Raw genomic sequence first — 115343 nt, 5'->3', positions numbered from 1 at the left:
TACGAAAAGGTTCTGGACGACAGTCGGCACGACGCGCTGATGATGAGCGCGGAGAACGCCAAGGCTGGCATCGATACCCGGGACGCGCCTCCGTTCATCGTGGCGAACTCAATGCGTGAGGTTCAGCCGGAGATCAACTTGCTGGTGAGCCCGATCAAGGAACGTCTGGTGTACCGGGCGCCTGACTATGCCCCTAAGTGGCAGATGCCGGAGGAAAACTCGTGAGTGACGAGACGCGATTCCTCCACGAGGTCGCTCACGCCGTCGACCCGCTGGGCGACCTGGAGCAGGAGGCGGAGAAGGCCACCAAGCACAACCGCGCCAAAGTCGGTTCGGCCCGCCCCTCCTCCCTGCTCTACACCTACGGTCCCGGCGCGATCATGGACCTGCCGCAGTTCACGATCATGCCCACCGGGCTGGACGAGTGGGACCGCATCTGGCAGCGGCGCGACTCCGCGCCTCCGCAGATCCACGCGCCGCGCCTGCGTGACGTGGTCCGGATGATGCTGCGCTCCCCCGACGTGCAGCTGCGGCCCTATCCCTGGCAGCCGAAGAAGTACAGCCGGTCCGCCGAGGGCAACGACCTCGGCGTCCCCTCGCGGGTCTTCCCGCAGTGGCTGCGGTGCACGGGCTGCGACATGCTCGGGCTTCTCGCGCAGTTCGACTACCGCAATACGCATCCCTTCCGCACGGACCTGGCCGTCTTCGAACACGCCAAGTGCACCGGACGCGCGGGAGCCGGCCCACGCAAACCGATGCGGCGCACCGCCATCCCAGCCCGCTACCTGCTGGCCTGTGTGGACGGGCACCTGGATGAGTTCCCGTACGACCTGTGGGTGCACCGCGGACAGCCGTGTAGCAAGGCGGAACTGCCCGCAATGAAGATGGTCGACCGGACCGCCGGCAAGGGCGCCTCGGCTGTCATCCACTGCGCATCCTGCGGTTTGCGGCGCCCGATGAACGAGGCTCAGGGAGAGGCCGGCAAGGCGAAGCTTCCGCAGTGCCGCGGACGCCACCCCCACCTGGATGCCTTCGAGCCCAAGGGCTGCCGCAACGAATCCCGCCTCATGCTCGTCGGCGCATCCAACCTGTGGTTCCCGGCCACCCAGTCGATCGTCGTCATGCCGGAGTCCCAGGAGGAGAAGGCCAGCGACCTGGCCGACCGAGTCCGCACCGCGCTCGGCGACAAACTCGCCAAGTACCGCGTCAGCCTCGACCTGATCAGGGACCTGCTCGGCATGGACGGCGGCGTCGACGTCACCGGGCTGTCCGACCACGAGCTGGAACAAGTCCTGCAGGCTGCTTCCGCGCCCACAGACACTCCAGAGGAGCAGGAGGAGAAGCTCCGCGACTGGGACCCGGTCGACCTCCTCGTCCCCGAATGGCGCTACCTGTTGCGCGACATCGTCGGCACCCGTGTCGAGGACCCCAAGAGCGGACTTACCCTCGCCAACCGCGAGCGAGGCGGCACTCTGCAGCCAGAAATCACCCGCGTCCTCGCGGTCGAGCGCCTCCGTAAGGTGAACGCCCTGGTCGGCTTCACCCGCATCGACGACATGGACCGAGTCGGCGACCTCCCGCGCCGGCTGGCCCCGCTGACCCGCACGTCGCGACCGGCCTGGACCGTAGCGACCGAGGACCGGGGTGAGGGGATCTTCATCCAGCTCGATGAGAACGCGGTCGCTACCTGGGAGAAGCGCGTCCTGGACACCGGCGTGTGGACGTCCCATCGCGACGCGCACCGCAGGAACTTCGAGCGTCGCTTCTCCGACACCGCAGGCAAGGTCGACCCCGACACCCGCCTGAAGCCCCCGCGCTACTGGCTCGTTCATACCTTCGCCCACATCCTGATCCGCGAACTCGCCCTCACCTGTGGATACTCGGCCGCCAGCCTCAGCGAACGCCTCTACGCCTGGCCCGCCGCAGACGGCCGCGACCCATCAGCTGGCCTTCTCATCTGCACCACCGCCTCCGACAGCGACGGCACCCTCGGCGGCCTCGTGCAGCTCAGCGAGCCCTCTCGCCTCCAGCGAGTCGTCGACAGCGCGCTAAGCAAAGCCACGCGCTGCTCCTCCGACCCCATCTGCTCCAAGCGCACTCCGCAGGACCCCGAGGACTTCCTCCACGGCGCCGCCTGCCATTGCTGTGTAATGGCATCAGAGACCTCCTGCGAGCGCGCCAACCGTTTCCTCGATCGCCGCTTCCTCCTCGACCTGCCCGGCAGCGACCTCGGGTTCTTCCGAGTCCATGAGTGAGACAGACGCGCCACGACGACTCGGCCAGCTCCTCTCCGGAACCGAGGCCAAAGGCATCGCGGACCGGCTGGCCGACGGCGACACCCTCAGCACCGCGCTCAAAGTCGTGGCGGCCGGCCAGCGGGCAGAAGTCCGGCGTCTGCTGCAGGCCGTAGTCGTCTACGACGCGGCATCGCACCAACAGATCCAAGTCCTACGTGCAATCGAGGGGGCCCGGGCACTGCCAACCACACTGTCACCGCTGTGGACCATGCCCGGGCACCTCGCCCAGACCGGGCCGCTCACCACCTCGGTGAGCCGCCTCGTCGACAGCGCGCGCCACGCCATCACGTGCTCGACCTTCAACTTCCAACGGAGCTCGACGCTTTGGAAGTCACTACGGGAAGCTGCACGGCGCGACGACATCACTGTCCGCGTCTACATGGACACCCGGGCCGCCGACGACAGCGGACAACATTGGTCCCCGACGACCGCAGAAGTCGCCGCGCACCTGGCGCCGGCCGAGGTCTGGCGAACCAAGAAATTCGACGGCATACACGTCCGCAACCACGCCAAGTTCCTTGCCATCGATCACCACCTTCTCCTGGTGACTAGCGCGAACTTCTCCTGGAGCGCGGAGAACAACAACGTCGAGTTCGGCGTCCTCATCGACAACCCAAATCTCACCGAAGCCGTCGAACGCGAGCTGAGGGAGGCGGAAAACTCTCTGTATGAGCAGCTGTGACGTGGGCTGCCCGCAGTCAAGTTGCGCCGGCGCGGCGTCGACCTCGAAGGCCCGGCTCGTGGCGCGCAGATCGGCACCCAGCACGTCGGAGCCGTCATGGAACCCCTGCCCTCGCCGCTACCGGTATCAATGGCACTCGCCGACGCCGCCGACCTGCTCAGCCTGTCCGGCCACGGCGCACTTCCGGTCATCGACACCACCGGCCAATTCGTCGGCACCGTCACCGCCCAATCCGTGGCCGAGGCTCTCGCGGAAGAGCCAGAAGCAGCACCAACGCGGGTCGGGCAACTCGCCGAGCCACCCCCACCCGTCATGACGGACCAGACCCTCGCGCAGGCTCTGCACGCCCTGCTCTCGACAGGGGGAACCGGGGTGCCGGTCCTGGATCCCGAGCACGGAAAGCCGGTCGGCTGGCTCAGCCACCAAAACGCACTACGGGCCGTGCACCCCGTCGCATAAGGCGGCGCCCCGACACGCGCGCCTCCTCGGGTACCCGGTCGACGGCCTCGGCGCCGCGCGGACTGTGCACCCACCCGCCGTCGACGGATTGCGCCCCGTCCAACCGGGCGCCGGCGGGAGGCCGCCGACCGCCCGGATGCACGACCATCCATCAGACCGGCGCCTGTGACACGCTCACAAAGCCCTACCTGCCCCGCGAAGCCTGGCGTGCCGACAGGCCCACCCTTCGGGGGGACGACGGAAGGTTGCGGGCACGCCCCAGCGCTCCAGGCAGGACCTGCAGGTCGTGCGAGACGGCGCCGAAGCTATCGACCAGCATGGCGAGTTGGCCCTGGCCATGACTGCCATGAACCCGTTCCGCATCGCCCACCCGGCTACGGCGTGACGCACAACACATAGCAGGATGCAAATTTTACCCAGCGCAATGATGAATCCACCCGACGCGTCCGTACCCCCTGGCGTGCAGAACCGCTCACGCCTGGAGGCAGCATGCCCAACTCGCGCAACTGGATAGGAACCACCCTTGTGGTCGGTGCGCTGATCCTGACCCTCGCTGCGCTCGCCTATCCCGCCATGGTCGGCGTGCAGAACGCGACCACGTCCACCTCGCGCATCATCGCCAACACCCAGTACGGCCCGCTGACCGAGGCCGACCGGGACTTCGTGGTCAAGGTCCGCTCGGCCGGACTGTGGGAGTACCCCCTCGGTGAAATTGCGATGCAACGGGGCACGACAGCGGCCATGAAAGAGGCCGGCGCGCACCTGGTCGTCGGGCATGCCGGCCTCGACGAGCTGTGCCGAAGGATCGCCCCCGAGCTGAACATCACCCTCCCCAACCAAGCGACCCCGCAGCAGCAGCAGTTCGTGGCGACCGCCGACTCGAAGAACGGCAAGGAATTCGACTCCACCGCGGTCAACATCATGCGCGTGACCCACGGGCAGATCTTCCCGGTCATCGCCAAGATCCGCGCGAGCACCGAGAACACCCTGGTGCGCCAGCTGGCCGACCTGGCCAACGACACCGTTCTGGATCACATCACCGTGCTGGAGAAGACCGGCCTGGTCAACTTCGACCAGGTCAACTTCCAGCAGACCACTCCGCCGAAACTTCCCAAGGCCCAACTCACCCCGCCGCCACCGCAGCCCGGAACACCGGTCCTCGCCCTCAGAGCGCGTCCGGACCTGAACGTGCATACGCCGTCCCCGACACCCACGACGGGCTGATCACCGGTGGTCGGATGAATAGTGATCTGACACATCCGCATCGGTGAAGGGGCGTGACGGAGCGGAGAGCGCATGGGTGAGGCGGTGCGAGCGTACGACCGCGATCACGCATCCGGCGACGAGCGCGGCGGCCAGAGCGGCGAGGTCACGAAGTGGCCCCGTCGCCGCCGTCCCCGCGTCCAGTCCGCGCGGCGATACCCGCCCCTGCGGGTCGTACAAGACGGCGAGCGCGTCACCCGGCCGGGTGGTCCGGCCACAGCCCCGCCAGATGCGGACCTTGAGCGGTACGCCGGCCTGGTCGGCCACCGAGCACAGGTAGCGGCTGCGGCCCGCGGCAGCTTGCCGACCGCTGTCAACGGATGTGACTACCACGGACTGCACGCGCCCCCGGTCGGCCAGCACGACGCCCGCCGCAGCCTGCGGAGCATGGAGTGCCAGACACACGCCGAGCACCGCGACAATGCCGATCAGTGCCCGCCCAGCCCGCACGAAGGCGAGATAGAGCGCCAGGGCGCCGGCACCCACCAGGCCCGCCTCGCCATTAGCCAGCGCGGACGCACCGGTCCAGACCCCGAGGGCTCCTGTGCCAACGATGGTCAGGACACCGAGCGTCCCGGCAAAGATCCCCTCCCTGACCAACCCCCAGGGCGGCAGGCCGACGAATTCGGCAGGCCCCCACACCGTGGTTCGCAAGTGGGTCGAAAGATGGGGTTCCGCCGCGCGCGGGAAGTGACGCAGTCGGCGCACGCGTCCCACCCCCTAGCGTCGTTTCTCGTCCGTCAGCGGCCTCGCATCTTGCCGTTCGGGGCGGGAATCCACCCTGCCCCAGGCCGGACACGGTTGCGTGGCCGATGTTGCCGGACCCCGGCAGTGAAGCCTCCCGCTCACCCTTCCTTTGCATTATGCAAAATAATGCGGTGACAGAGAAGAACCGGGGTGGCGACACCGGTGTGTCACGTGGGCGCCAGGAGTCCTGTGCCGCCGCGCCATCGACCTCGAAGGCCCGGCCCCCGGGACACGGATAGGCCCACAGCGCGTCGGCGCAGTCATGGAATCGCTGCCTTCAGCTTTGCACGCTTTCACGACGCTGACGGACGCCGCCGACCTGCTGAGCCTGTCGGGCCGCAGCGCGCTCCCCGTCCTCGACGAGGCCGGAGACTATGCCGGCGTCGTCGCCCAGGCGGTGGTGAAGGCGCTGCGGAACAGCCGGAAGGCGCACCGGCGGTTGTCGGGCAGCTCGCCGAGCCGCCGGCCCCCGTCACGGCCGACCAGCCCCTCGCCCAGGCTCTGCACTCCCGGCTCTCGGCAGTGGGAACCGGCGTACCCGTGCTGGAGTCGGCACACGGCAACCCGGTCGGGTGACTCAGCCGCCAGAGCGCGCTGCGCGCGGTACACACTGCCACCTGACCACTTCTTGAGGCATTTCCATCGGCTTTGCACTGTGCAAAACTGGAGCGCAGAACCTCGATGGACAGACCACCCCAAGGAGGTCAGTCGTGGACGCAGAGCACGCCCGTTGCGTCTACTACTCGTTCCTCTGTCTCGACTGCGGGCACGGCTGGAACGGCACGTACGACATCGACATAACGGTAGACGAGCACGACCGGATCGCCCCCGTCTACCACCTAGACGGTAGGCAGTCTGCCCACTGCCCCGCCTGCGAGAACCACGAGGTCCGTATCATTCGGCGGGGGCCCGTTCCGTCGGCGCGTCCGCATGAAACATGACGAGGGCGGAGCCGCACGTCAGCCCCCGGTCCGAAACCAGCGCATAGTGACCCACGCTGCATGGCGGTATGCAAACTTTACCTACTGCAAAGGTTATCCCGGCTGGTGTGCACGTACCTCCAGGCGCCCATGTCGTCCGTACCGAGAGGTACCGTGCCCATCTCGCGCAGCACGATCGGAACCGTGAGCCCCGCAAGGAGCCCTTCCCCGACCAGCCACCGGGGCGGCAGCCTGACGAACTCCGCGGGCCTCCACACCGTGGACCGCAGATGCGCCATGAGGTGAGACTCGGCGTGGGACGAAGGCCGGCGCCATCGGCGCATGCGCGCACATCCCTGCGTCGTTCTCAGCCCGTCGGCGACCGCCCGTGCTGCCGCCGCGGCAGACCGGCCGCCCTGCCTTCGACCGGACACATTCGCGTGGCCACCGTTGCCGGAACTCGGCGGCGAAGGGCCACGTCCACCATTCCCTTGCTTTATGCAAAAACTTCCGGGCGTGGAGAAGAGCCGACCTACCGGAAACCGGACTCTCAGCCGCAGGCGGTCACGCGTCGTGCGCCATCGCGCCGTCCACGATCCAGCCGAGCGGGTGCGGCTCCGGGTCGTCCGCAGCAGGGGCCAAGGGCTCTCCGCCCGCCTCGTTGAAGGCGTTGAGGGCCTCGACGAGCGCCAGCCGCTGCGTCGGACGGAGCCGCGCGACGACGGCGGCGATCTCGGAGCGGCGCCGGGCGGTGACGTCCTCGACGGTGCGCCGGCCCTCCGCCGTGAGCTGCAGCAGCGTTTCGCGGCGGTTGCCGGGGTTGGTCTGCCGGTCGGCGAGTCCTGCGGCGATGAGCCGGTCGACCATGCGCATGGCGGTCGAGGGTGCCACCTGGAGCAGATCGGCGAGCGCGACCAGTTTGGTGGCGCCCCGGGTGGAGAGCACGACCAGCATCCGGAACTGCGGCAGGGTCACTCGCTCCTCGACCTCGGCGAGGGAGCGGGCGGAGACCGCCACCAGCAGCCGTGACGCGGTCAGCACCGCCCTCGTCACAGCATCGACATCATCCATGGCCCCAGCAGGGGTCTCGCGCTCCGGCATACGTCCTTTCTACCGTGCCGAACTCGCTGCCCACTCACTCGATGGGAACAGATTTTCCTTCCCCATGCCCGTGATACCGGAGCAGCAGCATCGCGGCATCGTCGTGCAGCGGCCCGGCCGTGTGCCGCATCAGATCCGCGCGCAGGGCCTCCAAAGCGCCGTGGGCGTCGGGGTCTTTGAGTAGGTGCGCCCGCTCGCCAAGGGGGTAGAACGAGCCGCCCTCGTCACGGGCCTCGGTGACGCCGTCCGTGTACAGGAGCAGCTGCTCGCCAGGGGCGAAGGCCACCCGGTGGGGCTTGGGTCCCTCGATCCCGTGCGCGCCCAGGCCCAGTGGAAGCGCGTAAGAAGGCGGCTGCGGGAAGTCCAAGGTCCCGTCCCGGCGTACGACCATCGGTGCCGGATGGCCGTAGTTGAGGAAGACGACCTCGCGGTCCGAGGCGATCTCGGCAAGCACGGCGGTGACGAACTTCTCACCCTCCAGCTCCCGCGCCACGCTGCGCTCCAGTCGCTCGCCGAGTCCGACCAGGTCGGGCTCGTCATGCGCCGCCTCCCGGAACGCGCCCAGCACCACGGCCGCCGTCTCCACCGCGGTCAGCCCCTTGCCCTGCACGTCCCCGACGATCACCCGCACACCGTGTGGCGAGGCGACCACCTCGTACAGGTCACCGCCGATGCGTGCCTCCGCCACGGCGGAGGTGTAGGACACAGCCGCCTGCAGCGGCCCCGCCGTCCGTGGCACCGGCCGAAGCAACACCCGCTGAGCCACTTCGGCGATCGACCTCACATTGGCCAGCTCCACCTCCCGGCGGCCGCGCATCACCGCTGCCGCGATGCCGACACCGGTGACGCCCGCCACCGACGCCATCGCGGTGAACCCCCGGCGCTCCTCGAACAACCCGTCGTACAGCCCGAGTCCGACGCAGAGCACCAGAGCCACCACGCCGATCAGCGCCGTACGCCGCCAACCGCCGAGCAACCCGGCGAACGCCGGCCCGAGGGACACCAAGGGCAGAAAACCCACTCCCGGGCCGGCGAGCACATCGGCAGCGGCCACCACGACCATCGCCGCCACCGGCATCCAGAACAGCACAGCGGAACTGGACGTCGGCCTCTTCACGGTCATGACGTTCTCCATCGGTGTCGCATCGATCGAGAGCCGCCTTTGCGGCGGACGCCCCCGCCTTTAGACTATGCAAAGGTTTCCCTGACGAAGCGCCTCTCGGCCCGACCCTTTACCCAATCGAGGCCAGGAGCAGACATTTCAGTCCCCCGGGAAGGGCGAAAATGCCTCAAACCGACCCCAAGCCGTCCCTACTCCCGGCCGGATGGCGACGCCGGGCCGCACGGCTGCCGATCCACCTCTTCCGTATGGGGCTGGGACCGGTGTTCGGCAAGCGACTACTCCTGCTGCACCACACCGGCCGGGCCACCGGGCTCGACCGCCGCGTGGTTCTCGAAGTCGTGGCGCACGATCCTGCCGGCGGCAGCTGGACCGTGGCCTCCGGCTTCGGGCCACGATCGGACTGGTACCTGAATCTGCGCGCAGAGCCGAAGACGGTCATCCAGTTCGGCAACCGGCACCACGCCGTCACCGCCTACTTCCTCACGCCGGACGACGGAGCCGAGATCATGGCACGCTACGGCCGGCGGCACCCCCGGACCGCCCGCCGACTGTGCGCCTTCTTCGACCTTGCCGCCGACGGCAGCGAGGCCGCATTCCGAGACGCAGGCAGCGCCATCCCGTTCGTACAACTGGACGACGCCGGACCCCGGTCGTTCTGAACACTGCAACACCACGGGTCCGGCGCGACTCCTGGAATGAAATCCTTCGCCCCTGGGGCCATCACCATCCGTCTCTCACTCCCGTGAGGGACGCCAGCACTCCCGTGAGGGACGCCGGTCGTCCGTTCAGTGCCCGCAGGGCGGCCCACAGGCGCTGCCCCGTTCGGCGGAGGTCCGCTGGCCGTCGGTGGTGCTGACGACCACGCTCGACCTGGTGGGGCCATGCCTACGTGAGCTGGTCTGCCGCTCGCTGTCGATGTGCGACAGATCCGGTCGTGTCCTGGTTCGAAGGGCAAAAGTCTCTTGGCACTACCGTCGCCGACGACATAAGCGTCCGCTCAGGACATCTCGGAGGTTGAGGATGACCGGTGACCAGCGGTTGATCGTTGTCGGCGTGGACGGTTCCGAGGTAAGCAAGGAGGCATTGCGGTGGGCAGCGCGGCATGCCGAGACCACTGGGGCCGTCCTGCGGGTGGTCACCGCGTGGCGATTGCCACCAACCTACGGATACCTGCCCGACTACTCGGACGTGGACTTCGCGGCGGGTGCTCGCGAGACGCTCGACTCCGCGATCAACGCAGTACTGGGCCCGACTCCGCAGCTCTCCGTCGACGCCAGGGTCGAGGAGGGCCATCCTGCCCCGGTGCTACTCGCGGCAGCGCGTGAGGCGGACCTACTCGTCGTCGGCAGTCGCGGGCACGGCGCGTTCGCCGAGATGCTCCTGGGCTCCACCGCTCAGCACTGCGTCCACCACGCGCCCTGCCCCGTCCTGGTCGTACGCCCGCAGACAACGTGACGCGCGGCCGGAAGCCCTCCGTTTCGAGAGCACCGACCTCCGTGTGAAGCCCTGGACTTCGCTACTGGCAGCATTGAGCGCCAGGAAGGTCACGGCCCAGGCGGTGAGCACGACCGAGGTCCAGGTCACCGACAGGACCTCCGTTGCAGAAGGAACATCATGCCGACCAGGCTTTCCAACTCACCGCACGTCGTCAACGGGAAACACCGAACCTGCCGCGGGGTAGGGACTCAAGCCTTCGCACCGCCCATAGGCGTGGGGTGATGTCAGTCCCGTGCCGCCGCAGCGGCCGGGGTGGCTTGCTCCACGCGGGCCCGCAAAGTGGCTTCGAAGTCCTCGGCCCGGGCGAGCTGCACGCGCAGTTTCTGGACCTGTTCGGCCGCGGCCTGCTGGTAGGTGTGCACGCGCTCCAGGAGCGCCTCGCGTTCAGCGGCCTCGAGACCGGTGCCAGCGTCGAGGCGGTCGGTGGCGTCCAGGAGGTCGCGCATCTGGTCCAGGGTGAAGCCGAGGGGCTTCATGCGGCGAATGACCATGAGGCGGGCGACGTCGGTCTCGGTGTAGAGGCGGAATCCGCCCTGGGAGCGGGCAGAGGGGATGACCAGGCCGGTCTCCTCGTAGTGGCGGATGGTGCGCAGGGACAGCTCCGTCCGCGCGGCAACTTCGCCGATCTGCATGTGCTTGTCGTCCACGCCCTTAGTCCTGGCCTTTCCCGTCGTGGCGGGGCGCGTCCCGTACGGCCTCGCCAACCTCTACTCTAACGTTAGGGTAGAGTTGGTGTCGGTGAGGGCGGCCCGGTTGCCCCGTCCACTACCGTTCGGGGGCCGATGGCACCCTCGGCGAAGATCCCATTCTTGCAGGAGAGAGCGTGCGCGAGCCGATGACGCCGACCGCCACCGCCTGCCCGCCGTGACCCTCCGCCCCCGGATGTGAGCCGCACGGCCGCGCGCCCGCGCCAGGCCCGGCTCCATGTTCCCCTTCGACTTCCGGCCCGTTTGGGCCGTCCGCGGGGTGCCGGTCCGGCCCCTGCGTGTCCTCCCCGCACACCCCGGCCCGCCAGTGGGGTGTGCCTGAGACCGACAGGTACGCATCTCCTTGTCTTCTTCCGCAGTGACTCCTGCCACGCGGCTGCGTGGCCTGCGCCCCGACTGGCTGAACAACCCGAAGGTCTGGCGCACCGAGGTCCTGGCCGGCCTGGTCGTCGCCCTCGCACTGATCCCGGAGGCGATCTCGTTTTCGATCATCGCCGGTGTCGACCCGGCGATCGGTCTGTTCGCCTCGTTCACCATGGCCGTCACGATTTCCATCGTCGGCGGGCGCCGCGCGATGATCTCGGCGGCCACCGGCGCGGTCGCCCTAGTGATCGCGCCTATGAACCGTGACCACGGTCTCGGCTACCTGATCGCCACCGTCATCCTGGCCGGTGTCTTCCAGGTGGTCCTGGGTGCGGTCGGCGTGGCCAAGCTCATGCGGTTCGTGCCTCGCTCGGTGATGACCGGGTTCGTCAACGCCCTCGCCATCATGATCTTCATGGCGCAGGTGCCCGAGATGCACGACGTGCCCTGGGCGGTCTACCCCCTGATCATCGGCGGCTTGGCGCTGATGGTGTTCTTCCCGAAGGTCACCAAGGTGATCCCTGCGCCGCTGGTCTCCATCGTCATCCTCACCGTCATCACCATCGCCGCTGGGATCGCGGTGCCCACGGTCGGCGACAAGGGTGAACTGCCGTCCTCACTGCCGGTGCCGGGCCTGCCGGACGTGCCGTTCACCCTGGACACCCTGACCACCATCGCCCCCTACGCCCTCGCGATGGCGCTGGTCGGCCTGATGGAGTCCCTGATGACGGCCAAGCTGGTCGACGACATCACCGACACCCACTCCTCCAAGACCCGCGAGTCCATCGGCCAGGGCATCGCCAACATCGTCACCGGCTTCTTCGGCGGCATGGGCGGCTGCGCCATGATCGGCCAGACGATGATCAACGTGAGGGTGTCCGGCGCCCGCACCCGCCTCTCCACCTTCCTTGCCGGCACGTTCCTGATGGTGCTGTGCGTCGTCTTCGGCCCGGTCGTCTCCGACATCCCCATGGCCGCCCTGGTCGCCGTCATGGTCATGGTCGCCTTCGGCACCTTCGACTGGCACTCCATCGCTCCGAAGACGCTTCGGCGGATGCCCGCCGGCGAGATCACTGTCATGGTCATCACCGTGATCGTCGTGGTCGCCACCTCCAACCTTGCCATCGGCGTCGTCGTCGGCTCCCTCACCGCCATGGTCATCTTCGCCAAGCGCGTCGCCCACCTCGCCCACGTCACCGCCGTCACCGACCCCGACGGCACCAGCGTGGTGTACTCCGTGACCGGCGAACTGTTCTTCGCCTCCTCCAACGACCTCGTCGGCCAGTTCAACTACGCCACCGATCCGGACAAGGTCGTCATCGACCTCACCGCCGCCCACATCTGGGACGCCTCCTCCGTCGCCGCCCTCGACGCCATCGAGACCAAGTACACCCAGCGCGGCAAAACCGTAGAAATCATCGGCCTGAACGACCCCAGCGCCGACCTCCACGGCAAGCTCAGCGGCGAGCTCACCGGCAGCCACTGACCCGTCCCGGCCCGCACAGCACAGCAGGACCCCGGCATACCGCCGGGGTCCTTTGCTCTGGAGGATCCATCCCAACCGCCCATTCACGCGTGCTGGTTGAGTGCCTTGGTCAGCTGACGATTTACTTCTCGGGCGGCATCCAGTTCGGCTTCGCGCTTGACCAGGCGTCTGGCCCGGAAGGGCGCCGACCCAAGATGGCCGAGGAAGCCGGATGGGCCGACGGCTGACCGCCTCCTTACCCTTCCTCCGAGTCTCTGATGACGACTTGCGGTATCTGGATAACGGACGCTTGCGCCTGGCCAAGGGATCGCCGCGTGTCTGACCTCAGAGTCACCGCGCTGACAAGGGAGGTGGGCATCGAGCGTATCCACCGCCACCACACCGCGGGCGACGCCTCCCTGCCGACGCCTTGCTCAGTTGGCGCGACGAGTTCTGACACCGCCGGCTTCGAAGTCGTAGACGGTCTGGTTGATCCGCAGGCCGTCGACAGCGCCGATCCACATGTAGTCGCGGAGCGACGCGCTAGGCGAAGATGACCATCGCGGTGATCGAGCCGACGACGACTCCGATGGCGAGGTTGCTGGTGGCAACCACGCACGCGACGGTGATCACCTTGACGGTGATCTCTCCGGCCGGCATCCGCTTCAGCGTCTTCCCACCGACTGCCTCGACTCCAGCGAACAGCTGCCGCCCCAGAGCGCGAGGAATTGCCGGAACGGGTGCACGGCTTCGAGGACCTTCCGGAGCCCGGGCCGAGTTGGCCTGCGCGAGCCGCCCTCCGCAGTCACGCCCGTTTTGTGCCGTCGCCGCCGACGGCGCCAAGGAGTTCGTGCAGCAGGTGGGCGGCGGTGATCACGCCGAGCAGGTGGGTGCCGTCCTTGGCTTTCTCGGCCACGGCGACCAGGGGGCTGCGGACCTGGGCCATGAGCGCTGCAACTTCCAGTGCGGTGTCGTCGGGGGCGGCGATCGGTGGCGGGGCCGCGGCGGTGGGCAGGCAGTCGCCGACCGTGCGTCCGACCAGTGCCTGGCACAGCCGGTCGGCGTGCTTCTCGTCGACGACCGCGGCCAGTGTCGGGTCCTCGATCACATACGCGGGCACCAAGGCCTTGACCATCTGGGAGGCCGGGAGGATCGCCTTGGGCTCGCCGTGCTGGTCGAGCACGAGGAGGCCCGGGAGTTTGTGCTCGGCCATCAGCCTGGCCGCCTCCAAGGCGTCGCTGTCGACGCTCACCGATTCGTACTCAACTGCCAGGTCTCGTGCGTGCACGACCGGCTCCTCGTCTGTTCAGAATGTGCCTGTTCCCAGCGTCGTCCACATCCTCAATTCCGGCGACGACCTTGACGCGGAATATATGGATCCAACAGCTTGCGCCATTGCCGCTGCGCGCTGCGGATCCATGTCAGGTGCCCGGGGTGCGGTCCATCAGTCGGTCGACGATGAACGCGGTCAGGATCCCGCCCAGCAGCGCCCATGCCGCGTGGCCCGGACGCAATCCAGTTACGGCCACCGCCGTGCCGAGGGCAGCGGCGGACGCGACGCCCGCCGCCACCGCCGTTGTGTTGGTCAAGAACCGCCATTGCCGCCCAGCGGTCCCCGGCCGGCGCAGCTGGCCGAGTGCGGTGCGTATGACGAGTGCCGCAATGACGATGCCGCACCCGAGTGCCGCCTGTGCCCAGGTCGTCATCGGTCAGGCCAGGGCGAAGTAGCGCAGCCAGACGTACACCGCGGAGATGGCCACGGTGACGGCGGTGACGACGAGGCCGTACTTGGTGAATTGCCAGAAGGAGATTGGGGTGCGGTTGCGTTCGGCGATGCCGAGGACGACGACGTTCGCGGAGGCGCCGATCGCGGTGGCGTTGCCGCCGAGGTCCGCGCCGATGGCGAGGGCCCACCACATGACGTGGTTGGTGTCGCCGCCCATGGCCTGGACGAGGTCGCTGGTGATGGGGGCCATGGTGGCGACGTAGGGGATGTTGTCGATGATGCCGGACAGTACGGCGGAGGCGCCGAGCAGCAGCATGGAGCCGCCCAGTTCGTTGTCGCCGATCGCGTTCGCGAGGGCCCTGGACACCTCGCCGATCACGCCGGTCTCGATCAGCGCGCCGATCATGATGAACAGTCCGGCGAAGAAGGCCAGCGTGGGCCACTCGACCTCTTTGAGCACGTCACTGGTCTCGGCCGTGGACAGGGCGACGAGCAGGCCGGCGCCGAGCAGGGCGACGACGCTGGGCTCGTAGTGCAGCACCGGATGCAGCACGAACCCGGCGACGACCAGGGCGAGGACGATCAGACCCTGGACGAGGAGCCGGGGGTCACGGATGGCTTCGCGCTCCTTCAGTTCCATCACCTCGGCAGCGCGGTCCTCGTCGTAGAGGAAGGACTTGCGGAACAGGAAGCGGCACAGGGCGATCAGCACCGCGATCAGCAGCGCGGAGAGCGGGGCGAGGTGGACGAGGAAGTCGTTGAACGTCAGTCCGGCCCGGCTGGCGATGATGATGTTCGGCGGGTCGCCGACCAGGGTGGCGGTGCCGCCGATGTTGGAGGCAAACACCTCAGCGATCAGGAACGGCGCGACGGGCAGCGCGAGCCGTTCGCACACCAGCAGCGTCACCGGGGCGATGAGCAGCACGGTGGTGACGTTGTCGAGGAGCGCCGAGGCCATGGCGGTGATCACGATCAGCATGACCATCACGCGGAAGGGTCTGGCTTTCGCCCTTTTGACGGACCAGATGGCCAGGTACTCGAACATGCCGGTCTTCTTGAGCACGCCGACGATCATCATCATGCCCATGAGCAGGAAGATGACGTTCCAGTCGATGCCGGTGTGCTCGGAGTAGAAGGCCGACTTGTCGTCGGTTGCCCCGATCGCCAGCATCAGCCCGGCGCCGCCGAGGGCGGCCGCCACGCGGTGGATCTTCTCGCTGATGATCAGGGCATACGTGCCGACGAAGACGGCGATCGAGGCCCAGCTCTGCCAGTCGTTCACATTTCTCCGATGAGTCGTTCCATCAGGCGGGCGGCCGTGATGGCGCCCACCAGCCGGACTTGGTCCCCGTCGCGCTGGATGACAGCGACCAGCGGTCTGCTGCCACCTGCAGGGCTCCCGCGTCGAGCCTGGTGTACGTCCGTGGTGGGAGCCACTCGCTCACGGTCCTGCCCGCGATGTCCTCCGTGACCTCGGCGAGGTGCCGGTCGTCGATCACGGCGGCGACGTGTGGGGCTTCGAGTACGTAGTCGGGTGCCGGCTGCTTGAGGAACTGGGAGCCCGTCACCATGGCGTACGGTCGCTGGTCCATATCGGGCACGAGCAGCGCGGGTAGCTGCCCGGCGAGCAGCCGTGCCGTATCCGCCGCCCTGTCGTTCGTCGAGACGCAGGGGTAGGGCTCTGCGAGGTCACGCGCGAACATGGCCGCCCTCCTTGCTGTGGGGAACTTCCGCTGCATCGTGGTCGGCGGGGATCCCTGCCAGATCCTCGACATTGAAGAGGCGGGCGATCGGGACGTCGGTGCTGCTGTGAGCGATGATCGAGGCCGCGATACACACCGCGATCAGTGTGTACGCCTCCTGGCCCTGAGGGATGCCGGACTGCAGCACCAGCAAGCCGTACACGACCGACGCGAAGCCCTTCGGACCGAACCAGGCCGCGACCAGTCTCTCCCTGCGGTCGAACCGCGTCCCGATCAGCGATATCAGCAGCGATACCGGGCGGATGAGCACGATCGCCAGGACCACGGCAACGTACCCGCCGTAGGAAAGGTCACCGAAGAGCTGCGGAGTGAGAAGGGCTCCGAAAACGAGCAGCGCAGCGAACTTGGCCAGCTCCGCGAGCGCCTCACCGAGCGGCTCGAATGCCGTCCTCGCCTCCGGAGAGGACGCGGCGAGAACCGCGCCTGCGGAGAACGCCGCGAGGTAGGGGTTGGCGTGGGTGAGGTGGCACAGCCCGTACACAGTGATCCCAATAGCCAGCGGCAGCAATGGCTGCAACTTGGGCTCCGCGCCCAGCAGTCGGAAGCGGACGAGGCTGATGACGAGCAGCGGCAGGATGATGCCGAGGGCCAGTCCGAGACCAAGCTCCAGGGCGATCTTGCCGAGCGAGGCTTCGGCGTGGCCGGCCATGGGGCCGGCGGCGGCGATGAGGACCAGGACGATGGGCAGGGCGAGACCGTCGTTGATGCCGCTCTCGACATTCAGCAACTGCCGCAACTTGGCCGGGACTTCCTTGCGCCCGACGATGGCCGAGGCGAACACCGGGTCGGTCGGCGCCAGTACCGCGCCGACCAGGAACGACGTCGTCCAGTCCAGACCCACCACGTAGTGCGTGACCAGGGCCATGCCGACGAATGCCAACGGCATGCCCAGGCCCAAAGCCCGCGCCGGGTTCTTCCAGTTCGCGCGCAGCTTCGGGAAGGAGACGTGCATTCCGTCGGTGAAAAGCACCGTGAACAGAGCGAGATCCGCAGTGACCGCGACGATGTCACTGTCCGGCGTGATGTGAATCAGACCGAGGAAGCCGTCGCTGACCAATGCCCCGCCGACGAGGAACAGCAACGAGGTGGACAGGACCGTACGAGCGGCGAGCCCGGACAGCAGCACCGCGACAAGCAGTGCGACTCCGAAAACAGCAACGAGCACCATGAGGGTGTCCCCCGATCGGCAAAGAGAGCTCTCTCGAATTCGCCGACCAGGCTTCCCGGCACACCACGGCGGACTTTACACGTCCCATACGCGTTTCTGACGGGCTGCTGACGGACACCTTGGACGGCTCACGATTGCCGGAACCCGGCAACTACTGGGGCCGGGGACACCGCTTGAACACGTACAAGAGCACGCAGCGCAGGGCAGTGCGGCAACAAGCCAGGACACGAGCATCAGCCACACCTGCGCGTCGAACGACAGGGGCCAGAAGTCACCTTCGTGAGCAACCAGGTACCGGACTATCTACACCGTGCGGGCATCCTCCCGGACGGCAAGCCTCTGTTCGACGAGAAGTACGGCACCAAAGGGGTTGCCGACGATGAGATCGAGCTCCCGGATGGTCTGTGCGGCCCTTCCCTGCGGGGTCCCGTCTGGATCTACCACTCCACAAGCGCCACCGGGTCCAGCGTCAGCGTCATGGTCGAGCGCTCTCCCGCGGTCAACGACTACCTCCGATTCCCGGCCCGCACCGTAGTCACCTTCCCTGACGCGCACGGTGGAAGGTGCCGGTCTGCTGATCAGCCCTCCGGCCGACCAGCACGACTGAAGAAGCCCACGGTGCTGCCGTCGACTTCTGTCGTCCTCGGTGGTCCCACCAGTCCCGCGATGCGCAGCGTGGATGACAGTGGTGGGACGCTGGCGTCCTCGGGCAGATCACTGCGGCGCAGTGTCCTTGCAACTCTCCGAAACCTTCATCACGCCGAAGATCACCGGGAATTCGGTGATCTGCTGGTTCGGGCCCGGCTTCCCCGCCGAGTACTGGATCCCCCTGAGGACCACCAACCCCATCGAGTCCACGTTCTCCACGGTCAAACTCCGCACCAAGGTCACCCGCGGTGCGGGCAGCCCGGCCGCGGCTCTAGCGATGGTGTTCAAGCTGGTGGAGTCTGCGCAGGCCCGCTGGCGGGCGATCACCGGAGCACACCTGGTGCCCCTTGTCCGGGCCAGCGCCAGATTCGAGAATGGGGTCCTGGTCGAGCGCCAAGAGTAGGCGCCTGAGCAGGAGGATGAGGTCCAGAATGTGGCCTTCAGTCCATAGGTCTTGACCATTCCTCTCCATCCCATGACCGGAACAAAGAGCTCGTAACAGGATCTTGCTGCGCGGTCTGACCGGGGCGTGACTTGTGTGACGATCGGGCCGTTCGTGGTGCGTGACAACTCGGCCGTGGATCGTGGATGACGACTTGTGGGCACTCATCGAACCGCTACTGCCTCCCTGGCCCGAGCGGTCGCCGGGTCCGAAACCGGTGGATGATCGGCGGTGTCTGCAGGGCATCCTGTTCGTCCTGTATCAGGACATCGCCTGGCAACTCCTGCCGCAGGAGCTGGGGTTCGGCTCCGGCCAGTCCTGCTGGCGGCGCCTGGAGCGGTGGCAGCAGGGCCGGCGTTTTCGACCGGCTGCACCGTCTACTGCTTGCCGAGTTGAACGCGGCCGGCGAACTCGACTGGTCGCGAGCATGCGTGGACGGTTCCCACGTGCGCGCGAAAAAAGGGGAGCTGCGACCGGTCCGTCGCCGGTCGACCGGCGCAAGACGGGCAGCAAACACCATCTGATCTGCGATGGACGTGGCACTCCGTTGCACGTCATCACCACCGCAGCCAACGTCAACGACGTCACCCAGACTCTCGCCCTGGTCGACGGCATCCCGCCCGTCGCCGGACGGGTTGGCCATCCGCGTCGTCGCCCCGATGCCCTGCTGGGGGCCAAGGCGTACGACTCGAAGGCCGTTCGCCGGGAACTGCGGAGTCGCAGGGTCATGCCGGTGATCTCCCGCAAGGGCGCCCCGAACATCAAGGGCTTAGGGAAGCTCCGCTACGTTGTCGAGCAGACCTTCTCTCTGCTTCACCAGTTCAAGCGCCTGGCCGTGCGCTGGGAACGACGCCTCGAACTCCACGCCTTCGTCTCGTTGGCCTGCAGCATCATCTGCTGGCGGCGCCTCAAGAAAACTGATGATCGCGTTCCGAGCGGCTAGGAGTTCCGGTTCACCACTGAGTTGGCATACGAAGCGAGATCGTGGACCAGAACCTGTAGGCGTCGTCTCCTGAGCATGTCAAGAAGGGGGAGGGTGCGGCGGTAGGTTGCTGACCAGGTGATTTCGGTGCCTCCATGAGGCGCGCCGGTGAGATTCACTGACCCCTGATGAGACGCGAGCGGCCCGGCAGCCTGTTCGTAGCTGAACCGCTGGTTGGGAATCAACTCGACAATGCGCTCCCGGCAGGACACCCGTCCAAGGCGAGAACGGATCGTTCGGCGGTCACCTACGCGGACCGGCCGCTCGACACCCGCGGGCAACTCCATCTCAACCTCGTAGTAAGAGGTCCACGATGCCCAGGACTCTGCATCGAGGAGCACTGCGTAGACGACAGCAGCAGGCGCCGACGAGCACGAGGCAGCAGTAACAGCGAAAGACGACACCCGGCAAGGCTAATCGGTGTGCCTGCCGCCGGACCCCGCTGTGATCTCCCGTAAGAGCGCTCCCGCGATGGCAGCCCCTCGCCCTGCTGCACCAGTTCAAGTGCCAGCCGTGCGATGGAGCGGCGCCTTGAACTCCTCCAAGCCTTCGCTTCGTTGGCCTGCAGTCTCATCTGCTGGCGGCTCCACTTCGAGTCGGTCAGCATCCTCGTCGCTGCTCGGTCCGCTTCCTCGAGCTCCGACCTCAGGCGTGGTGTCGGGCGGCCACTGCCTCTGCCGGGTGCCCGCCCGGCGCGCACCCGGCTGGCGCGCTTCGCCGCGGCTCCGCTCTGCGCGGCCTGCTGATCGCGAACCAGCACAGCCTTTGGCGGCTCCTGGACTGCTGCAGGGGAATGCAAGTGGGGGCTGAGGGTCAACAGGCTGGAGATCAAGGCCGTCGACCTTCCGCAGACCATCAAGGACCGGGCCGCGCCCGCAGCGTCTGCGATGAGCGGCACCTAAAGGTAAAGCGCGAACAAAATAGAGTAAATGACCGGCAAAGCGGGCATCTGTGCGGTAGAGGTACACGCGAAAGGCGGCTCGCGATGATCCAGGAAATCCTCACAGCGCTGGCCCTGACGGGTGCCGCGGGCGTGTTGTACGTGGCTGCGGCAGCGCGTGTGATCAGACAGTACGAGCGGGGCGTGGTCCTGCGCTTCGGCCGCCTGCATGGCATCGTCCGAGGGCCAGGCTTCACCATGGTGATTCCGGGGATCGATCGGCTGCATAAGGTGAACATGCAGATCGTCACCATGCCGGTGCCGGCTCAGGACGGCATCACCCGAGACAACGTCACGGTCCGCGTCGATGCCGTTATCTACTTCAAGGTCGTCGATCCAGTCGATGCGATCATACGCGTCCAGAATTACCGCTTCGCCGTCTCTCAGATGGCCCAGACATCGCTCCGCTCGATCCTCGGCAAGAGCGATCTCGACGAACTGCTCTCCAACCGGGAAAAGCTCAATCAGGGTCTTGAGCTGATGATGGACAGCCCGGCCGTCGAGTGGGGCGTCAGCATTGACCGCGTTGAGATCAAGGACGTCTCCCTACCCGAGGGCATGAAGCGCTCCATGGCGCGGCAGGCAGAGGCCGACCGTGAACGCCGGGCTCGGATCATCAACGCCGACGCAGAATTGCAAGCGTCCAAGAAGCTGGCCGAGGCTGCCACGGTGATGTCCGACCAGCCCGCCGCCCTCCAGCTCAGGCTGCTACAGACCGTCGTCGCGGTCGCCGCCGAGAAGAACTCGACCCTCGTCCTCCCCTTCCCCGTCGAACTCCTGCGATTTCTGGAGCGGGCAACCCCTTCGCAGCCGATGTCGGCAGGAAACCGGTTGATGACGCCTGGCGGACCAACTGCTCTCGCGGCCTCCCCGAAAGGGGCAGGGCAGGACCTGGGCAGGGGCCAATCGCTACAAGGCTCGCGCCAGAACATCACGGCCGAGAACGGCGACTCAGTCGAACTGGCTGGCTTAAGGGAAGTCCCGTAGATGATCGGCGGCAGCACGGAGGCCCGGCATTTTGGCGACGGTGGCAGATGGTGATACCTGTAGGTGGGCTTGGAGTGAGTGATGTCAACGCCATTGGTTACGGCTGCCAACAGGGCAACACCTCCCGTTTCGCCGGTCAATTCGTACAACGAATGGGACCCGCTGGAGGAGATCATCGTTGGGCGTCTGGATGACGCGACGTTCCCCTCCAGTCATCCGGTCGCGGCCTGCAACGTCCCACCGTGGGCGGCGCGGTTGCAGGGGATTTCCGCCGGCTTCAAGTATCCGCGCATATTGATCGAGCCGGCACAGCGTGAACTCGATCAGTTCATTGCTCTCCTGCGATCGCTCGGCGTCACGGTCAGGCAACCGGATGCGGTCGACCACAGGCAACGCTTCAGCACTCCTGACTGGTCGTCCCGCGGTTTCTGCAACACCTGTCCGCGTGACAGCATGCTCGTGATCGGTGACGAGATCATCGAGACTCCGATGGCGTGGCCGTGCCGGTACTTCGAGACCCACTCCTATCGCACGATCCTCAAGGACTACTTCCGGCGCGGCGCGCGCTGGACGGCGGCACCGAAGCCGCAGCTCACCGACGCACTGTTCGATGCGGATTTCCGTATACCCGACGTCGGTGAGCCCGTGAGCTACATCCTGACCGAGTTCGAGCCAGTGTTTGATGCAGCGGATTTTGTGCGCGCGGGACGCGACCTGTTCGTTACGCGGAGCAACGTCACCAACCGAATGGGTATCGACTGGTTGCGCCGTCATCTCGGACCTGGCTATCGCGTCCATGAGATCGAGAGCCGCTGTCGCACGCCGATGCATATCGACACGACTTTCGTCTTGCTCTCGCCTGGCCGGCTATTGGTCAATCCCGAATACGTCGACGTCGACCGCCTGCCCGATGTCCTGAACTCGTGGGAGATCCTGATCGCCCCTGAGCCCAACCCGATCGAGGACCGTTTGCTCAAGATCACTTCGCTGTGCGGCAAGTGGCTCAGCGTGAACATTCTCGTGATCGACGGCAAGCGGGTGATCGCAGAGCGGCACCACACCAACATGCTGCGTGCCCTCGAAAAATGGGGCTTCGAGCCGATCCCGTGCGATCTGCTGCATTACGCGCCGTTCGGCGGTTCATTTCACTGTGCGACGCTCGACGTCCGGCGTCGTGGCACGCTCGAATCTTATTTCCCTTGACTGGCAAACCGATCGTAAGTATCGAAGGCGGTCGTGTGCATTATCGGGGTAGCCCAGGCCCCTTTGAATTGCATCGGCTCTCCCTGAGCACACTCGAGACAAAGACTCCCAGTTCATCGCGCTGAGAGGTCGGACCCGTGCATGACGTGCCACTGTGGCTGTGGATGGTTTTCGCCATCACAGTGCTGTTGTCGTTGGCGGTCGATCTGCTCGCGCACCGGCAGGCACACGTCATCGGTATCCGCGAGGCCACCGCGTGGAGCGGTGTTTGGGTGGGGCTGGCGGTCGTCTTCGGTGCCGTCGTCTTCCTCGTCGTCGGTACGACCGCGGGGCTGGAATACACGACCGCGTGGCTGCTGGAGAAGAGCCTTTCGGTCGATAACCTCTTCGTCTTCGCACTGATCTTCGGATACTTCAAGGTGCCGCGCGCTTACCAGCACCGGGTGCTGTTCCTCGGAGTCCTCGGTGCCCTGGTCTTCCGCGGGATCTTCCTCGCCGCCGGTGTGGCGGTGGTCAGCCGCTTCACCGCCGTCCTGTTCGTCTTCGCGGCCATCCTCTTCTACAGCACATACAAGATCCTCAAAGAGGAAGAAGACAGCTTCGATCCCGGCAGGAGCTTCGCTGTAAAGCTGCTGCGCAAGGTCATGCCCGTGCGGGAGGAATATGCAAGGACCCGGTTCGTCATCAAGGAAGCCGGGAGACACGTTGCCACGCCGCTGCTCGCCGTCGTCGCCGCGATCGAAGCCGCCGACCTGGTCTTCGCCGTCGACAGCGTGCCCGCCGTGCTGGCCGTCAGCAACGATGCCTTCATCGTTTACACCAGCAACGCCTTCGCCATCCTCGGGCTGCGCGCCTTGTACTTCATGCTCGCCGGCCTACTCGACCGTTTCCACTACCTCAGCAAGGGCCTCGCGCTCATCCTCACCTTCATCGGAGTGAAGCTCATCCTCCAGGCGTCCCACAAGACGATCAGCACCGCCGTACCCGAAATCCCCTCCCTCCTCAGCCTCACTGTCATCGTCGCTGTGCTGGCAGTTTCCATCGGGCTCAGCCTGGCCTGTCCCCAGCCGTCCGAGCATGCCGCTGAACGACCGGCGGCTGCCGCCAGCACGTCTCCTGCCTCCGCTCCGGCCGAGGAAGCCTCTCGTGGAGCCGACCCGGATCCGCCGACCGATCCGCACGACGCAGCCGAACCGCCTGACGCCTGACGCTCCCGGCATAGGGCTTGCGGGTGTCGGCCTTCGTAGCCGCATCGCCGGGTGAGCGCGTCCATGGCCCCCCATCCGCCGGTGCTGTCTCCCCAAACCCGCCTGGAACTGGACCTCACCGCCCGGACGGTACCCGGCCCTCGCCCCCCTGAAGGCGAGAGGACGCGGGCCTCCGCCTGACTGGGGTCTGGCCTCGGAGCCGCGGTAGGGCTCCGGGTCAGGGCCTGCGCCGACGGGCTCTCAGGCGTCGGCGCAGACCTTCGCCGACCTCTCCGACGGTGACCAGCAGTGCGGCGGAGGCCGCGCACGCCGCGAGGGAGGGGGGCTGGACCAGGGTCTTGCCCAAGAGCCACAGGGCGAGGGCCAGCAGCACCCACCAGGCGGTGACCGACCAGACGGAGCGCCACCGGCGGCGCGTGTCCGTCACGACGCCGCCTTCGAGGTCCGAAGGGTCGCGCCAGCCGCCAGAGCGCATCCGGCAACTGCTACCGCGCAGGCGAGAGCCGTTGCTCCCAGGGCGATCGCGGGTGGGGCGTCGGCAAGGCGCGGGATCGTGTTGAGCGGGGCTGCGATCCACAGGCAGAGCAGGGCCCAGCCGCGCGGGCGTGCCGGCGCCAGGCGGGCGTGCAGGCGGTGCGGTATCCGGCCGGTCAGCAGGGCCAGCCCCGCCGGGAGCAGGGTGAGGGAGAAGACGGCGAGGCCGGTCCAGTGCCAGGTCATGGGTGCAGGGGCTCCTGTCGTCGGGTCGGGGCGTGGTGGCGACGGCTCCGGCGGCCAGGGCACGGCGGTCGGATGCGAACTGCCACTGCCGCCGGACGCTGCCCGGCCTGCGCAGCTCGCCGATCGCGGTTCTGATCACCAGTGCGGCGATCACGATGGCCACCGCGCTGTTCACGCTGCCGCCCGGAGGAGGTGCTGCATCAGGCGGGCGGCGGTGATGGTGCCGAGCAGCGTCACGCCGCTGCTGTCGCGTTCGATGACGGCGACCAGAGGGCTGTGGGTGCGGGCCATCAGGGCCGCGACCTCCATCGGGCACGCGTCGGGCCTGACGACCGGCGGCGCGTACAGGCGGCGCGGCGCCCACTCGGCGACCGTGAGCCCGGCGAGGCGCTCGGTGAGCTCGCCGTCGTGCCGGTCGCCGCCGACGCCGGCCAGGGCCGGGTCTTCGGCGATGTAGGCGGGGATGAGCTGCCGGATCAGCTGGGAGCCGGGCACGATGGCATACGGCTGGTTGTCGGTATCCAGGACCAGCAGAGCTGGCAGCGACTGCTCGGCCAGCATCCGGGCCGCGTCGATCGCGTTGTCGTCCGTGGTCACGAAGGGGTAGGGCTCGGCGAGATCCCGTGCACGCATGACGGGCCTCCCTTCAGTCTCCGCCGCCGGCACGGCCGTGCCCGGGGCTGGCCTGCTGGTAGATGTCGGGGACGCCGTCGGCGTCGTCATCTCGTGTCTCCGCCTCCCACATGCGGCGGTAGATCCCGTTGCGGCGCTTGATCAGCAGCGCGGCCGCCGCAGCGGCAATGAGTGAGCCGAGCAGGACGGCGGCTTTGATGTGCTCGGCGTCGGCCGGGTCGGGGAAGGCGAGCTCGCCGATCAGGAGGGCGACGGTGAAGCCGATCCCGGCCAGCACCGCCAGGGCGAGCACATCCGCCCAGGCCAGGTCAGGGTTCAGCCGGGCGCGGGTGAACCGGGCCGCCAGATAGGTGCCGGCGAAGATTCCCACTGTCTTGCCCACGACCAGGCCGAGCACCACGCCCAGCGGCTCGGGGCGGGTGAACACCTCGCCGAGCGAGGCGGCCGAGATGCTCACCCCGGCGGCGAACAGGGCGAACAGGGGAACGGCCACACCGGCTGAGACCGGCCGCAGCAGATGCTCCGTACGCTCCCCGGGCGACGCCTTCTCTCCCTGGTCGCGGGTGGTGCGCAGGATCAGGCCCATCGCCACGCCAGCCACCGTGGCGTGCACCCCGCCGTTGTACATCAGGGCCCAGATCGCCACCCCGAGCGGCAGGTACCACCACCAGCCGCGCACCCTGAACCGTTGGAGCAGGTAGAAGACCACCAGCCCGGCCAGCGCCCCGCAGAGCGCCAGCGGGTTCAGGTCGGCGGTGAAAAACACGGCGATCACCAGGATGGCGCCGAGGTCGTCGACCACGGCCAGAGTCAGCAGGAAGGCCCTAAGGGCGGAGGGCAAGTGAGTGGAGAGCACCGCGAGGACGGCGAGCGCGAAGGCGATGTCCGTCGCCATCGGCACCGCCCACCCCGCCCCGGAGCTGCCGCCGATACCGGTGGTGGCCAGGTAGAGGGCGGCCGGCACCGCCATACCGCACACGGCGGCAACCACCGGCAGCGCGGCGGCGGCGGGGGTCCGCAGCTCGCCGACCACCAGTTCGCGTTTCAGCTCGATCCCTGCGACCAGGAAGAAGACGGTCAACAGTCCGTCCGCGGTCCAGTGCCCCACCGACAGGTCCAGACCGAGCGCGGGTATGCCGAAGTAGAAGTCGCGTATCTGCTCGTACGCTCCGCTGAACGGAGTGTTCGCCCACACCAGCGCCACCACGGCCGCCGCCAGCAGCACCAGCCCGCCGACCGTCTCCGTGCGCAGAGCCCGGGCCACCTGCACGCGCTCCGGCCAGGGCAGCAGAGCGAGGAAGACGGAACGCTCACGCGGGGCAGCAGGCACGCGAGACCTCCGGGGCATCGACGTGTGGGCACACCAGCCCCTTGTTCGCCGACCAGACTTCCCGGCACACCCCGCATCTCTTGACGCGTTCTTTGCATACTATCGGTCCCAGCCCTGCCAGGACCAGACGAGCCCTCCTGGAGGGCGCCGTTCAGCCTCGGCTGCGGGCCGCAGGATCGCGCTCGGCGACGTGCTGGGCCACCGCGTCGACGCCTGGACGCGCGTACCGCTCCAAGGAACGGACGGAAGCGTGCCGGGAGCGCGCGAGCAGCATGGGGGTGGAGGTACCGTCCTCGGCATCGTGGGTCAGGGCGCCGTGGCGGAGCCGGTGCAGGGTTGCAGGACAGCCGAGGCGTCCGCACTGGCGACGTCCTAGTGATGCGGGCCGGTGGGCCGCGGGTGGCAAGCCGTACGCGCCGTCGGCGCGAGCGCACAGTGAGACAGTGCTGCGGAGCTTCTATGACTTCCACCGCGACATCGGCACCGGGCCAATCCTCAACCCGTTCCCGCTGGACCGATCACGTCGCGGCCGTCGGGCTCACACCCACCGTAGCCCGATGGATCCGGCTTGCAACGAACGCGCTGGGCTTTACCGGCCGAGAGTGCCCAAGCGGGTGCCTCGAAGTGTTCCTGACGAGAAGTTCAACGAGATCTTCGCCCGGCTCCCGTCGCACCGAGACCGGGCCCTTGTTCGCCTTTTACATCTCCACCGGCGCCCGTGCGGCCGCAGGATCGCGAGCACCAGCACGGCGATCCGTCCTGGAGGCAGCGACTGCCGCGGGAAGCGGATCGCTTCAAGCGCGTCCGCATCACGTCACAACTCCATGACCGCTGCAGGCTCAGCGCCCCACGTGCCGCACCATGTTCCTACTCGCGTCATACCAGGGGGGAATCATGCGGATCCGCACTACCACCGCGGCCATCGTCGCCGTACTCGCCGTCTCCGTCGTTGGCTGCAGCAGCGACAAGGGCAGCGAGAGCAAGGCCGACACCACCAAGAGCGCCGTAGCCCAGGCGTCGAGTGCCTCAGATGACAGCGGCGCCGCCAAGAACGCCGGCATACCGCCCGAGCCCACCGGCGCCGAGCGCGACGCCGTCCTCGCGGCCATCCATGACGTCAACGGCAACCTCACCCATGACGAGGACAAGGCCATCAACGCGGCCCGCAACCAGTGCTCGTCCCTCGACGGCGGCGCGACGAACCCCGACCAGAGTGCTGCGCAGCGGTTCTCCTACGACGGCGTCACGCTGACCGATGACGACGGAAGTCACATCAACTTCGGGTTGCGTAAGACGCTCTGCCCCGAATCCTGATCAGCCACCAACTCCGGCCCGGCCGCGCCCGTATGTGGCCGGGTGTCACTATGTGAGGGGGTGAGCGTGGCCACCGAGTGCGGCTAACTCACCAGCTATGAGTACCGGCAGATGCGCGTCGGCATCCTCGCTGCATCCAACGTGCGCATCGTCTGCAGCCCATATCTGATGCTTCGCCACTTCGTTGTCTCTTGAGGGACTGCTCGTCCGGCGCACACGAATTCCTAGTTCAGAGAAGGTGTCAGCGTCCATCTCGTCCGCCCGCTCGGCGGCCAGCTCCGCCAGGATGCGGGGCGCCAGCCTTGGAACGGCTGGGGAAGCGGATCGACGGGGACGTACAGGGCTGCCCCGACTACGGTGAGTATGGCACCGATAGCTGCAAGAGCGGTGCCGGTGCGTCGTTCGGTCATGGATTCTCATCGTGTGGGCGGGCTGGGCGGGCAGGTCAAGGACGGCGTGCGGTCTGGTGCGCCAGGTGGGCCGTGAGGACTCCGATGAGCAGCGCCCAGGCCGCTGCGGCAGGTCCGGCCTGTGGCCAGCCGAGCAGGACGATGGCCGCAGCCGTGGCGGCTCCGGCGGCTTGCGCGCGCCGTTCCGTGGCGAACGCCCACTGCTGCCGTGCGCTGCCCGGCCTGCGCAACTCCGCCGAGCTCATCGTTGATCGTGACCACCCGAAGGCTGGTAGGGGAAAGGCCGTGGACAACGATCGGGGCACTCATCCTTCCAGAGTGGCCCAGGGTGACGTCAGGCGCAGGCTGGCCGAGCTGCGGAAGGTCCGGCCAGGGAGGATCATGGACATAGGTACCGCGGATGGCCCACATGGGGTTTGAAGCAGAGGAATGTGGGCTGGTTGAGTGGATGAGTCGTCCGGTCCGCGGAATCCACGCCCTGGCCGCGGCCGGACGGCGAATCCGCCCCCACATTCGGGTAGGGGGGCTGACTCAAGCTCAATTCGAACTCGCCCCCGAGCGCTCCGCCCCCTGTTCCAGCCACGGTTGGGACGGGGGGCGGTTTCGTGCGCTCGTGGCTCGCTCACTACGGGGACGACCACGTCTCCGGCCCGCCGCCCCACCAGTCGATCATCCCGGAGAGGATCACGTCGTCCTCTGTGATGTCATCCATCCCCGCCTTGCGCAGGAACTTCGTCACGTCTCTCACACTGTGCGCCATGCCGAGGAACTCCCCGCCGACACGCACCCGTCGATTACCGGACTCGTCAGGCGGATAGATCACGATCGGCAGGTGTACGGCCATGATCCAAGCCTCGCCCCGGTCGGCAACCCGCGCTCGCTCAGATAAGCCAGACACGGCAGCGCCCGGTCAGGACCAAACAGGGCGGCCCGTCCCCCACAGAGCCGTCACATGCGAGGCGAACCTGTCGTACAAGCCCCTGCAGGTGCGCCTCGTCGACGTTGTCGACCGCGCCGCGGCCGATTCTTCAACCTGCCCTCCTCACGCTGCGGGTGACGGGGAGCACAGCAGATATACGCGCCTTCAGGCTCCAACAAGGTGCCGGCGTTGGCTTTCGGGTCTGGTGTCATGCTGGTTCGTATTGATGCGCCCGGCCGCCGCGCCATTCGATCCATTGCGGGTCGTCGAGGCATTGCTCGGCGTCGTAGACGCCGGCCCTCCGGAGAAGTTCGATCAGGCCCTGGTCGTCGTAGACGAGACCGACGATCTCATCATTGATCGTGACCATCCGACCACGGGTAGGGGAGAGGCCATGGACCACTATCGGGGCACTCATCCCTCCAGACTGGCCCAGAGTGATGCCACGTGCACCCGATCGAGCTGCGGAGGGTTCGGCCCCGGGGAGAATTAGGAGAGGTGGCGGTCCTGATCTCTCCTGGCGGCGGCCTGGACCGCCACCGACGGGGATCATGGATTTCGCCGTACCACGTCCCGCCGGATGGCCTACATGGGTTTGAGACAGGGGAACGTGGGCTGGTTGAGTGGAGGAGCTGTCCGGTCCACGGAACTGAACTCTCACCCCGGCCGCGGCCGGACGGCGAGCCCGCCCCCCACACTCGGGAGGGGCGGGCTTGAGCTGGGTTCTGAGCCGACCCCGGCAGCACGCCGCCCCCTGTGGCTGAGGCGGGGGGCGGCGTCGTGCGTCCAAGTCAGTCGAGCGGCGTGGCCCGGTGTGCCGCGGCAATGAAGTCGATCCGGGCGGCGAGGTCGAAGGCAGTCTCAGTCAGCTTGTAATCGGCGTCGTACGCCGTAACCCCGATGCGCAGGTGATCAATCCGCAGGCCGATGTCCGCGTGATGACCGATGTGGCGCTCACGGTCGGCGGTGTGGACGATCACCGCGACCCCTGCGTGGTACCGGATGTCCACCCGGCGTGTGATCTCGTCCCCGTTGCGGGTCCATTCGGACGAGGACGGCTGCAGTGTCCGCCTGAGGTAGCGCAGGCGGTAGGCACATTTTGCAGGCTGTGCACCTGACACGGTGGACTGCGGTGAGTTGCGGGTCAGTGCAGCAGGCAGTGGTTGTCAAGGACCCGACACAAACGGACCGACGTCCGGTACGGGCGAATGTGACAAGAATGCCCCTTTCATGTAACGCCCCTCGGGGCACGCTCTGACCAGGTGCGGCAGCGGTCAGAGTGGCGGTCCCGGCACACGCTGGAACCGCACAACCGCTGAACCGTCCCCACGGTCTCAGCCCGCACCTGAGGGGTTTTCATGTCCCGTACCACCCGTCGTCTGACCGCCACCATCCTCACGGCCGGCGCGCTGCTCACCGCCGCTGCTCTGCCCGCGAGCGCCGACGACCACGGCCGTACCCCGTCCCGGTACTCGCCCGTCGTTGTCGGCCACGTTCAGTACGACAGTCCTGGGCGCGATGACCGCTCCAACCGGAGCCTGAACGGTGAATGGGTCACCGTCACCAACACCGGCCGGAACAGCGTCAACCTGAGGAACTGGACCCTGACCGACGAAAGCCGGCACACCTACCGGTTCGACCTGCGTCTACCTGGCCGAACCTCCGTCCGCGTCCACACCGGTACCGGCCGCGACACGAGCCGTGACGTCTACCAGGACCGCCGCACCTACGTGTGGAACAACGACCACGACACCGCAACCCTGCGCGACGCCCACGGCCGCACGATCGACTCCACGTCCTGGGGCTACCACCGCGGTGGCCGTGACCACAACGGACGCCACTGATCGATACCGGGTCGCCCCTTCGTACCGAAGGCTGGCCGACTCCTGTTCCTTCGCGGCGCATCACGGCTCGGGGCCGTGGTGCGCCGTTGTCCGGCCTCGACTGGATCAGGCCTGTGTGAAGCGGGTCCTTGCGTACATGGCTGTGGGCGGGTCACCGATCCGGGCCTCTTTCGTCTCACCACCGCGTCGGTCTGCGGCCTGACGGCAAAGGCGTCGTGCGCTTCGGGTAACTCTCCCGTCCCGCCGGCTGAGTCGGCACCTGGCACCTGGCGGCGTCGGGGCGGTGCGGCCTCTTGTGAGGTCTAGTTACAGTACCGATAGCGTGCGGTGTCTACGGCGTCAAGTAGTGGGCGCCCGCGACTGAAGGATCGAAGCATGCTTATCGCTCAGCGTCCCTCGCTGACCGAAGAGGTCGTTGACGAGTTCCGCTCCCGGTTCGTGATCGAGCCGCTGGAGCCGGGCTTCGGCTACACCCTTGGTAACTCTCTCCGCCGTACGCTCCTGTCCTCGGTCCCGGGTGCTGCTGTCACCAGCATCCGGATCGACGGTGTCCTGCATGAGTTCACCACCGTGCCGGGTGTCAGGGAGGACGTCATCGACCTGATCCTCAACATCAAGCAGCTGGTTGTCTCCTCGGAACAGGACGAGCCGGTCGTGATGTACCTGCGCAAGCAGGGTCCCGGCCTGGTCACGGCTGCTGACATCGCCCTGCGGGGCGGTGTCGAGGTCCACAACCTGGACCTGGTCCTGGCCACGCTGAACAGCAAGGGCAAGCTGGAGATGGAGCTGACCGTCGAGCGCGGTCGCGGCTATGTCTCCGCCGTCCAGAACAAGCAGGCGGGCCAGGAGATCGGCCGTATCCCGGTCGACTCCATCTACTCGCCGGTGCTCAAGGTCACGTACAAGGTCGAGGCGACCCGTGTCGAGCAGCGCACCGACTTCGACAAGCTGATCGTCGACGTCGAGACCAAGCAGGCCATGCGTCCCCGTGACGCCATGGCGTCGGCCGGTAAGACCCTGGTCGAGCTGTTCGGTCTGGCGCGCGAGCTCAACATCGATGCCGAGGGCATCGACATGGGCCCGTCCCCGACGGACGCCGCGCTCGCCGCCGATCTGGCGCTGCCGATCGAGGAGCTCGAGCTCACGGTCCGTTCGTACAACTGCCTCAAGCGTGAGGGCATCCACTCCGTGGGTGAGCTCGTCGCTCGTTCCGAGGCCGACCTGCTCGACATCCGCAACTTCGGTGCGAAGTCGATCGACGAGGTCAAGGCGAAGCTGGCTGCCGTGGGCCTGGGTTTCAAGGACAGCCCGCCCGGATTCGACCCGACCGCCGCTGCCGACGCCTTCGGCGCCGACGACGACGCGGACGCGGGCTTCGTCGAGACCGAACAGTACTGAACGCTGCGCCGGGTGCGCGGGGTCGGGGGTCGCCTCCCGGACCGCACGGCCAGTCAGGCAAACGGCCACATTACGGCAGCTCAGATGCCCTGCCAGGCGTATCCGTTGGGGAAGCTCTGTCCCGGCGGGCGGCCGGCGCCGTGCGGGCGCGGTGGTCGATCTCTTGAGATAGGGGGCGACAAAGCCGTGGTAGTCCGCTTTGCGCCTAGTCGGTAAATCCCGCCAGCCGGTGATGCGGCCACGGCAGTGGCGCTCACCGCACCGGCAGTCCACTCGTAAACCTGGTAAACCCACTGGTCAACGGCTTGGAAGTCGGGAGATGGCGACCACCGTCAACTCGTACGAGCAAGGAGAACGAAACCCATGGCTCTGCCCGCACTGACCCCATCCAAGAGGGCCGAAGTGCTGGAAAGGGCGAAAGCCGTACGCAAGGAGCGCGGCGACCACAACGCCGAATATCACCGCGTCGAACATCCGCACCACCCCCCTCCGGAAGCGCACCGATCGGGGCCCAAGCCCCTGCCCCGGGCAACGAGCCAGGTGTCAGCTTCCGGTCAGCAGGTGTCGGACGACGTGGCCGGCGGAGTCGACTCCGGAGCGCCCGCCCTCGACGAGGGCTGCGACGGCGATGCGGGAGTTGTAGGCGGTCAGCCAGCCGTTGGTGTGGTCGCCTTCTTCCGCGGTGCCGGTCTTGGCTCCCACGCCGGCAAGTCCGCTCAGGCGCGGTGCCGCCGTACCGCTGGTGGCGACATTGCGCATCATCGTCTGCAGGTAGCCGGCTGTGCGGGCCGAGATGGTCCGGGGCGCGGTGACCTGTTGCTGTGTCGGCAGGATGATCGGCTGGTGGAAGCCGGAGTTGCGCACCGTGGCCGCCACGGACGCCATGAACAGCGGGGTGGCGGTGACCTTGCCCTGTCCGATGAACTGGGCTGCCTGGTCGCCGCCTTGGACGTCCGAGGGGATGCTCGGGTCGGTGGTGGCGACGCCTCCGCCGATCGACCAGCTGCCCATGCCGAAGACATTCACGGCCTCGTCATGCAGGGCGGAGGCGTCGCCGTTGTGCACGAGGTCGCGGAACCCGTCCTTGATGAAGGAGGTGTTGCACGACACGGTGAACGCCTGGGCGATCGTGGCGCTGAGGTTGGCCCGTACGCCCGAGTCGTTGTGGAAGGACTGGCTGTTGGCGGTCAGTGAATCCGTGCACGGGGCGGGGCTGTTCGGGGTGAGGCCCGCCTGGTCGAAGAGCGCCGCCGAGGTGATGATCTTCATCGTGGAGCCCGGGGACTTGATGCCGTTGAGGGCGATGTCGCCGTCCGCGCCCGTGTGGGCGATCGCGAGGATGTGGCCGTTTGTCCAGTCGAGTGCCACCGTCCCGGCCGCCTTCCCGCCCAGCTGGTCGTCCTTCACAGCGCGTTCGGCCACGGCTTGGAGGTGAGCGTCGATGGTTGTCTTGATCACCGGGTCGTCTCCCTTGGAGAAGACCTTCACCGTCTTGGTCCCGCCGCCGCCCGCGTTGGTCACCGCAACGCCGGTGCCGGTGCTTCCACCGGCGGGTGTGGCGTTTTTGCGGATCGTCGCCGCGATGTCCTGCAGCGAGGAGAACTTGGCCAGGTCCGTCTTGCCGTCACTCGCGACGACCTTGGCGGTGTTCGCGTCGGCGGGGAGTTTGCCCGCGGTCAGCGACTGATCGTCGCCCAGGCCCGGATAGAGCACCGAGTTGTTCCAGTGCACCGCTACCTGTCCACCCGTGCTCTGCAGCACTGCTACCGCGCTCGGGTAGCTCCAGGTGCCGCCCGCCATCTGGGCCGTGACATTGAAGGTGACCTTGGTGGCACCCGGCGTCACCGTCGAAGGGCCCACCGAGACGACCTCGTCGAAGGTCAGCTTCTTCAGGCGCAGCCCGTCGGCGTACCCCTGCAGTCCCTGCGCGGCAGTGCTCGGCGCGTCCGTGTCACCCGCAGCGCCCTCAAGATGCTGCGCGGACCAGCTGTCGAGGAAAGCCTGCGTCGCCTTGACGGCCTTGGTGTCCGACGGAGGCGAACTCGACACTGCGGCCGGATCGAACCTCTTCCCCGCCGAGGCCTGGCTGCCACCTGTCGTCCCGGAGGCCAGCCCGTGCACGATGTTGTACGCACCGAACCCCCCGAGGACCAGCAGCGCCGTCCCCGCACCGGCTATGCCGGCCTTCACCCCTGTGTTCATGTCGTGGATCTTATGTTTGTTTGCACTGTGCAGGTGTTGGTCCGGTGAACCGTTACCGGACCGTCAGCGATTGGCAGGTGATGCCGTGATCACGGCAGGAGCTGGCCGGGGGCTGTCTCGAGCCGCACGAAGGGGATGGACTCGCCCGCGCTGCGGAAGGCCTCCTGGCTGCCGTCGACGGTGAAGCCCATGAAGGCGCACAGGCGACGGGCGAGACGTGGGTGCTCGGGGGCATATCTGGCCATGATCGCGCCGCCCTCCTCCGGTGTCAGGAAGCGTGCGGTCACGGCGTAGCGGCGGTTGCCGATCTGGATCGTCGTCTGGGGTGCGTGCCGCAGATTCTGGTACCAGGCGGACTGCGGGCCGAAGCCGGAGGCGACAGTCCAGCTGCCTACGTCTCCGTTCCGTCCGTGGGCGACGACTTCCACTACAACGCGACGGTCGAGCCCCGAGACGCGGCCGACATGGTGCAGCAGGAGCAGCCTCTTGCCGAAGAGCAGGCCGAGCCCCGCGTCGTACACGCGCAGCGGCAGCCGCGCCACGAACCGCTTCCAGCCCGTGGGCAGCTTGGGGCGTCCGCGGGTCGAGAACTGGTGGGTCATCGTCGCCGTCCGAAAGATGTGGAAGCGCAGTATCGGCCTCGATTGAGTAACGAGCGGTGCGCAGGTTGCTTAATGGTCTGCGTCGTAAGTCCTTCGGGGGTTGACTTCGGAGCTGGTTGTTGGCGTGTTCGCGGTCAGGTGCCGAGGCCGGCGAGGTGAAGGTGGCAGGCTGTATCGAGGGCGTCCTCGGGGGTGCCGCTGCCACTGCCGGTGGGCAGGAGGGTGTCCTGGTAGCGGTCGCTGGCCGGGTCGTGCAAGGCAAAGCCCCAACGGCTCGCGGTGCCGTGGTAGCGCAGGCGCATCAGCTTGAGGTTCCCGCCGCCGGCCAGTTCGCCGGACCGGCTCCGAGCCTTCGAAGACCGCTACAACGCCACGGCACAGCCGTTCCAGTGGAAGTTCACCACCTCCGACCTGGACGATCTGCTGGCCAGACTCGACCGGCACACCACCGATCACCCAGAAGAATCCTCCGCCGCCCCAGCCGCGTGATCAACCCCCGAAGGACTTACGACGCAGACCACTTAGGAAACGTCCGTGGCTCCTCGTGAGCTGGCTCCTGCTCGCCAATTTGGTAGTTGGCACCCAGAAAATCGTGCCGCAGCCATGGTCCGCGGGCATCTATCCCGTCGCCTTGCTTGTCGCGGGGTTGCTCTTCTCCCGGGCGTCAGCGCAGAAGGATTGAGCTCGTTCAGGACCGGAGCCAGAGTTTGGGGGCACAGCGTCTCTACCGCCTCGCCAGCACCTGGGCACCACGCTGCCGTTGGGGCACTTCTCTTTCCAAAACGTCCATGTCAGCCTGGGCAATGGGCGACATGACCGGCTCGCAGGCGGGGGAAACGTGGGAGTCGTTGCGGCGCAGGTGAACAGTGTCTTCGGCGGCCGGTTGAAGTGGCGCTCTCGCTATCTCATCCACGAGGCCCGCCGTCGAGGCCGGGCAGGCCTGCTGATCCAGGTGGACCTGCGCGACCCACCCCGCAGCATGCCACCCAAGCGGTGCCTGGTGTCCGTCAGAGAAGGCGAGCGCCGGCTCTGCGGCGTGGGTCGGGCCAGCACCAGAAAGGTTCGTTTCATCCCTCTTCCCCCAGGCCCGCACTCACTGCAGCTCGAGGTCCTTCGAACCCGCAAGCGACGTTCCACACGAGTCGAGCGGAAGGCTGTGTTCGGCCAGGGAGATATCCTGCTGGAAGTTGCCGGTCTGCTGATCAGCCCTCCGGCCGACCAGCACGACTGAAGAAGCCCATGGCGCTGCCGTGGGCTTCTGTCGTCCTACCAGTCCCGCGACGCGCAGCGTGGAAGACCGTGGTGGGACGCTGGCGTCCTCGGCCAGATCACTGGGGCGCCGTCTCCTTGCAACTCTCCGAAACCTTCATCACACCGAAGATCACCGGGAATTCGGTTATCTGCTGGTTCGGGCCTGGCTGGGAGTTGCAGATCTTCCACACAGCCGGGTCCTCCACCGGACGGCCCTCGCCGCTCGCGTCCTTGAAGATCATGTCGAGTTTGGAACTCATCTGCTCGTACGCGCGCCCGGCGTTGCCACCGATGACATCGGGCATGGTGGCGGCGACAGGCTCAGGGTCCGCCGAACGACGCGTCTCGGCGGACGTCGAGCCGGTCGTGGTGCTCGCCGAGACATCCGGCTCGGACGACGCACCGCAGGCGGCGACTGGGGCCAGGAGCGTGGCGGCGAGGGCGGGTCTCAAAAGCTTGGTGACGGTCATGTTCCCCCGAGCATGGTAGTTCGGAACAGTATTGACGGTGAGACAACAGGAAGCACCGCTTTCTAGATCAACTCTAACGGCGTCGTGTACGACTGAGGTTGGGCCGCGCTGGCCTGGCGGGTTGGCTGGTGAGTGATCACCGCTCGGCGGTGAGATCGGAGACAAGGCCGGCGATGGCCGGATAGGTCTCGTCGTAGTACTCGCGGCGGCCGAGGTACCACCTCGCCGTCGTCTTCGGCATCGACGAGAAGACCGCCATCCGCTACGCGGTCTCCGCACGGGTCCTGCTGGATCAGGCCGAAACAGCCACCACTTCGGTGAAGTCTGCTCGACCGGTACATGGGCCTTGACCCCGGATCCTGGACACGGGTTATGCGGCTCGGGCCAGCGTAGTTGGTGTGGGTTGGAGGGTGTCTTCGAAGTCGATCGGTGATCGTTGTACGAGGCGGGAGTGTCGGCGTCGGGTGTTGTAGCGGTGGAGCCATCGGAAGGCGTCGAGTCGGGCCTGGCGCTCATCTGGCCAGCTCTTTCGTCCTTGCAGGGTCTCGCGTTTGAAGGTGGCGTTGAAGGACTCGGCGAGTGCGTTGTCCGCGCTGGACCCGACCGCGCTCATGCTTCCGGTTCCGGTGTCGTTCCTGCTGCTCTCATGACTCGTACGATGCCAGCACCTTTCGCAGGGAGGGTTACCGAGGCAGCGGTCGGCTCCGCACTCGCCCCGCGTGTTCGCCTGAACCGAAGGCCGAACCAACGAAAACACGACCGTCCATCCTCGGGTTCCCTCAGAAAGACCTTCAGTTTGCGTGAACCCACGCGGGACTCACGGCCCTGTTCTCGTATAGCTACGGCCATGTGGCGTGTAGCTACCTGTGTGATGCTCAGGGCTTCACCGGCAGGGTGGCCCGTAACCGCCATTGCGTCCTTCGCCAATTGTCGCCTGTATGCGTGGGGCAGTTCCGATCGAGCGCTGTCAGACGTGCCCGTTAGGGTCCCCTGCGATGTGCCGGCCGGTGTTGGAGGAAGCATGGCAAGACGGATGCGTGAAGAGGCGTTCCGAGTGGAGCAGGAGCAGGGGCGTTATGACCCCCATGTCCGTCCGGTCAATGAGATGGTCGACGCCTTGCGCAAGCGCGAGGGGCGTGGCTGGATGCCGCATGTCGCACCCTGGCACGGGGGAGCGGAGGCTCGCGTCTTGTCCATTCTGCGGGACCCGGGCCCCAAGACGCAGGAAGGCGGCGGCTCGGGATTCCTGTGTGTGGAAAACGATGACCCGACGGCGGAGCTCCAGGCCCAGATCTTCGAGGAGGCCGGGATAGCGCCGCGTGACGTCACTCCCTGGAACGCCTACCCCTGGTACATCAACCGCTCACCGAACGCGGCGGAACTCCAGGCTGGTGCCGAGGTCCTGAAACAGCTGCTGGGGCTGATGCCAAAGGCGGAGGTCGTGCTCCTCCAGGGCAACGAAGCCCAAGACGTGTGGCGCCGCCTGCTCAAGACACACCCCGAAGCCGTCCGCGATAGATCCCTGGAGGTAGTCAGTACTTACCACCCCGGTCGGCAGGCTCTCTTCGTGCGAGACCCGGAGGAACGGACCCGCCGCGCACAGCACCGAATCGACTCCTACCAGAAGGTCGGTGACGCACTCCGCAGCACAGGCGGGCAGCTGTAGAGGCCCTGTTCTCGAACGGCCTCGGGGAACATCGGTACAGCGGTCAACGCTAAGCCGGTGATCTTGAGCATCCACCACCGGCGGTCGGTCCGGCGAAGGGGGTTCGATGGAAGTTCCCCGACCGGCTGCGGGCTTCATTAGCGTCAGGTCCATGCGAGTGGAGTTCTTGAACGATGTGCCCGATCCCACGGACGGGCGCGGGCACAGTCCTTGCCACGACAGTACCGGCCGCGCTCAGGCCGTGACGACAGGTGTGTCGATGCGGGGCGGGAGTACGGACCGGCCTTCTACCAGGATTTTGAGGGTTGCTCTTTTGCCTCCAGGCGCATGGTTTCGTCGCGGGCCGGGAGGCGGGAGGTCGTGCGACGCCGACGGGTGCCGAGTGGGCTGAGTTCGAAGCCCAGTCTTCCCAGCGCGATGAGCGCTCCGTGCCCGAAGACGAGCATCAGCCATGCTCCGTCGTGCCAGTACCAGTCCTCGGTCCAGGGTCGGGTGATCGCCAGCGTCACGATGAGGTGTGAGACGGCGATGGTGACGCCCGCCCGTCGCCGCCGGGGATACAGGAGCGGCGGCATCCCCCAGAGCAGGGAGGCCAGCACCATCAAGGGGGCGACAAACGGCAGACCTGACATAACAGACCTCAAGATCGGTAGCGAGTGCCAGCAACCCTCACACCGGCGGGTCCGTGGTACCAGCCCGACGGGGTATCGCCCGGATCACGATGCGGCTTCGGTCGTCCCCAAGCAAGCCCGTCACATGGGCTCACGCCCACTGCCTTCGAAACAGACCGCCATCCCTATCGTCGCTGCCGGGCCGCACGGACTGGGGAGGGAGGTCCAAACACTCTCTGAAAGAGCGTTTTGTCCCGCTAGGGGTGCTTCTTGGTGCTTCGGGTGGCAGATCTCTTCGGGCTGACCGAGGTAGTGGGTGTCTGTTGTGGCAGGTGGGGCGGGTGACGGATTCCTAGGGTCCGTTTCGATGCCTTCGCTCCTGTCTGATCCCAACACGCCCCCGGTCACACCTGTTTGCGCCCTGTGACGGGACGGCGGGCATCGGTACTACAGAAACATGCCACGCCAACGCCGCCCGTATCCAAGTGACCTGTCCGATGCCCGCTGGGAACTGCTGGAACCGACACTGACGGCCTGGCGGGCCGAGCGGAGAGGGAAGGGCCTGGACATCGGCCGGCCGCCCGAGCACAACCTGCGTACCATCTTGGACGCCATCCTCTACGTCGACCGCACCGGAATCCCGTGGAGGTACCTGCCGCACGACTTCGCCCCGTGGGAAACCGTCTACGGATACTTCGCCGCATGGCAGAAGGACGGAGTCTTCGACCACCTCAACAGCCTCCTCCGCCGACTCGTGAGAGAAGCCGAGGGCCGGGATGCCGAGCCGACCGCCTGCATCCTCGACGCCCAGAGCATCAAGACCTCCGCGAACGTGCCCGCGTCAGGCCAGGGCATCGACGTGGGCAAGAAGATCGCAGGCCGCAAACGCCACATCGGCGTCGACACACTCGGCCTTCTCCTGGCTGTGCTGGTCACCGCCGCCAGCGTCTCCGACAACGTCGGCGGCATCCACGTGCTCTCGAACATCGCCACCGACCACCCCCGCATCACCAAAGCCTGGGCCGACACCGGCTACCGCACCAAGGTCATCGAGCACGGCGCCCGCCTCGGCGTCGACGTCGAAGTCACCCGCCGTGACCCTGCCCAGAAGGGATTCAAGGTGATTCCGCGGCGCTGGGTCGTCGAGCGAACCTTCGGCTGGCTCATGCACCACCGCCGCCTCGCCCGCGACTACGAAGCCCACCCGCACCGCTCCGAAGCCATGATCCGCCTCGCGCTGATCGACCTGATGAGCCGCAGGCTCACCCGAGAATCGACTCCGAACTGGAAGTATTCATAGCCGCCGGGCCACGCTGACCCGCGCGTCCTCGCCCCTCATCGCCTGCGGCCAGCGGTCATCAATGACACCCGCCGCTTCCCGGCACGCGCCACAGGCGTTCTCCCGTTCCGGCAGCCACCAGTGGTCAGACGGTGACATGCCGAGTTCCTGGATCCCGCACAGCGTCTTGTCGAAGATGCCAAAAGCGTGGGAGGCGCCGGCGGCAAGGCCATCCGCGACAGCCCTCTCCCAGCGCATCTCCATCGGCAGATACGGCGGTCGCAAGATCTCGAACCATTCGCCGCCCACCTGGGTGGCGGCATAACACCACAAACAGGACCAGATCTCTTCTTCCCGGGCCGTCGACGGCACCGGCCACCGCCACATCGCCAGTCCGCACACATCACACTCCACGGGCGGATCCTCACACGCCGACACGGTCAGCCCCAAGCAACTGACATCGCGCCAGTTATCAAACACTCTCGCCAGGACAAAACGCTCTTTGAGAGACTGGGCCATGGATCTCACGCCCGGTCAGGCCCCATTTGCGGTAGAACATCACGACTGCCCGAACTGCAACGCGCCCGCCGGGTTCCGCACCCTCTTCATGTCGTCTTCGAGCAGCGTCCAGACCTCGAACAGGTCCTCCGGCTCCCAGTCCTGCTCCGCCCGCTCTCCTCCGCACCAAGCCGTGATCACTCATTCAGCTCAACGAGATGACCAGGGAGGGGAAACGATGGCCTGGGGCGTGACACAGCGCTACACGCCACCCCGCCGTAGCTATACGAGAACAGGTCCGTGACAGAGCACTACCCAAGTCCGTGGGTGATTGGCAGGTGCTGGGCATAGCTGTGGGGGTGAGTCCCCCTTCAGGCGGGGTGGCGGCGGGGGTTGGGGCCAGCGGCGACAGCGTCTGCTGAGGGGAACCTGACACCTTTCACGCAGAAAGTGCCCTCTGCTTGGACTGATCGAGCCCCTTGGGAGAGCTCATCCTCCATGTTCAGAAGGCACTTTTGCGTTCACGGCAGGGTGACCACCGGCACCCCAACTGAAAGGCCGAGGCTAGTCGGTGATCTCGACCGCTCCGTTGTCGGCGGGTTCGATCGTGTTCTGGCTCTTCTTCTGCGTGATGCCCTGGAGCAGTTGCGCTAGGTCGACTCCGGTGGTGGAGCTGAGGAGTTCCATGCCCTGGGCGACGTTGTCGGTGACCGTGCGGGACAGTTGGCTCGCTCCGTCGGTGGAGATGACTGTCATCTTGTCGATGGCGGACAGCGGCTCGGCTGCCTTGCCGACGACCTGCGGCAGCACCTCGACGAGCATCTGCAGGACGGCCGCGTCGCCGTACTGGGCGAAGGCATCGGCCTTCTTCCGCATCGCCTCGGCCTCAGCCGATCCCCTTGCGGCGATGGCCGCACCCTGCGCCTCGCCCTCGATCCGTACGGCGGCAGCGAGGGCGGCGCGGTGGGCCTTCTCGCCCTCGCCGGTCAGCCGGGCGCGCTGGGCGTCGGCCTCAGCCTCCTTGACCTGGGCGATCCGGCGGGCCTCGGCCTCCTGCTCGGCCTGGTAGCGGGCGGCGTCGGCGGGCTTGCGGACCTGGGTGTCCAGTTCACGGTCGGTCAGCGCGGCCTGCCGCTCGGCGACCTTCTCCTGCTGGCTCAGAATCTCCTGCTGGCGGTCGGCCTCGGCGAGCGGGCCGGCGGCGGCAGCCCTCGCGGCGGCCTCGTCGGTCTCCGCCTTGATCTCGGCCTGCTTGAGCGCGAACGTCCGCTGCGCGATGGCGATCTCTTCCTCGGCCTTCAGCCGCGCCTGCTCCGACGCACGCCGCGCAACGGCCTCGGCAATGTCCGCCTCCTGCTTGGCGCGGGCGGCCTCGGGCCGTCCGAGGTCCTCCAGGTAGGAGCCCTCGGTGGTGATGTCCTGGATCTGGAAGGCGTCCAGGACCAGGCCCTGCCCGGACAGGCTCGCCTCGGCCTCCTCCGCGACCTGACCGGCGAACGCCGCCCGGTCCCGGATGATGTCCTCGACCGACATCCGGCCGACGATGGACCGCAGCGCACCGGAGAGCACTTCCTGGGTGAACCCGACGATGCCGTCCTGCTGCATCAGGAACCGCTGGGCCGCGGCACGGATGGAGTCCTCGGTCCCGCCGACCTTGACGATCGCGACGCCCTCAAGATTGGCCTTCACCCCGCGCAGGGTGACTGCGCCGCGCACCGCGACCGGGATGTGCCGGCTGGACAGGTCCAGGGTGAACTTCTGCTGGACGAACGGGACGACGAAGACACCTCCGCCGACCACGACCTTCTGCCCGCTCTGGTCGGTGAAGACCCGGCCGGTGGCCGGATCGGTCGCCTTCTTGCCGCGGCGGCCGGTGATGATGAACGCCTCGCTGGGCCCTGCGACCTTGTAGCGGGTGATGACAACGAGGGCGAGCAGTACGACGAGAACGACGATGCCCACCACAGCGGTGAGTACAGGGCTCATGGCGAATCCCCCTTGTTTCCGAACAGTTGGAAGAGACAGAAAACGACCGGCACACGGACAGTGCGGTGATGAGACGGTCAAGCGGTCAACGGTCGACGGGGCGGACCACGACGGAGGTCGCGGTGAGCACTGACTCGACCCAGACCTCGCTGCCGCGAGCGATCGGGGTGGAACTCTTCGCCGCGACTTTCAGCGGCTGCCCGCCCAGATACAGCAGCACCTCGCCGTATCCGTCGACGGGAACGGCGGTGACCACGGAGCCTGAACTGCCCACGAGATCCTCGCCGCGCGGCGTGTTGGAGGCACCGTCGCGCATCAGAGCACGGCTGAGTTTCCAGGTCAGCCATCCCGTGCCGACCCCCGCCACCGCGCCCACACCGGTGGCCGCTCCCGCTCCCAGGCCGGTGGTGCCGAGCGTGATCGCTCCGGCGAAGCCGAGCATCGACACGAATCCGGCGATCACCGGCAGCGACAGGAACCCGTCCAGCGCGCCGCTCAGCCCGTCGAAGGCCCCTTCCAGCACCCCGTCGAAGAGCAGGGACAGCATGAGCAGCACCACGCCGGCGATGCCGAGACCAAGAAACCAGCCCATATGCGCCACCCCATCCCCCTACGCGAGCACCCGACGATACGGCGATGCTTTCATGCATCCGCACACAAGTTCACTGCCGGAACCCGGCAATCTTTACACGTTCTTGATGCCGAACCCCGGCCGAAGAACAATCCGCTGCGACATGCCACCCTGGTCCTCGTCGCGTCAAGAACGCGTCACCAACGCATCAAAAACCGGGGGGCCGCGTGGCAGGGCAGACGATTCCGAACGAATATTTGGCGGGCTACGCCCAGATCCTGGCCGAGGTCGCCGCGACCGGCCGTCGCCTCACCCGGGACGAGCTGCGTTCCCGGCGGGCGCTCGGTGAACAGGCCGCCGAGGCCGGTCACAGCCTGCGCGCCCTCGTCGTCAAACACCTCGCCGTGACACGGGAAACCTGGCCCGACACCGCCGCCACCAACGTTCTCGCGGCTGTCGAGCAAGCCATCGACGCCCTTGCCGAAGGCTACGAAGGCGCCCAGCGACTCGCCGTACGCCAGGAAGAAGCCGCGCGCCGCGAGTTCATCGACGACCTCCTCTACGGGCGCAGCGACCTGGGCCGACTCGCCGAGCGCGCCGAGCGCTTCGGGCTGCGACTCTCCCACGCCCACGCCGTCGCAGTAGCCGGCGACCCGGCCTCCTACGACGAGACCGGCACCGTCTTGCGCAAGGTGGAACAGGCCGTCTTCACCCGCTTCGGAGACCGCAGCATCCTGCTCACCACCAAAGACGGCAGGCTCATCTGCATCGCACCCGGCGAACAAGACGAAATCCTGACCTACTTCGCCAAGCACGCGCACGCCGCCACGGACGGCGGCCAGGTCGCCATCGGGCGGCCCCACCCCGGCCCGGGCGGCGTCGTCCACTCCTACGAGGAAGCTCTCAACGCCCTTGACCTGGCAGCACGCATGGACCTGGAGAGCCCGGTCCTGCACGCCGCCGACCTCCTCGTCTTCCCCGTCCTCACCCGCGACCGCGCCGCGATGGCCGACCTCGTACGCAACATCCTCGGCCCCCTCCACAACGCACGCGGCGGCCCCGGCCCCCTGCTCAACACCCTCACCGCCTACTTCGACGCCGGCTGCGTCGCAACCGAAGCAGCACGCCAGCTCAATCTCAGCGTCAGGGCACTGACCTACCGCCTCACACGCATCCACAGCCTCACCGGCTCCAACCCCGCCGACCCCCTGCACCGCTACGCCCTGCAGACCGCAGTCATCGGAGCCCGACTGCTCGACTGGCCGGCCAAGAACCTCGGGCCATGAAACCCACGCCCGCGGCCACAGGACCCCGGCGAGCGAAAAGGGAGTGTCATGAATCAGGTGTGTGGTTCCCCGAAGGAGTCACCTGATGAGTACGACGACGGATCACCTGATCGAGGCCGCTGACGGTGTGTCGCTTGCCGTGGCCGGTGAGAGCACCGAGGGTGCCGACGTGAAGTCGATGCCGGTATCCGAGAACGGTCTGGCCAGCGAGCTGCTGGAGGAGCTGGCCGCGCTGGCGGCCGAGAAGGTGCGCCTAGGAGGGCTGCGGTTGATGGGCGAGGGCGGGCTGCTGCCCGAGCTGGCCCAGCATCTGATGCAGGCCGCCCTGGAGGCCGAGATGGATGTGCATCTCGCGGCGGAGGCCGGGCGGGCCGGCGGCCGCGGTTCACGCTCGGGCGGCAACATGCGTAACGGCTACCGGGCCAAGAAAGTCATGACGGAGGTCGGCACGGTGACCGTGCAGGTCCCCCGGGACCGCCTGGGCACCTTCACCCCACGGTTGTTGCCCAAGTACGCCCGCCGGACGGGTGCGCTGGACGAGATGGTCCTGTCGCTGACCGCGAAGGGCCTGACCTCCGGCGAGATCGTCGCCCATCTCGCCGAGGTGTACGGGATGACGACCACAAAAGAGACCGTCTCCACCATCACCGACAAAGCTCTGGAGTCGATGGCGGAATGGCGCACCCGCCCGCTCGACGCGGTCTATCCGGTGGTCTTCATCGACGCGATCCACGTCCGTATCCGCGACGGGCACGTCGCGAACCGACCCGTGTATGTGGCCATCGCGGTCACCGCCGACGGCTACCGGGAGATCCTGGGACTGTGGGCCGGCGACGGCGGCGAGGGCGCCAAGTACTGGCAGACCGTCCTGACCGAGATCAAGAACAGGGGCGTCCGCGATGTGTTGATGCTGGTCTGCGACTGTGAGGATGGTCGTGTTCCGCACGGGGGCCGCGGCTTGACCCGGTCTGCGACTGACCAAGGTGTCCTGAGCGCCGATCTGTCGGCCCGGTTCCGTGCGGGGCTCGCTGGCGCCGGCCCGGCGGGCGTGTCCCGATAGGGGCCTTCGCGACAGGCACCCTCACAGTCCTGACCGCCCGACCGGTCCGGCGGCGGCCATCCGCCCGCGAACCGATCGAGACAGGCACATGACCATTCTCAGCATGCCTCACAACGGCGACACCGTGCAGCCGCCCGTTGACTCCGCCACCGCCGTGCTCGGCGTCGACACTCACTCACAACGGCGACACCGTGCAGCCGCCCGTTGACTCCGCCACCGCCGTGCTCGGCGTCGACACTCACAAGGACGTGCACGTCGCCGCTGTCGTCAGCGTTCTCGGCGCCCTGCTGGGCACCCAGTCGTTCCCTGCTACGGCCTCCGGATACCGCCAACTCGCTGAATGGGCAGGTGTGTTGGGAGTCATCCGGCAGGCCGGGGTGGAGGGGACTGGCTCCTACGGTGCCGGACTGGCCCGGCACCTGGCCACCGAGGGCGTTGAAGTCATCGAGGTCAACCGGCCGGACCGGGCGGCCCGGCGACGCTCGGGCAAGACCGATGCCGTCGACGCCGAGGCCGCAGCCCGGGCCGTGCTGGGCGGACGAGCCACAGGGACCCCGAAGAGCAAAGACGGCCCAGTGGAGGAGCTTCGCGTCCTGAAGGTCGTCAAGGACTCCGCAGTCCGCAACCGCACCCAGGCCAACAACCAGCTCAAGGCTCTCCTGGTCAGTGCGCCGGCACAGCTGCGTGAGTCCCTCGCCGGGCTCTCGAACCCGGCGTTGTTCAAGGCGTGCGCTGCCCTGGACACTCAGGCGAGCGCGGTGCAGCAGGCCCTGAGCCTGCTGGCCCACCGCATCAAGCAGCTGTCCGCCGAGGCCATCACGCTCACCCGTCGGATTGCCGCCATCATCCAGGCGCACAGCCCGCAGCTCCTCGAACTCACCGGCGTCGGTCCGGACAGCGCAGCCATCTTGCTCATCGCGGCCGGCGACAACCATGATCGCCTCCGCGACGAGGCGTCCTTCGCCGCTCTCTGCGGTGTCAGTCCGGTCGAACGCTCATCCGGCAAGAGCCAACGGCGGCGACTCAACCGCGGCGGGAATCGGCAGGCCAACGCCGCCCTCTACCGCATCGTGCTCTCCCGCTTGCGCTGGGAGGAACGCTCCCGTGCCTACCTGCTGCGACGCACCGCAGAGGGCAAGACGAAACGGGAGGTCATCCGCTGCCTGAAGCGGTACGTCGCACGCGAGATACACCGCTGCATCGCCGCCACCCCGCTGACTGTTCCCGACAGCCTCGCGACTTGACATCCATAGGGGCATCGGCCTCTCCGCCCTGCCCGACGCGGTGAACACCGTGTGGCCGCAGACCGTGGCGCAGACCTGCATCGTCCACCTCATCCGCGGCAGCCTGCGCTACGCGTCCCGCCGCGACTGGGCCGACGTCGCCCGCGACCTCAAGCCCGTCTACACGGCCGTCAACGAGGAGCAGGCCCGGCAGCGACTGGCCGACTTCGACGGCACATGGGGCAAGAAGTACCCGTCGATCACCGGGATCTGGGAACGGTCCTGGAGCGAATTCGTTCCCTTCCTCGGCCTCCCGGACGCCATCCGCCAGGTCGTCTACACCACCAACGCCATCGAGTCGCTGAACGCCCGCTACCGACGCGCGGCCTAAGCCTGCGGACACTTCCCCAACGAGACCGCCGCCCTCAAGCGCCTCTACCTGGCCACCCTCGCCCTCGATCCCACCGGACGCGGCCGCCAGCGCTGGAACAATCGCTGGAAGAGCGCGCTGAACGAGTTCGACCTCCTCTTCGACGGCCGTCTTACAGTCGGACGGGTGTAGACCAATCAGTCCACCGAAGAACCTGTAGGCCAATCAGACGAATCACACCTCATTCCTGGGTCTGGCCCGTAGTCGGTGGTGACGCTGGGTGTCCGTCAGGGCAGGAGGATGCGGTGGCGGAGGAGATCGAATCCGGCGCGTCCGTGCATCTGCCGCATGATCCTTTTGGTGCGGGTGTTGACGCCCTCGGTGCGGCCGTTGTGGTAGGGCAACGTGAGGCCGGCGTCCACGGCAAGCCGGTCGATTTCGAGGCCATTGGTGAAGCTGCGCAGGTAGGGCAGATCGACGGCGCGGGTGGCCGTGATCCACTCGGTGAGTTTCACGTCGTTGCCCTCGCCTGGTTTCAGCAGGGCGGCGAAGCCGCGTATGAGATCGGCGAGTGCGGTCATCTCCGGGCAGGCCGCGGCGATCTTCTCCAGCAGGGTCGTTTCCTTCGGGCGCAGGTTTTCGGGGTCGGTGAGCAGGAGGCGGCCGGCGTGGCGCGCGGTGGTGACGGGGCGGTCACCTTCGGCGCGGCCCTGGTTGAGGTAGCGGACCAGGAGGTTCGCGCTGCCGGTGTAGCCCAACTCCCGGATCTCTTCGAGGAGGTGGGTGACCGGGACAGCCGTTTCCTCGGCACGGCGCCGGCGCAGGTGCTCGCGGTAGGGGTCGACGAGGGTGGGCCGGTAGGCCGGAGCGATGCGCAGGGCCTGGGGTTCGGGCATGCGGGCGTAGCGTTTGACGGTGTTCAGGGCCAGGTTGAGACGGCGGGAGCAGTCGAGAAGGCCGACGCCTTGACCGAGGAGCTCGTGGATCTTGTTCCAGCGTTGGCGGGTGCTCTGTTCGCGTACTCCGCCGGGGCGGGGCGGGTTGATGGTGGCCCAGCAGCCGGCGTGCGCGCGGACCTCGAGCAGGGTTTTGTCGCAGAGATTTCGCCATAGGTGCCACCGGTCGCTGACCTGCACCGCGTCGGGCAAGGCGCGGCGGACGGCCTCGGCGTAAGTGGCCGAGCCGTCCCGGCACACGACCTCGACACCAGGATGTTCGCGCAGCCAGGACTCGAGGGTGGCCATCTCGCGGTCGGGCAGGACTTCGACGCGTCTGCTGGTTTCGGCATCCGTGATGATCGTGGCGTAGCGGTGGCGGCGGCGCAGGGCGAAATCGTCCACGCCGATCACCCGCGGGACCGCCTGCTGCGGCAGCGGCAGGCGCCGCAGATGACGCAGCGCGGTACTGCGGGAAACGGGCACGGCCATTAGACCAGCGAGGCGTGCGGCCGCCCGGCCGCATAACTCCCGCGCCACCTGGGATATCTGCCAGGCAAGCCGCACCGTGCGGCGCTGATGGCGCTCCAGCAGTCCGGAAATCTGCTCGCGGAAGGTCTGTCTCCGGCAGCCCAGGGCTGGACAGACCAGCCGCCGTACCCGCAGGTGGACGACGACCGGGCGGCCGTCGACCGGCACGTCCGTCACCGTCCGGCGGTGATACCCGTGCACCTTCGCCGTCGGCGTCCGGCACGCCGGACACGGCACCGCCACATCCCGCGTGCGGGCCGTGACCACCACTGCGTCACCACCGTCCACCACGTCCTCGACGACGAGCACCGACAGCCCGGAAAACACCGTCCCGACAAGGGAGTTGACATCCATCACAAGATCATGATCGCGGATGGCTACTCGGCGTCACCACCGACTACGGGCCAGACCCTCATTCCTGATAGACCCAGCGAAAACGGTCGGTGGGCATGAACCGTGCTGGCTTGGGCGCGGGAGACTCCCACGACGTAAGGGCTCGTGTGGCGTGCCGCCTGCTTCGGGCCGTGGGAGACCGTGATGAAGAGCTCGGTACGGAACGGATGAGTTCTGTGGTGCCGCTGCGCATCCATTGGACCGTCCCCCTGCTGGTGGGCTCTTCGGGTACGACCTGGTGGGGGCAGACACTGCGCGCCCGGATTCCCGTGCACTCGAGCTCCGCATACATGTTTGCTGCCCTGGCTGTGCACTCACCCGCACCGGGTGGGCCCCCTCCGCCGCCTCGGCGGCTTGAGGCAAGGTGACCAGACCTCGCCGCTCCCGCAGGAACGTCCATTCGTGCCGGGCGCTGCCCGGTTCCTTCCACGCACGGCGGTGCGGATGACCAGGAGGGCGAGCACGACGCCCGCGCCGAGCAACGCCGCGGCCGCACCCTGCCCGTTCAACCCGCGCTGTTAAGCCGCGCACCGGACTGGTAGATGTCGGCAATGCCGTCGACATCGGCGTCGCGGTCTTCCTCTTCGCACAGGCGCCGGTAGATGAGGTTGCGGCGTCGCAGCAGAACAGCGGCCAACGCCGCGGCAATGAGGGAGCCCACGAGGACAGCGGCCTTGATGTGTTCGGCCTCGGCGCCCGCCGAGAAGGCGAGTTCGCCGATGAGGAGGGCGACGGTGAAACCGATCCCGGCCAGGGTGGCGAGCCCGAAGACGTCGGCCCGGGCGAGGTCGGGGTTGAGCCGGGCGCGGGTGAAGCGTGCGGCGAGGTACGTGCCGAGGAAGATGCCGAGGATCTTGCCGGCGACGAGACCGACGACGGCCCCCAGCGGTTCGGGGTCGGTGAACACGTGCATGAGAGCTCCGACGGAGACGCCAACGCCGGCGGCGAAGAGCGCGAACAGAGGGACCGCGACACCGGCGGGAGACCGGGTGCAGCAGGTGCGAGACACGGGCGGCCGGCGCGGTGTCCTCTCCCTTGTCGCGGGTGGTGCGCAGGATCAGGCCCATGGCGACGCCGGCGACGGTGGCGTGGACGCCGGAGTTGTACATCAGAGCGGCTCTCAGCTGCGAAAACAGGGCGATGGGCCCTGTGCCCACCAAGGCGCGAGGTGGGGACAGGACCCTTCGAGAGCCGGACCGTGGGGGGCGGTCAGACGGTGGTCTTCACCAGCTCCTGGTCGGTGTCGGCCTCGGTGTCGAGGCCAGAGTCCCGCCTGCGGACGAAGGCGAGGAAGGAGTTCAGCTCCCGCTTCACCACCGGGGCAAGGAGGTAGAGGGCGATGATATTGATGACGGCGAGCATGAAGAGCACGGCGTCGGCCATGTCGATCAGGGTCTGCAGGGTGAGCAGGGAGCCGGCCACCGCGAAGACGGTGTAGAAGACCTTGAACGTCAGTTCGCTACCGTTGCTGCGGCCGAACAGGTGCGTCCATACCTTCATGCAGTAGTAGCCCCAGGTCAGCACCGTGGAGATCGCGAACAGCATGACGGCGATGGTCAGGATGTACGGGTACCAGGGCATGACCGTGCCGAAGGCATCGGAGGTGATCGTGACCCTGCCGACGGACTCGCCCGCGCGGGCCTCGGCCCAGCTGACCGGGTTGGCGATAACGATGGTCAGGGCGGTCATGGTGCAGATGCCCTTCATAAGAACGGGCCCACCAGGCAGGTCTTCGCCGCCTACGCCGTCGACCATGACCCGAATTCTCGCGGAAAATAACTTCCCGCCGTCCGGGTCGGGCGTCGGCAGCTGGCTGTCAGCCCGCTGCCGGGCGCCCGGGACACGGTCGTCCGGCTTCCCTCAGCGCTCGCGCCCCTGCCGGTGGAACCTGATGTCACGGTTGACGAACAGGTGGACGTAACCACACGACCGACAGATCAAGCCGGTCGCCGACTCGTTCGCCCACGCCAGGTCGAACAGCTCCATCCCCGTGCTGTTGAGTTTCACCTCCCGCTTGCGGAACGTGTCGTTGTCGCACATCAGGCAGTAGATCGGGGCTTCCCTGATCGTCGCGTGCACGGACTTCGCCATGCTCTGTCTCCGTTCCTGCGTCGGTTCTGTCGGTGCTCGGGGGCGGGTACGTCAGCGGGGTGTGCCGCGTGCCGTCCGGCGGGACGCGAGGAGATGGCAGGGGTCCGTCGCACGGGTGATCGCCGTCTCGATGGCCGTGATGCGGTCGGCGAGCAGGCCGAGGGCTGCGACCGCCCGGGCGAGGGGGTCGTCTGCGGAGCCGCCGAGCGCCTGGGTAGGCGTGGAGGCGGCGGTCACCTCGGTCCAGCGTGCTGCCTGTGCCGTGCTGCCGCGCTCCGCGGCACCGCACAGGACCATGAACCGAACACCGCCACGACGACCAAGGCCACGCTGAACAGCAGCGCGGGGAAGCCGAAAACGGTCTTGAGGAACTCCTCGATGACTCTCCCCCAAACGCGTCGCAGTTTCCGTCTCCCTGCATCAGGTCCACGTCCATACCCTCCCGCCGAACCATCCTGGAGCAGGCGTACTCCGCTTGGCATTGCCGCAACCGGGCAGTCTTTGACGTCTTCTTGATGCCGGTGGCGAGCCCCTGCGAGCGGCGTGCCAGCCGAGGAGTACCTATTGGGGTACGCCGAGATCCTGGCGGGTGTTTGCCCACCCGCCGCTCTCACCCACGAGGAACGGGAGACGCTGCAGTCCCGTGGGGAACGGGCCTCAGGACCACGTCGGGCTGCAGGGCCTCATCCGCGCTCACCTCTCCGCCGCGCGGCCGGTCCTCCCGGATCTGCCTCAAGGCCGCCGCCCACCACCTTTTCGCCGCCGTCGAGCAGGCCGTTGATGCCCCTGGCATGTGGCAAGGAGAGGCCGCCCGGCGGGAGTTCAAGGACGACCTGCTGTACGGTCGCAGCGGTCGCAGCGATCTCGAGCGCCTCGCCGAACGCTTCGGCCTGCTCCTGTCTCACGCCAACGCCGTGGCCGTCACCCAGGGCCCTGAGCCGTACAGCAACAGTTATCCGGTCACCCATACCGTCGAGTCCAAGCATCGGTGGCTGACCGGCGGTGAACTGGGCCTCAGGTTGCCGGTCTCTGGCATGATGGACTGTCTGCATACCTGCGTAGTGTGCACCTGTCGAACAGCCCCTGCACGGGTTGAGAGACGGCCGCACGGCCGGCCGCGCAGTGTGCAGACCTTCCCAGCGCCGGGGCGGTCTCTTCACGCGCTGGTTCCACCGCTGGGCGCCGCTCGCCGACTGGGCGGTCGGCCGGTGTGCGGCGCGGCGGCCGCGTACGGGGTGGCCTCGCCGACGCAAGCCCACTTCGGCGGCTCAGCCAAGGAGATCCCGGGCATCGGCCAGATCGGCTACACCGGCATGACGGCGTTCGTGATGAACCTGGCCGTGACCATCGTGCTCACCTTCGTCCTGAAGACCGTGAAGCCCGGCGGGCATCGACGAGACATCCCCGGGGAACTACACCGCCGACGCCGGTGACAAGGGCGTCCAGGTGGACCTGCCGACCGTCGGCGCGGGAGCCGCGCACTGACGAGAGGGAATGACGAGGGCTCCGGAAAAGCGAGATAACCTCGCTTTCCCGGTGCCCCTTCGCGCTCATGCAGGGTGGGCAGGGCTACGCCGCCACCCGCGAACCGATCGAGTCCAGAGCAGTGGCAACGCTACGACGCAGCGAGCTGGCGCTCGCCCCGGCCCGGGAACGGAGGTTCACCCCGTAGGCGACCAGCGCCAGCACGTCCGCCGCGGCAGCCGGGTCGGCGTTCTCTGCCAGCTGTCCACGCGCCTGTGCCATCACCAAAGCGGCTCGCAGGGCGTCCCGCAAGCCCCGATGATGCTGGTCGAGTACCCGGACGACGTCGGCGTCCGTGTTCTCGGCTCCTGCGTGCGCGTTGGAGACCATGCAGCCCCATCGCGCGTACTCACCTGAACAGCGCGCCTTGATCAGTCCGGCGAAGAACTCCTCAATGGCCGGTAGGCCCCGCTCGTCCTCGGCGAGGCGCTGGAACATCGGCTGCGAGCGGTGCTCGAGGTAGCGCCGCAGCGACGCCAGGTACAACTCGCGCTTGCCACCGAAGGTGGAGTAGAGGCTGGACCGGTTGAGGCCGGTCGCCGCCACGACATCCTGGATTCCGGTCGAGGCGACACCCTGCCGCCAAAACAGCCGCACCACCGTCTCCAAAGCCGCGTCCGGGTCGAAGTGCTTGACGTCCGGCATGGGCCACCTCACCAAACTTGAAATAGAGGTTCCAAGATACTCTGGACCGTCCCGACGAGCACAGCCCTCTACAGGTTCGGCATCCAGGTTCGTCCACGATCCGGTACACGACGGCAGCACTTGCCCAACCTGAACGCATGAACCGCATACCTGCACTCTGGACGACGGTGTACGGCTCGCACGGATCCCCGACACGCCGGGCCCTGGCCCGCCGGGCGGCCCGGGCCGCAGCGTTCATCCGGGCGCTGGCCCTGGCCGACCACACTCCGTTCACCACTCTCTGAACCCAATCGCTCGACGCTACGGAATTGGCAGGAGGCCACACATGAGCCTATCTTGAAATAGTCGTTCCAAGTTGTGGAGCCTCCGGACCCCCTGGGTACGGAGGCTGCGCCCGGCCGAACCCGGAGGCTCCAGCCCATGTCACTCAACGCCGAACTGCGCACCTTCTACGAAGCCCGCCAGCGGCAGATCCCTGCCGAGGTCCGGGCGGTCATGCAGCGGGCGGGGGAAGAACTCGAAGCCTCCGGCCAGACCGGCCGGGCCGTCACGGTCGGCACGCAGGCGCCCGACTTCACCCTCCCGTCCGCCGTCGGCGAGACCGTCACGCTGAAAGGACTACTGGCCCAGGGGCCGGTCGTGCTCACCTTCTATCGCGGCGCCTGGTGCCCGTACTGCAACATTGCACTGCGCTCGCTCCAGGAGCACCACGCCGCCATCACCGAACGGGGCGCTCAGCTGATCGCCGTCTCCCCGCAGATCCCCGACGAGTCGCTGGCGCTCACCGAGAAGCACACCCTGGCCTTCGAAGTCCTGAGTGACATCGGATCAGCCGTCGCGAAGGCCTACGGCCTCGCCTTCGACCTGCCAGACGACCTGGCCGCCGCGTACGACAAGCTCGGCTTGGACCTGCAGCACGTCAACGGCGGTCACGCCCGCACGCTACCTCTGCCCGCCACATACGTCATCGGCATTGACGGCACCATCCAGTGGGCCTTCGTGAACAACGACTACACCACACGTGCGGAGCCGACCGACATCCTCGCCGCACTCGACGCCCTCACCTGAGGACCCTCGGGCGTGGCCGCCGACGCGGAGAGTCCGTGCGGGAGATCCTTGCCAGGGTCCTGCGGCGCCGCAGGACGCGCCATACGGTCTTCGCGTCGTACTCCGTGACGGCCTCAGGGGGGGGCATCGGGGAGGGTCGTGCCCGGCCGCCGGTCGACCGGATGCCGTCGACCACACTCACGGTGGCGATCAGTTCGTGCGCCATCTCCCACTTCAACAGGTCTCCACGCGCTGCGCGACGCCGAGGGGCAGATCGCCGCTTCATGCGGGCTCTCACGCCAACGATGAAGTGGCGATCTGCGCAGCAGCATCGTCAGCGAGTCATTTCACCCTGGAGCAGATGCGCGATCTGCTCGATGCCTCCGACCACCACGACGTCGGCGCCACCCTCCATCAGCCGCGCGGCGTCCATGGCGTCGCTGTCGAGCCCGACCGTCTCGTACTCCACCACCAAGTCACGCGCACGCGGCTCCCGTCTCGCTCACGACGCACCCGCGGCCCGAGCGCTTTCGGCGTTCGGCGCGGTGTGCATCGGCGCGGATGAGGGCCGTCGGCCCGTCGTCCGCCCGGTCCACGAGGTAACCCGCGCAATCCAGGTATCCGGCGACGACCTCGGAGACGGTCGGATCGTCGTCGACGACCACGACCCGCGTGGACTGGCCCCCTCTTGTGCCCCCAGGGGCTCGTACGGCTGTTGCATGCTTCCAGCCTTGCATCACGCCGTCCCCGGTGCCGCCCCCTGCCCCTCGCCCGGCCCCAACGTCCGCGTTTCGTAAGGACCACAAGCCCGAAATGCCTGATTCGCGCTCGTAGGGTGAAGGCGTGACCTCACCACCACGAGACGTCGACGTCGTCCTCCCCTGCCTGAACGAGGCCGAGGCGCTGCCCTGGGTGCTCGCGCGGATCCCGGACGGCTGGCGTGCCCTGGTCGTCGACAACGGCTCCATCGACGGCTCGGCGGAGATCGCCCGTGCGCTCGGCGCGACCGTCGTGCACGAGCCGCGCCGGGGCTTCGGCGCCGCCTGCCACGCCGGACTGGCCGCCGCCGGCGCCGATATCGTCTGCTTCTGCGACTGCGACGCCTCTCTCGACCCCGCGCTGCTCGTGCCCTTCGTCGACGAGATCCGCTCCGGCGAGGCCGACCTGGTTCTCGGGAGGCGGCGTCCCCGCACCTGGAGTGCCTGGCCCGCGCATGCCCGCGCGGGCAACCTGGCACTCGCGCGCATGTTGCGCCGCCGCACCGGGCTGCGCCTGCACGACCTCGGCCCCCTGCGCGCCGCCCGCCGCGACCCGCTGCTCACCCTCGGCTTCACCGACCGGCGCAGCGGCTACCCCCTACGGATGGTCGTACGGGCGGCCGCCGCCGGCTGGCGGATCGTCGAGCACGACGTGCCGTACCTGCCGCGCACCGGCGCCTCGAAGGTGACGGGCACCTGGCGCGGCACCTGGCAGGCGGTACGGGACATGAGCCGCGTCCTGCACGAGGCCCCCACACACGCGGGAGGAACCGCACGGTGACCGCGCTTCTCGTCATCGCGAAGGAACCCCGGCCGGGGCGCGTCAAGACGCGGCTCACCCCGCCCTTCACCCCCGAGGAAGCCGCGGAACTCGCGGAAGCGGCCCTCGCCGACACCCTGCGCACCGTGGCCGCCGCGCCCGCGTCGCGGCGGATCCTCGTCCTCGACGGCGCCCCCGGCCCGTGGCTGCCGCCCGGCTTCGACGTCGTACCGCAGTGCTCGGGTGGGCTGGACGAGCGGCTGGCGGACGCCTTCGCGCGCTGCACCGGCCCGGCCCTGCTCATCGGCATGGACACCCCGCAGGTGACGCCGGAGATGCTCACCGTGGACTTCACGCGCTGCGACGCGTACTTCGGTCCGGCGGAGGACGGCGGATTCTGGGCGCTCGGCCTGGCCCGCCCCGATCCGGCCCTGCTGCGAGGCGTGCCCATGTCGACGCCGGTGACCGGGGTCGTGCAGCGGGAGCGGCTGGTCGCCGCCGGGCTGCGGGTGCGCGACCTGCCGTACCTGCGGGACGTCGACACCGCCGCCGACGCCCACGCGGTCGCCTCCCTGGCCCCGCACGGCCGGTTCGCCGGGCGACTGGCCCGGTGGGCGACGGCGGCGGGCCGCCGATGAGCACCACCGTGCCCCCGTGGGCGGACGCCGACTCCTACGCCGCCGCCCTGCGCGCCGTACGAGGGCCGCTGTTCCTGCGCCGGGACGACGGCTGGCTGCTCCCCCTGGAGGTGGAACGCTGGTGCGCCAGGGCCGACCCGGTCGACCTGGACGTGCTGGACCGGTGCGAGGGCACCGTGCTGGACGTTGGCTGCGGACCAGGCCGACTGGTGGCCGAGCTCGCCGCCCGGGGCCAGACCGCCCTCGGTATCGACGTCAGCGAGGCCGCCGTCGACCACACAGCGCGGCTCGGCGGCCCGGCGCTACGGCGCTCCGTCTTCGAGCCGCTGCCCGGCGAGGGCCGCTGGGGCACCGTCCTGCTCATGGACGGCAACGTCGGCATCGGCGGCGACCCGCACGCCCTTCTCGAGCGGGTCGCCGTCCTGCTCGCTCCCGGCGGGCTACTGATCGCCGAGACCGCGCCGGTGGACATCGACGAACGCGTTCACGTCCACATCACCGACGCACATGCCACCGTCGGCGCCCCCTTCCCCTGGGCACGGCTCGGCACCCCGGCCCTGCACCGCTACGCGCAGGGCTGGGAGAGGGCCGCTCAGTGGGCAGTCGGCGGTCGGCGCTTCGCCGCCCTGCGCAACCGCAACGCAAGCAGCAGCGCCGAGCCGCCGAACAGGACGGCGGTGATCAGCAACCAGCGGGCGAGGAAGCCGTCCGGCGACAGCCCCGTGGCGAGCCGGTAACGCCGGCCCACCATCCCGCTGATCAGCGGGAACCACACGAGCAGGAGCAGTCCGGACAGCGCGGCCGGGACGCGGACGTACATCGCCCACTCCCGGCGGCCGACCGCGCCAAGACCGCGTACCACCGCTCTGTCCGCCCCCGCGTACAGGGGCAGCAGCACGAGGTCGTGCAGCAGCGCCGCCCCCACGATCCACAGCGCCACGCCGAGCCAGTCGTTCGCGAGCAGCCGCACTCCTGCGTAGCCGGCGAGGGCGAACGAGCAGGCGAGCAGCAACAGTTGCAGAGGGCTGCCGACCGGAACACGCGGAAGCATCACAGGTCTCCGAACGTCATACGGGCCACCCACTTGGTGTTCAGCACGCCGGGCGCGGCGGGCACGATCACGCGGGCGGGATAGCCGTGGTCGGGGGACAGGTCTTCGCCGTTGACGTACAGGGCGAGCAGGGAGCGCGGGTCGGCGACCTGGTTGGCGCGCAGGGCCGCGCGGCGGAAGGCGCCGTGCCGTTGGAGGGACTCGACGAGCACGTCCGGCGGGTCGCCGTCGTAGCCGACGAGAGCGGCGAGATCGCTTAGCTGCACCCCGCGCCACCGCTGGTCGGACGTCGACCAGCCCTCGACGCAGGCGATCGGCAACGCCGAGCTGTGCAGCGGGAGTCGAAGGAGGTCGGCGCGGCCGAGGCGGACGGTGCCCGTGCGTCCCGTGACGACGAGGCGCCAGACGTCCTCGCCCGTCTCCGCCGCGTCGATCCCGGCGTACGCGGCCGTCTTGTTGATCTGGAAACCGTTCGGGCCGCCGCGGGGCTCGGCCCCTCCGTGCGGGGCGAGGAGGGCGGTGCGTCGCAGAGCGTCGAAGTTCTGCCCCACCGTCGTGGCGAACAGCAGTAGTGAGCCGCCCCCGACGAACCACAGCGCGCCGCGCCGGGAGACGGTCGGCTCGGCGGGGCGCGGGGACACCAGGTCGTTCCGCTCCTCCCGCACGTGCCGCAGATTGCGCAACGCGGTGGGCATCTTCAACAGTGCGTGGGCCGCGAAGGCCGCGAAGAACACCCAGGCCCCGTAGAAATGCAGTTGGTAGAAGGAGCCCGGGAAGGCGTAGTTCAGCTGGACGTTGAACACACCGGTCACGAACTCGAACAGTCCGCCCCCGACCAGCAGCAACAGGGAGATCCGCTCCAGTGCGTGGGTGAGAGAGCGGGCCGGCGGTATCGCGAACAGTTTCGGCACCACAGACCACAGCTTGGCCAGCAGGACCGGGATCAGGGTGATGCCGAGGGTGACGTGGAGGCCCTGGTTGAGCCGGTAAAGCCAGTGGGGGTTCGTGGGCCAGGCGAAGAGGTAGAAGCCGAGGATCCCCTTGTCGGGGGTCTTGTCGTTCAGCGGCGACAGGCCCGGGTTGTAGGCGGCGTACGAGACAAGGCCCGTCACGAACAGCACCGTGATGCCGACGAGCAGGACGACGCCGAGGACGGACGTGAACCAGGGGCCGCGCAGGGGACTGCGCCAGAAGCCGGGGGAAGTGGGGAGCCGTGGATCGTCTCGCATGGTCCGACCGTAGGCCGGAGCACCCCTTATGGAGGGCGTGCGACTCATGACGAAACGCTGACGTCCTGCCCCGGACGGCGGTGCGTGGACGTCCGCCCGGCCTAGCGTTCCGGATGTGACCCGCACCCTGCGTTCCGCCGAGCCGCGCGCCCCGCGCTCCGGCGGCCCGTCCCGTGACCTCCGCCTCGACCTGTACACCGCCGCGGCCGCCGCCCTGCTGGTGACGGCGGCCGTGCTGATCGGCCGCCACATCCCGGACACCCGCCACACACTGATCGTCGGCTGGCCCCCGGTGCTGGGCTCCTGGGGACCGCACGTCGGCCCCGGCACCCCGGCGGCGGTACTCGTCGCGACTGTCACCGTGGCCTACGGCCCCGCCCTCGCGGCCCGTCTCCCCTGGCGGACGCTGCTCCCGCTGGCCTGGGGCACGTCCATGGCCTGGATCTTCTCCCTCGCCCTGATCGACGGCTGGCACCGCGGCATCGCCGTCCGCCTCACCACGCGCAACGAATACCTCCAGGTCATCGACCGCTTCCACGACATCCCGGCGGCCCTGCGCGACTTCACCCACCACATCCTGCTCCACTCCCCCGACAACTGGCCCGCCCACATCGCCGGCCACCCCCCGGCAGCCCCCCTCACCTTCGTCCTGCTCGACCGGATCGGCCTGCACGGCGGCGGCTGGGCGGGCGTGTGGTGCATCACGGTCGGCGCGACGGCCTGCGTGGCCGTACTGGTCGCGATCCGCGCACTGGCCGACGAACGCCTGGCACGACGGGCGGCCCCTTTCCTGGTCCTGGCACCGGCCGCGGTGTGGATGGGCACCTCGGCCGACGCCTACTTCGCGGCGGTGGCGGCCTGGGCGGTGGCCCTGCTGGCGCTCGCGGTCACCCGGGGTTCCCTCTGGGCGGCCGGAGCGTCCGGACTGCTGTTCGGCCTGACCTGCTACCTCTCCTACGGCCTCACGCTCTTCGCGCTCATCGGCGCGGCGGTGCTGCTGCTCGGTCGGCACCGGGTCCGGGAGCGCCCTGTGCTGCTGGTGGTGTTGCTCGCCGGGGCGGCCGTCGTGCCGATGGCGTTCACGCTCGCCGGATTCGACTGGTGGGAGGCATACCGCCTGCTGGTCACCCGCTACTACCAGGGCGCGGGCGGTATCCGCCCCTACGGCTACTGGGTGTGGGCAAACCTCGCCTGCACCGTGTTCATCACCGGGCTGGCGACCGCGGCGGGCCTGCGGCGGACGGGTGCGGTGCTCGTGCGGGGGCGCGGCGACGCCCTCACCCGCCCGGACGGCGCGCGCGACCGGGCCCCGACCGACGCCCGCCTCGCTCTCCTCGTGGCCGCCGCCCTTCTCGCCCTGCTGGTCGCCGACCTGTCCGGGATGAGCAAGGCCGAGACCGAGCGCATCTGGCTCCCTTTCGCGATGTGGCTGCTCCCGGCCTGTGCCTTCCTCACCCGCCCCCGCGCCTGGCTCACCGCTCAGGCGGTGCTCGCGCTGCTCCTCAACCACCTGCTGATGACCGGCTGGTGATCCCCGCGGCGGTGCCTGGTCGCGACAGCAGCGGGGCCGATGACGGGTGACGGGTACGACCGCCGTTGTCGAAGGTGCCTGGCACACTGCGCGCCATGACCTCGAGCGATCGCTTTCGTACCACGGCACCTCGCGCTCTGCGCGATCCCGACGCCCTGAGTGCCCGGCTGGGGCTGTCCGGACGGAACCCACCGCGCGTCCCTTGAGCGAGTGGGTGCAGCGGTTTGCCGCGCGAGAGACCCGGTGACGGGGAGGCCGTGCCGTGGTTCGGCCCCGTTTCCGGTGGCATCGCGGCTCGGAGCCTGTTCCTCCCGGGGTGCCGGGTCAGAAGTCCATGGGCGGAAGCCGGGCTGCGCTGCAGCGGCATCGTCTTCGTCGACAACGATGCGACGGCGGAGACCTGCTGGACGCTTCGCTCCGAGGCGGGTCTGCCGTAGCGGGAGTCGCCGCACTGGAACATCGTGCCCCGGTACCTCAGAACTGCGGATCGCATCGCCCCACCGGGCAGGCGGAGATACAGCGGGTGGCGCCCTCCCTGAACGAGGTGATCTCCGTCTGCCCGCGCTGGAGGTGGTCGAACCGATGGCGTGCGCGGACACGGCCATGTGGTGATCCATGACAGGAAACGCCCGATCGATGGGCGGACTGCGGTCCGCCGTCGGGACGCGGCAGGTTCGGCGGACGCCGAACGACCCACATGGCGGGGCATCCCGTCTTCCCTGGCGTGTGGACAAGCCCCGCCAAGAGCCGAGTCGAAGTTCTCAAGGCTTCAACTGGGTGGTGACGAGACATACTTGACATGCGGGGATCATCCCGTGGTGGCTTGACAGCGGGAGAGGCAGAATCCGGTGAGCAGCGGCAACACGGGGCTGGGGAAGGCCGAAGTGCGGCTCAAGTGGGACCCGAGCCCCTGGGGCCGGCCTCCTCATCATCTCGACATCATCGCCGCGACCTACTCGGTCGACGCCCCCTACGGGCAACCCGTGTACATCGTCCACTACGACAGCCGCTCACCGGACGGCACCATCAACATGAGCCGGCACAGCCAGACCGGCCAGGGCTTCGGCTACGTCGAAGCGATGACCCTGGAACTTGATCGCCTCGCCCTCTCCTTCGCTCGGGTGGTCGTCGGGGTGGCGATCCACCAGAACACCGGCCTCAAGACCTTCGGCGGCATATCGAACGCCGGAGTTCTGATCGTCGAGGGGTACACGGAGCTACTCAACGACAACTTCATGCGGATCGCCGGATCCACCGCCGGGACCGTGGCGGAGTTCGCCAGGAACCCCTCCGGAGCCTGGGAGTTCCACGAGATGGTCCGGGGGTTCGACTGCGATCCGGTGGCCTTCAGCGCGGCGATGGGATGCGCCTCGCGCCCCTGACGGGGCGACAGCGAGAAGAGGTGCGGCCGACCCCCGTGCCGGCCGAGAACACACGGCGGGGCGGTGAGTTGCATCGCCCTCCTGCAACCTCCGACAGCACCCTCGGCGACGAGCTTGAGGTCGAACCCCCGGCTGGGAAGCGTGTCGACCGATGTGGAGAGCGCGAGGGCCAACCACATGACGTGGTCTCCGGCGCCGCCCATGTGCTGGACGAGGTCGCTAGTGATGGGGAGCCATAGTGGCGACACAGGGGATGTTGTCGATGGTTCCGGACAGGACCACAGAGGCGCCGGGCAGGGCCATGGGGCCGCTGAGCCGGTTGTCACCAATCGCGTCGGCCAGGGCGTTGGAGACCTCGCTGATCACACCGGATGACAACAACGCCGAGCGTCACCTGAGCGTCAAGAGTTCACAGCCATACACCGGAACCATGGATGGAATAGCCTTCGACTCGTCCAGAACGTGCAGGTCAGGACACTTCTGTAGCCGTGCCGCCAGCTTGACCTGATACCTGCCCGGAAACAGGTCAAGCGCCCCGCCTACCTCGCAAAACAGCAGGTCAGGAGCCCTTCGTGGCAGGCTCCAGAATCGCCACGCACTCCACGTGCGAGGTCATCAGAAACGCATGGAGCCGCTGTCAGAGCGTGCGCTGCCGTTCAGTCAAGGCGGACCACCGATGCACGAGCCCCAAGCCCACACCGCAGCCCCGCACGCTGCATAGAGCCGAAAGACTGGCCGCTGGCGGTGGGAGTCTCCTGGGACTTTTCTGGGACTTCCGGCTGCATCAACGGGCATGAGCGTGAAACAGCCGAAAGGACATTCACACAGGTCAACGCCCCGCAGGGGTCCGTCGTGGCAGGTCACAGGGCTGGCTGGTCTCTTCCGCGACATCTGATCGGCGCGGTGTCGTGCACCTTGGGGACAAGGGGCACGACACCTCAACTTGCCAGCTGACCTGCGGATACCTGCCTTCACAGCCCTCCACTGATCATTGTTGTTTTTCAGCACCTTGTGCAACGCATGTGCAAGATGATCTCGAATGGCTGACGGTACGTCAGGCAAGCCTGAGCACCCGTCAGCCTTTACGGAGAGTTGTCGCCGAAGTGGCCTCGCAACGTCCGATGTCCGTCCACGATCTGACCGCGGCCCGGACCCACGGCATTCCCGCCGCTCTCGCCGTCGACGACATCAAGCGCTGGGCTGACAAGGCATAACAGGGCGCACGCCCTGCTGTCCGCGTCCCGTTCCGGGGCAAGGGTCTGCGCGGCTGGCGTCTGCGTCACAACCGCGATCACGCCAAGATCCGCAGCCTCGGCGAACGTGCCATGGCCACCCTCAAATGCTGGCGGCTCCTGCGGAAGCTCCGTTGCGGTACCGCCCGTCACTGCCCGAAGCTCTCTGGCATCCCGCCTTGGACCAGAACGGGACACTGCGCGACGGCGCCGAGGTCGCCGAGCTGACCGGCATGGTCGACCTCGCCGGCTACCCGGCCGGCACCCGCATCATCGTCCGGCGCGAACGACCGCACCCCGGAGCACAGCTGTCCCTGTTCGATCACGACGAGGGCCTGCGGCACCAGGTATTTCTTACCGATACCCCTTACTCCGGCGGCGGCTCCGCGCAGTTCCTGGAGGTCCGCCACCGCGGACACGCCACCGTCGAGGACCACATCCGGTGCGGCAAGAACACTGGCTTCGGCCGCTTCCCCTCCCGCCATTTCGACGTCAACGCCACCTGGCTTGAACTCAGCCTCACGGCGATCGATCTCCTCGCCTGGGCCCGCGTTCTCCTGCTGCATGGCGAACTTGCCGCCGCCGAACCCAAGAAACTTCGCTACCGGCTGCTACACGTTGCCGCCCGCCTCACCCGCGGTGGACGCCGCCTCCGCCTGCGGATCTCGGCGACCTGGCCCTGGAGACACGAGCTGGCCACGGCTTTCCACCGCCTGCCGCACTGCCCCGACCGGTTGGCTGACCTGCGGACCCCCCACCACTCACGATCCGAAGGACCCGGAGAACCCGACCATTGCGCCGGGACTCCACCATGCCCAGGCAACAAAATCGCCTCGACCACCCAACAGTTGATGATCAACGCAGCCGCCTCAGCCCAACCGAACGGCGAGGCTAGTCGACGCCTGCCGGCCTTGCGGACCTGAGCCGTTACAGCACATGAGCATGGCCGGGTGCTGCAACCGCGGCCCTATCAGGGCCGCTGATGGACAACCGCCGCAGCGTAACCATCCGGAGCAACGATGTCGGTGAGGGACCAGCCCGGTGGGGGCTGGGGCGGAGTCGGGGCGGTGCCCAAGTAGTCCGCAGCCGTGCCGCGAGACAGGCCGGTGCCGAGGGCCTTGAGGTAGGCCTCCTTGCGGGCCCAGGCGCGGCCGAACGCAGGTGGGCGTTCGGTGGGCCGGAGGGCACCGAGTTCCGCAATCTCGCGGGGATGCAACAGAGGGCCCAGCTTGGCCGTGACCTCCGCGTCGGGAATTTTCTCAATATCCACACCAACCGGGCTGCCGGCGAAGGCAAGGAGCACCAGGCCACGGGTGTGGGAGAGGGAGAAGTGGATCCCGTCGCCCCGCACGCCAGGCCGACCGTGGGGCTCCCCGCAGTCCGGGTTGGGGCAGGGTCGGCGAATGATCCGGACGCGGTCTGGGGACATGCCCAGGTACAGGCCGAGCAGCATGCGCAGACCGACATGTGCGGCCACATAAGCGTCCCGGACGTCGACCGACCATACGACTGGGGAGTCTGACACTCCCGGACGGGCGAGCGGCAACAGCTGCTCGGGGTCGAGTTCGAGGGAGACGCTCGGAGACGGCGCGACGATCATGGATCCACGGTAACGGTGAAGGGGGCGGCAAGGTCTGCTCCGTGAGCAAAGCCACGAAAGGCCGTACGAGCCTTCCCAGTGACGAGAGCTCCGGACAGGACCCAGCTGCGACTCCCCGGCGCCGCCAACTAATATCAGAATTTCTTCACAGCCGCCCGAACCGGACTCAGCCAACAAGCGACAACGAACTATCGCATCCGCAATCAACCAACTGCATGACCAACCCCTCAAGGGCGCAAAAAGCCAAAGGTAGTGCCCAACAGGACATGATTGACACAAGCCTTTCAGGCCCCCGACACGGCCGCAGCAGCTTTCCCGCGACAGTCGGCCTACCAGGAGCGGCAGCCCACGGGCGATCAGCGCCGACCTGCCGTGCTGGCGCCCAGAGCGGGTGCGCCTGCGTACCCCTTGCTCAAACTTCGAGGTCCTCTCGCTTGAGCCAGCCACGCGCGACCGCCTTGGCGCCTGCCTGGAACCTGCTTTGCGCGCCGAGGCGAGACGACAGCTCGGAGGAGACCCTGCGGACGGTACGAACGGAGACGCTCATGCGGCGCGCGGCGACCTCGTCGGTACACCCCTGGGCCAAGAGCTGAAGTATTCGGAGTTCCTGTATCGATAGCCCTTGCTCATCCCTCGACGGCGTGAGCCCAAACGGGACGGACTCGCGCCACACCGAATCAAACAGAGCCATCAGAGCGGTCGCGATCCCTTCACCCGTAAGCAGCAACGCGCCCGCCCCAGAGTTCTCAGTAGCGAAAGGGACTAGCGCCTGACGACGGTCGATGACGAGCATGCGCAGGGGCAGGGTTGGGGTAGTGCGCACTTCACCACCTCGCGCATGGAGCCACTTCGCATACTCGAGCGTGGCCCCATCATTGCGAGCGCTGTCCTGATACACCGTCCGAAGCCGCACACCGCGAGCCATCGCCTCTTCGTCCAGAGGGCGGCTCGCATCCAGGCTGGCTCTGGACTGTGCCCCACCTGGCATGAAGGAACATGCTTCCGACTGGCACGAACCCGCCAGCTGGCCAAGCTTGTCGCGTATCTGGTCGATACTGACAAGACGCTCAACGTTGGGAGCCGCATCGTCCCGGCGGTCCGCCTGAGCCGCCAGCCACGCTTCCACAGCTACCCGGCTCTCCGCCAGCTTCTGCTGTCGGAGGGACACCTCCGCCTGTTCACGGGCGAGCAAGGCATGCAAGGCCACTTCTGGCCTGACGGGCTGCAACGCCTCCGGCTCGTGAACCGATGAGCGAAGCAGCTCCATGCGTGCAAGTTCGTCTAGAGATGACCGAACTGCAGATTCACTCAACCCGAGTTGCACAACCAGATCTTGAATGCGCAGTTCAGGGTCGCCGAGAATCCTCAAGTACACAGCCTGTGCGGTCTCATCCAAACCCAATGACTCAAGCACAAATTACCCCGTTATCTTTTTCGCGGTCCTGCAACGGGGCCGCTGGCCTCCGGGCCCGGTATGACTGTTGCCCCCTGTCGAAGGCATGACCTGGGGGGTGGTGTCGCCGGGTCCGGGGGTGTTCGTCGGAGACGCTGATCAGAGGTCCGGCCACCGTCCGGTCCGGCGCAATGCCGGGCAGTTCGCGGGCGGCAGGTCTGCATAACGTGGATGCGCGAGCACGACACCCGAGCCGAGGCCGGCACCGTCAACACCCCTGGAAGGGTGCGATGTTCGAGATCGAAGACGTGGGCGTGTTCCTCGGCCTGGACGTCGGCAAGTCCGCTCACCACGGCCACGGACTCACCCCGGCCGGCAAGAAGGTCTTCGACAAGCCGCTGCCCAACAGCGAACCGAAGCTGCGGGCCGTGTTCGACAAACTTGCCGCGAAGTTCGGCACCGTCCTGGTCATCGTGGACCAGCCCGCCTCCATCGGTGCCCTCCCGCTGACCGTCGCCCGCGACGCCGGCTGCCGCGTCGCCTACCTGCCCGGCCTGGCCATGCGCCGGATCGCCGACCTCTACCCCGGCGAGGCCAAGACCGACGCCAAGGACGCCGCGGTGATCGCGGACGCGGCCCGCACCATGCCGCACACCCTGCGCTCGCTCGAACTCACCGACGAGATCACCGCCGAGCTCACCGTCCTCGTCGGCTTCGACCAGGACCTCGCCGCAGAGGCCACCCGCACCTCCAACCGGATACGCGGCCTGCTCACCCAGTTCCACCCCTCCCTGGAACGCGTCCTCGGGCCACGTCTGGACCACCAGGCTGTGACCTGGCTGCTGGAGCGCTACGGCTCCCCGTCCGCCCTGCGCAAAGCCGGCCGCCGCAGGCTCGTCGAACTGATCCGGCCCAAGGCCCCACGCATGGCCCAGCGGCTGATCGACGAGGTCTTCGACGCGCTCGACGAGCAAACCGTTGTGGTCCCGGGCGCCGGCACCCTCGACATCGTTATCCCCTCTCTCGCCGCGTCCCTGGCCGCCGTCCACACCCAACGCCGGGCAATGGAAGCCCAGATCAACGCCCTGCTGGAGGCCCACCCTCTTTCCCAGGTCCTGACCTCGATGCCCGGCGTCGGCGTCAGGACCGCCGCCGTCCTGCTGGTCACCGTCGGCGATGGCTCCAGCTTCCCCACCGCCGCCCACCTGGCCTCCTACGCCGGTCTCGCGCCCACGACAAAGCAGTCGGGCACCTCTATCCACGGCGAACACGCCCCCCGAGGCGGAAACCGGCAGCTCAAACGCGCCATGTTCCTCTCTGCCTTCGCCTGTATGAACGCCGACCCCGCCTCCCGCGCCTACTACGACAAGCAACGCGCCCGCGGCAAGACCCACACCCAAGCCCTCCTCCGCCTCGCCCGCCAACGCATCAGCGTCCTGTTCGCCATGCTCCGCGACGGCACCTTCTACGAGACTCGGGCGCCGAAAGACGTTGAGCTCGCCGCGTGACCCCAGCAACACCGAACTACCCCAAACCCACCACGGGCGCCTTGACGAAACACATAGAGGTCCTCTATGTCGAGTGGCACCACGACCGCTTCCCCGCCATGAGTCAGGCCGAGCACGACGAGGTCGCCACAGCCCGATGTCCCGTTGCCGGGAGTCGGCCGAGATTCTCACCGCCGCGCTCGCTCCGGCCGCTGTCCGCGTCGACGAGCGTCTGGCCGCCAAGGACAGCGGTCACCTCGGGGGCCGGCCCAGGGAACTCGCCGCCACCGGCTCCGCACGCCGGGCGGCGAGTCGTCGGAGGACGTCCAGGCCCGCTACGTAGACCTCTGGGACGAGGTCCCCTGCGGGGGACGGCGAACCATCGTCTCGTCGGGCACGGTGGGGGCATCGCCTGCCTGCTGCTGTGGCTCACCGGGAACGGCTTCGACCGGTACCTCCAGCACGTGCCCGGGTCCGCAGGAGTCACGCGCGTGGAGATGGGTGGTCCGGCTCCGCACGTGCAGCTGATGAACGCCTCGCCCGCGGGCCTGCCCTCCTCCTCCACACCCGTACCGCCCGATGAGAGTCGGGACGGTATGGGTGCGGGGATGTCTGTCAGACCTGCGGGGCGCCGCCGAAGCGCTCACGGTAGGACTCCAGGTCCTCCTCCGTGATCTTCGCGAAGAGCACCGGCGGCAGCGTGAACGCGGTGTCGGCCGGGACGGTGTCCAGGGACTTGGCCTGGTCGGCAGTGACCCAGGTCGCGGTGTCGTTCTCCAGAGCGAAGGCCCCGCGCATCGCGGCCGTCGAGGTCGGGATGAACGGCTCGGAGACGACCGCGTACAGGTGGATCAGGTTCATCGCGGTACGGAGCGTCAGCGCGGCGCCCTCAGCATCGGTCTTGATCTCCAGCCAGGGAGCCTTCTCCTCCAGGTAGGAGTTGCCCGCGGACCACAGCGCACGCAGGGCAGCGGCGGCCTTGCGGAACTGAAGGGCCTCCATCTGCTCCTCGTACTCGCCGAGCAGACGCGCGATCTCCTCACCCAGCTTCGCCTCCGCCTCGCCGGCGGCGTGCCCGGCCGGAACCTCGTCGCCGAACCGTTTGCGGGAGAACGACAGCACGCGGTTGACGAAGTTGCCGAGGGTGTCCGCCAGGTCCTTGTTCACCGTGGCGGTGAAGTGCTCCCACGTGAAGGAGGAGTCGTCCGACTCGGGAGCGTTGGCGATCAGGAAGTACCGCCAGTAGTCGCCGGGCAGGATCTCCAGGGCCGCGTCCGTGAAGACGCCGCGCTTCTGGGAGGTGGAGAACTTGCCACCGTAGAACGTCAGCCAGTTGAAGCCCTTGACGACGTCGACCTTCTTCCAGGGCTCACGCACGCCGAGCTCGGTGGCCGGGAACATCACCGTGTGGAAGGGGACGTTGTCCTTCGCCATGAACTGCGTGTAGCGGACAGTGTCGTCAGCCTCGTACCACCACGACTTCCAGTCGCGGGTCTCACTGCCGGAGGCGGCGTCCGCCCACTCCTTCGTCGCGCCGATGTACTCGATCGGGGCGTCGAACCAGACGTAGAAGACCTTGCCCTCGGCCGCGAGTTCCGGCCAGGTGTCGGCCGGGACGGGCACACCCCAGTCCAGGTCGCGGGTGATGGCACGGTCGTTCAGACCCTCGGTCAGCCACTTACGGGCGATGGACGTGGACAGGTGCGGCCACTCCGCGCCGACGGTGGCGATCCACTCCTCAACCTCGGGCTGAAGCTTGGACTGCAGCAGGAAGAGGTGCTTGGTCTCGCGGACCTCCAGGTCCGTGGAACCACTGATCGCCGAGCGCGGGTCGATCAGGTCGGTCGGGTCCAGGACGCGGGTGCAGTTCTCGCACTGGTCACCTCGGGCCTTGTCGTACCCGCAGTGCGGGCAGGTGCCCTCGACGTACCGGTCCGGAAGAAAACGGCCATCGACCGGCGAGTACACCTGACGGATCGCACGCTCCTCGATGAAGCCGTTCTCGTTCAGCTTGCGCGCGAAGTGCTGGGTGATCTCGACATTCTGCTGCGAGGAGCTACGCCCGAAGTAGTCGAAGGCGAGGTCGAAACCGTCGTACACGGCCTTTTGCGCGTCGTGCGCCTGCGCGCAGAACTCGGCGACGGAAAGTCCGGCTTCCTTCGCGGCGAGCTCAGCCGGAGTGCCGTGCTCGTCGGTGGCGCAGATGTAGAGGACATCGTGGCCACGCTGGCGGAGGTACCGGGAGTACACATCCGCCGGAAGCATCGACCCGACCATGTTGCCCAGGTGCTTGATCCCGTTGATGTAGGGAAGCGCGCTGGTTACCAGGTGTCGAGCCATCCTTGGATGCTCCATTTCGTACGTACGGCGCCGATGGCGCTGCCACGGCGTGCCCAGGTCAGGAGGCCGCAGCCGATGCGATCATTCCGATCACACGTCGACGACACTCATGGCGACGGAACGGGACTGCAAGCCATCGTCATCCTATCGAACCGGGGGCGGGACCAGCCCGTGGGTTTTCCCGCCTCTCCTTGCCTCATCCAAAAGCACTCGACCGTCTGAGACAGGCGGCCAAGCGAGTCCCAGACGGCCGAGGCGATCCCCATCTTACGGCCACCACCCGCGGCGGATCTCGCGCCGCGAGTACGTCCTCACCACCCCAGCCCCCATCCCGAACCGCAGCGAGGACCGCATGGTCAGGAACCACGAGCCCCGTCGACTCCGCGTCGTCGTCGTGGGACAGAAATACGTCGAGCTCCCGCTCGCGGTGCGAGCCGCTGAGATAGGGCGCCACACCGTCGGGCTCGACGTCGACGCCGCGCGGATCAAGCGACGCATGCTCGGTGAGTCGCACGTCGAGGACGCGGCAAGGACGCTCGGCCACCAGCTCACCCGCGGAGCGACCGTCGTCCTGGAATCGACCATGTACGCCGGGACGACCGAGGAGGTGTTCCGCCCGATCCTCGAGCGCAGCTCCGGCCTGACCGCCGACCGGGACTTCCACCTCGGGTACAGGCCGGAGCGCATCGACCCCGGGAATCCCACCCGGAGGCTGGAGAACCCCAAGGGGCAGGCAGAGACCTTCGACGCCGGGGCCGGGGTGAAGCGCATGAAGCCGAACGGCTCGGTGGACGCCGCGTTAATGGCCGCCCAGACGTCGAGACCCAGGTCGTGAGCGAAGATCGCCGGCTCTTTACGAGCGCGATGTTCATGTGCCGGAAAGCGTTCTCAAGGAGCTTGGCCAGCTCCGCCCCCTCGGCAGCGTCCGCCGCCGCACCGACATCTGCGAGAAGCAATGATCTGATGCCCCATCAGAACGTATATCAGAAGGGCCGTTCGTGCATCGAATATGCGTCAAGATATCGCTGCACCTCGTACAGCGGCCGAAGCCTGGAAGCCGGGGGCTCGGAACCGGCCTGGCGCATCAAGGTGGTCCCCGAGAGCGATACCCGGATCAATCTCAGGTTGTGCAACTTCACCGACATGGACGGGAACAAACGGCTGTTTAGTCTCCACACCCGGTTTCCGGCCGAGGCCCGGCCGCATCCATCTGAGGGCGGTCACCGAGGAGGGCCGCGTGCGTATCGGCTACATCGGCCGGAAGCATCTGGCGGCGTACGTCCCTCGCAGCTCGCGGTGAGCTGCAACTACGGCAGCCAGCGCGCCGCCTGTTCCCGGGTGATCCGGTCCGCGTCGACCCACCAGTGCCGGGCCTCCCTGTCCCACTGGGCCCTGAGCAGGCGCTTGGCCTCGTCCTTCTGCTCGTACGGGACGTCGAGGTACAGACGGCCGTCCCGTACCAGCCCCGGGTACACCTTGCCTGCCGGCGCCTCGGCTCGCTGGGCAGGTATCTCGGACGCTGGAGCGGTCTCTCTGGCGGGACGCCACGGCCCTCGTGCCGGGCGTTCCATGCGGGTGCGCTCCATCAGCCGCCGTACACGGTCGCAGGAGGCAGGGTCGGTGTAACGCATCATCAGGTCCGTCGGCCCGATGTTCGCGAGCAGGTTCTTCGAGCCGTGCCACAGGACCGAGCCGTCCAGGATGAGGACCTTCTCGTGCATACGATCGCGGAACTCGACCCGGCAGCCGACGGCCTCCAGCTCCCCGACCAGCTCCCTGTGCCGCGCCACGCGGGAGGGCTCCTGCTGCTCCTCCGACGGGCGGGTGAAGACCGTGATCTGGAGCCCCTCAGCCGCCTTCGGGCCGAGCATCCGGGCCCACCGGCGGACGGGAGGTGCGTCCATGAACGCCGAGTACAGCTCGATGCTGCGCTGTGCTCGCTCCACATCCCATGCCACCGCCTCCAAGACCTCGCTGTGCTCGAAGAACGCCGGTCGCGCCAGTTCCTCCTCCGACAGGGTGGCCAGCTGGTCCGCGTCGCGGATTGGGATCAGCTGGTCGGCGGAGATGGTCTGTGCGTGCGCCTCCAGGTGGTCGACCATCGCCAGTGCCTCGCTGTGCGGGGCCAGGTGCCTGCGCAGGAAGGCGACATCTGCCACGACGACCAGGTGGTCCTGGGCCCGGCTGAGGGCGACGTTCAGGAGGCGGCAGGTCTGCGAGGACAGGCCCGTTCCGCTGTAGAAGAAGCCGGGGTCCTTGCCGGCGCCCGCCACCGTGTCGAGGAGCACGACGGGGCGCTGGCTGCCCTGGAACCGGTGGACAGTGTCGACCAGGCCGTCGTAGTCCTCCCCAAAGCGGTGGGCCAGGCTGCTCTTGAGCGCCTTGACCTGCTCCTTGTACGGGGAGATGACGGCGAGACGGTCGGTCGCCCGTTCCCCCTCGGGGACGTCCTGCCACTTCCGTCCGGGCAGGATTCCCTCGTACTGGAGCCCTCGGACCAGTTCGTGGATGACCGCGGCATGGACGGCGTTCGTCATGTGGGGCTTGCGGCCGCCGCCGGGGATCCGGCGGCCGGATGTGTCGATCAGGATCACCGGGGAGTCGATGAGCGGGGCGAACGGCAGGCGGCTGGTGTTTCCGCGCCCGGTCCTGAGCGGTGCGTCCGGATACGCCACCTCGTTGACCACCGCGCAGATCGGCTCCCTCATCCGGTACTGGGTGTCGAGCGCCACCAGGCGAGGGTCCTGGCGTACCCGACCGGAAGGGTCGACCAGTCCGGCGGCGTGGAAGGCGTCCCGAGCGGTCCACTCGCGGGAGTGGGTGCGCTCCTCCTCGCTCGCTGCCCGGTCACCGTCACCTTTGGTCACGGCGGGCAACTGTCGGAAGTCTCCCGCCACGACCACCCGCTTGCGGGCGAGACCGGCGGCGAACCAGGCCGACGGCAGGTTGACCATCCCGGCCTCGTCGATCACCACAACATCGACCTCGTCGAGCAGTTTCCTCGACTGGACGGCCTTGGCCACCGTCGCTCCGAGCACCCGGCAGTGGGAGCGAACCTCGTCCTGGATCTGCTTGCGTTTCCGGCCAAGTTCGTCAAGTTGCTCCTGAAGCGAGGCAGCGGACTCGGCGACGATCTGCCTGGGCGGGACCCCTTCGACGGCGGCACGGGCCGCGGGGAGGGCTCGGCGGGCCTCGGCCGCCTGCTTCTCGCCTGCCGCGCGGCGCCGGGCGGCGCGCGCGACGTCCGCCCTGGCCCGCTTCGCCTCTTCCTCCTCGTGCGCCAGGGCGGACCAGAGGTCGCTCAGTTTCGCGGTTCTGCGCTCCACGAGGAATCCGGTCGGTGGCCCCACCTTCTCCATTTTCCGCCGCAGCTGTACGGCTAGGGTGTCCGCAGCCGCAACAGTCTTCGCCGCCGCGGCGTGGTCACGGTCGGCCTCCGCCATCTCCTCTGTGCCGGCGGCCAGATCCGACTCCAGGCCCCGGATCCGGTCGTGCAAGGCCAGCGCCGCTCTCGCACCCTTGAGCTGGTCGGTCGCCGTGCTGATCTGTCGGTCGATGCTCTCCACCATCAGGGCGGCAATCCGGGCCGGGGCGACCTGGTCTCCGTAGCGGCTGCGCAGCGATGGCAGGACAATGGTCCCTGCCCTCTGGACGATCCCCTCGGCGAAACCCTCCTCGTGCTCCAAAAGGGAGCACATCCGCTCAAGCGCCTGGTCCACCGCGACGTTCGTGGGGGCAAGAAACAGGACCTTGAGACCTTGGCGGAAGCTGCCCTCGACGATGTGACCGACGACGTCCGTCTTCCCGGTGCCGGGCGGCCCCCACAAGAACAGCACCTCACTAGCGAGGGCCTGCGCGACGGCGTCGCGCTGACGTGGGTTCAGCTGGAGCCCCGCCCAGTTCGCCACCCACTGCCCCGGGTTCTCGGCACGGCCGGTGCGCGGGGTACCCCGGCCGACCAGCCAGCCCGCGTGGTCCGCGTCGACGGGACTGTCCTGACCGCCAGCCGTCTCCAGGCGCTCGGCCAGCGCGGCCCAGTTCGCGGAGTCGTCCTTGCGAATCTGGATGTTCGCGGGCGCCGCGCCGAGATCGGCCTTCGTCACGAGCCGTACGGTCCCGTCCGGAGCGCGAGACGCCTCGGCCGGGTCCCACGCCTTACGGGAATGTGACGGCCGGGCGAGGACAGAAGCACCGTCCAGGCTGTCGTGCCAGGTGCGGCACTCGAAGAGATACTCGCGTGTCCCCCCGGATTGTGAGAGAAGCCGCCCCTTGGAAAGAGCGACCTTCGTGGCGCCCTCGGCATCGCTCCGGAGTTCGGCGAGGATCTCGGCGCGCACCGCCGTCAGAAGCTCCTCGACGGGATAAGGCCGCCCCGCCCCGGTCATGTACACCGCTCCCCCAGCATCGCCCCACAGGTCCGAAGACCGTACGTGAGTTTGCAGCTGTCGAACGGTGCACTCGACGGCTATGGCCAGTCACTGACCTGTCGCTGGCCGGAATCATTCGCGATCAGCCATTACCGGTGGCGACTTCGGCAACCCTCGGCCAGGGCGGGCCAGAGGTTGGCCCCGGCTCCACCCGGAGGTGGCGGCTCAGGTACTGCTCGCGCGGTACGGGCACGCAATGGCGATCGTGCTCGCACGGTATGCGCCGCCGGTGCGCACGGTGCTCAATCCGCTCGGGGGCTGCACTGGGGCCCCGGTGCGGGCGTTCACCGTGTGGCAGATCGCCAGCGGTGTTGTGTGGAGCGTCGGCCTGACCCTGGACGGCTACGCGCTGGGCTCCTCGATCCAGAACGTGGTCTCACTGGCCGCCGTCACTCCGGCGACTGGCATACGGAAGGCGACAGCAGGAGCTGATCCGACTGGTCATCGTCCTAACCTCTGAACCGGCTCAAGCTGTACATGACCCGGCTCCGGGCGGGCCATGCTGCCGAGCATGAGCCCCACCAACACTGCCCTCGTGTCTGCCAGCATTGCCGTCATCAGTGCGTGCATCGCCGCGTACACCACCCGCGGCAACAGCGCCCGCGCCGGCTTCGAACTTGCCCGCTCCCTCTTCAGTAACCTCACCTCAGCCGACACCACGAAGTCCCGCGGCGTCCTCGAGCGCTACAGGCGCGGGACCGGGCCCACTGACGAAACCCCAGACATGGTCCTCGACCACTACTTCAACCTGCTCTGGCAATTTGAACAGATCCACGCCGGGCGCCAATCCCTCAACCAGCAACGTCGCATCAACGGCACCCGCCCCGCCGTCCGCTATCTCGACGCCATGACCAGCTGGCACATCAGCGAATGGGCACACCGCTGGCTGGAGATCCGGAGGCGGCTCGAGGCCGACCGAGGTGAGTCCATCGACGACGAGCACTCGCTCGACACCTTCAACCAACTCCTCGCATCCATACGCCCCAAGCACTGGCGACTGCCCAGCCTCGAAGCCGTCGTCAACGCGCAACGCCTCCGGCGCGAAGAACGCGAACAGAGGGAGCGGCGAGAATGGGAAGGACAATCGCGCCGACAGGCGACTACAACACTGCTGCCCAACAGGTCGGGAACGCCATAGCCGCGTCTGGAATCCGCGGAAGCGGTGCGGGCCCTGCTCGCCCTCTTACCGCACCGCAGGAGGCGGGGATCCCGAAGCCACAGGCAGCTGCAGACAGCACCACCGGTCACGAGCACAGGACAGTAATACCGAGGCGTTGCGCCAGCACCGCTCCTCAGATCAACGCAACGCACTCCACGCGGTGTACCCGCCCAAACCCCGAAAGGCAGGTTGAACAAGCTCACAGAAACTACAAAAGGGCTGTTCAGGCGCCCTTCGCTACTGGCTCCAGAACAGCAACACACTCAACATGCGATGTCATCAGAAACGCATGGAGCCGCTGCCAGAGCGTGCGCTGCCGTTCAGTCAAGGCGGACCACCGATGCACGAGCCCCAAGCCCACACCGCAGCCCCGCACGCTGCATAGAGCCGAAAGACTGGCCGCTGGCGGTGGGAGTCTCCTGGGACTTTTCTGGGACTTCCGGCTGCATCAACAGGCATGAGCGTGAAACAGCCGAAAGGACATTCACACAGGTCAACGCCCCGGCGGGGTCCGTCGTGGCAGGTCACAGGGCTGGCTGGCCTCTTCCGCGACATTTGATTCAGCCGCAGGTCAGGATGGTTTTTCTCCCTCCGGGCCTTCTGCGGGCCGTCGTCGGTGTCTCCGCCCTCGCGGAAGACGCTGTCGACGGCCCGCCTCGCTCGTGCTCGATGCGCATGACTCCCTGAGCCGTGGAGCACGCGTAGGGGGTCTCTTACGGATCACTGGTGGAGGTTCGATCTCAGGGCCTGCTGGCGTCGGCAGAACCGCTGCCTGCGACGATGCGCCTGTGAGCTATGACCTTGTTGTGTGGGACGGCGACCGTCCACAAAACGACGACCAAGCGGGCTCGACCTACGACGAGCTCTACGAGCGCTACCTGGAGTCGGACGAGGTGGTCGTGCCTCCGGCGCCGCGCATAGCGGCGTACGTGGAAGCCCTCGTCGCGCGATACCCGGACGATATCGACCGCAGTGTCGTATGGGCGTCGCCGCCGGTCATCGGGGAGGCGTCGGGCCCGATCATGTACCTGCTTATGCGTCACGGCAAGGCAGAGGAGGTGTCCGAGTACGCAGCTTCGCTGGCTCGCGAGCATGGACTCATCTGCTTCGATCCGCAGGGAGAGTGCCTCCGGCCGTGAGCTGCTCTTTCAGTGGACGGACCAGAGGAAGATGGCCGCGATGAGGAGGCCGACGCGGTAGACCGTGGCTGTCTTCTCGTAGCGGGTGGCCAGGCCACGCCATTGCTTGAGGAGATTGATGCAGCGTTCGACGGTGTTGCGCTGCTTGTACGCCTCGCGGTCGAAGCCGGGTGGGCGCCCGCCGCTGCGCCCCTTGCGCTTGCGGTTGGCGATCTGGTCGGCAGGTTGCGGGATCACGGCCCGTACTCGGCGCCGTCGCAAGTGGTCCCGGATGGCTCGTGATGGGTACGCCTTGTCCGCCAACACCATGTAGGACCTGGTCCTGGGTCTGCCAACCCGACCGAGAACCCGGATGGCAGCCATCACTTGATCGAACGCCGGCGCGTCTGCGGCCTGGCCGGGCGTGAGTACGAAGTCCAACGGGCGACAGCGGCTGTCAGCAGCGAGATGGATCTTCGTGGTCAGGCCACCACGAGACCGTCCGATCGCATAGTCTGCGGGTTCGTCAGCCGGAGCCCCTTTTTACGGGCACCGGCGCCGTTCTGGTGCACGCGCACGATCGTGGAATCCACCGCGACGACCCACCCGGGTTCGACGTAATTCGAGGGTCCTGGAGGCTCTTACGGGCTGAAGGTGCAGGTCATCGGGCTGCGGACGGTGCAAACGGCTGACATTGCCTAGAGACACGACTTTCCTGATTCTCCTGCGTTGGCCTGCTACTTCGGCCTATCGTCTGGAGCCGTGTACGTGAGGACGACGAAGCGAGAGAACAAGTCCGGGACGGTCCGGTACCTGCACCTGGCCCACAACGAGTGGGATCCGGTGAAGGGGCGGGCGGTGCCGAAGGTGCTGTTCACCTTCGGCCGCGAGGACGACCTGGACCGCGACGCGATCAGGCGCCTGGTCGCGTCTCTATCGAAGCTGCTGGAACCGGGGGACGCGCTGGCCGCGACGGCGACGTCGGACCTGGAGTTCACCTCCTCGGTGCCGTTCGGCGGCGCCTACGTGCTCGACCAGCTGTGGCGACGGCTGCGGATCGACCAGATCGTGGGCCGGGTCGGACAGCCCAAGCGGGGCCGGCGCCGGGACATGTCCGCCACCGAGCGGGTGCTGTTCGCCCTGGTCGCCAACCGCGCACTGGCCCCGTCCTCGAAGCTCGCAGCGGCGGAGTGGATCACCAACGACGTGCACATCGACGGCCTGGCCGCCACTGGCGAACAGACCTGCTACCGGGCGATGGACTGGCTGCACGAGGTCAAGGACGACCTGGAGAAGCAGGTCTTCGACGAGGTCGCGAACCTGCTCAACCTGGAGGTCGACCTGCTGTTCTTCGACACCACCAGCACCTACTTCGAACTCGAGGAGCCCGACGAGCCCATCGCCCGGGACGAGGCCGGCCGCAAGCTGGAGGCCGACCAGGCCGACGGCGACGCGAAGCAGGCCGGATTCCGGACCTACGGCAAGTCGAAGGACTCCCGCGACGACCTGCCACAGATCGTGATCGGCATGGCGGTCACCAGGGACGGTATCCCGGTCCGCTGCTGGTGCTGGCCCGGCAACGCCTCCGACCAGACCCTGATCCGCCAGGTCAAGGACGACATGAGGGACTGGACCCTCTCCAAGATCGTGTGGGTAGCCGACCGCGGCTTCTCCTCCGCCGAGAACCGCCGCTACCTGCGCAAGGGCGACCACGCCTACATCATCGGCGAGAAGCTCCGCTCCGGAAGCCCGGAGGTGCAAGCCGCCCTGTCCCGACAGGGCCGCTACCAGGACGTCGGCGAGAACATGCGCGTCAAGGAGGTGCGGATATCCGACACCGACCGGTTCATCATCTGCCACAACCCCGAAGCAGCCGAGCGTGACCGGCACATGCGCGAACAACTCGTCGCCCAGCTGGCCGACTTGATCGAGGGATCCGACAAGCTCAGCGACTTCAAGCGCGGCGAACTGCGCGGACGGATCGCCGACAAGCCCGGCCTGAACCGCTACCTGCGCGCCACCCCGGCCGGCAAGCTCCGCGTCGACCAGGCGAAGATCAAGGCGGAGGAGAACCTCGACGGGAAGTACCTCCTGCGCTGCAGCGACCCCCACCTGAGCGCCGAGGACATCGCCCTGGGCTACAAGCAACTGCTCGAAGTCGAGCGCGGCTGGCGCGACATGAAGCAGATCATCGACCTGCGACCCGTCTACCACCGCCTCGAAGAACGCATCCGCGCCCACGTCATCCTGTGCTGGCTCGCCCTCCTGCTGATCCGGATCACCGAGACCACCACCGGCGGCACCTGGCCGCGCATCCGACGCGAGCTCGACCGCCTCCATCTGGGCACCTTCACCGGCCGCACTGGAACGTTCCAGCAGGTCACCGCCCTGACCAAGCCCCAGCGAGACCTGCTCGCGAAGCTGCAGATCCCCGCCCCCAAGCAGGTCATCTCACTTCAGCCCGCACCCCGCTGACCAGCCAGAACACCACCGCCTAGAGACACGCCCTCCAGGCGCACACACGCACGTCCGCCCAGGTCAGACCCCGAATTCGCCCCTCCAGGCCGCCGAATTATGTCGAACGCGGGACCCAGTCCAGGTCGCCTTTGGCATCGGCCTGGGCGAGAAGCTCGGTGAAGACCCGTTCCCATGTGCCATTGATGGCCCAGTTTCTCAGCCGCGTATAAACGCCCTTCCACGAGCCGTACTCGGCCGGGAGGTGCACCCACTGCGACCCGGTCTGGAACTTCCGGGCGATGGCATCGATCATCTGCCGGTGATCACGCCACCGACCGCCTCGTCTCGGCGTCCGATCAGGTAACAACGGCTCTATCCGCGCCCAGTGCGCGTCAGTCAACGGCACGGCCAGACCGACGATCCGATGATGGGAAGGAAACGCCCTAGGCATCCGCGAACCAGGAGCGGCCCTGGGCCCAGTGGGTCACCCAACCCGCGAAACCGGGCGTGCCCGGCATCAGGGAGGTGCCCGGCCGGGTACCGAAGGGCATCGCGCCGTTCTCGTCGATCAGCCAGACGTGACCGCGCTGCGGGCCGGTGACGATCAGGTGCCAGTACATGCCGCAGCCGTCGGTGCCCAGCAGCAGTGAGCCGTGGTCGAACGCGGAGTCCATTCGCTCTTCGAACTCCTGTTCAGACAGTGCCGCCTCGTCGCCCTCCGCGTCCCACAGCCATGCCGCCGTGAGCGGAAAAGGCTCGGCAAGCAGGCGCTCGGGGCGGTCCGAGCCCCAGTCCGAGGGCGTTTACGCAAGGGGCAGCAGACCGTAGTGGGGCGGCCCCGCGCGCAGTCCGTCGCAGATCTCCGCCACGAATGTGCGGTACGGCTCCGGGAGCACGATGCCGTGCTCCGCCTCGAAGGACCGCACCGCCTCCAAGCCGACTGGCGGCACCGCTTCGGGACGAGACGCAAAGATCTCGCGGAGGGCGGCCAACTCGGCTGGGTCGCAGGCTTCCGTGTTCATGCCGGTCATCATGCAAGATCCGAAAGAGACGGCCTAGGCGACCAGGACAAGCCTGATGTCTTCGGAGAGCAGGGTGAGGTCAGGGTGGGTTCCGGCTCGTCGAGATCATCGAGGCCCCGGTCGAATGCCTGCTGCATGGGCTCCGCGCCATGCCCGCGAATCAGCTCTGCACGAAAGCCAGTGGCGCGGCGCAGCCGCGCGGCCGTGACGGGGACTTCCTTCTTCGCCTAGAAGTACGGATGGATCACGTGGTCGCCGAGGACCATGAGCGTTCGCCCTTGCAGGCGGATCGTTACGGCGTCGGGAAGCAAGGAGAGGCTGGCCGCCAACGCACAAGCGCGAGAGCAGGCGTCTACGTCCGGCGGCGTGATGGTGCACGTCGTCGCCTACTACGGATTCACCGCCAGCGGGTCCTCCGACGACAGCCGCGAGCGCCACGTCACCACCCGCAATGACTGCGGTATCCGCTGCCACGGCCTGGTAGCGGATTTCACGCACATCCAGTCAATAGAATCCGAGTTCTTAGAGGATGTCTCACGTGGTGATGGTGTGAGCTGCGGCATGATGTCTCTTCGTGAGTGCCGATCTTTCGCAGCGGCTGGTTCCTGACGGTCTGTGGGAACTCGTCGCCCCGTTGTTGCCGTCGTTCAGCTCCCGTCCGCAGGGCGGTGGGACTGCGCCGCTGAACGAGCGGGCCGTGTTCACGGCGGTGGTGTACGTGCTGACCAGCGGGTGCGCCTGGCGGCACCTGCCGGAGACGTTCGGGGTATCGCCCGCGACGGCGCACCGCCGGTTCACCGCGTGGACCGAGGCCGGGTTGTGGCGCCGATTGCACCGGGCGGTGCTGGATGAACTCGGCGCCAGGGGTGAGCTCGACTGGACCTCCGCGATCGTCGATGCGGCGTCGGTGCGGGCGAAAAGGGGGGCTCGCTGACCGGGCCGAATCCGGTCGATCGCGGCAAGAAGGGCAGCAAACTGCACGTGCTGTCCGAGGCCCAGGGCCTGCCGCTGGCCGTGGCGGTCTCGGGTGCGAACCTGCACGACAGCCAGGCGTTCAAGCCGCTGATCCTCGGCATACCCGCCGTCCGCTCCCGGCGCGGGCCCCGTCGGAGACGGCCCGTGAAGATCCGCGCGGACAAGGCGTACTACTCCGCGGAACACCTGCGCTGGCTCCGCGCCCGGAACCTCGTCCCACGCATCGCCCGTCCCGGCATCGAGTCCGGCGAGCGCCTCGGCCGACACCGGTGGAAGATCGAGCGGTCGATCTCCTGGCTCTTCGGCTACCGCCGCCTCACCGTCCGGTATGAGCGAAAGGGCAGCCACTTCCTCGCCTTCCTCGGCCTCGCCGCAGCCCTGACCTGCTACAAGAGACTCGCCAAGATCACCACGTGAGACATCCTCTTAAGCGGCGGAATTCTGAACCTACTCCGAGTGTCGGACAAAATCCTGCGAAGCATCGACACCACAGACCCGCAACAGATTGACCACGATGCGATCCAGGTCTTCCCCGACTTTCGTGACCTCCGGAATGCCGAGACTGCCGAACTCGTCGCTCGGCCGATGCATGCTGAACACCGCATTGCCGTCGCCGTCGCTGTAGATCAGCATCCGCAGAGGCGCATAGAGGAGCGCCCTCGGATCATGGCCATACATGGTCTCGGCGATGACGTGATTGCCGGTCAGGTACTCCATCGACCTGGTGGTGTGTCCTGCGATACTGAACAGTGAGGTGCCGTTGATTCGGGCGTAGCGGACCAGGTCATTGGGTGCGTTCGCGGCCATCGCGACGCGAACGTCGTCCCAACTGCCCCCGGTTTCGGCGATGACTTCCATCGATCTCGCATTGAACGCGGGCGCCGCTTTCTCGAATGCGTTCACGAAGTCGTCGTAGGCAATTCCCGTAGAAACGTCTACCCGGGTCACGGTGTGGCTGTGTTGACTGGCCATGCGATAGCTCCCTGATTCTGGGATCAATGCTTCAAGGCGGCCCGACGTAACCGGCTGGCAGATCCTGCGGGAATGACACGGGGCTGCCCGGCTACCGTGATCTCCCCCCCCTGACCGTAAGTGACGATATGACCGGCTGACCGCCGGAGCAAATCGAGCGGAACGGCATGCAGCGCCTTCCGCGCCATCCGCGGCCGCCTACGACGGCGCGGCATCAACGCGGTAATTCCCCAGCTGTCCGACCAGATCAGACACCGCCTGCGGCGGGGCCGCAAAGGCGGGCGCCCACTCGGCTTCGACACCGAGGCGCACGAGCAGCACTGTCCAACACTGCATCAACCGCCTCAAGCAGTGGCGCGGCCTGGCCACACGGTGCGACAAACTCGCCATCGCCTACCGAGCCGCACTCCACCGAGCGGCCATCCTCATCCGGGCACTACGCTGACAGAAGAGGTAGGAACCTGCTACGCCGAGCTTTTCCCGCGTGGAGATCCTCTTCGTCTTCCACCAGTTCCCAAGCCACCGATCAGCGGAATCGACAGCCCTGTTCGGCTCACTGATACAGATGCGCAAGCAGGCGGTCCAGCGGCCGTGGTACTTGGGTCAGGTCCAGGTCATCGGTGAGCGATCGTGCGTACTGGCTCTTCCGGCCGCTGATGGTACCCATGAAGCGCCGCAGCTGCTGCTCGACTTTCCTCTCCCGCTGGGCGGGCTGTTTCTGGAAGATACGGAATGCCCGCAGGTCGCCCTGGGCGTCGATGACCTGTTGCACGGAGGCCGCGCCTAGTGTCTCGTGATTCCGTCAGCGTTACTTGATCTTGTGTGACAGGGTCTCTTGGTGTGGAGATCTCCGTGGAACAGGCCGCCGAGTTGCGGGAGTTGGTGAACAGTCGGGACGTTCCTGCGGACATCGCTACGCGCGGCCGGATCGTGCTGTGGTCGAGTGAGGGGCGTCGGCGCAAGGACATTGCGGAGCTGCTCGGGGTGTCGCTGCCGACCGTGGACCGCTGGAAGATCCGCTATGCCGAGCAGGGCCTGGCCGGGCTGGAAGGGAGCGTCCCGGTGGCGCGCGGGAACAGGTGCCGGCGCGGGTGCGGTCCCGAGTGATCGCGCTGACGCGCATGACGCCGCCGGACGGCACAGGGCTTTCGCACTGGTCCACACGGGAGTTGGCGAAGTACCTGGAGCGAACCGAGAACATCACCGTGTCCTGGCACTACATCGCGCGCGTCTGGCGCGAGGAAAGCCTGAAGCCGCACCGGTCCGGCACCTTCAAGATTTCCAAAGATCCCGCGTTCGCGGAGAAGGTGGCCGACGTGATCGGCCTGTATCTGGCCCCGCCGGGCGCCGCGGTGGTCCTCTCGATCGACGAGAAGACGCAGATCCAGGCGCTGGACCGGACCCAGCCGGTGCTGCCGGTCGCCTTCGCGGCGAGCGAGCAGCGCACCGCCGACTACGTCCGGCACGGCACCACGAACCTGTTCGCCGCCCTGAACGTCACCACTGGTGAAGTGCTCGGCGAGTGCAGGCCGACCCGGAACGGCAAGGATTTCCTGGCCTTCTTGAAGAAGGCGGTGAAACCGCACGCCGGGAAGGACATCCATGTCGTCCTGGACAACCTCTCGACGCACACCACACCCGAGGTCAAGGAGTGGCTGGTCAAGAACCCGCACATCCACTTCCATTTCACTCCCGTCGGCTCCTCGTGGCTGAACCAGATCGAGATCTGGTTCGGAATCCTGACCCGGCAGTCCATCCGCCGCGGCACGTTCTCCAGCGTCAACGTCCTGATCAAACAGATCCGCGACTACATCAACTCCTGGAACACGACAGCGAAACCGTTCACTTGGACCGCGACCGCCGGCGAGGTCCTCGCGAAGGTCCGACTCGTCGCGACCAACGTGAAGAAACTCGTCAATAACAACTCGAACTGACATGAACAGGATCACGAGACACTAGGGAGCGGATCAGCTCCTCTTCCAGGTCGGCGACGCACACGTAGAAGCCGAGCGGCTCCATGTCGGCGCGAGCAAGGTCGCGGCCGAGACCTGCCCGCTCCAGGGCCCGCGCAAAGTGGCGTTCCTCGCCGGCGTCACACAGTCCCGCCAGTGCGACGTCGAGCCCCTGAGGACCCAGCAGACTCATGAATCTGCCGATGTTGGTCGCACCTCCGAGCGGGATGACGGCGATGCCCTGCGCACCGAGGGCGCGGCCGTGACGCGCAGCCAGCACTTCGAGCGCCACCTGGTCGCTGGTCCCCTCCACGAGTACGGCTGTGCGCAAAGCGGTGCCGCCAGCCAGTTCGTGTGCGGCCGCGGCGGCTGCCGGCGCCCCCGCACCGCCGGCCGCCCACTCCGTGACCGCCAGCCGGAACCGCTCTATCGCATCCATGGGCCCCAGTCTCTCAGCCGCTGCTGGGCAGGTCGCAACGAACGCCTCGCGCGCAGCACCTCGCCGGTCGGCCGCAACGTCCACCTCGCGGTCGAGCAGGAGCAAAAGCCCAGCGCGGATTCCGTGGCCACGAGCCGAGGTTGAGACGAGCAAGCGGCTGATCACAGTTCCGTGGGGCCGGGCACCCGGCTGTCAGCGCCGGGAGCCTCCTGCTGCCAGTGGGCCGAGACGATCCGGCCGAGCTTCGGCAGGCGCTCGGCCAGCGGCGCGGTGTCGGTGCGGATCCCGGGGGTCTTGGATGCCTCGGCCTTCGCGTCGGCGACGGGGCTTACGGCGCAGCCGGTGAGCGCAGTTGCCGTCAGCAGGAGCACGCTTGCCAATAGAGCGGATCTTTTGTGCTCCGCCACTGCTTTCCCCCGTCTCGCTCAGGATCTGCCATTCCATCGCTCGCCCGTGCGGGCGTAAAGGCGGTCACCGGTCTCCTCCGCGGCATCCGGCCCGGACCCCGGCCACCATCGCCGCGAGCCGGTCCAGGCCCGTGTCGATCTCCGCCGGTGAGAGGGAGCTGCAGGACAGTCTCATCCCGGACGGCTGCGGGCCCCCGTGGAAGAAGTGGTGCATGGGGGTCCACAGCACTCCGTAGCGGTCCGCCGAGTGCTCCAGCAGGGCGTCGTCCACGGTGAAGTCCGTTGTGAGGACCGCGAAGAAGCCGCCCGTGGGTACGTTCCAGGACACGCCGTGCTCCTCGTGGGCGTCGGGTCCGAAGCGTGCTGTCAGGCCTTCCAGAAGGTGTGTCAGGTTGCGCCGGTAGGCGGCGGTCTCACGGGTGTTGGCGGATTCGAGGCTGAAGTCGTGTTCCAGCAGACACCCCGCGACGATCGCCTGGGTGACCGGTGAGGTGTTGACCGTCACCATGCTCTTGATCCGTGCCAGCCGGTCCGCGAGGACGCCTCCGTCGTCCGTCCGCTGATCGGCGACGCAGTAGCCCACCCGCACACCGGGAAAGACGGTTTTCGCGAAACTGCCCAGGTGCAGGACCCTGCGCTCGGTGTCCCGTGCCTTCAGCGAGGCCCGCCGTCCCTCGCCGCCGATCAGCCGGTAGGGGCTGTCCTCGACGATGAGCAGGTCCAGTTCGCCGGCCAGTGCCAGGAGGTGTGAGCGGGTCCGCTCGTCCAGGGACATGCCCGAGGGGTTGGCGAAGTCCGGTACGACGTACAGGGCGCGGGGACGCAGGCCGGCCGCCCGGGCGGAACGTACCGTCCTGGACAGGTCGTCCAGGTCCATGCCGTCCGGGGAGTCCGCCACCGGCAGCACGCGGATTCCGGCCAGGGCGGCGGCGCCCAGGAAACCGGAGTACGTGGGCGAGACTGCGAGCAGTACGTCCTCGGGGCGGCTGTGCAGTGCACGGGCCGTGATGTACATGGCCTCCTGGCAGCCGACGGTCGTCACGATCGCGTCCACGTCGGCGTCGATGCCCTCGTCGCGCAGCAGGTGCTCGGCGAGCACCTCCCGCGCGATTCCCTTCGTGGATCCGTACTGCATGAGCCGTTGCCGTACCACGGTGTCGTCGAGCCCGGCCGTGTCGCGCAGGTAGCGCCGGTAGGTCTCGATGTGGCGCGGGATGCTCTCCGGGTCGAAGTAGCCCTCGTAGGGGCGCCCGGCGGCGAACGACACGGCGCCCGGATGGCGTTCGGCCACCTCGCTGAGGAAGCTCATGGAGTCGAGGACGGAGTCCCCGGTGCCCGGGAACAGCTGATCGGCGGGGATGTCGTGGTCCGTCATGAGAGGGCCGCTCCCACGGGTCGGCGCAGGCGGGTCTCGTACCGGATCCGGTTCACGCTCCGGCACACGGCGTCCACCGAGGCACCCTCCAGATACATGCGGGCGATCCAGTGGGGCTGTTCGTCGCCGGCCTGGGGGACGCGCCAGCCGTGACCGCGTTCGTCGAAGGCCACGATGCGTACCGCCGGATCGACGAGCGAGGCGGGCGGCGGCTCGATTCCGGCGTACGCGAACGGGGTGGGCAGGTCCCGCAGATACTCGCTGGCGTACAGGTGCAGGGTCGCGGCCGCGGTGCCGCCGATGTCCTGGGCGGGTTCCAGGGCCGGTGGCAGGGGGTGTCCCGGGTCCGTCAGCGCGTCCACGAGGTGGCCCACGAGGTCGGTGCCGTAGGCCCGGTCGCTCTGCTCGACGATGGTGCGGCCCGGGTAGCGGGCAGCGATCTCGATGACCTCGCACCGTCCGTCCGCCATGAGCTTCAGCTCCACGTGCGTGCCGCAGGTGTCGAGACCGAGGGCGTCGACGGCCCGGCGGGCGGTGTCGAGGACGATGCGCTGTGCGTCCGGGGTCAGGGAGGTGGGCGAGATGTGGGCGCTCTGGGTGAAGGGCGGCACCTTCGGCATCACGTCCGTGATCCCCAGGGGGAGATGGGTTCCGCGTACGACGAGTCCCTCGACGCAGACCTGGTCGCCGAGGCCGGGCCGGGTGTACCAGCCGCTGGTGTCGCCGAGGAATCGGCTCTCGGCGAGCATGGCCCGGGCGGGGTCGACGGGCATGCCGAAGGCGGTGTATCCGGCCCGGCTCTCCGCCAGGACCCGCTCGGCCTCGTCGGCGTTCTCGACGAGCCTGATCCCGACGGCGGACATGCCGAACCGCGGCTTGACGAGGACTCCACCGGGGCCGGAGGCCTTGAGGACGTCCACCACATCGGCCGGTCCGCCGATCGCGGCGAACACGGGGCTGCGGAATCCGGCCGCGGCCAGTGCCTCACGCATCAGGAGCTTGTCCCGCGCCCGCAGGGCGCCGTCGGCCGACGCGCCCCGCAGCCCGAGTCGCTCCGCGGCGCGGGCGGTCGGCACCGCCCACAGTTCGCTGAAGGTGAGGACCGCGTCCGCCGCGCACCGCCGGGCCGCGTCCACGATCCTGCGGACGGCCTCGTCCTCCTCGCCGAGGTCCCAGCCCCCTTCGTCGAGCAGGACGGTGACCGCGCCGTTGTCGGGCACGCCGGGCGCCGTCGCGGCCCATTGGCCGGGCCGCGGGACGTAAACCGTCACGTCGGAGCGGGCGCGCAGGGCCGGCAGTGTGTACGCGGGCGCCGGGCCGCCCAGGTCGTGCACCAACAGGATCCTCACGATTCGATCCCCTTTCCGGCCGCCGCGATGTCGGCGTCGTCGAACGTGTCGAGGACGTTGTAGAGCTCGGCGAAGAAGTGGCCCGGTCCGCCGCCCGCGGCGGCGGCGCGTTCACCGGCGAGCGAGAAGGCCCGGGTTCCGGCCAGTGCCGCCGCGAACGGGTCGTCGGCGCCGACCGACAGGAACGCCCCCAGCACGGACGTCCGTACGCTGCCGGTACCCACCACCCGTCCCATGACCGGGTGGCCGCCGGTGATCCCCGCCGTGCGCGTCCCGTCGCTCACCCGGTCCACGCGGCCCGACATGCTGACCACCGCGCCGGTGCGGGCCGCCGCCCGGGCCGCGACCTCCTCGGGCGGCAGCGCGGTGGAGAGCGAGTCCGCGCCGCGTGACCTGGCGCCGATCCCCGCAAGGGCGGCGAGTTCCGCAGCGTTCCCGGAGACGAGCGTGATGGCGCCGGTCTCCACCAGTCTGCGCACCAGGCCGGCGCGGTAGGAACTGGCGCCCGCACCGAGCGGGTCGAGCACGACGGGAATGCCGGCTCCGGCGCAGGCCACCGCCACGGCCACGGCCGTGTCACCGAAACCGGGCACCGACGTACCGATGTTGATCACGACGGCGTCGGCCGACAGCGCCACCTCCACGGCCTCTTCGGGTACATGGGCGAAGAGGCTGGCGGCGCCGAGCGAATTCACCGCCTGGGCGCAGGCGGCCATGGACACCAGGTTGGCGATCAGGTGGATCAGGGGGCGCCGCTCCCTGATCGATGCGAGCGGACCGCTGTCGAGGCTCCGCTCGTGGGCCGGCACGGAACTCGTCGTCATGCGGTCTCCCTGGTGTGGCCGTCGCCGGTGATGACGTACTTCTGCGCCATCAGGTCCCGTACGCCCAGCGGTCCTCGGGCGTGCAGCTTCTGGGTCGATATGCCGAGCATCGGACCGATGCCGAACGTGTAGCCGTAGGTGAACCGGGTGGAGGCGTTGACGTACACGGCCGCGGCGTCGACGGCGTACTGGAAGCGGCGGGCGTGGTCGAGCCGGGTGGTGACTATGGCTTCGGAATGCCCGGTGCCGTACGTGGCGATGTGTGCCATCGCCTCCTCCAGGCCGGACACCACGCGCACCGCCAGGACCGGGGCCAGGTATTCGGTGGCCCAGTCGTCGTCGGTGGCCGGTTCAACGGCGGGGTGGGCGGCGGCGGCCACGGCGCAGCCCCGCAGTTCCACCCCGGCGTCCGTCAGCTCGCCGAGCAGCCGCGGCAGGTAGCCGGCCGTGTGGGCCGCGTGGATCAGGAGCGTCTCGACGGCGTTGCACATGCCGGGGTCGGAGAGCTTGGCGTTGGCCACGATGCGGGAGGCGGCGTCCTGATCGGCCTCCGCGTCGACGTAGATGTGGCAGTTGCCGCCGCCGGAGCTGAGCACGGGGTAGCGCGAGCGGTTGCGCAGTTCTTCGAGGAACGTCTCTCCGCCCCGGGCGACCACGAGGTCGATCGCCTCGTCCCCGGTGACCAGGTCCCAGACCGCGGACCGGTCCGTGGAGTGCGGCCGGCGCACGATGTCGGGGTTCAGACCCTCGGTCCGCAGGGCCTCGCGCGCCACTTCGGCCAGGAGCGTGTCGGTTCCCGCGCAGTCGGCGCTTCCCCGCAGCAGCACGGCGTTCCCGCTCTTGACGGCGAGCGCGGCGGCTTCGAGCGTCACCTCGGGGCGGCTCTCGTAGATGACGGCCAGGACCCCGAGCGGGACGCGCATGCGGCCGACGAGCAGGCCGTTGGGCTGCACGGTGATGTCCCTCAAGGAGCCGGCCGGGTCCTCGGTATCGGCGAGTTCCCGGATGCCTTGCAGGATCCGGGTCAGGCGCGGGCGGCGCAGCAGGGCGCGGCCCGCCGGACGGTCGCTGCCCGCGCGGGCCTGTGTCGCTTCGGCCTCCGCCCTGTTGGCGGCGACGATGTCGTCGAGCCGGGCCTCGGTCAGTGCCGCGATGCGGTGCAGAACGCGCTGCTTGTCCTGCGGGGTCAGGTCGGCGGCGGCACGGGACGCGGCGCGTACGGCGCGGACGTCCTGCGCCGTACCGTTCGTGGCGCTCATGCGACGTCCACCTGACGGCCGAGGGCCGCCTGTGCGGGGCTCTGGGTGAGTTCCGGCGCGAACCGCTCCAGTGTTTCCCGCACGATGGCGACCTGGTCCGCCATGCGTTCGCCGTCGCTCGCGTCGGTGAACTGGCCGTGCTCGCGCAGCATCGAGTTTCCGGACTTGAGGTACACGGGCCGTGCCACGCGCACCATGTCGGGTGCCTCGTACGTCCGCACGAACCCGCCCGAGCTGGGCGGGTTGTCCGTATGCAGATCGATCGGTACGGAGAGCTGGCCGCGTATGGCCCGGAGCATGTCCAGGGACAGGTCACGCACGGGATTGACACTGTCCGCGCCGAGGCGTTCGAGCAGCCGGGCCGATACGGGATTCCCGCAGCCCATGTGGGCGGAGGCCTTGAACCACACGTCGGGCGGCAGCAGTTCACGGCGGCGGGCCTCGCCCAGGACGGACAGCAGCCCCTCGTCGTAGACCACGAATCCTCGTACGCCGAGTTCGATTCCGCGCAGCACGTCGTCCACGGCGCGGCGGATCTGGTCCATGCCGCGCAGCCGATAGCCGAGGTAGCTGCCGTGCGGCGCCGCGCGGGTCGCACTGGTGTCGTACGAAGCACGAGGTCCGACGGACATGATCAGGGCGATGCCTTCGTCCCGCGCGCAGTTCACGTACTCGGTGATCTCCGTCCGGGTGTGCCGGAACATGCCCAGGGTCTCGGTGACCCGGTTGACGACGAGGTGGTGTGCGGCGGTGCGCCGGACCAGTGCCCGGAAGGTGACGATGCTGTTCACCACCGGAACCTCGGTCCGGTAGTCGGCGCCGTCGGGGAAGTGCATGCCCGAGGCGGTGAGGTGCGTGGAGTCGTGGTCCGGCAGGTCCAGGGCGGTCAGGAGCGTGGACGCCAGCATGACTGCGGCCTTTCGTTCGGAAGGGATGAAGGTCGGCCGGTCGGTGCGGGGCTACTCGTGGTGCCCGGCTTCGAGGGCGACGAGGGCGGTGACGAATTCGCAGAGCACCGGGGAGTTGAACAGGGTGCGTACGGGTACCGGCAGGTTCAGTTCGGCCCGGATGCGCGCGATGATCCGTGAGGCGAGCAGCGAGTGACCGCCCAGGTCGAAGAAGTCGGTGTCGCGGCCGAGGTCCTTGCGGTCGAACACCTCGCCCCAGATGTCCGCGACCAGCTGCTCCAGCGGGCTGAGGGGCGCGCCGCCGCCGGTGTCCCGGTGCTCCGGCTCGGCCACCGGGCCGGTACCGGCCAGCAGGTCGCGGTCGGTCTTGCCGTTGGGCAGTCGTGGCAGCGTGTCGAGAACGGTGATCCGTGCGGGGATCCAGGGCGCCGGGAGCGCCTCGCCGCATGCCTCACGGAGCTTTTCCGGTTCGGCGGTACGGTGCGGCGCGGCGGTCACGAAGGCCACCAGTTCCCGCCCGCCTGCGGCGTCCTCGCGGGGGACGACGACAGCCTCGGAAATCTCCGGACAGCGGGTCAGTACGGCTTCGACCTCGGCGGGTTCGACGCGGAAGCCGCGGATCTGCACCTGCCGGTCGAGGCGGCCGCCGAAGCAGAGCCGTCCTTCGTCGTCCCACCAGACCCGGTCGCCGGTCCGGTACATCCGGGCACCCGGCTCCCCGGCGAACGGATCGGGCACGAAGCGCTCGGCCGTCAGGCCCGGCCGGCCGCCGTATCCGCGCGCCACCGCGGGCCCTCCGACGCACAGCTCGCCCGCCACGCCGTGCGGCACCAGGCGTGTCTCGGCGTCCAGTACGTAGACCCGGGTGCCGGGGAACGGCGTGCCGATCGGGATATGGGATCCGACCGGTCCCTCGGTGATGCGGTGGTGGGTGGCGCCGACGGTGGTCTCGGTCGGTCCGTAGCCGTTGACGAGCACCCGCCCCCGGGACCAGTGCTCGGCGACGGCCGGGGCGCAGGTCTCGCCCACGGATGACAGCACGCGGAGTTCGGGGAGGTCCTCGTCCGTCCATGCCGCGAGCAGGGAGGGCGGCAGTGTCGCCACGGTGACGTGCTGGGCACGGAGCCAGTCCGGCAGCTCTTCGAGCAGCACCGCGCCGGTCTCCTCGCTCACGGGCGGCACGCACAGCCGCGCCCCGTGCGCGAGCGCGATGAACAGCTCGTAGATCCAGGCGTCGAAGCTCGGCGAGGAGAAGGACAGGACGCGGTCGTCGGTGGTGACGCCGAAGCGTGTCGCGGCCTCGGCCACCAGTCCGCCCAGTCCGCGGTGCGATACGACAACACCTTTGGGCCGGCCCGTCGATCCCGAGGTGTACACCACGTACGCGGCATTCGCCGGAACCACACCCGCATCACCCGAGAACACCTCACCCGACGACCAGTCCACCTCCTCCACCAACACCACACCACAACCCACCGGCAACCGCCCCACCCAACACCCCGACGTCACCACCACACCAGGCACCGCATCCCCCACCATGAAACCCAACCGCCCCACCGGATAACCCGGATCCAACGGAACCACCACACCCCCAGCCCGCCACACCCCCAACACCGCCACCACCACATCAACACCCCGCCCCAAACACACCCCCACCCTCACCTCAGGACCAACACCCCACCCCCGCAACACCCCCGCCAACACACCCACACGCCGACCCAACTCCCCGTACGACCACTCCACCCCCTCCCCCACCAACGCAACCCCACCCTCACCCACACCCACCCAATCCCCGACAAACTCATACCCACACCGCTCAGGCTCGGCGGGAATGCCGCGACCGCTCAAGTCGTCGAGGAGCAAGCTGCGTTCGGCGGATCCCATCGCGTCCAGCTCGCCGATCCGGACCTCGGGGTCGGCGGCCAGCAGGTGCAGCAGCTCCTCGAACCCCTGTTGCAGACGGGTGATGGTGGCCGCGTCGAGCAGGTCGGTGTCGTAGTCCCAGACGGCCTCGTACTGCCCGCCCTCCTTCATCACGGACAGCAGAAGGTCGATCGGTGCGGGGGCACTCTCCACGGGCAGGACCGCCACATCGAGCCCCTCGTAGCGGACCGTTTCGATGTCCACGTCGCTGAGCTGGAACATCACATCGCACAGCGGCTGCCGGCCGGGTTCTCGGACGGGGTGGAGCTCCTCGACCACGCGCTCGAAGGGGACCTCCTGGTGTGCGTAGGCTTCGAGGGCCGTGTTCCTGGAGCGCAGGGTCAGTTCGCGCAGGCTCGGGTCGCCGGAGAGATCCAGGCGCAGGACGACGCAGTTGACGAAGAATCCGATCAGCTCCTCCAGCTCCGGCTGCGGTCGGTTGCTGGTCAGGTTGCCGACGGCGAGGTCGCGCAGGCCGCTGCGTCCGGCGAGCAGCAGGCTGAACAGGGCCAGCAGCGCGGCGTTGAGCGATGCTCCTTCGCCGCGGGCCCAGGCGTCGGTCCTCTCCATGAGATCGAGCGGGAGCGGGAAGCGCAGATCGCCGTGACGTCCCTGGCGCCGTCCGGGCTCGGCGCGGAGGTCGACTCGTTGCGGCGGGTTCTCGCCGAGCTTGCGGCGCCAGAAGGCGATCTGTCCGTCGAGCTCGCCGCTGTCCAGCTGCTCCCGCTGCCAGATCGCGTAGTCGGCGTACTGGATCGCCAGGTCGGGGAGCGGGCTGGGTTCGCCGCGCAGGAACGCGCGGTGCAGTGTGGCGAGTTCGTTCTGGAGCACACGCTGGGACCATGCGTCGCCCACGATGTGGTCCATCACCATGAGCAGGACACTGCTCTGCTCGGCCACCTTGACCAGGTAGTTCCGCACCAGTGGTCCGCGCTCCAGATCGAAGGGGCTGCGCAGTTCCCGCAGCCGGAACCTGTGCAGTTCCGCCTCGGGGTCGCGGGCGTCCGTGAGGTCGACGTGTTCGATGTGCACGGGCGAGCTGGCCGGGGAGATCACCTGGAAGAGGCGTTCGTTCTCGGTGGTGAACGTGGTGCGCAGTACGTCGTGCCGTGCGAAGACCTCCGTCATGGCGCGTTCCAGCACCGGGGTGTCCAGCGGACCGGTGAAACGGAGGCCCATCTGGATGTTGTAGTCCGGGGCGTCGTCCTCCATCTGCTCGATCATCCACATGCGCTCCTGCGCGAAGGAGGCGGGCATGACGTAGGCGCTGCGGCCGAGCGGGGCTGCGGTGCTGTTCATCGCTCGGGGGACTCCTTGCTGTCGTTGGGCAGGTCACGGCGGAATCCCTCGCGCGGGGCGCGGGGGATGGTGCGGGCCCGGGCGGCGAACGGGCCGCGGCCGAGGCCGTCGACGACAGCGGCCAGATCGCGCAGTACGGGAGCGTCGTAGATGTCGCGCGGTGTCAGCTCCACCGCCAGCCGGGTCCGTACCCGTGCCGCGCAGCGGGCGGCGATCAGGGAATGCCCGCCCAGTTCGAAGAAGTCGGCGCCGGCGCCGAGCCCGTCACGGGCGAAGAGTTCCTGCCAGATGCCGGCCAAGGTCCGTTCGGTGTCCGTGGCCGGGGTGTCCGTCCGCCCCGGCTCCCGGCCGGATGTGCGCGCCGTCCGTGCCGCTCTCGTGCGCAGCGCTTCCTGATCGGTCTTCCCGTTGACCGTGCGCGGCAACTCGCCGAGCAGGACGATGGTTTCGGGGACCATGTGGGACGGCAGCTCCGCCGCGAGTGCGGTGATCAGCTGCTGCGGCAGGCCGTCAACCGCCGCGGTGGGGACGGCGAACGCGGCCAGCCGGATTCCGCTGCTGTCCTCGACGTCTCCGTGGGCGACCACGGCTGCGTCCTCGACTCCGGGCAGGGCGCGCAGCCGGGCCTCCACTTCGGCGGGTTCGACGCGGAAGCCGCGGATCTGCACCTGCCGGTCGAGGCGGCCGCCGAAGCGGAGCCGTCCTTCGTCGTCCCACCGGACCCGGTCGCCGGTCCGGTACATCCGGGCGCCCGGCTCCCCGGCGAACGGATCGGGGACGAAGCGCTCGGCCGTCAGCCCGGGCTGCCCGAGGTATCCCCGGGTGACGACGCCACCGCCGACGCAGAGTTCGCCGCTCTCCCCATGGGCCACCGGGCGGCCCTGCTCGTCGAGCACATGTGCCCGGACGCCTGCGACCGGGGTGCCGATGGGCACCGAGGCCCCGTCGGGGTGGTCGGGTTGGTCGTGGGGGCCGTGGCAGGCGGCCCAGATGGTGGTCTCGGTCGGCCCGTAGCAGTTGTAGAAGGCCCGCTCGAAGGCCCATCTGCGGGCCACGGCGGGCGGGCAGACTTCTCCGGTGACCATGATGATCCGCAGGTCGGGCAGGTCCTCGCCCTCCAGGACGGACAGGGCGGCGGGCGGGAACATCGCCGCGGTCACTCCGGTGCGTCGCAAATGACCGGCGAGCCGGAGCAGATCGGGCTCGGGCCAGGGCAGCGTGCAGAGGCAGGCTCCGGAACCGAAGGCGAGGAGCAGTTCGAAGATCCAGGCGTCGAAGCTCGGCGAGGAGAAGGACAGCACCCGGTCCTCACGGCGGATTCCGAAGCGGCGCCGCTGTTCGGTGACCACGGCGCCCAGTCCGCGGTGCGGTACGACGACGCCCTTGGGCCGGCCCGTCGATCCCGAGGTGTACACCACGTACGCGGCATTCGCCGGAACCACACCCGCATCACCCGAGAACACCTCACCCGACGACCAGTCCACCTCCTCCACCAACACCACACCACAACCCACCGGCAATCGCCCCACCCAACACCCCGACGTCACCACCACACCAGGCACCGCATCCCCCACCATGAAACCCAACCGCCCCACCGGATAACCCGGATCCAACGGAACCACCACACCCCCAGCCCGCCACACCCCCAACACCGCCACCACCACATCAACACCCCGCCCCAAACACACCCCCACCCTCACCTCAGGACCAACACCCCACCCCCGCAACACCCCCGCCAACACACCCACACGCCGACCCAACTCCCCGTACGACCACTCCACCCCCTCCCCCACCAACGCAACCCCACCCCCACCCACCCAATCCCCGACAAACTCATACCCACACCGCTCAGGCAGCCGTTCGGTCATGGCGCCTCCACCTCGTTCCCACGGTCCGGCTGGATCATTGACAGTTCGTCCACCAGATCGCCCAGGCCGAGATTTCCCATCGAGAGTGCCGCCATGTGCCAGGCTTTCGCGTCGAACGCCGGGCCTTGTGCGCGGCGGGCGTTCTCGCGGCCGAGCAGCCAGGCCCGTTCACCGAGTTTGTAGCCGATGGCCTGTGCGGGCCTGGAGAGATAGCGGGTCAGCTCACTGTCGATGAATTCATCGGGCCTGCTGCTGTGCCGGCCGAAGAATTCCCTGGCGAGGCCGGGGGTCCAGCGCTCACCGGGGCGGAAGGGGGAATCCGGGGGAATTCTCAGGCCCAGGTGCATTCCGATGTCCACGATCACGCGAAGGGCGCGCATCATCTGGCTGTCCAGGTAGCCGAGTCTGCGCTCCGCGTCGGTGAGGAAGCCGAGCTCGTCCATCAGCCGCTCGGCATAGAGCGCCCAGCCCTCGCAGTTGGCACTGACCATGCCCACCGAGGTCTGGTAGCGGGAGAGTTCATCGGCGACATGCACCCACTGGGCGAGCTGCAGATGGTGGCCGGGTACGCCTTCGTGATACCAGGTGGACACCAGGTCGTACACGGGGAAGCGGTTCTCGCCCATGGTCGGCAGCCAGGTGCGGCCGGGACGGGAGAAGTCCTGCGACGGCGGTGTGTAGTACGGGGCCGCGGCGCTGCCCGGCGGGGCGATGCGGGACTCCACCCTGCGTAAGCGGTCGGCGAGTTCGAAGTGGGTGCCGTCGACGGCGGCGATGGTTTCGTCCATCAGTTCCTGGAGCCAGGACCGCACGGCATCGACGCCGTCCACATGCGCGCCGTGCTCGTCCAGGTGCTTCAGGGCCGCCCAGGGTGTCGCGGCTCCGGGCAGCACATCACCGGCCGCTGCTCTCATCTCACTGTGGATGCGGTGGTATTCCGACCAGCCGTACGCGTAGGCCTCGTCCAGATCGAGGTCCGTGCCGGTGTGGTGGCGTGCCCAGCGGGCGTAGCGCTCGCGGCCCACGGTGTCGGGCGTGCCCGCGACAGCCGGTGCGTAGACGTCGCGGAGCCAGTCGCGCAGTCCGACGACCGCTTCGGTGGCCTCGCGGGCCGCGGAGCCGAGCCCGGCGCGCAGCCGTACGGGGCCGTCCGTGACGAACTCCTCGAACCACCCCCGGCGAGGTGTGTTCCGCGTATTGGGGCGGGGCCCGGATGTCCACTCGGTGAGCTGCCCGATGAGTGCGGCGGTCGGGCCCGGTGCTCCGTGCTGCTTGTGGCTCAGACCGGATTCCAGTGAGGTGCGGTAGCCCGCGAGTGCGGTGGGTACGGTCCGCAGGCGTTCGCCGATCGCCGCCCAGTCCTCCTCGGTGCCGGCCGGCATCAGTGTGAAGGCCCTGCGCACGGCGTGCACGGGGGTGCTCATGTTGCCCACCGTGCGCAGGTGTTCCCCGGCCTCGTGCAGGGCCAGTCCGGCGTCGAGCCTCTCCCGCAACAGACGCGCACAGCGTCTCTCCACCGCGCTGTCGGCCCCCGGTGCGCGTTCGGCCCCTTCGAGCCGGCCGAGTGTGCGGCGGGCCAGATCCGCGAGTCCTTGGGCTCCCTCGGGAGAGAAATCGGGGAGCCGTGCGGAACTCTCCTTCGCGCCGAGCGTCGTCCCGAGTACCGGGTCGAGGGCGACAAGCTCGTCCACATGGGCATCGGCGACCTGGCGGGGCAGCCGGACGATACCGGAGGCGCTCATTGTTCCACCGTCCGCTCGGCCAGGATTCTGCCGATTTCCGCGAGGGGTGCGGAATCCAGCATCCGGTAGTGGTCGCAGTCGATTTCGTGCACGGCAAGATGTCCGTCGCTGAAGGACTCCCAGGCCTTCGGCTCGGCGTGGGGCCGGTCCGGGTCCGCTGCCGCACGGAAGTGGATGACGTCGAACCCCGATGTCCGCGGGGGCGTGGTCCGCAGGACCTCCACGGCGAGATCCGCCGTCCTGCGTACGCCTTCCACCGCGCGCTCGCCGAGCGCCGACAGCTGCGCCGATGGTGTGCCGTCCGGAGCGAAGCCGATTCCCTTGAGCACCTGGGCACCCATCTCGTCCACGCCGGGGAGCGATGTCGTCTCCGGCGGCGGATAGGAGTCCAGCAGGGCCAGCCATTCCACACGTTCGCCCGCTTCGACCAGATGGGCCGCCAGGGCGAACGCGATGTTTCCGCCCACCGACCAGCCGAGCAGCCGGTACGGCCCCTCTCTCTGGACCGACCGCATCCGGTCCGCGTACTCCCGCACCATGTCGTGCGGCGTCGCCGCCGCGGAGTCCGGGTCGGCGACACCGCGTGACTGCAGGCCGTAGACCGGAACGTCCGGGGCGATACGCGGGAGCAGGCGGGCGTACGGCCACGCCAGGCCACTCGCCGCATGGACGCAGAACAGCGGTCGTGAACCGCCGCCGCTCCGCAGCGGCAGAAGCACATCGAGCCCCGTGCCGCTGCCGCCGTCGTCGAGCAGCCGGGCCAGCGCGGCCACCGTGGGTGCCTCGAAGAGGGCACGGATGGAGAGTTCGATACCCAGGGTTCTCCTGACCCGGCTGACCAGTTTCGTCGCCAGGAGCGAGTGGCCGCCCAGATCGAAGAAGCCGTCGTCGACGCCCACGCCGTCCACCCCGAGCACCTCCGCGAACAGGGTGCACAGCATCTCCTCGCGGGCATTGCCGGGCCCGCGGCCGGGGCTCTCCTGCCCGTACACCGGCCGGGGCAGCGCGGACCGGTCCAGCTTGCCGTTGGGCAGCAGCGGGAACGCGGTCAGCTGCACGAGAGTCGCGGGCACCATGTAGTCCGGCAGGGTCGCTCCGACGAAGCGGCGCAGTTCCGCCGCGTGCACGGCCGTCTCCGGCCGGGCGGCCACGACGTATCCGACCAGCCGGGGATCGCCTGCCCGGTCCTCCCGCACGATCACGGCCGCCTGCGCCACCTGCTCGTGCCGCAGCAGGGCGGACTCCACCTCGCCGGGTTCGACGCGGTGGCCGCGGATCTTCACCTGGTCGTCGAAGCGGCCGAGGTACACCAGGGTGCCGTCCGCCTGCCACCGCACCCGGTCGCCGGTCCGGTACATCCTGCCTCCCGGGGCGCCGAACGGGCAGGCCACGAAGCGCTCCGAGGTGAGTGCGGCACGGCCCAGATAGCCGCGGGTGACGCCCGCCCCGGCGATGTAGAGCTCACCCGGCGATCCGACGGGAACCGGCCGGAGCCGCGGGTCCAGCACGTACACCCGGGTGTTCGGCACGGGACGGCCGATGGGCACGGCACCCTCGTCCGGTCCTTCACGGCTCTGCCACGACGTGGAGAACGTGGTCGTCTCGGTGGGTCCGTAGAGGTTGGAGACGACGCAGCCGGGTATCCGCGCACGGAACTCGTCCAGCAGGCTCCGCGGGACCGCCTCGCCGCCGACCACCACATGGCGTGCCGACAGTTCCGTGTCACCACTGGCCAGTACGGTCGCCATCGCCGAGGGGACGCCGCTGAAGAGACTTCCCTCCCACCGGCCGTGCTGCAGAAGCGAGAAGAGGTCGTCGACGAGTTCCAGGCAGCCGCCCAGGGCGAGTGTGGTGGTGATCTCGAAGACCGAGACGTCGAAGCTCAGGGAGGTCGAAGCGAGCACCCGCGCCATCCCGGCGGGACCGAAGCGGTCCCGGACGGCGGCGACGAGATTGACGGCATTGGCGTGTTCGACCACCACGCCCTTGGGGACCCCGGTGGAACCCGAGGTGTAGATGACATAAGCGGGATGACGAGGTGTCAGTCGCGCGCGCTGTCCGGTGTTCCGGACGGCGCCGTCCGGTCGGGAGGCGATGTGCCGCAGCACCGGCTCGTCGTCCATGACGATGCGGGGTGTGCCGTCCGGCAGCAGGGACTCCACGGCCTTGACCACAACGGCGACGCCCGGCCGGGCGTCCGCGAGGACATGCGCGATCCGGTCCACCGGGTAGCGCACATCGACGGGCACATAGGCGGCCCCCGTCTTGATGACGGCAAGCAGGGCGACCACCATGTCAGGTGTCCTGGGCAGCGCCAGTGCCACCAGGGTCTCCGGCCCGCAGCCCTGTTCCAGGAGGAGCCGGGCGAACCGGTCGGCGCGCCGGTCGAGTTCTCCGTAGGTGAGTACGGACCCCTCGTGCACGACCGCGGGAGCGTCGGGGGCCCCGGCAGCCGCGGCCTCGATCAGGTCGGGCAACGTCGCCCCGGGCACCTCGGTGCCGGTGTCGTTCCACTCCACGAGCAGCTGCCGGCGCTCCTGCGCCGACAGGAGGGAGAGCCCGTCGACAGCCTGTCCGGGGTCGTCGATGACCGCGTCCAGCACCCGTACGAACCACTCGGCGTACCGCTGCGCCTCCGCGCGGTCGAACAGGTCCGACCGGTAGTCGAGCCGTATGCCCAGTCGCTCACCGGGCATGCAGACGAGGGACAGCGGATAGTGCGTGGCGTCGAACCCGCCCGCACCGACGAGCCGTGCGCCCCCGAGTGCGGAACTCCCCTCCCCCGAGGGGTAGTTCTCGAACGCTGTTGTGGTGTCGAAGAGCGTTCCGAGGCCGGTCCGGCGCAGGATGTCCGTCAGCCCCACGTGATGGTGTTCGATCAGGTCGATCTGCTCGTCCTGCACTCTCTCCAGCACGCTCAGCAGGGTGTCATCGGGCCCGAACCGCACCCTGGCCGGCAGGGTGTTGATCAGCAGGCCCACCATCGTCTCGATGCCCTCGACATCCGCGGCACGCCCCGAGACGGTCATGCCGAGCAGGATGTCGTCACGCCCGGTCAGCTGCCGCAGGACCAGCGCCCATGCCACCTGCATCACGGTGTTGAGCGTCACTCCGCAGTGCCGTGCCCGGTCCGTCAGAAGCGCGGTGCGGGCGGTCGGCAGTGTTCTCAGGACCCGCTCCGGAACCACTGCCTCCCTCCCGGCGGCCTCCGGTGCCACCAAGGTGGGTCCGTCGACGCCGTCCAGCGCTTCGGCCCAGGCCTGCCGGGTGTCGTCCAAATGCGCGTCCGCGTCGGCGAGCCAGTCCAGGTAGGAGGTGTAGTCGGGGGCCGGGGGCAGTCGCGCGGCTTCGCCTCCCGCCCCGCACAGCAGGGCCAGTTCGTCCAGGAGGAGCGAGGTGGACCAGCCGTCGAGAATGACGTGGTGGTTGGTCAGCACGAACCGCCACCGCGTCGGTGTAAACCGGATCAGCAGAAAGCGGATCAGCGGCGGGCTGCCCAGGTCGAACCTCCGAAGGCGCTCCTCCTGCGCGATCCGGGCGGCCTCCTTCTCCCGTACGGCGGGATCGTGCTCCGTCACGGCCGCCTCCCGCCAGGGGAGGGACACCTGCGGCACCACGAACCGCACGGGTTCGCCGAGTTCGTCGGTGCGGTACCCTGAGCGCAGGCTGTCGTGTCGCCGCAGCAGTACGCGGCAGGCCTGGCGCAGTACGGCGGTTTCCAGCTCCCCCTCCAGGTCGAGGACCAACTGGGTCGTGTACACGTCCTGTCCGCCGGTGTCGAAGGCGGTGTGGTAGAGCAGGCCCTGCTGGAGTGGCGCCGGGCGGGTTTCGCACGTCTCGTGCGTCTCGTGCGTCTCGTGCGTCTCGTGCGTCTCGTGCGTCTCGTGCGGGGCGGTCATGCGCTCTCTCCCCTCTGGTGTGCACCGGTGACGAATGTCTTCAGGGCGGCGATCCACTCGTCGGCGAGTTCTTCGACCTGTGCGTGTCCGAGGTGGGTGGTGGGGTAGGCCCATGTGACGTGCAGCTCCGGCCCGTTGTCCTGGTTCATGGCGATCGCGGAGATCTCCAGGAGATGGGTGAGCGGCAGATCGGGATCGCCACCACCGCCGACCGCTTCGGCCTCCGGAGCGAGTCCCCAGTCGGTGCCGTCCGGGCGGTCGAACCGGCCGAGGTAGTTGAAGAGGACCTGTGCCCGGGGAAGTTTGCTGAGCGTCGGCGCGGTGTCCGGGTTGAGGTAGCGCAGCAGTCCGTAGCCGAGTCCCTTGTCCGGCATGGCGGCGAGCCGGTCCTCGATGGCCCGCGCGGCGTCCGCCGGGGCGTCCGCCCGGCTTTCGAGACGTACGGGGAACATGCTGGTGAACCAGCCGACGGTCGTGGACAGATCGAGGTCGTCGGCGATCTCCTCCCGTCCGTGTCCCTCCACATCGACCAGGAACGGTGCGGTGCAGGCCGGGAAGTGCCGGGTGCGCCAGCGCCGGATCGCCTCGCCCAGCGCGGCGAGCAGGACGGCGTTGATGCCGGTGCCCATCGCGGTCGGCACCCGTGTCAGCAGGCTCTCCGTGTGGTCCGCGGGCAGGACGCGGGTGACCTTTCCCTGTGTACGCAGGACATCGCGTTCGGCGGCGAGGGCGACACCCTCGACGAGATCGCCGGTGTCCTCGACGAGTCCGGTCCAGAAGGCAAGCTCGCCGGACCGTTCGAGCGCGTTCCGCTTCAGGATCCTGCTCCACTCCCCGAAGGAGGTGGCGGAGGAGGAGGCGGAGGCTGACGAGGAGTCCGCCGCCTTGTCGGGGGGAGTCCGCGCCCCGGATTGGGACTGCCACACGGTGCGCAGTCCCTGCAGGAGTACGCGCCAGGAGACCCCGTCCACGACGAGGTGGTTGATCATCAGGAGGAGCCGGCCCGAGTGTCCTCGTCCCGCGTCGAACCACACGGCCTGGACCATGTGTCCGGAGCCCGGTGCGAGGCGTGCTCGCGCGGTCTCGGTCTCCGCGCGGATGATCCGCGGCAGTTCGGCGGCGGAGCGTTCGGCGACATCGACGCGTACGAGAAGTCCGCCCGCCGACAGGGTGCCGCGCGGCAGTATGTCGAGCCGCCAGTCCGGCTTCCGTTCCAGCCGTATGCGCAGAGCGTCGTGGCGGTCGAGCAAAGTCTGAAGGACCTTGCGCAGCTCCGGTATCCGCAGGTCCGCCGGGGTCCGCACGAGCACCGACTGATGGAATCCGTCGACCGGTCCGCCGCGGTCGCGCTGCCACTGGATGATTGGGGTGAGCGTGATGGGGTCGCTCCTGTCCATGGCCACGGCCTTCGCCTGCGCCGCTCCGGCCGGCTTGGGGGTCCGCTCGCGCACATGCCCGGCCAGCGCGGCGACCGTCCTGTAGCGGAAGACATCGCGCGCGGAGACCACCAGGCCCCGGGCCCGTGCACGGGCCACCAGACGGATGGAGACGATGCTGTCGCCTCCGAGGTCGAAGAAGTTGTCGTCGACACCGACCCGGGGCAGCCCCAGGATCTCGGCGAACAGCTCACACAACAACGACTCCACCGGCGTACCCGGCAACCGCGAACCCGCAAGCGCCGCAAACCCCGGAACAGGCAACGCCGCCCGGTCCACCTTCCCATTCACCGTCAAAGGCAACCCACCAGACACCACCACAACAACCGGCACCATGTAATCCGGCAACACCTCCCCCACCCACACAGAAAGCTCCCGCTCCAACCCCTCCACCACACCCGAACCCACCGGCACCACATACGCCACCAGCCGACACTCACCCGGCCGCACCTCACGCAACACCACAACACAACGCCCCACCGACCCATGACCACCCAGAACCGACTCCACCTCACCCAACTCCACCCGAAAACCCCGCACCTTCACCTGATCATCAACACGCCCCACAAAAACCAGAACACCCCCCTCCACCCACCGCACCAGATCCCCCGTCCGATACAACCGCTCCCCCGCCCCACCAAACGGATCCGCCACAAACCGCTCAGCCGTCACACCCGGCAAACCCACATACCCCCGAGCAACACCCGAACCACCCACATACAACTCACCCACCACACCCACCGGAACCGGCAACAACCCCCCATCCAACACATACACCCGCGTATTCGACATCGGACGGCCGATCGGCGGGCCGACCAGGTCCTCCCGGTCGATGCGCGCCTTCTTCGGGTCGATGCGAGCCGCGGTCGACCAGATGGTGGTCTCGGTCGGACCGTAGACATTCGTCACCTCCGCGGCCAGAGCGCACAGGTCGCCCGCGAGCCTGGCCGGCAGCGCCTCGCCGCCCACCAGGATCCGCAGTCCTTCCAGTGCCTGCGGGGCTCCTTCCACCAGGCCCGCCCAGAGGGAGGGAGTCGCCTGCATCGCGGTGACCGAGTGCTTCTCGATGAGCCTGCCGAGCACGAGGGGGTCCCTGACGTCGTCGTGGGAGGCGATGACGACACAGGCGCCGGTGCTGAGCGGCAGCAGGAGTTCGAGGTGGGCGATGTCGAACGTGACGGTCGTGACGGCGAGCAGCCGGTCCCCCGCGAGCAGGGGCAGCCGCTCGCGCATCGCGTCCAGCAGGTTGGCGAGGTTTCGATGGGTGACGACGACGCCCTTCGGCCGCCCCGTCGATCCCGAGGTGTAGGTCACGTAGGCCGGGCTGTCGGGAGCGAAGGGGCCGGGTATCTCATCGGCGCCCAGGTCCCGGTCCGGCAGACTCTCCAGTGCGGCGGAGGTCCGGGGGTCGTCCAGGGCGAGCCAGCTGTCGTCGCCGAGCGCGGCACGGCCGGCGAGATCGGAGAGCACCAGGTCGGGTTCGGCGTCCGAGAGCACCGTGTGGACCCGATGTTCCGGGTGCCTCGGGTCGACGGGGAGATGGGCGGCCCCGGTCTTGTGCACGGCCAGCACGGCTACGAGCAGGTCGACGGAGCGTTCCAGGGCCACCGCGACGAGCCGGTCGGGCCGCGCACCGTGCGCGATCAGGCACCGTGCCAGGCGGTTGGAGCGCGTGTTCAGCTCCGCATAGGTGAGAGCCGTGTCGCCGCACAGCACCGCGGTCGCGTCGGGCGTCCGGGCCGCTTGCCTGCGAAACCACGTGGGGAACGGTTCCGCCGCCACCTCCCGTACGGGACCGATGCCCGCTTCGAGGACCGTGCGCCTCTCCTGCGCGGGCAGGAACTCCAGTTCCCCGAACGGGCGCGAGGGGGCGGAGGCGGCCCGGACCAGGAAGTTTTCGAATTGGCACACCAGGCGTTCGGCCGTGGCCCGGTCGAAGAGGTCCTCGGCGTAATGGAGCAGACCCTCCAGCCCGCCGTCCGCCTCGGCCAGATCGAAGAGCAGATCGAAGGGCATGGGCGGACAGCGGCCGTCGTCCACCGGCTCCACGGTCGAGCCGGGCAGCCCGTTGGACGCGGCCTCGTTGTTCTGGAGGCTGAGCATCACCTGGAACAGCGGGTGCCGTGCCGCGGACCGTGACGGGTTGACGGCTTCCACCACGCGCTCGAAAGGTACGTCCTGGTTCGCCAGGCCGGTGAGCACCACTTCCCGTACCCGGCGGATCAACTCGGTGAGGGACGGGGCACCCGTTGTGTCGGTCCGGATGACGACGGTATTGAGGAAGCAGCCGACGAGGTCGTCCATCGCCTCGTCCGTGCGTCCGGCGACGGGGCTGCCCACCGGAAGGTCCGTGCCCGCCCCCCAGCGGAGCAGCAGGCCCGCCAGAGCGGCGTGCAACACCATGAACAGGCTCGCCCCCTCCTTCCGGGCGAGTGCGGTCAGCTGCCGGTGACTGTCGGGGTCCAGCCGCAGTGCCACGGCGCCCGCGCGGTGCGACGCGATGCCCGGACGTGGTCGGTCGGCCGGGAGGGACAGTTCTTCGGGCAGGTCTGCCAACGACTGTTTCCAGTGGTTCAGTTGTTGCGCAAAGAGGCTGTCCGCATCCTCCGGTACGCCCAGCAGTTCCCGTTGCCAGAGCGTGAAATCCGCGTACTGGACCGGAAGTTCGACCCACTCGGGGGGCCGACCCGCAAGCCTGGACTCGTAGGCCGTGCGCAGATCCCGGCTGAAGGGCCCCGCCGACCAGCCGTCAAAGGCTATGTGATGAATCGTCAGTACGAGCAGGTGGTCGCCGGAGCCTTCGGCGAGGAGCGCAGCCCGCAGCGGGATCTCGTGCGCGAGATCGAAGGGACGTTCCGAGTCCGCCGCCACGGCCCGGGCGACTTCCTCGTCCTTCACGTGCCGTGTGGCGAGATGGATGTACGCGGCTGTGGCGTCCGGGTCCAGGATCAGTTGCCCGGGTGTGCCGTCCACCACGGGGAAGACGGACCGCAGGCTCTCGTGCCGTGTCACCACGTCCTGCAGCGCCCTTCGCAGAGCGGCGGAGTCGAGTGGCCCGGAGAACCGGAGCACGGTCGTGATGGCGGGTGACTCACCGCCGTCGGACGCGGCCGCCTGGAACCAGAACCGCAGCTGTGCGTACGAGAGCGGCAGGGCCGCGGGCCGCGTCCGGCGCCGCAGCGGCACTCGGCGGATTCCCGATTCCGTGAGCCGGGCGGCGAGTGCGGCCGGTGTGGGCGCCTCGAAGATCGCATGCATGACGACCTCGGTGCTCAGCGTCGAACGCAGCCGGTTCAGCAGCCGGACGGCCAGCAGCGAATGACCTCCGAGGTCGAAGAAGTTGTCGTCGACGCCCACCCGGGGCAGCCCCAGGATCTCGGCGAACAGCTCACACAACAACGACTCCACCGGCGTACCCGGCAACCGCGAACCCGCAAGCGCCGCAAACCCCGGAACAGGCAACGCCGCCCGGTCCACCTTCCCATTCACCGTCAAAGGCAACCCACCAGACACCACCACAACAACCGGCACCATGTAATCCGGCAACACCTCCCCCACCCACACAGAAAGCTCCCGCTCCAACCCCTCCACCACACCCGAACCCACCGGCACCACATACGCCACCAACCGACACTCACCCGGCCGCACCTCACGCAACACCACAACACAACGCCCCACCGACCCATGACCACCCAGAACCGACTCCACCTCACCCAACTCCACCCGAAAACCCCGCACCTTCACCTGATCATCAACACGCCCCACAAAAACCAGAACACCCCCCTCCACCCACCGCACCAGATCCCCCGTCCGATACAACCGCTCCCCCGCCCCACCAAACGGATCCGCCACAAACCGCTCAGCCGTCACACCCGGCAAACCCACATACCCCCGAGCAACACCCGAACCACCCACATACAACTCACCCACCACACCCACCGGAACCGGCAACAACCCCCCATCCAACACATACACCCGCGTATTCGACATCGGACGGCCGATCGGCGGAGTCCCCTCCGAGCCGCCGGTCCGGTCCAGGCGCGCGCAGGTGGTGAAGGTGGTGTTCTCGGTGGGTCCGTAGCCGTTGGTCAGCACGGTGTCCGGGAACTCCTCGCGCATCCGGCGCACGGCCGCGGGCGACGGCGCCTCCCCGCCCACCCACACGTCGCGCAGCCCGCTCAGGACGGGGCTTTTGCCCGCGACCAGGGTCTCGAACAGGGACGCCGTCAGGAACGCGCCGGTCGCGCCGTGTTCGGCAGCCGTGCGCTCCAGCGCCTCCGTCACGGAGTCGCCCGGCGGCACCAGGACCACTGTGCCGCCGTTCAGCAACGGCACCCACAGCTCATAGGTGGAGGCGTCGAAGGAGTGCGGTGCATGCGCGAGTACGCGGTCGTGTCCACTGCCCGCCCAGCAGGGGTCGGTCGCCAGGGCCAGGATGTTGCGGTGGGTCACCACGACGCCCTTGGGCCGTCCCGTCGACCCCGAGGTGTACATCACGTAGGCCGCGTGCTCCCCCTCGGCCTCGGGCAAGGGCACTTCGGGCGTGAGCACTTCGGGCGACGACGCTTCTTCTTCGGCGAGCAGTACCGGGGCGCCCCCGTGGTACGTCCGCGACAGCGTGGTGGCCCGATCCTGGGTGGGTACGTCGCTGAGCAGGAGGCAGGGTTGCGCCTCCTCCAGGACGGTACGCAGACGGGTGTCCGGACTCCGCAGGTCCAGCGGGAGGTAGCCCGCGCCGCTCTTGAGAACGGCCAGGATGGCGACGACCAGCCCGGCGGAACGCTCCATCGCCACCGCGACCAGGCGTTCGGGACCGGCTCCCCGGTGCACCAGCTGCCGGGCGAGACGATCCGCCCTCGCGTCCAGCTCCCGGAAACTCAGCCGGGTGTCCTCGCAGATGACCGCGACCGCTTCGGGCTCACTGGCCACCTGTTCCCGGAAGCGGTGCACGACGGAGCCGGAGGGAATGGGGTGGGGGCGGCCGTTCCATTCTTCGAGCAGCGTCCGCCGGTCGGACGGGGACAGGATCTCCAGCTCTCCGATCGGCCGGTGGGGGGAGGCCACTGCCTGTGTCAGAAGGCGCTCGTAGGAACGGGCCAGGCGCTCGGCGGTGGCGGCGTCGAAGAGGTCTTCGGCGTAGATGAGCCGGCCTTCCAGCCCTCCGTCGGCCTCGGTCAGGTCGAAGAGCAGATCGAAGGAGACGGACGCGACCTCGTCGATGTCGAGCATCTCCATGCCGATGCCGGGAAACCGGGCGGTGGCGACCGCGTTGTTCTGCAGGCTGAGCATGGTCTGGAACAACGGGTGCCGCCGGGCGGAACGTCTCGGGTTGACGGCTTCGACGACCTGCTCGAAGGGCACGTCCTGGTGCTCCAACGAGGTCAGCACCTCTCCGCGGACCCTTCCCAGCAGTTCCTGGAAGGACGGGGCGCCGGAGGTGTCGGTGCGGATCACCACCGTGTTCACGAAGCAGCCGATGAGGCCCTCCAACCCGGCGTCGGTGCGCCCGGCGACCGGGCTGCCCACCGGAATGTCCATACCCGCACCCAGCCGGTGCAGCACACCCGCCAGTCCGGCGTGCAGCACCATGAACAGGCTGGCCTCCTGCTTACGCGCCAACTCGACGAGGCCTCTGTGTACGTGCGGGTCCAGACGGACGGGGACCGTTCCGGCCCGGCGCGAGGCGGTCGCCGGACGGGCGCGGTCGGCCGGCAGGACCAGCTCATCGGGCAGCTCGGCCAGCCTCCCCCGCCAGTGGTCGAGCTGCTGCGCGAACAGGCTCTTCGGGTCCTCCGGATCGCCCAGCACCTCTCGCTGCCACAGCGTGTAGTCGGCGTACTGCACGGGGAGTTCGTCCCAGGCCGGGGCCCGCCCCTCCAGCCGGGCCCGGTAGGCGTGGGACAGATCGTGGAGGAACGGGGTCACGGACCAGCCGTCGAAGGCGATGTGGTGGACGGTGACCACCAGAACGTGGTGATCGGGTGCGGCGGCGAACAGTACGGCCCGCAGCGGGGTCTCCCGCGCGAGGTCGAAGACATGCGCCTCGGTGTCCGCAACGGCCCGCTCAAGAGAGCCCTTCGTGACCTGATGCATTGTCAACAAAGGTTGTGCGGCCGCGTTTTCCGCGCCAAGGATCAGCTGCTGAGGCACTCCGTCCGTCGCGGGAAAGACGGTCCGCAGGCTCTCGTGTCGCGTCACGACATCTCCCAGCGCAGCGCGCAGGGCCGCCGGGGCCAGTGCGCCGGTGAGGCGCAGTGCGAGCGAGGCGACGGGCGATTCGCTCCCGTCGACCATTTCGTCCTGGAACCAGAACCGCAGCTGCGAAAACGACAGAGGGATCACGTGTCTCGGCCTCCCAGCCCTATTCGCATGCTTTTCGCAGTGCGTTTATGTGGCCCAAACCATTCAGTACGGTCTTCGTGTCGGCCCCGAAATCGATCAGGCAGGCGATCTCGTCCACGCCGATCGCGCGCAGGCGCTCCACGGTCGCTTCGGCATCGGCAACCGTGCCGAAGAGCCCTCGCTCATGGAAGTAGGTGTCGAAGGACCGGGAAACGATGAACTCGATGTCCTCTTCCTCCAGATCGTCGATGTCGAAATCGCGATCGGCCTCCCGGAACGACCGGGTGATGAGATGGAGGGAGCTCTTGAGGTAGTCGCGCAGTGGCCGGTCCACGACCGCGCGGGCCTCCTCACGGCTGTCGGCGAGGAAGGTGTGGAGCATCAGGACGACATGCCCTGACCAGCCCTCGTGCGTCTGACCGGCGACCTTGCGGTAAGCGGCGATGTTCGCGGCCAGGGCGTCGGGGTCCTGATGCAGCAGATGCGTGAGCACGCCCGCCCGGGCGGCTGCCGCGGAACGGAACGTCTCCGTCTCTCCCGCGCTGGTCACCCAGACCGGCAGTTCCCGCTGTACGGGCGGCGGATAGGCCCGCACGCCCGTCATCCGGCCGCTGCCGTCCACCACGTCCAGAGCCTCGCCGCGCCACAGGCTGCGTACCTGTTCGACGCTCTCCATCGTCACGCGTTTGCGATCGCTGTACGGCGTCCGGCTCAGCGCGAAATCCGCGGGGTGCCATCCGGACGCGAAGGAGATTCCGATACGCCCGCCCGAAAGGTTGTCGACCACCGACCACTCCTCGGCGATCCGCAGAGGGTGATGCAGTGGCGAGACCACGCTCCCGGCCCTGATGGAGATGTTCTCGGTGATCGTCGCGAGTGCCGCGCCGACAACAGCCGGGTTGGGGTAGAGCCCGCCGAAGGCATGGAAATGGCGCTCGGGGGTCCACACCGCCCGGAATCCGTTGCGGTCGGCGAACCGTGCGCCTTCCAGCAACAGTTCGTAGCGCCCCGATCCGTTGTCCGGCGTACTGTCGTCCGCGAAGTAGAAAAGGCTGAAATCCATCGGTCACCCCTGCTGGTCGTGATCCATCGGGACGGCGTTCAGTTCCGGGGCCGCATCCGGCGCAGTGCCGGCCGTGCCCGGGGCACGTCGTCAAGACGGTCCACGAGGGCGGCCACACTGGGTGCGTCGAAGACCGTGCTCACCGCAACCTCCACTCCGAACGCGGCTCGGATACGGCTGACCAGACGTGTCACGAGCAGCGAGTGACCGCCCAGGTCGAAGAAGCTGTCGTCGATCCCCACCTCGCCGAGGCCGAGGATCTCCCCGTACATCCGGCACAGCGCGGCCTCCCTCGGCGTACGTGCTGTGCGGCTGCCCGCGCTCCGGCCGAAGTCCGGGGCGGGCAGTGCGCGGCGGTCGGTCTTGCCGTTGGGTGTCAGCGGGAGGCTCTCCAGGACGACGACGGCCGACGGCACCATGAATGCGGGGAGGGCGGCCGCGCAGTGCTTCAGGACCGACTCTCCGAGGCCGCTGCGGTCGGGCGCCGCGAAAGGGACGTTGACGTAGGAGTCGAGGCCCGAACCGGGTCCGGGCACTGCGGGCAGGGGCGGATCACCGGTTACGCCGTCTCCGGGAGGGGCGATCACCACGTCGAAGCATTCGGGCCCCGACTCCTCGGACCAGCGCAGTGCCACCCGGTGGCCCAACCCCTCGGCAAACCGCGCCAGTTCCTCCGGGTCCACCGCGTCGGGCCGTGTGATGCCGAGCGTGCGGAGGTCCTCGGAGAGCCGCGCGTTGGGAATTCCCAGCACGCGCAGGCCCGTGGAGCGGTCGGCCCGCAGCCGTTCCCGGATCTCGTGCAGTGCGTGGACGTCCTTGCCCCACCTGACCCCGGGTACGGGGGTGGCCGCACCCCGGATGGGGGATGTCCGCAGGATCACGTCGTAGCGGTAACGGCTCAGCTCGTTGTGGTAGCCGCCGCGCTTCAGTCGTACGTCGCAGGAGGAGAAGAGTCCGCAGGAGGCGGCCAGTGCGCCGAAGAAGTCCGGGGCCACCAGCAGTTCCTGCTCTCGTGCCAGGCTCCGCCGCACGGCCTGCTCATGTGCGGGGCTCCCTGGCTCCGCTCCCGTCCTGCGGGCGGCGGTCGCCGCGTGGAAGCACCTCAGCAGCCTCAGGTTGCGCACATCGCCCACGAAGAGGGATCCACCGGGGGCGAGCGCCGTGGCCGCCTGCTTCAGTACCCGCGTGAGGTAGTCGCCGCTGGGGAAGTACTGCGTCACCGAGTTGAGCACCACGACGTCGAAGAATCCCCTGGGAATGCCGGTGGCATCGTCGGCCGCCTGACAGCGCAGGACGGTCCGGCCGTCCAGCTCCGGGCGCTGCGCCACCTCGCGGTGGAGCCTCCCGATCACGTCCCGGGAGAGGTCGAACCCCCAGTAGGTGTCGGTGGACGGTGCGATCCTGGACAGCAACAGACCGCTCCCGACGCCGAGTTCGAGCACCCTCGCGGGCCGGAGCGCGATGATGTCGCGGACCGTGGCATCCCGCCACTGCCGCATCTCCTGCGGGGCGATCACTCCCCCGTCGTAGCTGCTGTGCCACCCGGTGAAGTCCTCGCCGAAGTCGGCAGCCGGGCCGCCGGAGTGCACGGAGTCGTGGATCCTCCCCCACTCGGCCACGCGCTCGCTGTCGGTGGGCGGGGCCGAGTCCGTGGCCGGGGCCTTCGGGACGACGTAGGAGATGATTCTCCGGTCAAAGTCGCGGTCTCCGTCGACCTTCACGGCGACACCGGACACCTCCGGGTGGGCGGCGATCAGTTCCTCGATCTCCGTCAGTTCGATCCGGTGGCCGCGCACCTTCACCTGGTGATCGACGCGCCCCGCGAACTCCAGCTCTCCGCCGGTGTTCCAGCGGGCCAGGTCGCCGGTGCGGTACATCCTCGTGCCCGGGGCGCCGTAGGGGTCGGCGACGAACCGTTCCGCTGTCGTCCCGGGCCTCTTCAGGTACCCCTGGGCCAGACCGGCCCCGGCGATGTACAGCTCGCCCACGACCCCCGTCGGGGCGGGGCGCAGCCGCTCGTCGAGAACGTACAGACGGGTGTTGCGGATCGGGCGGCCGATCGGCGGTGTTCTGCCGTCGGCGGTCAGTGGGCCGCTCATGCTCGCGCAGACGGTGGTCTCCGTCGGGCCGTAGGCGTTGATCAGGGTCCGGCCGGGCTGCCGGCGCCGGACCTGTTCCGCGCCGAGCGCCTCACCGGCGACGACGAGTGTGTGGACGCCGGTCAGGGTGTCGGGCGGCAGGGCGCCGAGCACCGAGGGCGGGAGGGTGAGATGGGTGACGCCGTGCCGGGCGATCACACTGCGCAGGTCCGGGCCGGGCAGCAGTCTGCGGGCAGGTGCCATGACGAGCGCGGCCCCGGCGGACAGCGCCATGGCCACCTCCCAGAAGAACGCGTCGAAGCCGGGCGAGGCGAACTGCAGGACGTGGCTGGTGCGCACGACACCCAGGGTCCTGGCCTGGTGCTCGGCAAGGTTGGCGAGGCCCGCGTGGGTGACCACGACGCCCTTGGGACGCCCGGTGGATCCCGATGTGTAGATCACATACGCGGGACTCTCCCGGTGGAGGACCGCCCGCGGGCCGCCGTGCGGGCGCTGCGGTGGCCGGTGGTCGCGCATCGCCGCGCGTGCCTCCGGCCCGTCCAGTTCGACCCGGACGAGTCCGTCCGTGGCGCCGATGCCCGGCGCCGTGCCGCGCGTCGTCAGCAGCAGGGCCGGTCCGGCGTCGTCCAGCACCTGCGCGATGCGCTCCGCGGGATACTCCGGGTCCACCGGCAGATAGGCGGCGCCCGTCTTCATGACCGCGAGCACGGCTACGATCAGCTCCACGGACCTGGTCAGCGCCGAGGCGACGACCGCGCCGGGGCCGACGCCGCGCGCGAGCAGATGGGCGGCCAGCCGGTTCGCCCGGGTGTCGAGCTCCGCGTACGAGACCCGCTCCTGCTCGAAGAGCACCGCTGTGGAGTCCGGGGCGGACCCGGCCTGCTCCTCGAACCGTTCGAGGAGCGAGCGGACCGGCGTCGTGTCGGTGGTGGTGTTCCACTCGTCCAGGAGGCGTTGCCGCTCGCCTTCGGTGAGCAGGTCGTAGGACCCGATGGGCCGGTCAGGGTCGGTGACGGCCGTTTCCAGCACCTGTACGAGTCGTGCCGAGATCCCTTCCGCCGTACGGGCGGTGAACAGGTCGGCCGAGTATTCGAGGAATCCGCTCAGGCCGCCCGGTGACGCGTCCCCGGTCCTCGATTCGCCGACTGACAGAGCGAGATCGAACTTCGCGGTGCCCGGGGTCACGGACTGCGTCTGCATCTCCACATCCCCGAAGTCCCACACCGCCTCGTCCGTGTTCTGGAAGGCGAGCAGCACCTGGAAGAGCGGCCGGCCCCCTTGCGTGCGTGCCGGGTTCAGCGCCTCGACGAGCCGGTCGAAGGGCAGATCCTGATGCTCTGAGGCGGCGAGGCCTGTCTCTCTTACCCGGGACAGCAGTTCACGGAAGCCGGGGTCGCCGGACGTATCCGTCCGCAGAACCAGTGTGTTGACGAAGAAGCCGACCAGGTCCTCCAGCAGGGGATCGTCCCGCCCGGCGGTCACGGTCCCGATGGGGATGTCCGAACCGGCCCCCAGCCGCGTCAGCAGGACGGCGAGCGCCGCCTGCATCACCATGAACAGCGAGCACCGCTGCTCCCGTGCCAGTGCGGCCAGCGCGCCGTGCAGATCCGCGTCGCACGCGAAGGGTACGGACCCTCCCGGCCGGGTCTTCGCGACCGCGCGGGGACCGTCGACGGGCAACGGAATGATTTCCGGAAGTCCTTTCAATTCGGATTTCCAGTAATCAAGTTGACTGGCCATCAGACTGTCCGGGTCCTCGTCGCTGCCCAGCAGTACGCTCTGCCACAGTGTGTAGTCGGCGTACTGGACGGGGAGTTGTGACCACGCGGGCGGTGCGCCCGTGCGCCGTGCCCGGTAGGCCACCGCCAGATCCCGCGCGAGCGGGCGCAGGGACCATCCGTCGCTCGCGATGTGGTGCATGACCAGCAGCAGTACGTACACCTGCTGGTCGAGCACGAACAGAACCGCGCGCAGGGGCGGTTCGGTGGTCAGGTCGAAGGGGGTACGGACGGCCTCGCGCAGCGCCCCGGCCAGTGCGTCCCCGGACACCTCGCGTACGTCGAAGCGGGGTGCGTGTGTGCGGGGGCCCAGGATGTGCTGGCGGGGTTCGCCCCCGTGTCCGGGGAACACCGTCCGAAGGGGCTCATGGCGGGCGACGACGTCTCCCGTGGCCGCCTCCAGCGCCGCCGCGTCCAGAGTGCCGGAGAAACGGAAGGCCACATGCTCGTTGTAGGTCGGGTTGGGTCCTTCCAGCTGGTCCAGGAACCACAGGCGCCGCTGGGCCGGGGAGAGCGGCAGCGGGTCGGGGCGCGGCACGGGCCGCAGCTCGGGGCGCCGGGCCGGACCCGTAATGAGACGGTCGGCGCGCGCGTCCGGCCCCGTACCGAGACGGTCTGCGAGCGCGGCCGGAGTCGGCGCCTCGAACACATCACGGACCGTCAGTTCCGCCAGCTTCTCAGCGCGGGCCCGGCCAACCAGGCGCATCGCCAGGAGCGAGTTGCCGCCCGCGTCGAAGAAGTGCGTATCGGCATCGGCGTGTTGGGCGCCGAGCACCTCTGCGAACAGCCGGCACAGCAGTGTCTCCCGGAGGGAAGCGGGTGCGCGCCCGCGCGTGGCACTCGCGTACTCGGGTGCGGGCAGGGCCGACAGGTCCGTCTTCCCGTTCGCCGTCACGGGAAATCCATCGAGCACCAGGACGGCCGCGGGCACCATGGAGGACGGCAGCCACGCGGCACAGTGCGCACGGAGTGACGCGGGAAGCGCGGCCCGCCCGGCGCGCTCGCCCGTGGTGACGTACGCGACGAGCCTTCGGTCACCGGGGCGGTCCTCGCGTGCCACGACCACGGCTCTTCCCACCTCGGGGTGCCGGGCCAGCACCTCCTCGATCTCGCCGGGTTCGATCCGCTGACCGCGCAGTTTCACCTGCCGGTCCGACCGTCCGAGGTACTCCAGCAGCCCTCCGGCCAGCCGCCGGACGCAGTCGCCCGTCCGGTACATGCGGCTTCCGGGCGGTCCCAGCGGGTCGGCGAGAAACCGTTCGGCGGTGGCGCCCGGGCGTCCCGCATAGCCCGAGGCCACCCCCTCGCCCGCGAGATGGAGTTCCCCCACCTGCCCCTCGGCCACCGGCT

At 68.3% G+C, this 115343-nt stretch carries 94 protein-coding genes and 13 pseudogenes (2 of these 107 only partly in view); 43 read left to right on the top strand and 64 right to left on the bottom strand.

Translation table 11 applies throughout. The features are described 5' to 3' along the window. From drmA to OG507_RS31910, 5 genes and pseudogenes are all read left to right on the top strand, one after another. Positions 1 to 225: the final stretch of a DISARM system helicase DrmA gene (gene drmA / locus OG507_RS31930; protein WP_327370570.1), read on the top strand. Its footprint begins 3528 nt before the window's first position; the window shows 225 of its 3753 coding nt (coding positions 3529-3753); the start codon falls outside the window, past its left edge; its stop codon occupies positions 223 to 225. Further along, positions 222 to 2255: a DUF1998 domain-containing protein gene (locus OG507_RS31925; RefSeq protein ID WP_327370569.1), complete on the top strand. Its 2034-nt coding sequence runs from the start codon at positions 222 to 224 to the stop codon at positions 2253 to 2255. Before drmA ends, OG507_RS31925 begins: the two co-directional genes overlap by 4 nt. Next, positions 2248 to 2979, top strand: a complete 732-nt coding sequence (gene drmC, locus OG507_RS31920) for a DISARM system phospholipase D-like protein DrmC (RefSeq protein WP_327370568.1) — start codon at positions 2248 to 2250, stop codon at positions 2977 to 2979. The genes OG507_RS31925 and drmC overlap by 8 nt, the downstream gene beginning before the upstream one ends. Before the next feature lie 15 nt (positions 2980 to 2994). After that, positions 2995 to 3438: pseudogene (locus OG507_RS31915) on the top strand (CBS domain-containing protein); the annotation flags it as partial. A gap of 489 nt (positions 3439 to 3927) precedes the next feature. Continuing rightward, positions 3928 to 4662 (top strand): DUF4142 domain-containing protein, encoded by a 735-nt coding sequence (locus OG507_RS31910; RefSeq protein ID WP_327370567.1) that lies wholly within the window; start codon positions 3928 to 3930, stop codon positions 4660 to 4662. Here the strand turns inward: OG507_RS31910 and OG507_RS31905 are convergent, their stop codons facing one another. The 4 genes from OG507_RS31905 to OG507_RS31890 form a co-directional block, all read right to left on the bottom strand. After that, positions 4663 to 5409: a hypothetical protein gene (locus tag OG507_RS31905; protein ID WP_327370566.1), complete on the bottom strand. Its 747-nt coding sequence runs from the start codon at positions 5407 to 5409 to the stop codon at positions 4663 to 4665. A gap of 411 nt (positions 5410 to 5820) precedes the next feature. Beyond that, positions 5821 to 5955, bottom strand: coding sequence for a hypothetical protein (locus OG507_RS31900; RefSeq protein ID WP_327370565.1), 135 nt, complete (start codon positions 5953 to 5955; stop codon positions 5821 to 5823). 977 nt (positions 5956 to 6932) lie between these two features. Then, a complete protein-coding gene (locus tag OG507_RS31895; protein WP_327370564.1) occupies positions 6933 to 7469 on the bottom strand; it encodes a MarR family winged helix-turn-helix transcriptional regulator in 537 nt (178 codons plus the stop codon). 34 nt (positions 7470 to 7503) lie between these two features. After that, on the bottom strand, positions 7504 to 8592 hold the full coding sequence (locus OG507_RS31890) for a PP2C family protein-serine/threonine phosphatase (protein ID WP_327370563.1): 1089 nt from the start codon (positions 8590 to 8592) through the stop codon (positions 7504 to 7506). Between the two features lie 161 nt (positions 8593 to 8753). Between OG507_RS31890 and OG507_RS31885 the strand changes: the two genes are divergently transcribed. Then, complete coding sequence (locus tag OG507_RS31885; protein ID WP_327370562.1) at positions 8754 to 9251, top strand: nitroreductase family deazaflavin-dependent oxidoreductase; 498 nt, start codon at positions 8754 to 8756, stop codon at positions 9249 to 9251. 361 nt (positions 9252 to 9612) lie between these two features. Next, positions 9613 to 10047 carry a universal stress protein gene (locus OG507_RS31880; RefSeq protein ID WP_327370561.1) on the top strand — a complete coding sequence of 145 codons (435 nt, stop codon included), beginning with the start codon at positions 9613 to 9615 and terminating at the stop codon, positions 10045 to 10047. A 266-nt stretch (positions 10048 to 10313) separates the two neighbouring features. On the opposite strand, the gene OG507_RS31875 is transcribed toward OG507_RS31880, so the two are convergent. Then, a complete protein-coding gene (locus tag OG507_RS31875) occupies positions 10314 to 10736 on the bottom strand; it encodes a MerR family transcriptional regulator (protein WP_327370560.1) in 423 nt (140 codons plus the stop codon). Positions 10737 to 11139: 403 nt separating this feature from the next. Between OG507_RS31875 and OG507_RS31870 the strand changes: the two genes are divergently transcribed. Then, positions 11140 to 12645: a SulP family inorganic anion transporter gene (locus tag OG507_RS31870; protein ID WP_327370559.1), complete on the top strand. Its 1506-nt coding sequence runs from the start codon at positions 11140 to 11142 to the stop codon at positions 12643 to 12645. A 784-nt stretch (positions 12646 to 13429) separates the two neighbouring features. Here the strand turns inward: OG507_RS31870 and OG507_RS31860 are convergent. From OG507_RS31860 to OG507_RS31840, 5 genes are all read right to left on the bottom strand, one after another. Continuing rightward, positions 13430 to 13912 (bottom strand): CBS domain-containing protein, encoded by a 483-nt coding sequence (locus OG507_RS31860; RefSeq protein WP_327370558.1) that lies wholly within the window; start codon positions 13910 to 13912, stop codon positions 13430 to 13432. 133 nt (positions 13913 to 14045) lie between these two features. Continuing rightward, entirely contained in the window at positions 14046 to 14213 is a 168-nt protein-coding gene (locus tag OG507_RS31855) for a hypothetical protein (protein ID WP_327370557.1), read from the bottom strand. 120 nt (positions 14214 to 14333) lie between these two features. After that, on the bottom strand, positions 14334 to 15632 hold the full coding sequence (locus OG507_RS31850; RefSeq protein WP_327370556.1) for an ArsB/NhaD family transporter: 1299 nt from the start codon (positions 15630 to 15632) through the stop codon (positions 14334 to 14336). 22 nt (positions 15633 to 15654) lie between these two features. Next, positions 15655 to 16053 (bottom strand): hypothetical protein, encoded by a 399-nt coding sequence (locus OG507_RS31845; protein ID WP_327370555.1) that lies wholly within the window; start codon positions 16051 to 16053, stop codon positions 15655 to 15657. Next, positions 16040 to 17281 (bottom strand): cation:proton antiporter, encoded by a 1242-nt coding sequence (locus OG507_RS31840; protein WP_327370554.1) that lies wholly within the window; start codon positions 17279 to 17281, stop codon positions 16040 to 16042. The genes OG507_RS31845 and OG507_RS31840 overlap by 14 nt, the downstream gene beginning before the upstream one ends. Positions 17282 to 18086: 805 nt before the next feature. Between OG507_RS31840 and OG507_RS31835 the strand changes: the two are divergent. After that, a pseudogene (locus OG507_RS31835) lies at positions 18087 to 18332 on the top strand (IS256 family transposase); the annotation flags it as partial. 181 nt (positions 18333 to 18513) lie between these two features. Then, positions 18514 to 19314, top strand: a complete 801-nt coding sequence (locus tag OG507_RS31830) for an IS5 family transposase (RefSeq protein WP_327370553.1) — start codon at positions 18514 to 18516, stop codon at positions 19312 to 19314. Here OG507_RS31830 and OG507_RS31825 read toward each other — a convergent pair. Then, the gene (locus OG507_RS31825) at positions 19311 to 19757 is read right to left on the bottom strand and encodes an SRPBCC family protein (RefSeq protein ID WP_327370552.1); all 447 of its coding nucleotides are present in this window, start codon (positions 19755 to 19757) and stop codon (positions 19311 to 19313) included. The two genes, OG507_RS31830 and OG507_RS31825, sit on opposite strands and share 4 nt — an antisense overlap. Before the next feature lie 581 nt (positions 19758 to 20338). Here OG507_RS31825 and OG507_RS31820 point away from each other — a divergent pair. The 3 genes from OG507_RS31820 to OG507_RS31810 all read left to right on the top strand — a co-directional run bounded on the left by OG507_RS31820 (position 20339) and on the right by OG507_RS31810 (position 23691). Beyond that, positions 20339 to 21280, top strand: a complete 942-nt coding sequence (locus OG507_RS31820; protein WP_327370551.1) for a slipin family protein — start codon at positions 20339 to 20341, stop codon at positions 21278 to 21280. An 81-nt stretch (positions 21281 to 21361) separates the two neighbouring features. After that, positions 21362 to 22483 carry an amidinotransferase gene (locus OG507_RS31815; protein WP_327370550.1) on the top strand — a complete coding sequence of 374 codons (1122 nt, stop codon included), beginning with the start codon at positions 21362 to 21364 and terminating at the stop codon, positions 22481 to 22483. A gap of 137 nt (positions 22484 to 22620) precedes the next feature. Continuing rightward, on the top strand, positions 22621 to 23691 hold the full coding sequence (locus OG507_RS31810) for a TerC family protein (protein WP_327370549.1): 1071 nt from the start codon (positions 22621 to 22623) through the stop codon (positions 23689 to 23691). Positions 23692 to 23908: 217 nt separating this feature from the next. On the opposite strand, the gene OG507_RS31805 is transcribed toward OG507_RS31810, so the two are convergent. The 4 genes from OG507_RS31805 to nhaA form a co-directional block, all read right to left on the bottom strand. Beyond that, complete coding sequence (locus OG507_RS31805) at positions 23909 to 24118, bottom strand: hypothetical protein (RefSeq protein WP_327370548.1); 210 nt, start codon at positions 24116 to 24118, stop codon at positions 23909 to 23911. Beyond that, positions 24115 to 24411, bottom strand: coding sequence for a hypothetical protein (locus tag OG507_RS31800; protein WP_327370547.1), 297 nt, complete (start codon positions 24409 to 24411; stop codon positions 24115 to 24117). Before OG507_RS31800 ends, OG507_RS31805 begins: the two co-directional genes overlap by 4 nt. 171 nt (positions 24412 to 24582) lie before the next feature. Beyond that, the gene (locus tag OG507_RS31795) at positions 24583 to 25044 is read right to left on the bottom strand and encodes a CBS domain-containing protein (protein ID WP_327370546.1); all 462 of its coding nucleotides are present in this window, start codon (positions 25042 to 25044) and stop codon (positions 24583 to 24585) included. 13 nt (positions 25045 to 25057) lie between these two features. After that, positions 25058 to 26374 (bottom strand): Na+/H+ antiporter NhaA, encoded by a 1317-nt coding sequence (gene nhaA, locus OG507_RS31790; RefSeq protein ID WP_327370545.1) that lies wholly within the window; start codon positions 26372 to 26374, stop codon positions 25058 to 25060. An 894-nt stretch (positions 26375 to 27268) separates the two neighbouring features. On the opposite strand from nhaA, the gene OG507_RS31785 reads away from it, so the two are divergent. Beyond that, positions 27269 to 27688, top strand: coding sequence for a hypothetical protein (locus tag OG507_RS31785; protein WP_327370544.1), 420 nt, complete (start codon positions 27269 to 27271; stop codon positions 27686 to 27688). Between the two features lie 445 nt (positions 27689 to 28133). Here OG507_RS31785 and OG507_RS31780 read toward each other — a convergent pair whose 3' ends face one another. The 4 genes from OG507_RS31780 to OG507_RS31765 all read right to left on the bottom strand — a co-directional run bounded on the left by OG507_RS31780 (position 28134) and on the right by OG507_RS31765 (position 30138). Further along, positions 28134 to 28343 carry a hypothetical protein gene (locus tag OG507_RS31780; RefSeq protein ID WP_327370543.1) on the bottom strand — a complete coding sequence of 70 codons (210 nt, stop codon included), beginning with the start codon at positions 28341 to 28343 and terminating at the stop codon, positions 28134 to 28136. A 380-nt stretch (positions 28344 to 28723) separates the two neighbouring features. Beyond that, complete coding sequence (locus OG507_RS31775) at positions 28724 to 28942, bottom strand: hypothetical protein (RefSeq protein ID WP_327370542.1); 219 nt, start codon at positions 28940 to 28942, stop codon at positions 28724 to 28726. 283 nt (positions 28943 to 29225) lie between these two features. Further along, entirely contained in the window at positions 29226 to 29387 is a 162-nt protein-coding gene (locus OG507_RS31770; protein ID WP_327370541.1) for a hypothetical protein, read from the bottom strand. A gap of 421 nt (positions 29388 to 29808) precedes the next feature. Beyond that, positions 29809 to 30138 (bottom strand): 4a-hydroxytetrahydrobiopterin dehydratase, encoded by a 330-nt coding sequence (locus OG507_RS31765; protein WP_442811052.1) that lies wholly within the window; start codon positions 30136 to 30138, stop codon positions 29809 to 29811. 237 nt (positions 30139 to 30375) lie between these two features. Between OG507_RS31765 and OG507_RS31760 the strand changes: the two genes are divergently transcribed. Together OG507_RS31760 and OG507_RS31755 are read left to right on the top strand one after the other, a co-directional pair. After that, positions 30376 to 30861: a lamin tail domain-containing protein gene (locus OG507_RS31760; RefSeq protein WP_327370540.1), complete on the top strand. Its 486-nt coding sequence runs from the start codon at positions 30376 to 30378 to the stop codon at positions 30859 to 30861. Positions 30862 to 31236: 375 nt separating this feature from the next. Next, the gene (locus OG507_RS31755; RefSeq protein WP_327370539.1) at positions 31237 to 32259 is read left to right on the top strand and encodes a DNA-directed RNA polymerase subunit alpha; all 1023 of its coding nucleotides are present in this window, start codon (positions 31237 to 31239) and stop codon (positions 32257 to 32259) included. Positions 32260 to 32802: 543 nt separating this feature from the next. Here OG507_RS31755 and OG507_RS31750 read toward each other — a convergent pair. The 3 genes from OG507_RS31750 to OG507_RS31740 all read right to left on the bottom strand — a co-directional run bounded on the left by OG507_RS31750 (position 32803) and on the right by OG507_RS31740 (position 35365). Continuing rightward, entirely contained in the window at positions 32803 to 34461 is a 1659-nt protein-coding gene (locus OG507_RS31750; protein ID WP_327370538.1) for a penicillin-binding transpeptidase domain-containing protein, read from the bottom strand. Between the two features lie 89 nt (positions 34462 to 34550). Beyond that, positions 34551 to 35063 (bottom strand): nitroreductase family deazaflavin-dependent oxidoreductase, encoded by a 513-nt coding sequence (locus OG507_RS31745; RefSeq protein WP_327370537.1) that lies wholly within the window; start codon positions 35061 to 35063, stop codon positions 34551 to 34553. Between the two features lie 134 nt (positions 35064 to 35197). After that, positions 35198 to 35365 (bottom strand): hypothetical protein, encoded by a 168-nt coding sequence (locus OG507_RS31740; RefSeq protein WP_327370536.1) that lies wholly within the window; start codon positions 35363 to 35365, stop codon positions 35198 to 35200. A 4-nt stretch (positions 35366 to 35369) separates the two neighbouring features. Here OG507_RS31740 and OG507_RS31735 point away from each other — a divergent pair, with 4 nt between their 5' ends. Next, on the top strand, positions 35370 to 35552 hold the full coding sequence (locus OG507_RS31735; protein WP_327370535.1) for a hypothetical protein: 183 nt from the start codon (positions 35370 to 35372) through the stop codon (positions 35550 to 35552). Positions 35553 to 36391: 839 nt separating this feature from the next. Here the strand turns inward: OG507_RS31735 and OG507_RS31730 are convergent. From OG507_RS31730 to OG507_RS31720, 3 genes and pseudogenes are all read right to left on the bottom strand, one after another. After that, positions 36392 to 36784 (bottom strand): hypothetical protein, encoded by a 393-nt coding sequence (locus OG507_RS31730; RefSeq protein WP_327370534.1) that lies wholly within the window; start codon positions 36782 to 36784, stop codon positions 36392 to 36394. Positions 36785 to 36920: 136 nt separating this feature from the next. Then, positions 36921 to 37043 carry a hypothetical protein gene (locus tag OG507_RS31725; RefSeq protein WP_327370533.1) on the bottom strand — a complete coding sequence of 41 codons (123 nt, stop codon included), beginning with the start codon at positions 37041 to 37043 and terminating at the stop codon, positions 36921 to 36923. A 111-nt stretch (positions 37044 to 37154) separates the two neighbouring features. Next, a pseudogene (locus tag OG507_RS31720) lies at positions 37155 to 37406 on the bottom strand (integrase core domain-containing protein); the annotation flags it as partial. 399 nt (positions 37407 to 37805) lie between these two features. Here OG507_RS31720 and OG507_RS31715 point away from each other — a divergent pair. After that, positions 37806 to 38450, top strand: a complete 645-nt coding sequence (locus OG507_RS31715) for a uracil-DNA glycosylase (protein ID WP_327370532.1) — start codon at positions 37806 to 37808, stop codon at positions 38448 to 38450. Positions 38451 to 38737: 287 nt separating this feature from the next. On the opposite strand, the gene OG507_RS31710 is transcribed toward OG507_RS31715, so the two are convergent. Beyond that, positions 38738 to 39082: a hypothetical protein gene (locus tag OG507_RS31710; protein WP_327370531.1), complete on the bottom strand. Its 345-nt coding sequence runs from the start codon at positions 39080 to 39082 to the stop codon at positions 38738 to 38740. A 436-nt stretch (positions 39083 to 39518) separates the two neighbouring features. Here OG507_RS31710 and OG507_RS31705 point away from each other — a divergent pair, with 436 nt between their 5' ends. Further along, positions 39519 to 40361, top strand: coding sequence for an IS5 family transposase (locus OG507_RS31705; protein ID WP_327370530.1), 843 nt, complete (start codon positions 39519 to 39521; stop codon positions 40359 to 40361). On the opposite strand, the gene OG507_RS31700 is transcribed toward OG507_RS31705, so the two are convergent. The 4 genes from OG507_RS31700 to OG507_RS31685 form a co-directional block, all read right to left on the bottom strand. Continuing rightward, entirely contained in the window at positions 40356 to 40859 is a 504-nt protein-coding gene (locus OG507_RS31700) for a hypothetical protein (protein WP_327370529.1), read from the bottom strand. The two genes, OG507_RS31705 and OG507_RS31700, sit on opposite strands and share 6 nt — an antisense overlap. Before the next feature lie 39 nt (positions 40860 to 40898). Beyond that, positions 40899 to 41039 (bottom strand): hypothetical protein, encoded by a 141-nt coding sequence (locus OG507_RS31695; RefSeq protein WP_327370528.1) that lies wholly within the window; start codon positions 41037 to 41039, stop codon positions 40899 to 40901. 363 nt (positions 41040 to 41402) lie between these two features. Beyond that, positions 41403 to 42824 (bottom strand): flotillin family protein, encoded by a 1422-nt coding sequence (locus OG507_RS31690; protein ID WP_327370527.1) that lies wholly within the window; start codon positions 42822 to 42824, stop codon positions 41403 to 41405. An 85-nt stretch (positions 42825 to 42909) separates the two neighbouring features. Then, entirely contained in the window at positions 42910 to 43416 is a 507-nt protein-coding gene (locus OG507_RS31685; protein ID WP_327370526.1) for a hypothetical protein, read from the bottom strand. Between the two features lie 206 nt (positions 43417 to 43622). Between OG507_RS31685 and OG507_RS31680 the strand changes: the two genes are divergently transcribed. The 4 genes and pseudogenes from OG507_RS31680 to OG507_RS31665 all read left to right on the top strand — a co-directional run. Next, positions 43623 to 44681, top strand: a complete 1059-nt coding sequence (locus OG507_RS31680; protein ID WP_327370525.1) for a PucR family transcriptional regulator — start codon at positions 43623 to 43625, stop codon at positions 44679 to 44681. A gap of 178 nt (positions 44682 to 44859) precedes the next feature. After that, positions 44860 to 45603, top strand: a pseudogene (locus OG507_RS31675) (IS256 family transposase); the annotation flags it as partial. A 329-nt stretch (positions 45604 to 45932) separates the two neighbouring features. Further along, on the top strand, positions 45933 to 46985 hold the full coding sequence (locus OG507_RS31670) for an IS110 family transposase (protein WP_327370523.1): 1053 nt from the start codon (positions 45933 to 45935) through the stop codon (positions 46983 to 46985). 16 nt (positions 46986 to 47001) lie between these two features. After that, a pseudogene (locus tag OG507_RS31665) lies at positions 47002 to 47526 on the top strand (transposase); the annotation flags it as partial. A gap of 95 nt (positions 47527 to 47621) precedes the next feature. On the opposite strand, the gene OG507_RS31660 reads toward OG507_RS31665, so the two are convergent. From OG507_RS31660 to OG507_RS31635, 6 genes and pseudogenes are all read right to left on the bottom strand, one after another. Next, positions 47622 to 49154 carry an ISL3 family transposase gene (locus OG507_RS31660; RefSeq protein ID WP_442811051.1) on the bottom strand — a complete coding sequence of 511 codons (1533 nt, stop codon included), beginning with the start codon at positions 49152 to 49154 and terminating at the stop codon, positions 47622 to 47624. A gap of 544 nt (positions 49155 to 49698) precedes the next feature. Continuing rightward, a pseudogene (locus OG507_RS31655) lies at positions 49699 to 50308 on the bottom strand (Na+/H+ antiporter NhaA); the annotation flags it as partial. Positions 50309 to 50402: 94 nt separating this feature from the next. Next, positions 50403 to 50891: pseudogene (locus OG507_RS31650) on the bottom strand (alanine:cation symporter family protein); the annotation flags it as partial. A 162-nt stretch (positions 50892 to 51053) separates the two neighbouring features. Then, positions 51054 to 51284, bottom strand: coding sequence for a hypothetical protein (locus tag OG507_RS31645; RefSeq protein WP_327370522.1), 231 nt, complete (start codon positions 51282 to 51284; stop codon positions 51054 to 51056). 51 nt (positions 51285 to 51335) lie between these two features. Beyond that, the gene (locus OG507_RS31640; RefSeq protein WP_327370521.1) at positions 51336 to 51581 is read right to left on the bottom strand and encodes a hypothetical protein; all 246 of its coding nucleotides are present in this window, start codon (positions 51579 to 51581) and stop codon (positions 51336 to 51338) included. A 386-nt stretch (positions 51582 to 51967) separates the two neighbouring features. Next, on the bottom strand, positions 51968 to 52336 hold the full coding sequence (locus tag OG507_RS31635; protein ID WP_327370520.1) for a hypothetical protein: 369 nt from the start codon (positions 52334 to 52336) through the stop codon (positions 51968 to 51970). A 72-nt stretch (positions 52337 to 52408) separates the two neighbouring features. Here OG507_RS31635 and OG507_RS31630 point away from each other — a divergent pair. Next, a pseudogene (locus tag OG507_RS31630) lies at positions 52409 to 52769 on the top strand (sodium:solute symporter); the annotation flags it as partial. Positions 52770 to 52853: 84 nt separating this feature from the next. Here OG507_RS31630 and OG507_RS31625 read toward each other — a convergent pair. Then, positions 52854 to 53453, bottom strand: coding sequence for a TetR/AcrR family transcriptional regulator (locus OG507_RS31625; RefSeq protein ID WP_327370519.1), 600 nt, complete (start codon positions 53451 to 53453; stop codon positions 52854 to 52856). A 137-nt stretch (positions 53454 to 53590) separates the two neighbouring features. On the opposite strand from OG507_RS31625, the gene OG507_RS31620 reads away from it, so the two are divergent. Together OG507_RS31620 and OG507_RS31615 are read left to right on the top strand one after the other, a co-directional pair. Continuing rightward, a complete protein-coding gene (locus OG507_RS31620) occupies positions 53591 to 53737 on the top strand; it encodes a hypothetical protein (protein ID WP_327370518.1) in 147 nt (48 codons plus the stop codon). A gap of 136 nt (positions 53738 to 53873) precedes the next feature. Next, positions 53874 to 54521 carry a peroxiredoxin-like family protein gene (locus OG507_RS31615; RefSeq protein WP_327370517.1) on the top strand — a complete coding sequence of 216 codons (648 nt, stop codon included), beginning with the start codon at positions 53874 to 53876 and terminating at the stop codon, positions 54519 to 54521. Between the two features lie 313 nt (positions 54522 to 54834). Here the strand turns inward: OG507_RS31615 and OG507_RS31610 are convergent, their stop codons facing one another. Then, a complete protein-coding gene (locus OG507_RS31610) occupies positions 54835 to 54969 on the bottom strand; it encodes a hypothetical protein (RefSeq protein ID WP_327370515.1) in 135 nt (44 codons plus the stop codon). A gap of 7 nt (positions 54970 to 54976) precedes the next feature. Continuing rightward, a complete protein-coding gene (locus OG507_RS40540) occupies positions 54977 to 55165 on the bottom strand; it encodes a hypothetical protein (protein ID WP_442811050.1) in 189 nt (62 codons plus the stop codon). A 178-nt stretch (positions 55166 to 55343) separates the two neighbouring features. Between OG507_RS40540 and OG507_RS31600 the strand changes: the two genes are divergently transcribed. The 3 genes from OG507_RS31600 to OG507_RS31590 are packed head-to-tail and all read left to right on the top strand — an operon-like array spanning position 55344 to position 57393. Then, positions 55344 to 56039 carry a glycosyltransferase family 2 protein gene (locus OG507_RS31600; protein WP_327370514.1) on the top strand — a complete coding sequence of 232 codons (696 nt, stop codon included), beginning with the start codon at positions 55344 to 55346 and terminating at the stop codon, positions 56037 to 56039. Next, positions 56036 to 56656 (top strand): TIGR04282 family arsenosugar biosynthesis glycosyltransferase, encoded by a 621-nt coding sequence (locus OG507_RS31595; RefSeq protein WP_327370513.1) that lies wholly within the window; start codon positions 56036 to 56038, stop codon positions 56654 to 56656. Before OG507_RS31600 ends, OG507_RS31595 begins: the two co-directional genes overlap by 4 nt. Then, complete coding sequence (locus OG507_RS31590; protein WP_327370512.1) at positions 56653 to 57393, top strand: class I SAM-dependent methyltransferase; 741 nt, start codon at positions 56653 to 56655, stop codon at positions 57391 to 57393. Before OG507_RS31595 ends, OG507_RS31590 begins: the two co-directional genes overlap by 4 nt. Positions 57394 to 57706: 313 nt before the next feature. Here the strand turns inward: OG507_RS31590 and OG507_RS31585 are convergent, their stop codons facing one another. After that, positions 57707 to 58936: a molybdopterin-dependent oxidoreductase gene (locus OG507_RS31585; protein ID WP_327370511.1), complete on the bottom strand. Its 1230-nt coding sequence runs from the start codon at positions 58934 to 58936 to the stop codon at positions 57707 to 57709. Positions 58937 to 59051: 115 nt separating this feature from the next. Here OG507_RS31585 and OG507_RS31580 point away from each other — a divergent pair, with 115 nt between their 5' ends. Together OG507_RS31580 and OG507_RS31575 are read left to right on the top strand one after the other, a co-directional pair. After that, the gene (locus tag OG507_RS31580; protein WP_442811049.1) at positions 59052 to 60467 is read left to right on the top strand and encodes a hypothetical protein; all 1416 of its coding nucleotides are present in this window, start codon (positions 59052 to 59054) and stop codon (positions 60465 to 60467) included. 848 nt (positions 60468 to 61315) lie between these two features. Further along, a complete protein-coding gene (locus OG507_RS31575; RefSeq protein WP_327370510.1) occupies positions 61316 to 61849 on the top strand; it encodes a TerD family protein in 534 nt (177 codons plus the stop codon). Between the two features lie 219 nt (positions 61850 to 62068). On the opposite strand, the gene OG507_RS31570 is transcribed toward OG507_RS31575, so the two are convergent. Beyond that, positions 62069 to 62230 carry a hypothetical protein gene (locus OG507_RS31570; protein ID WP_327370509.1) on the bottom strand — a complete coding sequence of 54 codons (162 nt, stop codon included), beginning with the start codon at positions 62228 to 62230 and terminating at the stop codon, positions 62069 to 62071. A 1018-nt stretch (positions 62231 to 63248) separates the two neighbouring features. Between OG507_RS31570 and OG507_RS31565 the strand changes: the two are divergent. Further along, a pseudogene (locus OG507_RS31565) lies at positions 63249 to 63823 on the top strand (transposase); the annotation flags it as partial. Between the two features lie 228 nt (positions 63824 to 64051). Here OG507_RS31565 and OG507_RS31560 read toward each other — a convergent pair. Next, on the bottom strand, positions 64052 to 64681 hold the full coding sequence (locus tag OG507_RS31560) for a 4'-phosphopantetheinyl transferase family protein (protein ID WP_327370508.1): 630 nt from the start codon (positions 64679 to 64681) through the stop codon (positions 64052 to 64054). Positions 64682 to 65093: 412 nt separating this feature from the next. Next, positions 65094 to 66050 (bottom strand): helix-turn-helix transcriptional regulator, encoded by a 957-nt coding sequence (locus OG507_RS31555; protein ID WP_327370507.1) that lies wholly within the window; start codon positions 66048 to 66050, stop codon positions 65094 to 65096. A gap of 314 nt (positions 66051 to 66364) precedes the next feature. Here OG507_RS31555 and OG507_RS31550 point away from each other — a divergent pair, with 314 nt between their 5' ends. Together OG507_RS31550 and OG507_RS31545 are read left to right on the top strand one after the other, a co-directional pair. After that, positions 66365 to 67582 (top strand): IS110 family transposase, encoded by a 1218-nt coding sequence (locus OG507_RS31550; RefSeq protein ID WP_327367044.1) that lies wholly within the window; start codon positions 66365 to 66367, stop codon positions 67580 to 67582. Positions 67583 to 67718: 136 nt separating this feature from the next. After that, positions 67719 to 67904: a hypothetical protein gene (locus tag OG507_RS31545; RefSeq protein ID WP_327370506.1), complete on the top strand. Its 186-nt coding sequence runs from the start codon at positions 67719 to 67721 to the stop codon at positions 67902 to 67904. 272 nt (positions 67905 to 68176) lie between these two features. Here OG507_RS31545 and metG read toward each other — a convergent pair whose 3' ends face one another. Then, positions 68177 to 69901, bottom strand: coding sequence for a methionine--tRNA ligase (metG, locus tag OG507_RS31540; RefSeq protein WP_327370505.1), 1725 nt, complete (start codon positions 69899 to 69901; stop codon positions 68177 to 68179). A gap of 352 nt (positions 69902 to 70253) precedes the next feature. On the opposite strand from metG, the gene OG507_RS31535 reads away from it, so the two are divergent. Further along, the gene (locus OG507_RS31535; protein ID WP_442811048.1) at positions 70254 to 70736 is read left to right on the top strand and encodes a hypothetical protein; all 483 of its coding nucleotides are present in this window, start codon (positions 70254 to 70256) and stop codon (positions 70734 to 70736) included. 472 nt (positions 70737 to 71208) lie between these two features. Here the strand turns inward: OG507_RS31535 and OG507_RS31525 are convergent, their stop codons facing one another. Then, positions 71209 to 74286 (bottom strand): AAA domain-containing protein, encoded by a 3078-nt coding sequence (locus OG507_RS31525; protein WP_327370504.1) that lies wholly within the window; start codon positions 74284 to 74286, stop codon positions 71209 to 71211. A 238-nt stretch (positions 74287 to 74524) separates the two neighbouring features. Here OG507_RS31525 and OG507_RS31520 point away from each other — a divergent pair, with 238 nt between their 5' ends. The 3 genes from OG507_RS31520 (at position 74525) to OG507_RS31510 (ending at position 76626) form a co-directional block, all read left to right on the top strand. After that, positions 74525 to 74788 carry a DedA family protein gene (locus OG507_RS31520; RefSeq protein ID WP_442811047.1) on the top strand — a complete coding sequence of 88 codons (264 nt, stop codon included), beginning with the start codon at positions 74525 to 74527 and terminating at the stop codon, positions 74786 to 74788. 51 nt (positions 74789 to 74839) lie between these two features. Beyond that, on the top strand, positions 74840 to 75466 hold the full coding sequence (locus OG507_RS31515; protein ID WP_327370503.1) for a hypothetical protein: 627 nt from the start codon (positions 74840 to 74842) through the stop codon (positions 75464 to 75466). Between the two features lie 809 nt (positions 75467 to 76275). Continuing rightward, the gene (locus OG507_RS31510; RefSeq protein ID WP_327370502.1) at positions 76276 to 76626 is read left to right on the top strand and encodes a hypothetical protein; all 351 of its coding nucleotides are present in this window, start codon (positions 76276 to 76278) and stop codon (positions 76624 to 76626) included. 9 nt (positions 76627 to 76635) lie between these two features. On the opposite strand, the pseudogene OG507_RS31505 reads toward OG507_RS31510, so the two are convergent. Next, positions 76636 to 77112: pseudogene (locus OG507_RS31505) on the bottom strand (IS5 family transposase); the annotation flags it as partial. A gap of 255 nt (positions 77113 to 77367) precedes the next feature. Here OG507_RS31505 and OG507_RS31500 point away from each other — a divergent pair. Then, positions 77368 to 79080, top strand: coding sequence for an IS1634 family transposase (locus tag OG507_RS31500; protein ID WP_442811046.1), 1713 nt, complete (start codon positions 77368 to 77370; stop codon positions 79078 to 79080). Between the two features lie 97 nt (positions 79081 to 79177). Here OG507_RS31500 and OG507_RS31495 read toward each other — a convergent pair whose 3' ends face one another. Together OG507_RS31495 and OG507_RS31490 are read right to left on the bottom strand one after the other, a co-directional pair. Continuing rightward, positions 79178 to 79513 carry a transposase gene (locus OG507_RS31495; RefSeq protein ID WP_327370500.1) on the bottom strand — a complete coding sequence of 112 codons (336 nt, stop codon included), beginning with the start codon at positions 79511 to 79513 and terminating at the stop codon, positions 79178 to 79180. Continuing rightward, a pseudogene (locus OG507_RS31490) lies at positions 79506 to 80096 on the bottom strand (SMI1/KNR4 family protein). The gene OG507_RS31495 and the pseudogene OG507_RS31490 overlap by 8 nt, the downstream one beginning before the upstream one ends. Positions 80097 to 80658: 562 nt before the next feature. On the opposite strand from OG507_RS31490, the gene OG507_RS31485 reads away from it, so the two are divergent. Further along, positions 80659 to 81476 (top strand): IS5 family transposase gene (locus OG507_RS31485; RefSeq protein ID WP_327369860.1). Its coding sequence is split into 2 segments (ribosomal slippage): positions 80659 to 81006 and positions 81009 to 81476, totalling 816 coding nucleotides; the frame shifts between segments, so codons are not numbered across the junction. 30 nt (positions 81477 to 81506) lie between these two features. On the opposite strand, the gene OG507_RS31480 is transcribed toward OG507_RS31485, so the two are convergent. Continuing rightward, entirely contained in the window at positions 81507 to 82031 is a 525-nt protein-coding gene (locus OG507_RS31480) for a DUF302 domain-containing protein (RefSeq protein ID WP_327370499.1), read from the bottom strand. 180 nt (positions 82032 to 82211) lie between these two features. Here OG507_RS31480 and OG507_RS31475 point away from each other — a divergent pair. Continuing rightward, positions 82212 to 82476, top strand: a pseudogene (locus OG507_RS31475) (IS5/IS1182 family transposase); the annotation flags it as partial. Between the two features lie 108 nt (positions 82477 to 82584). Here OG507_RS31475 and OG507_RS31470 read toward each other — a convergent pair. Next, positions 82585 to 82818 (bottom strand): annotated as a pseudogene (locus tag OG507_RS31470) (ATP-dependent endonuclease); the annotation flags it as partial. A 35-nt stretch (positions 82819 to 82853) separates the two neighbouring features. On the opposite strand from OG507_RS31470, the gene OG507_RS31465 reads away from it, so the two are divergent. Both OG507_RS31465 and OG507_RS31460 read left to right on the top strand, forming a co-directional pair. After that, positions 82854 to 83138: a helix-turn-helix domain-containing protein gene (locus tag OG507_RS31465; RefSeq protein ID WP_327370498.1), complete on the top strand. Its 285-nt coding sequence runs from the start codon at positions 82854 to 82856 to the stop codon at positions 83136 to 83138. After that, complete coding sequence (locus OG507_RS31460) at positions 83111 to 83965, top strand: IS630 family transposase (protein WP_327370497.1); 855 nt, start codon at positions 83111 to 83113, stop codon at positions 83963 to 83965. The genes OG507_RS31465 and OG507_RS31460 overlap by 28 nt, the downstream gene beginning before the upstream one ends. On the opposite strand, the gene OG507_RS31455 is transcribed toward OG507_RS31460, so the two are convergent. The 14 genes from OG507_RS31455 to OG507_RS31390 form a co-directional block, all read right to left on the bottom strand. Beyond that, on the bottom strand, positions 83946 to 84422 hold the full coding sequence (locus OG507_RS31455; protein ID WP_327370496.1) for an ATP-dependent endonuclease: 477 nt from the start codon (positions 84420 to 84422) through the stop codon (positions 83946 to 83948). The two genes, OG507_RS31460 and OG507_RS31455, sit on opposite strands and share 20 nt — an antisense overlap. A 161-nt stretch (positions 84423 to 84583) precedes the next feature. Then, positions 84584 to 84793, bottom strand: a complete 210-nt coding sequence (locus OG507_RS31450) for a hypothetical protein (protein ID WP_327370495.1) — start codon at positions 84791 to 84793, stop codon at positions 84584 to 84586. Positions 84794 to 84893: 100 nt separating this feature from the next. Beyond that, complete coding sequence (locus OG507_RS31445) at positions 84894 to 86204, bottom strand: aminotransferase-like domain-containing protein (RefSeq protein ID WP_327370494.1); 1311 nt, start codon at positions 86202 to 86204, stop codon at positions 84894 to 84896. Further along, the gene (locus tag OG507_RS31440; protein WP_327370493.1) at positions 86201 to 87553 is read right to left on the bottom strand and encodes an ATP-grasp domain-containing protein; all 1353 of its coding nucleotides are present in this window, start codon (positions 87551 to 87553) and stop codon (positions 86201 to 86203) included. The genes OG507_RS31445 and OG507_RS31440 overlap by 4 nt, the downstream gene beginning before the upstream one ends. Continuing rightward, positions 87550 to 88377, bottom strand: coding sequence for a hydroxyethylthiazole kinase (locus tag OG507_RS31435; RefSeq protein ID WP_327370492.1), 828 nt, complete (start codon positions 88375 to 88377; stop codon positions 87550 to 87552). Before OG507_RS31435 ends, OG507_RS31440 begins: the two co-directional genes overlap by 4 nt. Then, entirely contained in the window at positions 88374 to 89636 is a 1263-nt protein-coding gene (locus OG507_RS31430) for a glutamate-5-semialdehyde dehydrogenase (protein WP_327370491.1), read from the bottom strand. Before OG507_RS31430 ends, OG507_RS31435 begins: the two co-directional genes overlap by 4 nt. Further along, positions 89633 to 90544, bottom strand: coding sequence for a U32 family peptidase (locus OG507_RS31425; protein WP_327370490.1), 912 nt, complete (start codon positions 90542 to 90544; stop codon positions 89633 to 89635). Before OG507_RS31425 ends, OG507_RS31430 begins: the two co-directional genes overlap by 4 nt. A 51-nt stretch (positions 90545 to 90595) precedes the next feature. Next, positions 90596 to 93766, bottom strand: coding sequence for a non-ribosomal peptide synthetase (locus OG507_RS31420; RefSeq protein ID WP_327370489.1), 3171 nt, complete (start codon positions 93764 to 93766; stop codon positions 90596 to 90598). After that, complete coding sequence (locus tag OG507_RS31415; protein WP_327370488.1) at positions 93763 to 95634, bottom strand: non-ribosomal peptide synthetase; 1872 nt, start codon at positions 95632 to 95634, stop codon at positions 93763 to 93765. The genes OG507_RS31420 and OG507_RS31415 overlap by 4 nt, the downstream gene beginning before the upstream one ends. Further along, on the bottom strand, positions 95631 to 97376 hold the full coding sequence (locus tag OG507_RS31410; RefSeq protein WP_327370487.1) for a DUF885 domain-containing protein: 1746 nt from the start codon (positions 97374 to 97376) through the stop codon (positions 95631 to 95633). Before OG507_RS31410 ends, OG507_RS31415 begins: the two co-directional genes overlap by 4 nt. Then, on the bottom strand, positions 97373 to 101275 hold the full coding sequence (locus OG507_RS31405) for a non-ribosomal peptide synthetase (protein WP_327370486.1): 3903 nt from the start codon (positions 101273 to 101275) through the stop codon (positions 97373 to 97375). The genes OG507_RS31410 and OG507_RS31405 overlap by 4 nt, the downstream gene beginning before the upstream one ends. Continuing rightward, positions 101272 to 109053, bottom strand: a complete 7782-nt coding sequence (locus OG507_RS31400) for a non-ribosomal peptide synthetase (RefSeq protein ID WP_327370485.1) — start codon at positions 109051 to 109053, stop codon at positions 101272 to 101274. Before OG507_RS31400 ends, OG507_RS31405 begins: the two co-directional genes overlap by 4 nt. A gap of 19 nt (positions 109054 to 109072) precedes the next feature. Further along, complete coding sequence (locus tag OG507_RS31395) at positions 109073 to 110116, bottom strand: MupA/Atu3671 family FMN-dependent luciferase-like monooxygenase (RefSeq protein ID WP_327370484.1); 1044 nt, start codon at positions 110114 to 110116, stop codon at positions 109073 to 109075. 38 nt (positions 110117 to 110154) lie between these two features. After that, on the bottom strand, positions 110155 to 115343 hold the 3' portion of the coding sequence (locus OG507_RS31390; protein ID WP_327370483.1) for a non-ribosomal peptide synthetase. It continues 1012 nt past the right edge of the window; the window shows 5189 of its 6201 coding nt (coding positions 1013-6201); its start codon lies off the right edge, out of view; its stop codon occupies positions 110155 to 110157.

This window comes from Streptomyces sp. NBC_01217 (assembly GCF_035994185.1).
In the GTDB taxonomy this organism is placed as follows: Bacteria; Actinomycetota; Actinomycetes; order Streptomycetales; family Streptomycetaceae; genus Streptomyces.
This window is presented reverse-complemented; position numbering and strand designations above follow the sequence as displayed.

Bases quoted from the DNA above. Each gene is read 5' to 3' on its own strand.
- drmC (WP_327370568.1), top strand. From the start codon at position 2,248: ATGAGTGAGACAGACGCGCCACGACGACTCGGCCAGCTCCTCTCCGGA.
- OG507_RS31910 (WP_327370567.1), top strand. From the start codon at position 3,928: ATGCCCAACTCGCGCAACTGGATAGGAACCACCCTTGTGGTCGGTGCG.
- OG507_RS31895 (WP_327370564.1), bottom strand. From the start codon at position 7,469: ATGCCGGAGCGCGAGACCCCTGCTGGGGCCATGGATGATGTCGATGCT.
- OG507_RS31890 (WP_327370563.1), bottom strand. From the start codon at position 8,592: ATGACCGTGAAGAGGCCGACGTCCAGTTCCGCTGTGCTGTTCTGGATG.
- OG507_RS31885 (WP_327370562.1), top strand. From the start codon at position 8,754: ATGCCTCAAACCGACCCCAAGCCGTCCCTACTCCCGGCCGGATGGCGA.
- OG507_RS31880 (WP_327370561.1), top strand. From the start codon at position 9,613: ATGACCGGTGACCAGCGGTTGATCGTTGTCGGCGTGGACGGTTCCGAG.
- OG507_RS31845 (WP_327370555.1), bottom strand. From the start codon at position 16,053: ATGTTCGCGCGTGACCTCGCAGAGCCCTACCCCTGCGTCTCGACGAAC.
- OG507_RS31840 (WP_327370554.1), bottom strand. From the start codon at position 17,281: ATGGTGCTCGTTGCTGTTTTCGGAGTCGCACTGCTTGTCGCGGTGCTG.
- OG507_RS31820 (WP_327370551.1), top strand. From the start codon at position 20,339: ATGATCCAGGAAATCCTCACAGCGCTGGCCCTGACGGGTGCCGCGGGC.
- OG507_RS31815 (WP_327370550.1), top strand. From the start codon at position 21,362: ATGTCAACGCCATTGGTTACGGCTGCCAACAGGGCAACACCTCCCGTT.
- OG507_RS31800 (WP_327370547.1), bottom strand. From the start codon at position 24,411: ATGACCTGGCACTGGACCGGCCTCGCCGTCTTCTCCCTCACCCTGCTC.
- OG507_RS31795 (WP_327370546.1), bottom strand. From the start codon at position 25,044: ATGCGTGCACGGGATCTCGCCGAGCCCTACCCCTTCGTGACCACGGAC.
- OG507_RS31785 (WP_327370544.1), top strand. From the start codon at position 27,269: ATGCGGATCCGCACTACCACCGCGGCCATCGTCGCCGTACTCGCCGTC.
- OG507_RS31780 (WP_327370543.1), bottom strand. From the start codon at position 28,343: ATGAGCTCGGCGGAGTTGCGCAGGCCGGGCAGCGCACGGCAGCAGTGG.
- OG507_RS31775 (WP_327370542.1), bottom strand. From the start codon at position 28,942: ATGGCCGTACACCTGCCGATCGTGATCTATCCGCCTGACGAGTCCGGT.
- OG507_RS31770 (WP_327370541.1), bottom strand. From the start codon at position 29,387: ATGGTCACGATCAATGATGAGATCGTCGGTCTCGTCTACGACGACCAG.
- OG507_RS31760 (WP_327370540.1), top strand. From the start codon at position 30,376: ATGTCCCGTACCACCCGTCGTCTGACCGCCACCATCCTCACGGCCGGC.
- OG507_RS31755 (WP_327370539.1), top strand. From the start codon at position 31,237: ATGCTTATCGCTCAGCGTCCCTCGCTGACCGAAGAGGTCGTTGACGAG.
- OG507_RS31750 (WP_327370538.1), bottom strand. From the start codon at position 34,461: ATGAACACAGGGGTGAAGGCCGGCATAGCCGGTGCGGGGACGGCGCTG.
- OG507_RS31745 (WP_327370537.1), bottom strand. From the start codon at position 35,063: ATGACCCACCAGTTCTCGACCCGCGGACGCCCCAAGCTGCCCACGGGC.
- OG507_RS31740 (WP_327370536.1), bottom strand. From the start codon at position 35,365: ATGCGCCTGCGCTACCACGGCACCGCGAGCCGTTGGGGCTTTGCCTTG.
- OG507_RS31730 (WP_327370534.1), bottom strand. From the start codon at position 36,784: ATGACCGTCACCAAGCTTTTGAGACCCGCCCTCGCCGCCACGCTCCTG.
- OG507_RS31725 (WP_327370533.1), bottom strand. From the start codon at position 37,043: ATGGCGGTCTTCTCGTCGATGCCGAAGACGACGGCGAGGTGGTACCTC.
- OG507_RS31715 (WP_327370532.1), top strand. From the start codon at position 37,806: ATGGCAAGACGGATGCGTGAAGAGGCGTTCCGAGTGGAGCAGGAGCAG.
- OG507_RS31710 (WP_327370531.1), bottom strand. From the start codon at position 39,082: ATGTCAGGTCTGCCGTTTGTCGCCCCCTTGATGGTGCTGGCCTCCCTG.
- OG507_RS31705 (WP_327370530.1), top strand. From the start codon at position 39,519: ATGCCACGCCAACGCCGCCCGTATCCAAGTGACCTGTCCGATGCCCGC.
- OG507_RS31700 (WP_327370529.1), bottom strand. From the start codon at position 40,859: ATGGCCCAGTCTCTCAAAGAGCGTTTTGTCCTGGCGAGAGTGTTTGAT.
- OG507_RS31690 (WP_327370527.1), bottom strand. From the start codon at position 42,824: ATGAGCCCTGTACTCACCGCTGTGGTGGGCATCGTCGTTCTCGTCGTA.
- OG507_RS31685 (WP_327370526.1), bottom strand. From the start codon at position 43,416: ATGGGCTGGTTTCTTGGTCTCGGCATCGCCGGCGTGGTGCTGCTCATG.
- OG507_RS31660 (WP_442811051.1), bottom strand. From the start codon at position 49,154: ATGGATGTCAACTCCCTTGTCGGGACGGTGTTTTCCGGGCTGTCGGTG.
- OG507_RS31645 (WP_327370522.1), bottom strand. From the start codon at position 51,284: ATGGCGAAGTCCGTGCACGCGACGATCAGGGAAGCCCCGATCTACTGC.
- OG507_RS31640 (WP_327370521.1), bottom strand. From the start codon at position 51,581: ATGGTCCTGTGCGGTGCCGCGGAGCGCGGCAGCACGGCACAGGCAGCA.
- OG507_RS31635 (WP_327370520.1), bottom strand. From the start codon at position 52,336: ATGCAGACAGTCCATCATGCCAGAGACCGGCAACCTGAGGCCCAGTTC.
- OG507_RS31625 (WP_327370519.1), bottom strand. From the start codon at position 53,453: ATGCCGGACGTCAAGCACTTCGACCCGGACGCGGCTTTGGAGACGGTG.
- OG507_RS31620 (WP_327370518.1), top strand. From the start codon at position 53,591: ATGAACCGCATACCTGCACTCTGGACGACGGTGTACGGCTCGCACGGA.
- OG507_RS31615 (WP_327370517.1), top strand. From the start codon at position 53,874: ATGTCACTCAACGCCGAACTGCGCACCTTCTACGAAGCCCGCCAGCGG.
- OG507_RS31590 (WP_327370512.1), top strand. From the start codon at position 56,653: ATGAGCACCACCGTGCCCCCGTGGGCGGACGCCGACTCCTACGCCGCC.
- OG507_RS31585 (WP_327370511.1), bottom strand. From the start codon at position 58,936: ATGCGAGACGATCCACGGCTCCCCACTTCCCCCGGCTTCTGGCGCAGT.
- OG507_RS31560 (WP_327370508.1), bottom strand. From the start codon at position 64,681: ATGATCGTCGCGCCGTCTCCGAGCGTCTCCCTCGAACTCGACCCCGAG.
- OG507_RS31550 (WP_327367044.1), top strand. From the start codon at position 66,365: ATGTTCGAGATCGAAGACGTGGGCGTGTTCCTCGGCCTGGACGTCGGC.
- OG507_RS31545 (WP_327370506.1), top strand. From the start codon at position 67,719: ATGTCCCGTTGCCGGGAGTCGGCCGAGATTCTCACCGCCGCGCTCGCT.
- metG (WP_327370505.1), bottom strand. From the start codon at position 69,901: ATGGCTCGACACCTGGTAACCAGCGCGCTTCCCTACATCAACGGGATC.
- OG507_RS31535 (WP_442811048.1), top strand. From the start codon at position 70,254: ATGGTCAGGAACCACGAGCCCCGTCGACTCCGCGTCGTCGTCGTGGGA.
- OG507_RS31525 (WP_327370504.1), bottom strand. From the start codon at position 74,286: ATGACCGGGGCGGGGCGGCCTTATCCCGTCGAGGAGCTTCTGACGGCG.
- OG507_RS31520 (WP_442811047.1), top strand. From the start codon at position 74,525: ATGGCGATCGTGCTCGCACGGTATGCGCCGCCGGTGCGCACGGTGCTC.
- OG507_RS31515 (WP_327370503.1), top strand. From the start codon at position 74,840: ATGAGCCCCACCAACACTGCCCTCGTGTCTGCCAGCATTGCCGTCATC.
- OG507_RS31495 (WP_327370500.1), bottom strand. From the start codon at position 79,513: ATGCCTAGGGCGTTTCCTTCCCATCATCGGATCGTCGGTCTGGCCGTG.
- OG507_RS31480 (WP_327370499.1), bottom strand. From the start codon at position 82,031: ATGGCCAGTCAACACAGCCACACCGTGACCCGGGTAGACGTTTCTACG.
- OG507_RS31455 (WP_327370496.1), bottom strand. From the start codon at position 84,422: ATGGATGCGATAGAGCGGTTCCGGCTGGCGGTCACGGAGTGGGCGGCC.
- OG507_RS31445 (WP_327370494.1), bottom strand. From the start codon at position 86,204: ATGACGGACCACGACATCCCCGCCGATCAGCTGTTCCCGGGCACCGGG.
- OG507_RS31435 (WP_327370492.1), bottom strand. From the start codon at position 88,377: ATGACGACGAGTTCCGTGCCGGCCCACGAGCGGAGCCTCGACAGCGGT.
- OG507_RS31430 (WP_327370491.1), bottom strand. From the start codon at position 89,636: ATGAGCGCCACGAACGGTACGGCGCAGGACGTCCGCGCCGTACGCGCC.
- OG507_RS31425 (WP_327370490.1), bottom strand. From the start codon at position 90,544: ATGCTGGCGTCCACGCTCCTGACCGCCCTGGACCTGCCGGACCACGAC.
- OG507_RS31420 (WP_327370489.1), bottom strand. From the start codon at position 93,766: ATGAACAGCACCGCAGCCCCGCTCGGCCGCAGCGCCTACGTCATGCCC.
- OG507_RS31415 (WP_327370488.1), bottom strand. From the start codon at position 95,634: ATGACCGAACGGCTGCCTGAGCGGTGTGGGTATGAGTTTGTCGGGGAT.
- OG507_RS31410 (WP_327370487.1), bottom strand. From the start codon at position 97,376: ATGAGCGCCTCCGGTATCGTCCGGCTGCCCCGCCAGGTCGCCGATGCC.
- OG507_RS31405 (WP_327370486.1), bottom strand. From the start codon at position 101,275: ATGACCGCCCCGCACGAGACGCACGAGACGCACGAGACGCACGAGACG.
- OG507_RS31395 (WP_327370484.1), bottom strand. From the start codon at position 110,116: ATGGATTTCAGCCTTTTCTACTTCGCGGACGACAGTACGCCGGACAAC.